Annotated in this window: 109 protein-coding genes, 1 tRNA gene and 2 riboswitches (2 of these 112 cut by a window edge); of the genes, 68 read left to right on the forward strand and 42 right to left on the reverse strand. The window is 53.7% G+C overall.

Annotated elements, in window-relative coordinates:
* Both ligA and BAQU_RS08335 read right to left on the reverse strand, forming a co-directional pair.
* A protein-coding gene (ligA, locus tag BAQU_RS08330; RefSeq protein ID WP_094694629.1) for an NAD-dependent DNA ligase LigA crosses the window boundary here: on the reverse strand, nucleotides 1-1571 show its 5' portion. Its footprint begins 1039 nt before the window's first position; 1571 of the gene's 2610 nt are visible here — the first part of the coding sequence; the start codon lies at nucleotides 1569-1571; its stop codon lies off the left edge, out of view.
* A gap of 85 nt (nucleotides 1572-1656) precedes the next feature.
* A complete protein-coding gene (locus tag BAQU_RS08335; RefSeq protein WP_094694631.1) occupies nucleotides 1657-5178 on the reverse strand; it encodes a tetratricopeptide repeat protein in 3522 nt (1173 codons plus the stop codon).
* A gap of 160 nt (nucleotides 5179-5338) precedes the next feature.
* Between BAQU_RS08335 and BAQU_RS08340 the strand changes: the two genes are divergently transcribed.
* On the forward strand, nucleotides 5339-7618 hold the full coding sequence (locus tag BAQU_RS08340) for a hypothetical protein (protein WP_143241985.1): 2280 nt from the start codon (nucleotides 5339-5341) through the stop codon (nucleotides 7616-7618).
* Nucleotides 7619-7767: 149 nt separating this feature from the next.
* Here the strand turns inward: BAQU_RS08340 and BAQU_RS10690 are convergent, their stop codons facing one another.
* From BAQU_RS10690 to BAQU_RS08360, 4 genes are all read right to left on the reverse strand, one after another.
* Nucleotides 7768-8394, reverse strand: coding sequence for a sugar O-acetyltransferase (locus tag BAQU_RS10690; RefSeq protein ID WP_094694635.1), 627 nt, complete (start codon nucleotides 8392-8394; stop codon nucleotides 7768-7770).
* Nucleotides 8395-8472: 78 nt separating this feature from the next.
* Nucleotides 8473-9669, reverse strand: a complete 1197-nt coding sequence (locus tag BAQU_RS08350) for a pyridoxal phosphate-dependent aminotransferase (RefSeq protein WP_094694637.1) — start codon at nucleotides 9667-9669, stop codon at nucleotides 8473-8475.
* Nucleotides 9670-9835: 166 nt separating this feature from the next.
* Nucleotides 9836-10597 carry a polyphosphate--glucose phosphotransferase gene (gene ppgK / locus BAQU_RS08355; RefSeq protein WP_094694639.1) on the reverse strand — a complete coding sequence of 254 codons (762 nt, stop codon included), beginning with the start codon at nucleotides 10595-10597 and terminating at the stop codon, nucleotides 9836-9838.
* Nucleotides 10598-10835: 238 nt separating this feature from the next.
* A complete protein-coding gene (locus tag BAQU_RS08360) occupies nucleotides 10836-11855 on the reverse strand; it encodes a glycosyltransferase (RefSeq protein WP_094694641.1) in 1020 nt (339 codons plus the stop codon).
* Nucleotides 11856-12192: 337 nt separating this feature from the next.
* Nucleotides 12193-12346, forward strand: a riboswitch (FMN riboswitch).
* Here BAQU_RS08360 and BAQU_RS08365 point away from each other — a divergent pair.
* Both BAQU_RS08365 and BAQU_RS08370 read left to right on the forward strand, forming a co-directional pair.
* Nucleotides 12331-12924: an ECF transporter S component gene (locus BAQU_RS08365; protein ID WP_158215676.1), complete on the forward strand. Its 594-nt coding sequence runs from the start codon at nucleotides 12331-12333 to the stop codon at nucleotides 12922-12924. It overlaps the preceding riboswitch by 16 nt.
* A gap of 7 nt (nucleotides 12925-12931) precedes the next feature.
* Entirely contained in the window at nucleotides 12932-15409 is a 2478-nt protein-coding gene (locus tag BAQU_RS08370) for an energy-coupling factor transporter ATPase (RefSeq protein WP_244568494.1), read from the forward strand.
* Between the two features lie 222 nt (nucleotides 15410-15631).
* Here BAQU_RS08370 and BAQU_RS08375 read toward each other — a convergent pair whose 3' ends face one another.
* Nucleotides 15632-18223 carry an ATP-dependent Clp protease ATP-binding subunit gene (locus tag BAQU_RS08375; protein WP_094694645.1) on the reverse strand — a complete coding sequence of 864 codons (2592 nt, stop codon included), beginning with the start codon at nucleotides 18221-18223 and terminating at the stop codon, nucleotides 15632-15634.
* Nucleotides 18224-18386: 163 nt separating this feature from the next.
* Between BAQU_RS08375 and BAQU_RS08380 the strand changes: the two genes are divergently transcribed.
* Entirely contained in the window at nucleotides 18387-19526 is a 1140-nt protein-coding gene (locus tag BAQU_RS08380; RefSeq protein ID WP_244568495.1) for a universal stress protein, read from the forward strand.
* On the opposite strand, the gene BAQU_RS08385 is transcribed toward BAQU_RS08380, so the two are convergent.
* The 5 genes from BAQU_RS08385 to BAQU_RS08405 all read right to left on the reverse strand — a co-directional run bounded on the left by BAQU_RS08385 (nucleotide 19523) and on the right by BAQU_RS08405 (nucleotide 24909).
* A complete protein-coding gene (locus BAQU_RS08385; RefSeq protein ID WP_244568496.1) occupies nucleotides 19523-20626 on the reverse strand; it encodes a DUF3027 domain-containing protein in 1104 nt (367 codons plus the stop codon). The genes BAQU_RS08380 and BAQU_RS08385 overlap by 4 nt on opposite strands.
* A gap of 43 nt (nucleotides 20627-20669) precedes the next feature.
* Nucleotides 20670-21059 carry a cold-shock protein gene (locus tag BAQU_RS08390; RefSeq protein WP_094694647.1) on the reverse strand — a complete coding sequence of 130 codons (390 nt, stop codon included), beginning with the start codon at nucleotides 21057-21059 and terminating at the stop codon, nucleotides 20670-20672.
* Between the two features lie 134 nt (nucleotides 21060-21193).
* Nucleotides 21194-23071, reverse strand: a complete 1878-nt coding sequence (locus BAQU_RS08395) for a sensor histidine kinase (RefSeq protein ID WP_094694898.1) — start codon at nucleotides 23069-23071, stop codon at nucleotides 21194-21196.
* 134 nt (nucleotides 23072-23205) lie between these two features.
* The gene (locus tag BAQU_RS08400; protein WP_094694649.1) at nucleotides 23206-23949 is read right to left on the reverse strand and encodes a response regulator transcription factor; all 744 of its coding nucleotides are present in this window, start codon (nucleotides 23947-23949) and stop codon (nucleotides 23206-23208) included.
* A 15-nt stretch (nucleotides 23950-23964) separates the two neighbouring features.
* Nucleotides 23965-24909, reverse strand: coding sequence for a TPM domain-containing protein (locus BAQU_RS08405; RefSeq protein WP_143241986.1), 945 nt, complete (start codon nucleotides 24907-24909; stop codon nucleotides 23965-23967).
* Nucleotides 24910-24981: 72 nt separating this feature from the next.
* Here BAQU_RS08405 and BAQU_RS08410 point away from each other — a divergent pair, with 72 nt between their 5' ends.
* A complete protein-coding gene (locus tag BAQU_RS08410) occupies nucleotides 24982-25269 on the forward strand; it encodes a WXG100 family type VII secretion target (protein ID WP_094694653.1) in 288 nt (95 codons plus the stop codon).
* A 110-nt stretch (nucleotides 25270-25379) separates the two neighbouring features.
* Here the strand turns inward: BAQU_RS08410 and groL are convergent, their stop codons facing one another.
* From groL to BAQU_RS10630, 3 genes are all read right to left on the reverse strand, one after another.
* Nucleotides 25380-26999, reverse strand: a complete 1620-nt coding sequence (groL, locus tag BAQU_RS08415; RefSeq protein ID WP_094694655.1) for a chaperonin GroEL — start codon at nucleotides 26997-26999, stop codon at nucleotides 25380-25382.
* 472 nt (nucleotides 27000-27471) lie between these two features.
* Complete coding sequence (locus BAQU_RS08420; RefSeq protein WP_094694657.1) at nucleotides 27472-27675, reverse strand: cold-shock protein; 204 nt, start codon at nucleotides 27673-27675, stop codon at nucleotides 27472-27474.
* A 203-nt stretch (nucleotides 27676-27878) separates the two neighbouring features.
* The gene (locus tag BAQU_RS10630; protein WP_244568497.1) at nucleotides 27879-28121 is read right to left on the reverse strand and encodes a LytR C-terminal domain-containing protein; all 243 of its coding nucleotides are present in this window, start codon (nucleotides 28119-28121) and stop codon (nucleotides 27879-27881) included.
* A 19-nt stretch (nucleotides 28122-28140) separates the two neighbouring features.
* On the opposite strand from BAQU_RS10630, the gene BAQU_RS10635 reads away from it, so the two are divergent.
* The 14 genes from BAQU_RS10635 (at nucleotide 28141) to BAQU_RS08490 (ending at nucleotide 41240) form a co-directional block, all read left to right on the forward strand.
* Nucleotides 28141-28500: a hypothetical protein gene (locus BAQU_RS10635; RefSeq protein ID WP_244568498.1), complete on the forward strand. Its 360-nt coding sequence runs from the start codon at nucleotides 28141-28143 to the stop codon at nucleotides 28498-28500.
* A gap of 176 nt (nucleotides 28501-28676) precedes the next feature.
* Nucleotides 28677-29420, forward strand: coding sequence for a uracil-DNA glycosylase (locus BAQU_RS08430; RefSeq protein ID WP_169713293.1), 744 nt, complete (start codon nucleotides 28677-28679; stop codon nucleotides 29418-29420).
* A gap of 173 nt (nucleotides 29421-29593) precedes the next feature.
* Nucleotides 29594-30607, forward strand: coding sequence for an AAA family ATPase (locus BAQU_RS08435; RefSeq protein WP_338022715.1), 1014 nt, complete (start codon nucleotides 29594-29596; stop codon nucleotides 30605-30607).
* On the forward strand, nucleotides 30604-31596 hold the full coding sequence (locus tag BAQU_RS08440) for a DUF58 domain-containing protein (RefSeq protein WP_094694663.1): 993 nt from the start codon (nucleotides 30604-30606) through the stop codon (nucleotides 31594-31596). The genes BAQU_RS08435 and BAQU_RS08440 overlap by 4 nt, the downstream gene beginning before the upstream one ends.
* Nucleotides 31593-32168 (forward strand): SHOCT domain-containing protein, encoded by a 576-nt coding sequence (locus BAQU_RS08445; RefSeq protein WP_094694665.1) that lies wholly within the window; start codon nucleotides 31593-31595, stop codon nucleotides 32166-32168. The genes BAQU_RS08440 and BAQU_RS08445 overlap by 4 nt, the downstream gene beginning before the upstream one ends.
* Complete coding sequence (locus tag BAQU_RS08450; RefSeq protein ID WP_094694667.1) at nucleotides 32169-33245, forward strand: vWA domain-containing protein; 1077 nt, start codon at nucleotides 32169-32171, stop codon at nucleotides 33243-33245.
* On the forward strand, nucleotides 33242-34270 hold the full coding sequence (locus BAQU_RS08455; protein ID WP_094694669.1) for a VWA domain-containing protein: 1029 nt from the start codon (nucleotides 33242-33244) through the stop codon (nucleotides 34268-34270). Before BAQU_RS08450 ends, BAQU_RS08455 begins: the two co-directional genes overlap by 4 nt.
* A complete protein-coding gene (locus tag BAQU_RS08460) occupies nucleotides 34267-34884 on the forward strand; it encodes a DUF6466 family protein (protein WP_143241987.1) in 618 nt (205 codons plus the stop codon). Before BAQU_RS08455 ends, BAQU_RS08460 begins: the two co-directional genes overlap by 4 nt.
* 114 nt (nucleotides 34885-34998) lie before the next feature.
* Nucleotides 34999-35346: a hypothetical protein gene (locus BAQU_RS10460; RefSeq protein WP_158215677.1), complete on the forward strand. Its 348-nt coding sequence runs from the start codon at nucleotides 34999-35001 to the stop codon at nucleotides 35344-35346.
* A 58-nt stretch (nucleotides 35347-35404) separates the two neighbouring features.
* Nucleotides 35405-36100: a hypothetical protein gene (locus BAQU_RS08470; protein WP_158215678.1), complete on the forward strand. Its 696-nt coding sequence runs from the start codon at nucleotides 35405-35407 to the stop codon at nucleotides 36098-36100.
* Complete coding sequence (locus BAQU_RS08475; protein ID WP_143241989.1) at nucleotides 36069-36680, forward strand: PGAP1-like alpha/beta domain-containing protein; 612 nt, start codon at nucleotides 36069-36071, stop codon at nucleotides 36678-36680. Before BAQU_RS08470 ends, BAQU_RS08475 begins: the two co-directional genes overlap by 32 nt.
* 56 nt (nucleotides 36681-36736) lie before the next feature.
* Complete coding sequence (gene purB, locus BAQU_RS08480; RefSeq protein WP_094694902.1) at nucleotides 36737-38176, forward strand: adenylosuccinate lyase; 1440 nt, start codon at nucleotides 36737-36739, stop codon at nucleotides 38174-38176.
* Nucleotide 38177: 1 nt separating this feature from the next.
* Complete coding sequence (locus BAQU_RS08485; RefSeq protein WP_094694678.1) at nucleotides 38178-40778, forward strand: lysylphosphatidylglycerol synthase transmembrane domain-containing protein; 2601 nt, start codon at nucleotides 38178-38180, stop codon at nucleotides 40776-40778.
* A gap of 180 nt (nucleotides 40779-40958) precedes the next feature.
* Entirely contained in the window at nucleotides 40959-41240 is a 282-nt protein-coding gene (locus tag BAQU_RS08490) for an HU family DNA-binding protein (protein ID WP_094694680.1), read from the forward strand.
* Between the two features lie 226 nt (nucleotides 41241-41466).
* Here BAQU_RS08490 and BAQU_RS08495 read toward each other — a convergent pair whose 3' ends face one another.
* From BAQU_RS08495 to BAQU_RS08520, 6 genes are all read right to left on the reverse strand, one after another.
* Nucleotides 41467-42957 (reverse strand): proteasome accessory factor PafA2 family protein, encoded by a 1491-nt coding sequence (locus tag BAQU_RS08495; protein ID WP_415447726.1) that lies wholly within the window; start codon nucleotides 42955-42957, stop codon nucleotides 41467-41469.
* 1 nt (nucleotide 42958) lies between these two features.
* Complete coding sequence (locus BAQU_RS08500) at nucleotides 42959-43150, reverse strand: ubiquitin-like protein Pup (RefSeq protein ID WP_094694904.1); 192 nt, start codon at nucleotides 43148-43150, stop codon at nucleotides 42959-42961.
* A gap of 91 nt (nucleotides 43151-43241) precedes the next feature.
* Nucleotides 43242-44078 carry an inositol monophosphatase family protein gene (locus BAQU_RS08505; RefSeq protein ID WP_094694684.1) on the reverse strand — a complete coding sequence of 279 codons (837 nt, stop codon included), beginning with the start codon at nucleotides 44076-44078 and terminating at the stop codon, nucleotides 43242-43244.
* Nucleotides 44079-44203: 125 nt separating this feature from the next.
* Entirely contained in the window at nucleotides 44204-45832 is a 1629-nt protein-coding gene (gene dop, locus BAQU_RS08510; RefSeq protein ID WP_094694686.1) for a depupylase/deamidase Dop, read from the reverse strand.
* Nucleotides 45829-47400: a proteasome ATPase gene (gene arc, locus BAQU_RS08515; RefSeq protein WP_094694906.1), complete on the reverse strand. Its 1572-nt coding sequence runs from the start codon at nucleotides 47398-47400 to the stop codon at nucleotides 45829-45831. Before arc ends, dop begins: the two co-directional genes overlap by 4 nt.
* Nucleotides 47401-47553: 153 nt before the next feature.
* Nucleotides 47554-48240: a DedA family protein gene (locus BAQU_RS08520; RefSeq protein WP_094694688.1), complete on the reverse strand. Its 687-nt coding sequence runs from the start codon at nucleotides 48238-48240 to the stop codon at nucleotides 47554-47556.
* 113 nt (nucleotides 48241-48353) lie between these two features.
* On the opposite strand from BAQU_RS08520, the gene serB reads away from it, so the two are divergent.
* Entirely contained in the window at nucleotides 48354-48986 is a 633-nt protein-coding gene (gene serB, locus BAQU_RS08525; RefSeq protein WP_244568505.1) for a phosphoserine phosphatase SerB, read from the forward strand.
* Between the two features lie 142 nt (nucleotides 48987-49128).
* Here serB and fmt read toward each other — a convergent pair whose 3' ends face one another.
* The 12 genes from fmt to BAQU_RS08585 all read right to left on the reverse strand — a co-directional run bounded on the left by fmt (nucleotide 49129) and on the right by BAQU_RS08585 (nucleotide 64972).
* Entirely contained in the window at nucleotides 49129-50109 is a 981-nt protein-coding gene (fmt, locus tag BAQU_RS08530; RefSeq protein ID WP_094694692.1) for a methionyl-tRNA formyltransferase, read from the reverse strand.
* Nucleotides 50110-50182: 73 nt separating this feature from the next.
* Nucleotides 50183-50917 carry an HAD family hydrolase gene (locus BAQU_RS08535; protein WP_094694694.1) on the reverse strand — a complete coding sequence of 245 codons (735 nt, stop codon included), beginning with the start codon at nucleotides 50915-50917 and terminating at the stop codon, nucleotides 50183-50185.
* Nucleotides 50918-50974: 57 nt separating this feature from the next.
* On the reverse strand, nucleotides 50975-53239 hold the full coding sequence (locus BAQU_RS08540) for a primosomal protein N' family DNA-binding protein (protein ID WP_094694696.1): 2265 nt from the start codon (nucleotides 53237-53239) through the stop codon (nucleotides 50975-50977).
* Nucleotides 53240-53322: 83 nt separating this feature from the next.
* On the reverse strand, nucleotides 53323-56877 hold the full coding sequence (gene dnaE, locus BAQU_RS08545; RefSeq protein ID WP_094694698.1) for a DNA polymerase III subunit alpha: 3555 nt from the start codon (nucleotides 56875-56877) through the stop codon (nucleotides 53323-53325).
* Between the two features lie 66 nt (nucleotides 56878-56943).
* A complete protein-coding gene (locus BAQU_RS08550) occupies nucleotides 56944-57885 on the reverse strand; it encodes an RluA family pseudouridine synthase (protein ID WP_094694908.1) in 942 nt (313 codons plus the stop codon).
* Complete coding sequence (locus tag BAQU_RS08555; protein WP_275542240.1) at nucleotides 57878-58426, reverse strand: signal peptidase II; 549 nt, start codon at nucleotides 58424-58426, stop codon at nucleotides 57878-57880. Before BAQU_RS08555 ends, BAQU_RS08550 begins: the two co-directional genes overlap by 8 nt.
* Entirely contained in the window at nucleotides 58423-59697 is a 1275-nt protein-coding gene (locus BAQU_RS08560) for a DivIVA domain-containing protein (RefSeq protein ID WP_094694700.1), read from the reverse strand. Before BAQU_RS08560 ends, BAQU_RS08555 begins: the two co-directional genes overlap by 4 nt.
* Before the next feature lie 103 nt (nucleotides 59698-59800).
* Entirely contained in the window at nucleotides 59801-60082 is a 282-nt protein-coding gene (locus BAQU_RS08565) for a YggT family protein (protein WP_094694702.1), read from the reverse strand.
* Nucleotides 60083-60136: 54 nt separating this feature from the next.
* On the reverse strand, nucleotides 60137-60607 hold the full coding sequence (locus BAQU_RS08570; RefSeq protein ID WP_094694704.1) for a cell division protein SepF: 471 nt from the start codon (nucleotides 60605-60607) through the stop codon (nucleotides 60137-60139).
* Nucleotides 60608-60624: 17 nt separating this feature from the next.
* On the reverse strand, nucleotides 60625-61872 hold the full coding sequence (ftsZ, locus tag BAQU_RS08575; RefSeq protein WP_094694706.1) for a cell division protein FtsZ: 1248 nt from the start codon (nucleotides 61870-61872) through the stop codon (nucleotides 60625-60627).
* A 283-nt stretch (nucleotides 61873-62155) separates the two neighbouring features.
* The gene (gene dusB, locus BAQU_RS08580; protein WP_244568507.1) at nucleotides 62156-63316 is read right to left on the reverse strand and encodes a tRNA dihydrouridine synthase DusB; all 1161 of its coding nucleotides are present in this window, start codon (nucleotides 63314-63316) and stop codon (nucleotides 62156-62158) included.
* 138 nt (nucleotides 63317-63454) lie between these two features.
* A complete protein-coding gene (locus BAQU_RS08585; protein WP_094694912.1) occupies nucleotides 63455-64972 on the reverse strand; it encodes a glycine--tRNA ligase in 1518 nt (505 codons plus the stop codon).
* Between the two features lie 139 nt (nucleotides 64973-65111).
* A riboswitch (TPP riboswitch) is annotated at nucleotides 65112-65210 on the forward strand.
* Between BAQU_RS08585 and thiM the strand changes: the two genes are divergently transcribed.
* The 3 genes from thiM (at nucleotide 65201) to BAQU_RS08600 (ending at nucleotide 67330) form a co-directional block, all read left to right on the forward strand.
* A complete protein-coding gene (gene thiM / locus BAQU_RS08590) occupies nucleotides 65201-66148 on the forward strand; it encodes a hydroxyethylthiazole kinase (protein ID WP_094694710.1) in 948 nt (315 codons plus the stop codon). (Overlaps the previous riboswitch by 10 nt.)
* A gap of 15 nt (nucleotides 66149-66163) precedes the next feature.
* A complete protein-coding gene (thiE, locus tag BAQU_RS08595; RefSeq protein WP_244568499.1) occupies nucleotides 66164-66916 on the forward strand; it encodes a thiamine phosphate synthase in 753 nt (250 codons plus the stop codon).
* Nucleotides 66917-66949: 33 nt separating this feature from the next.
* Entirely contained in the window at nucleotides 66950-67330 is a 381-nt protein-coding gene (locus BAQU_RS08600; RefSeq protein WP_094694712.1) for a thiamine-binding protein, read from the forward strand.
* Nucleotides 67331-67631: 301 nt separating this feature from the next.
* Here BAQU_RS08600 and BAQU_RS08605 read toward each other — a convergent pair whose 3' ends face one another.
* From BAQU_RS08605 to BAQU_RS08620, 4 genes are all read right to left on the reverse strand, one after another.
* The gene (locus BAQU_RS08605; RefSeq protein WP_094694714.1) at nucleotides 67632-68420 is read right to left on the reverse strand and encodes an isoprenyl transferase; all 789 of its coding nucleotides are present in this window, start codon (nucleotides 68418-68420) and stop codon (nucleotides 67632-67634) included.
* Nucleotides 68417-69145: a DNA repair protein RecO gene (gene recO, locus BAQU_RS08610; RefSeq protein WP_094694916.1), complete on the reverse strand. Its 729-nt coding sequence runs from the start codon at nucleotides 69143-69145 to the stop codon at nucleotides 68417-68419. The genes BAQU_RS08605 and recO overlap by 4 nt, the downstream gene beginning before the upstream one ends.
* Before the next feature lie 133 nt (nucleotides 69146-69278).
* The gene (locus tag BAQU_RS08615) at nucleotides 69279-71009 is read right to left on the reverse strand and encodes an alpha/beta hydrolase family protein (RefSeq protein ID WP_094694716.1); all 1731 of its coding nucleotides are present in this window, start codon (nucleotides 71007-71009) and stop codon (nucleotides 69279-69281) included.
* Nucleotides 71010-71152: 143 nt separating this feature from the next.
* The gene (locus tag BAQU_RS08620) at nucleotides 71153-73147 is read right to left on the reverse strand and encodes a DivIVA domain-containing protein (RefSeq protein WP_094694718.1); all 1995 of its coding nucleotides are present in this window, start codon (nucleotides 73145-73147) and stop codon (nucleotides 71153-71155) included.
* Between the two features lie 297 nt (nucleotides 73148-73444).
* Here BAQU_RS08620 and BAQU_RS08625 point away from each other — a divergent pair.
* Nucleotides 73445-73518: transfer RNA gene (locus BAQU_RS08625), tRNA-Val, on the forward strand.
* 31 nt (nucleotides 73519-73549) lie between these two features.
* On the opposite strand, the gene BAQU_RS08630 is transcribed toward BAQU_RS08625, so the two are convergent.
* From BAQU_RS08630 to BAQU_RS08650, 5 genes are read right to left on the reverse strand one after another with little or no spacing between them, the layout of a single operon-like run.
* Nucleotides 73550-74719: a tyrosine-type recombinase/integrase gene (locus tag BAQU_RS08630; RefSeq protein ID WP_094694720.1), complete on the reverse strand. Its 1170-nt coding sequence runs from the start codon at nucleotides 74717-74719 to the stop codon at nucleotides 73550-73552.
* Nucleotides 74720-74742: 23 nt separating this feature from the next.
* The gene (locus BAQU_RS08635) at nucleotides 74743-75435 is read right to left on the reverse strand and encodes a hypothetical protein (RefSeq protein ID WP_143241990.1); all 693 of its coding nucleotides are present in this window, start codon (nucleotides 75433-75435) and stop codon (nucleotides 74743-74745) included.
* Between the two features lie 57 nt (nucleotides 75436-75492).
* Nucleotides 75493-75900 (reverse strand): ImmA/IrrE family metallo-endopeptidase, encoded by a 408-nt coding sequence (locus BAQU_RS08640; protein WP_244568500.1) that lies wholly within the window; start codon nucleotides 75898-75900, stop codon nucleotides 75493-75495.
* Complete coding sequence (locus BAQU_RS08645) at nucleotides 75897-76772, reverse strand: KilA-N domain-containing protein (protein ID WP_211277151.1); 876 nt, start codon at nucleotides 76770-76772, stop codon at nucleotides 75897-75899. Before BAQU_RS08645 ends, BAQU_RS08640 begins: the two co-directional genes overlap by 4 nt.
* Nucleotides 76773-76813: 41 nt before the next feature.
* Nucleotides 76814-77257: a hypothetical protein gene (locus BAQU_RS08650; RefSeq protein ID WP_143241991.1), complete on the reverse strand. Its 444-nt coding sequence runs from the start codon at nucleotides 77255-77257 to the stop codon at nucleotides 76814-76816.
* A 132-nt stretch (nucleotides 77258-77389) separates the two neighbouring features.
* Between BAQU_RS08650 and BAQU_RS08655 the strand changes: the two genes are divergently transcribed.
* The 44 genes from BAQU_RS08655 to dld all read left to right on the forward strand — a co-directional run.
* The gene (locus BAQU_RS08655; protein ID WP_094694728.1) at nucleotides 77390-77647 is read left to right on the forward strand and encodes a hypothetical protein; all 258 of its coding nucleotides are present in this window, start codon (nucleotides 77390-77392) and stop codon (nucleotides 77645-77647) included.
* A 63-nt stretch (nucleotides 77648-77710) separates the two neighbouring features.
* The gene (locus BAQU_RS08660; RefSeq protein ID WP_169713294.1) at nucleotides 77711-78484 is read left to right on the forward strand and encodes a phage antirepressor N-terminal domain-containing protein; all 774 of its coding nucleotides are present in this window, start codon (nucleotides 77711-77713) and stop codon (nucleotides 78482-78484) included.
* A gap of 16 nt (nucleotides 78485-78500) precedes the next feature.
* Nucleotides 78501-78851, forward strand: a complete 351-nt coding sequence (locus BAQU_RS10290) for a hypothetical protein (protein ID WP_143241992.1) — start codon at nucleotides 78501-78503, stop codon at nucleotides 78849-78851.
* A 331-nt stretch (nucleotides 78852-79182) separates the two neighbouring features.
* Nucleotides 79183-79398: a helix-turn-helix transcriptional regulator gene (locus BAQU_RS10295; RefSeq protein WP_143241993.1), complete on the forward strand. Its 216-nt coding sequence runs from the start codon at nucleotides 79183-79185 to the stop codon at nucleotides 79396-79398.
* On the forward strand, nucleotides 79350-79586 hold the full coding sequence (locus tag BAQU_RS08670; protein ID WP_094694732.1) for a hypothetical protein: 237 nt from the start codon (nucleotides 79350-79352) through the stop codon (nucleotides 79584-79586). The genes BAQU_RS10295 and BAQU_RS08670 overlap by 49 nt, the downstream gene beginning before the upstream one ends.
* 184 nt (nucleotides 79587-79770) lie before the next feature.
* Complete coding sequence (locus tag BAQU_RS08675) at nucleotides 79771-80223, forward strand: RusA family crossover junction endodeoxyribonuclease (protein ID WP_158215680.1); 453 nt, start codon at nucleotides 79771-79773, stop codon at nucleotides 80221-80223.
* Nucleotides 80220-80816 carry a hypothetical protein gene (locus BAQU_RS08680; RefSeq protein ID WP_094694736.1) on the forward strand — a complete coding sequence of 199 codons (597 nt, stop codon included), beginning with the start codon at nucleotides 80220-80222 and terminating at the stop codon, nucleotides 80814-80816. Before BAQU_RS08675 ends, BAQU_RS08680 begins: the two co-directional genes overlap by 4 nt.
* 170 nt (nucleotides 80817-80986) lie before the next feature.
* On the forward strand, nucleotides 80987-81610 hold the full coding sequence (locus BAQU_RS08685) for a Gabija anti-defense Gad2 family protein (RefSeq protein WP_094694738.1): 624 nt from the start codon (nucleotides 80987-80989) through the stop codon (nucleotides 81608-81610).
* A 28-nt stretch (nucleotides 81611-81638) separates the two neighbouring features.
* Nucleotides 81639-82061: a hypothetical protein gene (locus tag BAQU_RS08690; protein WP_094694740.1), complete on the forward strand. Its 423-nt coding sequence runs from the start codon at nucleotides 81639-81641 to the stop codon at nucleotides 82059-82061.
* A gap of 161 nt (nucleotides 82062-82222) precedes the next feature.
* Nucleotides 82223-83170, forward strand: a complete 948-nt coding sequence (locus tag BAQU_RS08695; RefSeq protein WP_094694742.1) for a hypothetical protein — start codon at nucleotides 82223-82225, stop codon at nucleotides 83168-83170.
* A 29-nt stretch (nucleotides 83171-83199) separates the two neighbouring features.
* Nucleotides 83200-84069 (forward strand): hypothetical protein, encoded by an 870-nt coding sequence (locus tag BAQU_RS08700; protein ID WP_094694744.1) that lies wholly within the window; start codon nucleotides 83200-83202, stop codon nucleotides 84067-84069.
* A 236-nt stretch (nucleotides 84070-84305) separates the two neighbouring features.
* On the forward strand, nucleotides 84306-86606 hold the full coding sequence (locus tag BAQU_RS08705; RefSeq protein ID WP_094694746.1) for a bifunctional DNA primase/polymerase: 2301 nt from the start codon (nucleotides 84306-84308) through the stop codon (nucleotides 86604-86606).
* An 11-nt stretch (nucleotides 86607-86617) separates the two neighbouring features.
* Nucleotides 86618-87022: a hypothetical protein gene (locus BAQU_RS08710; protein WP_094694748.1), complete on the forward strand. Its 405-nt coding sequence runs from the start codon at nucleotides 86618-86620 to the stop codon at nucleotides 87020-87022.
* Between the two features lie 31 nt (nucleotides 87023-87053).
* Nucleotides 87054-87497: a hypothetical protein gene (locus BAQU_RS08715; protein WP_094694750.1), complete on the forward strand. Its 444-nt coding sequence runs from the start codon at nucleotides 87054-87056 to the stop codon at nucleotides 87495-87497.
* Nucleotides 87494-88288 carry a hypothetical protein gene (locus BAQU_RS08720; protein ID WP_094694752.1) on the forward strand — a complete coding sequence of 265 codons (795 nt, stop codon included), beginning with the start codon at nucleotides 87494-87496 and terminating at the stop codon, nucleotides 88286-88288. Before BAQU_RS08715 ends, BAQU_RS08720 begins: the two co-directional genes overlap by 4 nt.
* Nucleotides 88289-88477: 189 nt before the next feature.
* Nucleotides 88478-88945, forward strand: coding sequence for a GcrA family cell cycle regulator (locus BAQU_RS08725; protein ID WP_094694754.1), 468 nt, complete (start codon nucleotides 88478-88480; stop codon nucleotides 88943-88945).
* A gap of 12 nt (nucleotides 88946-88957) precedes the next feature.
* Nucleotides 88958-90298 carry a PBSX family phage terminase large subunit gene (locus tag BAQU_RS08730; protein ID WP_094694756.1) on the forward strand — a complete coding sequence of 447 codons (1341 nt, stop codon included), beginning with the start codon at nucleotides 88958-88960 and terminating at the stop codon, nucleotides 90296-90298.
* Entirely contained in the window at nucleotides 90298-92010 is a 1713-nt protein-coding gene (locus tag BAQU_RS08735) for a phage portal protein (protein ID WP_094694758.1), read from the forward strand. Before BAQU_RS08730 ends, BAQU_RS08735 begins: the two co-directional genes overlap by 1 nt.
* The gene (locus tag BAQU_RS08740; protein WP_143241995.1) at nucleotides 91961-93100 is read left to right on the forward strand and encodes a phage minor capsid protein; all 1140 of its coding nucleotides are present in this window, start codon (nucleotides 91961-91963) and stop codon (nucleotides 93098-93100) included. The genes BAQU_RS08735 and BAQU_RS08740 overlap by 50 nt, the downstream gene beginning before the upstream one ends.
* A gap of 57 nt (nucleotides 93101-93157) precedes the next feature.
* Nucleotides 93158-93715 carry a hypothetical protein gene (locus BAQU_RS08745; protein ID WP_094694762.1) on the forward strand — a complete coding sequence of 186 codons (558 nt, stop codon included), beginning with the start codon at nucleotides 93158-93160 and terminating at the stop codon, nucleotides 93713-93715.
* Between the two features lie 26 nt (nucleotides 93716-93741).
* Nucleotides 93742-94647 carry a major capsid protein gene (locus BAQU_RS08750; protein WP_094694764.1) on the forward strand — a complete coding sequence of 302 codons (906 nt, stop codon included), beginning with the start codon at nucleotides 93742-93744 and terminating at the stop codon, nucleotides 94645-94647.
* Nucleotides 94648-94744: 97 nt separating this feature from the next.
* Nucleotides 94745-95086: a hypothetical protein gene (locus BAQU_RS10530; protein WP_094694766.1), complete on the forward strand. Its 342-nt coding sequence runs from the start codon at nucleotides 94745-94747 to the stop codon at nucleotides 95084-95086.
* A 9-nt stretch (nucleotides 95087-95095) separates the two neighbouring features.
* Complete coding sequence (locus BAQU_RS08760) at nucleotides 95096-95536, forward strand: head-tail connector protein (RefSeq protein ID WP_094694768.1); 441 nt, start codon at nucleotides 95096-95098, stop codon at nucleotides 95534-95536.
* A complete protein-coding gene (locus tag BAQU_RS08765) occupies nucleotides 95533-95874 on the forward strand; it encodes a hypothetical protein (RefSeq protein ID WP_143241996.1) in 342 nt (113 codons plus the stop codon). The genes BAQU_RS08760 and BAQU_RS08765 overlap by 4 nt, the downstream gene beginning before the upstream one ends.
* Entirely contained in the window at nucleotides 95875-96264 is a 390-nt protein-coding gene (locus BAQU_RS08770; protein WP_094694772.1) for a hypothetical protein, read from the forward strand. It abuts the gene before it with no gap.
* A gap of 2 nt (nucleotides 96265-96266) precedes the next feature.
* On the forward strand, nucleotides 96267-96716 hold the full coding sequence (locus tag BAQU_RS08775) for a minor capsid protein (RefSeq protein WP_094694774.1): 450 nt from the start codon (nucleotides 96267-96269) through the stop codon (nucleotides 96714-96716).
* A 25-nt stretch (nucleotides 96717-96741) separates the two neighbouring features.
* On the forward strand, nucleotides 96742-97437 hold the full coding sequence (locus tag BAQU_RS08780; RefSeq protein ID WP_094694776.1) for a phage tail tube protein: 696 nt from the start codon (nucleotides 96742-96744) through the stop codon (nucleotides 97435-97437).
* Between the two features lie 110 nt (nucleotides 97438-97547).
* Nucleotides 97548-97976 (forward strand): DUF7426 family protein, encoded by a 429-nt coding sequence (locus tag BAQU_RS08785; RefSeq protein WP_094694778.1) that lies wholly within the window; start codon nucleotides 97548-97550, stop codon nucleotides 97974-97976.
* Between the two features lie 71 nt (nucleotides 97977-98047).
* Entirely contained in the window at nucleotides 98048-98182 is a 135-nt protein-coding gene (locus BAQU_RS10695; RefSeq protein WP_275542241.1) for a hypothetical protein, read from the forward strand.
* Nucleotides 98175-101801, forward strand: coding sequence for a hypothetical protein (locus BAQU_RS08790; protein ID WP_094694780.1), 3627 nt, complete (start codon nucleotides 98175-98177; stop codon nucleotides 101799-101801). Before BAQU_RS10695 ends, BAQU_RS08790 begins: the two co-directional genes overlap by 8 nt.
* The gene (locus tag BAQU_RS08795; RefSeq protein WP_094694782.1) at nucleotides 101794-103179 is read left to right on the forward strand and encodes a hypothetical protein; all 1386 of its coding nucleotides are present in this window, start codon (nucleotides 101794-101796) and stop codon (nucleotides 103177-103179) included. The genes BAQU_RS08790 and BAQU_RS08795 overlap by 8 nt, the downstream gene beginning before the upstream one ends.
* Complete coding sequence (locus BAQU_RS08800) at nucleotides 103172-104311, forward strand: hypothetical protein (protein WP_094694784.1); 1140 nt, start codon at nucleotides 103172-103174, stop codon at nucleotides 104309-104311. The genes BAQU_RS08795 and BAQU_RS08800 overlap by 8 nt, the downstream gene beginning before the upstream one ends.
* Nucleotides 104301-104534, forward strand: a complete 234-nt coding sequence (locus tag BAQU_RS08805) for a hypothetical protein (RefSeq protein ID WP_094694786.1) — start codon at nucleotides 104301-104303, stop codon at nucleotides 104532-104534. The genes BAQU_RS08800 and BAQU_RS08805 overlap by 11 nt, the downstream gene beginning before the upstream one ends.
* Nucleotides 104535-104547: 13 nt before the next feature.
* Nucleotides 104548-105066, forward strand: coding sequence for a hypothetical protein (locus tag BAQU_RS08810; RefSeq protein WP_094694788.1), 519 nt, complete (start codon nucleotides 104548-104550; stop codon nucleotides 105064-105066).
* Complete coding sequence (locus BAQU_RS08815) at nucleotides 105066-105458, forward strand: hypothetical protein (RefSeq protein WP_094694790.1); 393 nt, start codon at nucleotides 105066-105068, stop codon at nucleotides 105456-105458. Before BAQU_RS08810 ends, BAQU_RS08815 begins: the two co-directional genes overlap by 1 nt.
* A 75-nt stretch (nucleotides 105459-105533) precedes the next feature.
* Entirely contained in the window at nucleotides 105534-106025 is a 492-nt protein-coding gene (locus tag BAQU_RS08820) for a hypothetical protein (RefSeq protein ID WP_094694792.1), read from the forward strand.
* Nucleotides 106025-107302 carry a peptidoglycan-binding protein gene (locus BAQU_RS08825; protein WP_094694794.1) on the forward strand — a complete coding sequence of 426 codons (1278 nt, stop codon included), beginning with the start codon at nucleotides 106025-106027 and terminating at the stop codon, nucleotides 107300-107302. The genes BAQU_RS08820 and BAQU_RS08825 overlap by 1 nt, the downstream gene beginning before the upstream one ends.
* A 10-nt stretch (nucleotides 107303-107312) precedes the next feature.
* The gene (locus BAQU_RS08830; protein WP_094694796.1) at nucleotides 107313-107645 is read left to right on the forward strand and encodes a hypothetical protein; all 333 of its coding nucleotides are present in this window, start codon (nucleotides 107313-107315) and stop codon (nucleotides 107643-107645) included.
* A complete protein-coding gene (locus tag BAQU_RS08835) occupies nucleotides 107642-108403 on the forward strand; it encodes a hypothetical protein (RefSeq protein WP_094694798.1) in 762 nt (253 codons plus the stop codon). Before BAQU_RS08830 ends, BAQU_RS08835 begins: the two co-directional genes overlap by 4 nt.
* A 2209-nt stretch (nucleotides 108404-110612) precedes the next feature.
* Nucleotides 110613-111644: a DUF6574 domain-containing protein gene (locus BAQU_RS08845; protein WP_158215681.1), complete on the forward strand. Its 1032-nt coding sequence runs from the start codon at nucleotides 110613-110615 to the stop codon at nucleotides 111642-111644.
* A 65-nt stretch (nucleotides 111645-111709) separates the two neighbouring features.
* Nucleotides 111710-112189, forward strand: coding sequence for a hypothetical protein (locus BAQU_RS08850; protein WP_094694804.1), 480 nt, complete (start codon nucleotides 111710-111712; stop codon nucleotides 112187-112189).
* Nucleotides 112186-113214, forward strand: coding sequence for a hypothetical protein (locus BAQU_RS08855; RefSeq protein ID WP_094694806.1), 1029 nt, complete (start codon nucleotides 112186-112188; stop codon nucleotides 113212-113214). Before BAQU_RS08850 ends, BAQU_RS08855 begins: the two co-directional genes overlap by 4 nt.
* A gap of 256 nt (nucleotides 113215-113470) precedes the next feature.
* The gene (locus tag BAQU_RS08860) at nucleotides 113471-114136 is read left to right on the forward strand and encodes a GyrI-like domain-containing protein (protein ID WP_094694808.1); all 666 of its coding nucleotides are present in this window, start codon (nucleotides 113471-113473) and stop codon (nucleotides 114134-114136) included.
* 326 nt (nucleotides 114137-114462) lie between these two features.
* Nucleotides 114463-115343, forward strand: the 5' portion of a protein-coding gene (gene dld / locus BAQU_RS08865; protein ID WP_094694810.1) for a D-lactate dehydrogenase. The gene runs 838 nt beyond the window's last position; 881 of the gene's 1719 nt are visible here — the first part of the coding sequence; it begins with the start codon at nucleotides 114463-114465; its stop codon lies beyond the right edge, outside the window.

Below are 115343 nucleotides of genomic sequence, written 5' to 3' on the forward strand. Positions count from 1 at the left end.
ATATGAATTACCCGTTCGGTCAGCTGAGCAGGACAGGATTCAACATTGGGACAACGTATATCAACGTCTCCCTCTTTCGCCGGAGCAAGTTTCGCGCCGCAACTTGGGCAGTATTGAGGCATCACGAATCTATGAAGCTTCGACTCTCTGCCCTTGCGCCGCTCAATCACTGGTCCAACCAATTCCGGAATTACATCGCCAGCCTTGCGCACTATGACCGTATCGCCGATTTCTACGCCCTTGCGCTCAACTTCTGAAGCATTGTGCAATGTCGTTCTTGAAACCGTGGATCCAGCCACATATACCGGTTTAAGGATCGCCACGGGGGTTACACGTCCTGTTCTACCAACCTGCACAGTAATGTTCAACAGTTCGGTATTGACCTCCTCAGGAGGATATTTATAGGCGATTGCCCATCTCGGCGCACGTGAGGTAGCCCCCAGCCGGCGTTGCAGTCCAAGGTCGTCGACCTTGACGACAATGCCGTCCAACGCGTGTTCGATATCGTTTCGATGTTCGCCGTAATAGCTGATCATATCGGTTATCTGACTGAATGACGCTATTTCACGGTTGTGCGGCGATACTGGAATGCCCCAGGTCCTGTAAAGCTCGTAGGCCTGAGACTGATCATCGATCTGGTCATGCCCTGCGCGGGATGCCTTGGCACCCCATCGGAGTGTGCCGATGCCATGCGCATAGAAGCTGAGTTTTCTTGAAGCCGTGATCCTCGGATCCTTTTGACGCAGAGATCCGGCGGCAGCATTACGAGGATTGGCAAATGGCGCTCTACCATTGCGAGCATTGTCGTCGTTGAGTGCCTTGAAATCATCGAAGCGCATGAACACCTCACCTCGAATCTCAACCATCTCGGGTATGTCTTTCTGAGGTCCAGACAGTGTGTTCGGTATGGTTGAAATGGTGTGAACGTTGAGGGTAATGTCTTCGCCCGTCACGCCATCGCCACGCGTCAACCCCTGCTTGAGCGTGCCGCGCTCATATATCAGGTTGAGCGCAAGTCCGTCAATCTTGACCTCGCAGGTCATCGGCAATTTCTTTGACTCGGGCCAATCCAAATCCTTATGAATGCCGTCAAACCATTGATGAAGCTCCTCGATGCTGAAGACATCATCGAGACTCAACATCCTGGACGGGTGACGAACCGACGCAAAATCATTCGAAAAGGTGCCGCCGACTCGATGTGTCGGAGATTCAGGCGTGTCAAGAGTCGGGAACTCCTTCTCAAGCTCCTGCAGACATCGCATCCGCTCGTCATAGGCAGCATCGGAAGATACCGGCGCATCCTTGATGTAATAGGCAATCTGATCCGATTCAACCCATGATGACAGCTTCGTCCAGAGCTTGGTAGCCTGCTCGGTGGTCAGCTTCACGACGCTGAGGTCCTTGAGTCTCATCGCGTCCGCATCAGCATTGCGCAAGGCGGCAATCCATGCATCACTGCCCGGTGTCATGCCCGCTGCAGAATCTGCAATGTCATCCAGATTGAACGCATGCTGCGTCGACTTCTCGCCCGCATCTGCCACGCCAACTTGCCTTGCATCAGTACCGCTCATGGCAACCCCTCCCTAGGCTTTCGCAGTTACTCCCGCAGTTCACGACTGACATCATGATTCGATTCGCCCATTCCTTCTGCCAGCATCAGGCATTGAGCGAGCGCAGGAATTGCACCTGAACCACATCGACACCGTCGTTATCATCATCGTTCATTCGTGCAGCCGCAACGGAAAGCGTGCGCGCTGGAACAAACATACCTTCATCAACGCACACACGTGCTGCCTTTCGAACAATCGACGATACTTGCGTGTGTGGCCAGATGGGCAAATCATGAGAGATCAGCAATTGCTGAGCACCTTCGATGGTCTGCGGCACCGGAATGCACTGTGACTGAGCACGGGCAAGCAGTTCTTCGAGCTCGCCCTGCAACGTTGGAATCTTGCCAGAACTGATATGGTCACTCATCATGTATGCGGCCACGGCAACATCGAATTCGTCGCGCATCCATTCCGCATAGGCAAAGCGATAATAGGCAAAGGCTGCATCATCTCTGTCGAGCGCAACGCGCAAGGCATTCAAGGTGGCCGCACGAGCGGAATCCCAGTCCTCATTTCTTGCCAACTGAACGGCGAGTTTCAAATGAGAGAGCGGATATGCAGGAGCATAGGCGACCATCGCATTCAAATGCGGCAAAGCGGCAGTTGCACCCTTGATCTGAGCCAGAATATCAGCCAATTCCATATGCGCATAGAAGAGATTGTCAGGAATCAGCACCGTGGATTCGCGTGGTAATGCAAAGAGCCTGTTATAGACGACACGCTCCGCATACGAGTTGAAATAACGAGGCACTCCATCGTTGGCAGCGAACTGCGCATCAAGTTTTGCCACCGATGCCTCGACAAGTTCTATCGCTTTCTCAACCTGACCCGAGAACAGCAGATCGCGTCCCTTCAAACGCTGTGTATCGAGATCATGGGCGATTGCAAAGGCGAAGTCAGGGGTGTCTTCAGAATCGATCAAAGCCTTGGTTGCCTGAGGGGCAAGCTGCGTCAGCTCAGGATCATTGATCTGATTGACCAGTTTCATTGCCTGGCGTGCCTTGTCAACGGTCGGAATCGTGGTGTCTCCTGCCATGCGGTGGAATTCATTCACTGCATTCTGCAAGAGATCCTCGCGTTGAATCGAGAGATCGGACGCAAAACGAGATCCAAGAATCCTTGCCACCGATGGTGAGAGCTTGACATCAGCAAATTCAGGTTCCTCCTGTGCTCCTCTCGGCGAGAAACGAGTATCACGCAGATCGAAATCAGCATTGACGGGGGTGAGACCACCAGCGCCGTCCACATTCATGACTGCGCCAAATTCCTTATAGAAATCCTTTGGCCTAGCCAATCCATCACGACGTAGACGGGTAAGGAATGCCTCTCGTTTGAAGGTGACCGTCACCATATTGCGGACAGTCGGGTTCTTGCGCAACACATTCAACGGATCAGAAGGATTTTCTTCATTGACTGAATCCTCGTGCATGTCGGTATTGGAAAACGCGTCATCCTGCATGCTGCCATCATCAATGGCTTCGCCACCATCATTCGCGAGATCAGCAGCATCTGAAGCGGAAGATTGCTCGCCGTCCGGTGTGACATCGGATGATTCCGGAACGCCATCATTCTGCCCATCATGTGGATTGGAGAAGCTGATTTCATCGAAATCGACATCCTGCATCATGCTTTGGAATGTCTGATTAATCGATTCATCCGATTCATCGTGGTGCTTGATGCCGTTATGTGTATTGCCATGCGTCGGATCGCCGTGAACATCGCCGTCCTTGGGATCGGCCTTCGAGCCGGAAGCCTGTACGGAGCCATTCCTGATGCTTTCAAATGCGGTCAATGCCTGATTCATGAGCTCTGCGATAGCCGAATCCTGCTCGGCAACGGCCTCTTCGAGTCCAATCGAGTCGATGTGCAATGACACACGGCGAACATGGCTATCAGCACCGAACGCGATTGCGGCCATGATGATTCCAACGCGCATATTGTAGTCTGCACTCATGGAAGCTCGTTCCGCTTCGCTGATGTCAACCCAACCCTGCTGATCTTCATCGAAACGACTCGAAGGCATCATGGCTTGGCCCGCCGTGGTGAAGCCCAGGGCAACGTCACCGCCCAATAGATTCGAACGCAGCTCGACATCGAATCGATATGGCAGATGAAGCTCTCTCAGCATGGTCGATACCGCTTGGCGATAGACCCATTCGGAGCCATGAGCGTCTTCGAAAGCAAGGGACTCGTGCATATGGTGTGCTCGTGCTGCAGGATCAGGGTAGACATTCCAGATACGAGAAGCCACACCACGCGAGACACCCTCGATATGCGAGGCAGCCCCCTTGGCATCATCATGCACCGGATCGAAGCCTGCAGGCGGATAGTCATCAACCTGCAGGGCGGACAGCGCTGGGTTGAGCAGCAGGGCAAAGTCAATCTGTGCTGCCTCGGCTCTGGTGACCGTGTCTTCCGTGGGGAACACCCCCATACGCGCATTGCGCTCAAGCCAAGTACTGACTGAGGAGAATCTATTGAGATTGCCTTCGATCTTCAACGACCGCAAGGCAGGTCCGAATGCCAGTCCTGAGTCCCATGAGAAGAAGTAGCAGCCGGAGTACGAGGACGTGAACAGATGCAGCGGTTCAGCACCATGCACGGCCTCCAATCCGCCTACGGGATCGAGTGCACCCGCCTCGCGCATGATGTCTGCAAAGTGGTCTTCAAGGCCAGATGCACGCAGACCCTTCGCACGCGCCTCGATCGTGTCTCTGACAGCACGCCGGATTGCACCAATGGGAGCCTCACGATTGAGTCGCCTGAAGATATTTCCAGATCCGAAACCAATCAGGAATCCGTCAAGCTGCGGCAACATGTACGTGGTGAAGAATCCGATGGCGAGCGCATCTCGATATTCGAGATTGAAACGCATGTCATGTGGCAGTTGCGGCCGCAGTTGCTCGAGCGTATATCGATTCCCACTCTTGAGCCAAGAAGCGAGCCATGTCATTCGACCAGTCTGATCGCGGCCGACCATACCTCCCTGCACCGCCTTGATGGCGTGTGGTTCGGTCTCGTCTTCACTCCCGAAACGTGGTCCGGAGGGCAGACTGACATCCCCCTCCTTACTGAACATGAAGCTTGCATCAAGACTGTGCGTGTCCATGTCAATATCGGATCCAAGAAACACTCTCCCTTTGTCATCGGCAAGAGCTACCTGTGCAAAATGCGTATCATCTGGAAAGACGCCAAGCGAAAACGCCTTTCCCTTCATTGAAGGGAATTGCACCCATCCAATCGCCAAATCACCGGGGATACCTCCCATCGCAGGCAGGATACGTCGTTTGATCCACGGGCTCAACGCTTTCGAAGACTTCAGCAGCTCACGCATCATCCGGCTCTGTTCGGGGTCATTGTGCTGCTCGTCATCGTTCTGAGCGTGGAATGCGTGGTCATTGCCATGTCCAGCAATGAATTCGGTGATATGACCGACTCGCGTCTGCAATTTTGCAAAACGCTCGGAAAGCGACAGCTCACGCAACGATGTGCGCAATTCCTGCTGCATCAATCGCATGCTGCGCCTGTACTCTGCAAAGTCGAAGAAATGATTGATGGTAAAAGGCATAAGCATCATTGTTTCAATGCAACACGACATGAAGCCCATAGAAAAAGGGACATATGCCCCAAACACCGCTTCGACATGCCGCGGCCATTCTGGTTTTGCGCAACCTGGCGTGCAACAATCAGTTGGCAGGGCAAAATATAAGATTATGGGGATGAAGCATATGTCACTATCACGGTTCAGTCCGAATCGAAGTCGATTGGGAATCACTGTTGCCGTGTTGACTGCGCTTCTGCTGATTTCTTGCGTCGAAATCTTTGGATTCAATCTTGCCCATTGGCAGACGCTCTCTAACGATTCGCAGACTCTGCAGCTGGCAGATGCAACCCAGTCCGGGACCGGAACGGATCTCATTCTTGGCTCAGGATTGCGCTATTCAAGAGCTTCTGGAACGCTCACGATCACCGATGCAACCAGAGCCTATCTTGATATTTCAACGGATTCGAGCAGTGTATCCTCGCTCACTTTGCATGTGAGTAGGCAGCATATAGCCTTGTCCGATTCGCAGAACGTGAATGTCAGAATCGACACACTCACCAACGGGTCAGGCCGCACCACCGCGAATGGCACTGATGCTGCAGCATCCTGGTCTGTCTCTGGAACTCACACAATCAATGCCTTGGTCAGCGACAGCCTCACGATGCAGCTTCGACCGGCATCAACGCAATCCACGACAACTCGCATCTGGATTCAGGAACCGGCCAAGACCACGCTGACCATCAGCTCCATAACGCTCAATCCACGGGTCCCATTGAACATCAGTCCACTGCGCATTGGATTGATGGCACTGGTTGTGATGGTGATCCTTGCGCTTATGCCATGGTCTCGCCTATGGAGCATGCGGCTCGATACTTCACGGACGGCCTTGCGCTGGTCCACAGGAATCACCATCATGACAATGCTGGCCTTTGGGCTGGTTGGCGCAATCACGAGTATTGCAGCGTATCAGTCTCAGGAATTTCATAATCCTGGCGGCTATACCTACGATTACAACCAATATGCCTACCTTGCCGATGCCTTGCTTCATGGCCGCCCCTGGCTTGAACTGAAGGTTCCCCAAAGCTTTGCGCAGCTTGCAGACCCCTACGATGTAGCCGTTCGCGAACGATTACTGAGTCGCGGTGTCACACCTATCTATTGGGACTATGCCTTTTTCGACGGCCACTGGTATTCATATTTTGGTGTAATTCCAGCAGTACTGATCTATATGCCGTATCAGGCCATCACATCGCTGTGGGTCAGTAACGGTCTTATGCTTCCCACCCCTGCCGCCATGAGTATGCTCACTGCACTTGGCATGATTTTTGCAGTACTCCTGGTGATTCGAATATTGCAACGCCACTTTCCTCACAGCTCGCTTGCAGCCACGGTCATCTGCGTCATGGCAATGCTCCTTGCCACCAACTTCCCGTACCTCACCAGTTCAGGCATGTTCTATACGGTTCCCTTTGCAGCTTCGTTGGCGCTTACCTTCATGGGTCTATGGTTTTGGCTGGGCAGCCGAACATCATCCTCCAGACTTTCGTATACGCACGTCGTTGCAGGTTCGGCATGCATCGCCATGAATCTGGGCTGCCGTCCGACATTCATTCTGACCGCATTGCTTGCGATACCGATTTTTGGCCCATATGCCCTGGGACTCATACGCACACGGCGCATCAGAACCTTCTGCACCACGCTCGCCTGTGGCATAATCCCAGCTATTGCAATTTTCATCCCCCTGCTTGCATACAATTACTGGCGATTCGGCAGCATCACCAACTTTGGCAATGACTATCAGATCACCGTCACCAACATGACGCAATACAAGGCACCACTTTCAACGATTGCACCCGTCATCGGATATTACCTTGCACTGCCATCGAACTTCACGTCTGCATTCCCGTGGGTGGATTATGCTCCCGTGCCCTTGAACTCCTGGCAATATGCAGAGCCGGCGCTCGGTGGCATCTTCTTCATCGCGCCCATTCTTCTGATGATGGTTGCACTGCCACTGCTTACTTCGAGGCTTCACGCACGCCACATGCTTGCATCCGCATATTCCATGCTGGGATTGGGAATTCTGCTCCTGCTCTTCGATGCTTACAAGGCCGGATTCTCCTGGCGATACATGCTCGACTTCTCTTGGCTTTTTTCATTGGTGTCCGTGCTCTGCATCGCCGAACTGCTCTCGCGCATCCCACCTCACCATCAATCGAATTTCAGCTCAATTATGACGCGTGACATGGGCAAATCTCAAGGCAGCGAACAAGCCACCACACAACAGGTCACCACTCAGCAGGCCACCGCACGGTGGACCATTGCACGTGGAACCATCGCACAGTGGATCATCCTTGCCCTGCTGTTCATTACCGCCATCATGGGCATTCTCGGCACACTCCTGCTCTGGGAACGCAACGACCCCACCACATCACTTGCGTTGGCACAGTGGTTTATCGCCTAGATATGTGCCCTGCTGTTCACACATCGATGAGCCAGTCGGATGATGTGCTTGCCGCGCAGACGATTGAGATACTCGGTATATTGGAGTCGTTCGAAGGTACCTTCATAATGTTGTCATTAATGTCGAATTATTTCGACATTAATACCCACTCAGCGCTCAGGAACTCGATGCGGCATAGACATCGCATCGTCTTCGGTGATTGGACGAATTACCTTGCACGGCACTCCGGCTGCAAAGCTGTTCGCCGGAATGTTGTGAGTCACCATCGAACCCGCGCCAATGACGCATCCCTCCCCGATGGTCACTCCACCGGTGACGGTGACGTTGGTTGCCAGCCAGCAGTTATCTCCAATGGTGATGGGCGCACCGTATTCATAGTCGAAATCGCTGCCATCCGCCGCTTTGCGAATGTTACGGTCCTGCCACCGCATTGGATGAATCGGGGTAACAATCGAGGTGTGCGGGCCAAACATGACCTTGTCTCCAATGGTGACCGGGCATACATCAAGAATGGTGAGATCGAAATTGGCATAGAAATCTTCGCCAATGGTGACGAAATCGCCATAATCCAGATACACGGGTCCAGCGATATAGCCGTTTGCACCCATGTGCGGCAACAGTGCGCTCTGGATTCTCGATCGGAGCTGCACATCTGCCTCAACCGAGCGGTTATAATCTTCGCACAGCGCATGAGCGCGATCACGCATGGCTGAAAGCTGTGGATCAGCGGCGTTATAAAGCTCCCCTGCAATCATGTGTTCGAGTTCAGTGGTCATGTCGTTGCTCCTTATGTATGCATTGCGTATCAGATATAGATCTGAATGATAGTGAGTTTCACGGATGCGGGCGCATCATTATGCCCGCAACAGCTCGTCAATCTGTGAGAGAACTGCCCGAATCTGCCGTTCGAACACGTGCATTTCAGGCAGGAGTGATACTGCCAGCACGCCGTTCGATGGCATGTCAAAATAGTACCCAGGTTGGGCACTCAGGCGATGCTTTCGCAACAATGCCAATACCAACGCATCCTCGTCAATGACTGAGGGGAATCGTAGCAGTACATTCCATCCGGCCTGAGCAGGGAGCACATCTGCAACACCTGTTGGATGTTGTGCAACCATGCTCAGAAGGCACGTATAGTTGGCTCTCACGCGTGCACGAACCTTGCATAGCTGAGTGTCGGCGAGAGCCAGTAACTCTGGGATGCGTTGAGCGATGATGTTGCTCATGGGAAGATAGTCATCGGCGATGGTATCAAGCCGAGTCAATGCCTCCTGCCTTTCGCGCTGCGGTCCAGATACACGAATCCAACCAACCTTCGCATGCGGCGCAGCCAGCAGCTTTGAAAAACCATCCAATGCGAACGTCAGAACCTGCGATTCCCCTGCAAATCGCTGTCCAACGGTTTGAGCTCTTTCAAGCTGTTCCTCGTCAGTCTGAAGAGAGTATTCAAAGAACACTTCGTCGGCAATGATAGCAAGGCCATAACTGGCACATATCCGAATCAGCTGCTGACGTTCCCAGCTCTGCACATACGAAGCGGTGGGGTTATTGGGATTGATCAGCACAATGGCCCGTATACGCTGTGGATTGCCATGAGCCAGCTGCTCCTCTATCGCAGCGATGTCAATCGTCCACGACCCATCAAAATGCAAGGGATAACTGATGGAACGCACGCATTCGAGCCGTGCTATGGAATCCACGAGAGGATAGCCTGGCTTTGGCACCATCACCGCATCCCCAGCGTCACAGAGCAGCTTCATGAGCCACGAATACGCCTGAGAGGTGGAACTCAGTACAAAGAGTGCGTCTGGATCAGGCTGGATCGCACCTTCATGCTTGGCAATGAACGAGCAGATTGCCTCGCGTGATTCGCGCGGACCACGTGGATCAGCCCTGTAAGGTCCGGGCAATGGCTCAGGGGCAAGTCCATGAATCGTGGGATTGGCATCATTGAGCTTGGAGAATGTGACTCCCCTGCTTCGATCCTTCGCCTCTTCATCGGCAATTGGGTTGAGCGAACCATATTCGACACGAGACGAAAAATGCATAAGCCCGACTATCCCCTTATCATTTGCCACGCTCTCCAATATACGTTGTGCTTTGTAAGTCGGTTTTCGAGTAAATCCGAGCGAAAACCGACTTACAAAGCACAAGGTATAGAAAGAGTGACTCCCAAAGCACAGCCTGAGCACCGCATATTGGTGAAGAAAGACTTCAGTCCTGGTGAATCATCGCATGATAGGCTGCACCAACGATGCCGGCCTGATTGCGTAATTTGGCAGGAACTATAGGAGTTTCGATTTCAATCTGTGGGATGAATCTGTCGCTCATGCGGCTGACTCCACCACCAACAACGAAAAGATCTGGATTGAAATAGGTTTCCAACATGTGGTAGTACCTGGTGAGGCGCTTTGCCCACTTCTTATATCCGAGATTTTGGTTTTCGCGAACTGAAGCAGCGGCATAATGCTCAGCATCGTCACCCCTGAGTGTCAAATGTCCAAGTTCACTGTTGGGAATGAGCACGCCGTTATAGATCATTGCTGAACCGATGCCTGTGCCAAGCGTGGTGGCTATGACGAAGCCATTCTCTCCCTTGGCAGCACCAAACTGAACCTCGGCAAGACCTGCTGCATCAGCATCATTGACCACATCGACATGACGGCCGACTGACTCGCTGAGAGCCTTCTGCACATCGACGCCAAGCCACGACTTGTCAAGATTGGCCATGAAGTTAAGTGCCTTGCCAGGTCGAATCGGAGCAGGGAAAGCAATGCCGACGGGCATGCTATCAGGAACTTCAAAGCGGTCCAGCATTTCCTTGACGACCTTGCCCACGGCATCTGGCGTTGAAACCTCAGGGGTCAGGATCTTTTGACGTGGCTCGGCAATATCGCCGATATTCATATCGACTGGAGCTCCCTTAATTCCGGAACCACCAATATCAATGCCAAAGGCCTGCGCCGTCTCAATCATCTTCGATCTCCTTGTATCAAACGTGCCCTCAGCGCAACCGCTTTCACCGCAATCCGCGCTGTTTGCTGTTCCATTAACAACCAAGTTATGCAAACGATGGCATTAGCCAGTGTTCCAATCACCTGATGGCCATAACTGTAACGAGTCGTAAAGACAGATACGGCGTGCCGCATTGCACGACACGCCAATCCCTTGCACTGCGGACAGCAAACGTTTTCATTGTTGCCCAGAAGAGCCGCTATTTCAAGGCAGGCATGGGCTGCCATGATGGATCATGAAGCAATGCACGAGAGTCCCACCATCCATGGATCAGCTCTCGAAGGCCGGTCATGAAGTGGCTTCGATCCACCGCAACAAGGCGTATCACTTCCTTGGCACATGTTGCAAGTGTGCCAATGGCGAAGAGCAGTGGACGATAGTCGCCATGAAGCATGAAGTAACGGGCCATGTAGCCACGGTTTCGCATGATGTAATACCGGTTCATGTCTGATGTCGAATTGAGCTGACGGACTCCTGCGATGTCCCAGTTCGCAATTTCTCGAGTCCGTCTCATTACCATATCGGGAATGATGATGGGACTCGTGACCTTGCTCGCGAGGTAGCCGTACAGAGTGTCATCCCAGTAGATAAAGAATCGGGGATCGGGCAGACCGATCTTCTCAACGACGTTGCGAGAAATCATGCCGCCTTCAAAGCACATCGTGTTCATGACCTTGTATCCGGCGTAGCCAAATCCAGCAGGCGCAATCGGATCGGGGATGCCGAGCGATACAAGGAAGTGATACTGCCAATAGAATGGGCCACCATCATAATCGAGACGGGAACCCTGTATAACCTCGTGAGAACCGGACCACTTCTCCAGATGGTCAAGTCCTTCTGGCAGCACGGCAACGTCATCATCCATGACCCAGAACCACTGAGCGCCAAGGCCATACGCCTTGCGAATGCCCACAGAAAAGCCGCCGGAACCACCTGCATTGTGATCCATTGGAACATATACCACGCGTTGATCATTCCCACTGGCATCGGGAATCGTCTTGCCCCATTGGCGTGTGATATCAGCGCCGAACCGCTCAACCATGCCGGCCGTCTCGGATGAGCTTTCATTGTCAACGATCACGATACGCCACGGTGCCTGGGTGAGCTTGGTGATCGATTCGAATAGCACTCCCAAAAGTTGTTGACGCTTAAATGTGACTACAACCATTGCAACTTTTTCCATAAGTCCTATTCTCCCACCACCGACACGACAATGCATACGAGTGTATATTTTTCCACGATTGCTGAGTGCAGGTCGTGCCTTCAGTGACGCTCTGCATATAGCTTGTGCTTTGAGAGTCGCCATCCCCTCGTCACCCCGAGCCCACCATCCCTTCGTCATCCCAAGCCCGCCGTCCCGCCGTCCCTTTGTCATCTCGAGCGTAGTCGAGGGATCTCACCACTGAATATCAACGACGCAGATCTCTCGACTACGCTCGAGATGACAGAAGAAAGAATCAAACATGACGTTGAATTTTTTGGAAAGCATATGCATTTTTTAAAGCTGGTTTTTTCGACATATTTCTCACAGCGAAGGGCTGTGATACATTAGGATTCGTCAGTTTCAGGGTTTGGTGAAATTCCTTACTGGCGGTAACGACAGCGCTAGCGAACATAATGGCGCACATGCGAAGCCCGCGACCCGCGAAAGCGGCTGATTCGGTGAGATTCCGAGGCCAACGGTTACAGTCCGGATGGAAGAAACGAGGCTCAGCATGAGCATGCCTACACATAGTGTCGATCCACATTCAACCAAGAATGACGGCGAAGGACGCTGGTCGACTCGTCGCATCGCAATCTACGCATTGTTCGTCGCGTTGGCAATTGTCGCCAGTTTTATCGAATTTCCGATTTTCCCTGCCGCACCGTATCTCAAATACGACCCTTCGGGAATCGTGTCATTGATTGCAGGATTTGCCTTCGGGCCGATGGCTGCCGTGCTGGTAAGCATCCTCTCCTGGATACCTCACATGTTTGCTGACCCACTCGGCAGCATCATGGCAATCGTCGTGGCTTTAGGATTGAGCGTTCCGGCATCTCTTCTGTATCGTCGTTTCCATTCACGCATAGGTGCACTCTATGGCATTCTGCTCGGAGCTGGGTGCGCTTTGATCGTTGCCTTGCTCGGCAATCTAGTGGTAACGCCGCTGTATGCAAACATTTCAGTGGAACAAGTCATAGCTATGATTCTGCCGATTCTGCTGCCATTCAACCTGCTCAAGCTCGCCATCCATGGCGTGGTGACCTTCATCATCTACAAACCGATTTCGATGCTTGTCAAGCGGTGAAGCACATATGATCCATACCGATATGTTCGCTGCTCCTACCGTTTCCTCTTCCCAGGCCATTCATGACAGTGCCCAGATTAACCGGTCAGCTTCTGATACTCATACGAAACAGATCGCCAACGTTCAACTCACTGATGTGAGATTCAGCTACGATCATGGCAGAAGCTGGGCACTGGACGGCATTTCCTTTGACATTCACAGAGGTGAATACATCTGCATTCTCGGTGCGAATGGGTCTGGAAAGAGCACACTCGGCAGAATTCTGGCAGGATTTGTCAGTCCCGATGCCGGTCAGGTCGACCTTATGGGTCAAACGGTTTTTTCCGGAACTCATGCCGACGAACAAGCGTATCGGCAGGCACGCCATCATATCGGCATGGTGTTTCAAAATCCCGAAGATCAGATAGTCACGACGGTAGTCCAGGACGATGTGGCCTTTGGCGTGGAAAATCTTGGCGTGCCACATGATCACATCGCAACACGCGTGCATCAGGCTCTCGAACAGGTTGACATGCTCGACTTTGCTCTAGCCGACCCTTCGCGTCTCTCGGGCGGGCAGCAGCAGCGGGTCGCCATTGCTGGCGCCTTGGCCATGCATCCGGGAATGCTGGTGCTCGATGAGCCGGTTGCCATGCTCGATGATGCCGGTCGTCAGGAAGTGTCAGGAATCATTCAAAGGCTTCGCGACGAGAAGACAACGATCATCAACATCACTCATATGTTTGAAGATGCCCGCACCGCAGACCGTCTGATCGTGCTTGATCATGGAACGCTCGCATACGATGGTCGTCCGAACGCCTTCTTGAATAGCCCAGAATTGTTGAAAGCTCACGGTCTTGAAGATATTCGCGAGCAAGAGCTCGGAGCACAGCCATTGAGCATGGCTTCCGACACGAAAAACACACATGAAAAGCGCAAGCAAGCATTGGCAATCGATCATGTGACATTTACATTCAGCGATGCCCATAAGCCAGCCTTGAGCGATGTGAGTTTCAGCGCCAATCAAGGCGAGATCATTGCCATCGTTGGTAGGAATGGTTCTGGAAAATCAACGTTGGCTCGTCTTATCTGCGCACTTGCCAAGCCTCAGCAAGGTTCGATAGAGGTCAATGGCATCAACGCCTATGGTGCTCGCGGGCACCGTGGCAGAAGGCTGCGCAAATCATTGAGAGCATGTGTAGGATATGTGATGCAGCATCCCGAGCGTCAGTTGTTTGCGGATACTGTTGAGGCCGACGTTGCGTATGGACCACATAACCTAGGATGCTCGGATGACCAGACCCGACAACGGGTAGATGAAACGCTCGAATTTCTCGGCATTGCCGCATATGCTGAACGCTCACCCTTTGCACTTTCTGGCGGCCAGCAGCGATTGGCCGCAATTGCGGGAGTAATAGCCTCAGAACCCACCGTTCTTGTTTTGGACGAACCAACGGCTGGTCTCGACGCTCACGCGCGTTCTCGAATGTATACATTGATTGCACAGCTCAAGGCACAGGGCACGACAATCATCATGACGACGCATTCGCATGACGAGGCCGAGCTACTGTCAGATAAGGTCGCACTGCTCCATCATGGTTCGCTGCTGGCCTTTGGAGAGCCAAAGGACGTGCTTCCTCTGTATGACGAGATCACGGACAGGGCTTTGAACCTGCATGCACATTCCGATAAGCGTCAGCAGGGCTTCAACCCTTCTGACCGCTCCCCCATTGCCAAGAAATCTTCATGGATTCATCTGCTCGATCCACGTGTCAAGATGGTATCGGCTCTGGTGATGATGTTCACTGCCTTTGCAATTCACAGCCTCTGGCAGCTCGCATGGGCTGCAGTCGTGGTGTGTGGCATAGTCGGAATGTCTCGGCTCGGTATTCGCCATGTGCTGCAAACGGTGAAAATCTTGCTTGCGATGTTGGTCGTCATGGGAGTTCTGAACCTGCTGGTGACTCGTAGCGGCACAGTGCTCTTCCAATGGGGCATAGTGATGGTCACCGATGCCGGCATCATGTCAGCCGTGTTGTATACCTGCAGATTCGCTCTTGTTGTGATGCTCGGAGCTGTGGTGATGCAGACCACGACTCCTACAGAAATGACTGATTCCATGGAATCGCTGCTATCCCCATTGAAACGCTGGGGATTCCATGTGCAGGAACTCGCATTGGTGATGTCGCTGGCATTGAGATTCATACCAACCTTGACACGCGAAGCCCGCCAGATTATCGATGCTCAGGCTGCTCGCGGTGGCAGTGTCGAAACCGGCAGCCCCATTGAGCGCGTAAAGGCACTGGCTTCCATTGTTGTACCGGTGTTTGCCGGTGCTTTGCGTCATGCAGACAATGTGAGCCTTGCACTGGATGCCCGCTGCTATGAGGGCGGATCAGGGCGCACTCACTTCCGTATGCTCAAAACCCACAAGAAAGATTACTGCTTCCTCGCCGGATCAGTCTTCTATATTGCACTGCTATTCGCAATTCCGGCAATTTTCTGACATCTAATCACAACAATGTACCCGGGGTTTCGAGTTTTGTGGCAATTGCAAAGTGCAGAATCCAATATTCGGCTTTTCTTCGACGTAATTTCAACGATTTCTTGCCCTTATACTTCGCAATTGCCACAAAACTCGAAATCTCGCAAACTTGCAACAAAAAATGTCCGCTCACTTCGAACAGTGAGCGGACATCTGAGTCTCTGACGCGTGGTTCAGAAGAGTTTACTCCTTCGAAGTTCCCGCATCAGTTGGAGAAGCACCAGAACCTTCATCATGTTCACCGGATGGCGTTCCTGCGGATGCGCCCACCAGCTCAGGCTTATCGCCATCTGCACCAGGGGTGAACGGCTCGCCCTTGAAGGTGAACTCTCCGAGAATGCCTTCGCCGGAAGCATCAATATGGACGTTCTCATTATCACCGAGATCTCCCATAAGAATCTTCTCAGAGATTGCATCCTCAATATCACGCTGAATCACACGACGCAATGGACGTGCGCCAAGCAGGGGGTCAAAGCCCTTCTGCGCGAGCAAATCCTTCGCGGCGTCCGTGAGTTCAAGCGACATGTGACGTTCGAAGAGACGATCGTTGAGCTGATGAATGTCAAGGTCGACAATCTCACGAACTTGCTGCTCGTTGAGCTGACGGAACACAATGATGTCGTCGAGACGGTTCAGGAACTCAGGACGGAACTGCTGCTTGAGCTCGCCCGAAACCTGATCCTTCATGCGCTGATAGGTCGTGTCCGTTCCGCCACCAAGGTTGAATCCAGTGTTGGCAGCCTTCGCGATGTCACGCGTACCAAGGTTGGTAGTAAGAATGATGATCGTATTCTTGAAATCAACCTTGCGTCCCTGACCATCGGTCAGATGACCGTCATCAAGCACCTGCAGCAACGTGTTGAAGATGTCTGGATGGGCCTTCTCGATTTCATCGAACAGCACCACCGAGAATGGCTTGCGACGCACCTTTTCAGTGAGTTCGCCACCCTCTTCATAACCGACATACCCCGGAGGAGCACCGAAGAGACGTGAAGCCGCGTACTTCTCGGAGAACTCAGACATATCGACACGAATCAACGCATCTTCATCGTCAAAGAGGAACTGTGCCAAAGTCTTGGCAAGTTCGGTCTTTCCAACGCCGGTAGGACCAGCGAAGATGAATGAACCAGCTGGGCGACGTGGATCCTTCAAACCAACACGGGTGCGTCGAATCGAACGGGACAACGCCGAGACGGCCTCATCCTGACCAATGATGCGCTTGTGCAGTTCCTTCTCCATGTTGAGCAGCTTCTTGGACTCAGCCTGAGTGAGCTTGAAGACGGGGATACCAGTGCTCGAGGAAATCACCTCGGCAATAACATCTTCGTCAACGACCATACGAACGTCGGATTCGCCTTCACGCCAAGCCTGTTCCTTCTCCTTGCGCTCAGCCTCTACCTTCTCCTGCTTGTCACGCAGGTCGGCAGCCTTTTCGAAGTCCTGATCCTTGATCGCCTGATCCTTCTCCTGGTTCAGCTTGGCAACCTTCTCGTCAAGCTGACGCAGCTCTGGAGGCGCTGTCAGACGCTTGATACGCAGGCGTGCACCTGCCTCATCAATCAGATCGATGGCCTTGTCAGGAAGATTGCGATCCTGAATGTAGCGAGAGGAAAGCTCTGCGGCAGATTGCAAGGCACCGTCAGTGATGGTTACGTGATGATGGTTCTCGTAGCGGTCGCGAAGCCCCTTAAGGATTTCGATGGTTTCCGCGATGGTAGGTTCGGGAACCTGGATCGGCTGGAAACGACGCTCAAGCGCAGCATCCTTCTCGATGTATTTGCGATATTCATCGGTCGTCGTAGCGCCAATGGTCTGGAGTTCACCACGAGCCAGCAGGGGCTTCAACATGTCGGAAGCACCAAGCGCTCCGTCTGCCGAGCCTGCCCCAACAATCGTATGAATTTCGTCGATGAAGAGCACGATATCGCCGCGAGTCTTGATTTCTTTCAGAACCTTTTTCAAGCGCTCTTCGAAATCACCACGGTATCGAGACCCTGCAACCATCGAACCCAGATCGAGCGAATAGATTTGTTTGTCCTTCAACGTCTCAGGAACGTCGCCATCCTTGATCTTCTGAGCCAGTCCTTCGACAACTGCCGTCTTACCAACGCCAGGTTCTCCAATGAGAACAGGGTTGTTCTTGGTGCGCCTGGAGAGTACGACCATCACTCGCTCAATTTCCTTGCTGCGCCCAATGACTGGATCGAGCTTGCCTTCGACGGCCTCTTGGGTGAGGTTTCTGCCGAATTGGTCAAGGATTGCAGATCCGGTCTGTCCTTGCTTGCCTTGGACTCCACCGGCGTTGGCCAGATCGCCCTTGGCAGCATCCTTTGAATCGTGGCTGCCGCGAATCATATCGATGGTGCTCGTGCGAAGATCCCCAAGGTCCACGCCCATCTTGATCAGCACCTGTGTACCGACGCCTTCGCCCTCGTGAATGAGACCGAGGAGAATGTGTTCCGTGCCGATATAACTGTGCCCGAGCTGCAATGCTTCACGCAGACTCATTTCCAAAACCTGCCGCGCGTGAGGAGTGAAAGGAATATGGCCGTTTGGAGCCGCATTCCCTTTGCCTATCATCTCTTCGACTTGCTTACGGGTAGCTTCAAGTTCGACACCCTTGGCTGCGAGCGCTTTCGCTGCGACCCCTTCACCCTCACGAATCAACCCAAGCAATAGGTGTTCCGTACCAATGTAATTATGTTGAAGGGCGCGAGCCTCTTCCTGCGCCAGCACTATTACGCGCCGCGCACGGTCGGTAAACCGTTCGAACATGCTTGTCCTTCCCTTGATGACTGTATGTAACTCTACAGATTTGCGCTGACGTTTATTTCCAAGCACTTATTGATTGCGCTATCAACGCAAATCAACGATATGCTTGGGTTGGAATACAACAGACGGAATGAAGATTCCAAGACCACGAAGTTGGGAGGAATTCATGGCTGAAGAACACATGACCGATGAACAGCTGAATCACAACCAGGACGCTCAGAGCCGAGAAGTCAAGGATCAGCAGCAGGAATCATCCGAAGACCACGAATACGACGATGATATTGTTGTCGGACTCGATGGCTCTCGTGAATCATTTGCGGCATTGCGGTGGTCTTTGGCAGAAGCCAGCGCATCAGGTCAGAACGTCAACGCAGTATTCGGATGGACCCCGTCTTGGAACGCTGGCACTGAGCCAAAGACAGACGAGGAATGGGACAAACTTCGGCAGACGCTGATTACTACCTTGAACGATTGGGTCGATGATGCGATCCCTGACTTTGATATGGATCCAGAACGACTCACGCTTACTTCCGTACAGGCTTCCGGCCCTGCTGCGCTTCTTGAAATCGGAACGCATGCTCAGCAGATAGTTGTAGGAAAACGAAATATCGGTCCACTGACACGATGGTTCCTGGGATCGACGTCTGCACCATTGATTGAGGATGCCAAGGTTCCCGTGACGCTCGTCCACATTCCGCCCGAGGATTCGGTGTCTGTGAGAGCAAGCATCGCAGCTGCCTTGACAGTGGCTGGCACAATGTCCGGAACAACGTCACCCGCCACGAATGGAACTCCCGGGCAGCCGGGTAATTCTGCAGATAATGCAGGCAATCAGTCAGAGAACTCAGAAAATCAATCCACGAAAGACGAGGCAAAGCTGCAAAATCGCAGTCCTTTGGTTGTCGGAGTCGATGGTTCTGAGATCTCCTTGAAAGCATTGCAGTTTGCCGCGCATGAGGCAGACGTTCATGGTTTCGACCTGCATGTACTGCTGTGTTGGCAGATGAAGGATTTGGGTACGATTCCCGGTTATGAAAATGCAATCGCTCCGATCCATGTCGGCCAGCTGCAGGCTGAGGAGAAACTGCGCGACATTGTCGCCAAAGTTCATGTTCCCAATTCAGTGACGATTCATCTGCACGCATTCCACACCACCGCGGTCAAGGGAATCATGGATGCTTCGAAATATGCAGGCTGGATCATTGTCGGATCCCGTGGGCTGACGGGTATGAACGCCCGACTGCTTGGATCGGTGAGCCGACAGCTCTTGAACCTTGCAGAGTGCACGGTCACCATCGTTCACTAGTCAGATTGCTTGGATTCGTCGGATGCTCGGGGTGAAGCCTTGTCGTCGGATTGAAGCTTTTCGATCAATTCGACTTCAGGGCGTTCCTCACGCGGTGCCTGCTTCACGATGTCAATATGGAGGTCATCGAATGCGGGTTCCGATTGCACCCACAGCGGGCTCATTTCAGGTGGGTTGATGTCAGAATGCTCTCCGCAGCCATGGTCAAGCGACACCACTCGCCCATCATCAGGACTCCAGCGGTTGGCACATACCCCGAACATGGTTCCCAACTCCCCACTCAGAGGGATGTAGAATCCGCATTCATCGCAGGTATGCCCTTCCGCGGCCTTCGTAGACAAAGACTTCGGACCACCCTGACCTGCATACCAACGTTTCGCTGCCTCGGAGCGTCCAAGTGGACTCAATACACGGCGGCGTGCAAGATGCAATGTATCCACTGCCTCTTGAAGATCCTCGCTCGATTCATGTTCGGATTCGTGATCCTCGGCGGCGGAATCGGCAGATGCAAGGTCAGAACCCCCTGAACCGGCATTCTCTGATTGAGCATCTGCTGCATCGGGTTCATCTGAATCTGGTGCAACAGATGACACAGCAGCATGAGAGGCATCTGGGGAATCTGTGGCATCTGGGGAACTGACTGTCTGAGCCGCCGCATGAGCCGCAACAGCATCGGTCTCCTTGGTTTCAACTGCCTCACTACCGGCTTCAGCAGCATCAACCTTGCGGAATCCGTCTTCGAGCCGCTTGTCGTCACTTTCCGTACCCATGACATCGGTTACCGAAAAGTCTTCGGGGACAAGCCGATCCTTCCATGGCACCCACTGTGGGGATAGCAATGCCCCTGACGCAGGTATCAAGGAAGACTCGTCGACTGTCCATCGATCGGCTTCGACATCGTGATATAGGGTCACTGACCACTGCCAGCTCTCATAACCAGGAATGTGTGCCTTGAATCGAAAATCTGTCACGCCATCGCCAATATCTTGCGAAGTGATGAATTCGCCTACTTCGCTCTCTTGTGATGCCACCTGAAGTGCGGTAAAGCGCGCCATCTCTTCGGGATCAATGTCCGAATTCATGTCTCGATCCTCAGTCATGCGATGCTGTATCCTCGTATCTCTTTCTAGAAGACTCTAGCTTCTAGTCTTGCACGTCAAAATTATCGGCAACTGCACGAAGCAGCGTGGCGAGTTTCTTGGACTCCGCAGGCGCAGGGTAATGATGTCTTCGCAGACCGTTGCCCGCAGAATCAAGCAGCTTGATGAGATCCTCAACGATTGCTGCCATGTCATCGGCCTTGGGCCTGGTCGCCATGACCACCGATGGAGCTGGCCCGACAAGAGTCACGTCCAAAGCCTGTGGCCCTTTACGCCCCTCCGCTACGGAGAACTCGACTTTAGCGCCCTTACGGAGGGTCTTCACACCCGCAGGCAGCGCGAGGGCAGGCAAGAATACATCCTTGCCTTCGTCGCTTGTGATGAAACCAAAACCTCTGGTCGCATCGAACCACCGTACTCTTCCGCTGGGCATAGTCCACCTCTTCACAACTTGGGACACATCTCAATGTGTCGTGATACGTGTCTTGTCATATCAAACACCCAGTCTACCTCAGGGGCGGCTCAGCAGTGCCGAGTTCAGGCTCTGAGCTTGATTTCCAAGGGATTTCAGTCTCTTGCAGAAGGTTGCTGAGAATCAGCATGCGTGTTGTCCTTCTTCAGGACGCCATCGATGGCTGCGCTCTCACTGTGCACATCGCTCTGCGCCTTGCCCTTGGCAGCAGAACCGTGCTGTATGTTGCTCTTCTGCCCTTGAACAGTCGATTTCTGGTATGTGGCGATTTCTGCAAGCGGAAGCACGATGGTGAAGGTCAGGCCTCCCCCATCGCTTTCAGTGGCACAGATCAAGCCTTTGTGCGCCTTCACGATGGATTGCGCAATAGCGAGGCCAAGTCCGGTTCCACCCTTTTCGCGCGCGCGCGAGGGATCAGCAGTATAGAAGCGTTCAAACAGTTTCTGATGGGATTCCGGTGGGACGCCTGGTCCATGATCAATGTATTGCATGACCGCATAGTAGTTGCCTATGTGAGTTGCTTCGCCCACTTCAACCGCCTCGATGAATTTGGCAAAGGAAGCGTAATTCGAAGGAAGTGTGGAAAGCTGCTGCGGATCTATCGTTGCCGGAAGCACATTCATGGCTATCTGTACGGGGGAATCGCTCGGCGTGTAACGGTGAATGTTGCCCACGATGTTGGTCACCACCTGCCGAATTCTTGATGGGTCACCTTGTAGATGAACCTCGGGAATCGCCGCCTCACTAAATTGGAAGTTCATGGGTTTCGTCGCATTGAGCAGTTGACCGGACACTTTGGGCGTACCTGATTTTGCTTTCTTCCTGGAACCCAAGTCATCGATATTTGGCTGATCCGACATTGAAACCGTTGGGTTTGTTCTTCCCAGATCTATGATCCCTCGCTGAATCGTTCGCGCAGGATCCAGAGCATGCAGATCCTCGGAAGTGTCGTTGACAAGAGTCGTCAGATTGATTTCGTGGTTGAGTTCGATGCCTCGGCCTTCATCGAGTCGCGCCAGTGAGAGCAGATCCTCGACCAAGATGGCCATTCGAGTACTGGACGCCTCGATATGCTCGATTGATTTATCAGCTCGTTCCAATGCTCCAGGATAGTCGCGCTGCATCTTATAGAGTTCCGCATATCCGTGGATTGCTGCCAATGGCGTTCGCAGTTCGTGACTTGCATCGGAAACAAAACGTTTCATCTTATTGGTCGTTTCGGTCTGCTCATGGAAGCTTTGCTCAATGCGTGCAAGCATGGAGTTCAACGATGCGGAAAGCGAGCCGACTTCAGTCGTTTCTGGAACGGCAGGTATTCGTTGTGACAAATCACCCTGTGCTATCTTTGCCGCTGTCTTCTCGATTCGTTTGAGAGGCGTGAGCGTCGAGTTCACAATAAACAAAGCCAGCGCTGCACCCATCAGAACCATGGATGCGCCGAACACGATGCAATATTTCGTCAGCGTTCGCATCGTATCGATCTGGTCGCTGAGTGACAGTCCGATGAAGAGCACGCCATGCGTATCACTCTGGCCTTCAGCGCCCTGCACTTCCCACTTCAGCGCAAGCACTCTCCAGGGTGCCTTGGCAATACCGACCGTGGTTGAATCAGGATCTCCAGGAACATTGGTATAGCTCACATGGGCGGATGTCGTGAACGGCACCGAAATCTGGACGTTCCCCATTGTTCCTGACGCAGGAAGATTGGGAGTGGAAACGATTCCGGATGGAAGGCTTGGAGTCAGTGGTGTCGTCATGATGTTGCTGCCATCATCACGAATCTGCAGGAAGTAGTCGGTTGGGCCGAGCGCAGACTTATCGCTGTCTTCCTGACTGAGCTGACGGATATTGCTGAAAACCAGTGAAGCCTGCCGATTGAGCTGCGTATCGGTTTTTTTCAAGAGATATCCACCGACCATCTGTCGGATGGCCACGGTAATGCCAAAGGTGCCAAGTATGAGTACCACGATCATGCTTGCCACGAGCTTGGTGCTCAAGGGTATGGAATCCACATTGTGCGCGAAGGCCCGCGAGCACCTTGAAAACCGGTGCTTTATCCTGGCTTGGAACGAGCGCTTCGTCTCGCTCACATCATTGCGTGTGCCCATTATGATTCCGCATTGGTCTTTGGCTCGCGAATCATATATCCGATTCCACGCTTGGTCTGGATCAGGGCATCAACCTTGTGGACCTGGCCACTGCCGTCCTCCACCTCGATGCCGTCGACTTTCTTGCGAAGATACGAAATGTAGGATTCGACGATTGCCGCATCGCCGCCCCAGTCATATTGCCACACATGATCCAGAATCTGCGCCTTACTCAGCACCCTGCCTTCGTTATCCATAAGGTAGCGCAGCAGCTTGTACTCGGTAGGACTCAAATCGATTGCCTGCCCCGCACGGGAAACATCATGCGAATCCTCGTTGATTTCCAGATCACCGACCTTGATAATCGGGTCATCTTCAACCTGCTCGCGGGTTCTGCGCAGGATGGCACGGATACGCGCAACAACCTCTTCGAGGCTGAAAGGCTTAGTAACATAGTCATCGCCTCCGACCGTCAGACCCATGACCTTATCCTGGGTGTCATCTCGAGCGGTAAGGAAGAGCACCGGCGCATCGATGCCCTCCTGGCGAATGCGACGCGTGACGGTAAAACCATCGATGTCTGGCAGCATCACATCGAGCACAATCAGATCTGGCTGTGTCTTTTCTATCACCTCGATGGCCTCTGAACCAGAGGCGGCGGTCTCGACTTCAAATCCGGCAAAGTGCAGGGAGGCGACCAGAAGATCCCTGATGGAAGGTTCATCATCAACAACCACGATTGTGGCTTCTATTGGCTTGCTCATGGTTATAGCCTGACTCTAGAGGCTGGAGGTTCCCTGAGAACTTTCTGTATTATTCGTGCCATCTTGCCTACTCTCGCTTTCAGCAGAATTTCTCCCATGCCGCGCATGCCGACTTCTCGAGGATTTTCTCAATGACACCCCGGTATTCTTACGCTCTCCACGATGTGAATGTCTGTGGCCGCCTGGCTCCTTGCCCGCATGCCTTCTGCGCATAATCGTCACGACAAGGGTCACTATGGCCAAGAGAAGCAGCACAGCGGCGAAGATTGCCACGCCCACCCATACGGTCGAGGTAGTGGTTGAGGTCTTTTTCTCCTGAACAATGGCATTCATCATGTCTTTGGCGGAAGCCGCCCAGTCAGGAGTGCTTTGAGAAACGATTGGATTGAGCGCAGCTTTCGAAAGATCGTCAACCGTTGACTGTTTCTTCAACCATTCATCTGAATTCGAAGAAACGGCAACGACCAGATTGCCATCCTGTGAAGCCACTGCGAGCATCACGGTATTGGGCTGAGGATCCAATGATTCCAATAGCTGGCTCGTCCATGTATTGGGATTCTTGCTATCGTCGAAGTTTGCCAGATACAGGAGTCTCACGGTGACGCCTGTCTCTTTCTTGGTACGGGTAATCGCGTCCGTCACTGAGGCAAGATCGCCGCCAAGAAGATTCTGAGTATCGGTTATTGCATCAGAAATTGTTGCCGATGACGAGCTGCTCGAAGAAGCATTTGTGGACGAGGAATCAGATGCACTCGGCGAGGCACTGGATGTCGCCGCCAAAGCTGGATTGCTCGATAGCGTGACAAGACTGATTGCAGCAACAAGGGCAAGAACCGATGCTATGACGGCAACACAAATGCGCACTGCAACATCACTGCCGCGCCTGCTCGCTGCATCCTTGTGCGCAGCATATTCGACCACATTGCCGTGACCGTTATCGGTTATGTCCATTATTCCCATATCCTCCACCCTAGCGGCTGGAATATTATTTCCCCGTATTTGTATCCATCACCTTATGCGAAAGGAATATCTATGCCAAATTATCAAGTTGATTCCGAACGAATTCGCTCTTCAAGTGCAGCCGTCTCTTCCTCAATCAGTGCAATTCGTGATGCGGTCTCGGGCATGTATGCAAATATCAACGATCTGCAAAGTATGTGGACCGGTGGAGCGGCATCTCAGTTCAATACCGTTGCCGATCAATGGCGAAGTGCGCAACAACAGGTCGAGCAGTCGCTTGAGGCGATTCAGGATGCTCTTGCAAAAGCCTCGACGCTCTATGAGGACGCCGAGTTGCAGGCTTCGCGCCTTTTTATGTGAGTACTTATGCAAAAAGGGGCGGAGAGAACACATCTCTCCGCCCCTCCTCATGAATGAATCACTTCAACTCACGAGAGCGCTGATACACGCCTGCCGAATCATTATTTGACTCAGTAACCCATGTCAGGTGCGCCGCCCTGTGCCTGTGGTGCCGGTGGTTCCGGCTTCGTGGCCACAACCGCCTCTGTGGTCAGGAACAGGCCAGCAATGGAGGCTGCATTCTGCAGGGCAGAACGAGTCACCTTCACAGGATCGGCAACGCCGGCCTTGAGCAGGTCTTCGTAGTCGTTGGTGGCCGCGTTGAAGCCCTCTCCATCAGGCAGTGAACGAACCTTGTCGATCACAACTGCGCCTGAAAGACCCGAGTTCTCAGCGATCTGCTTGATAGGAGCTTCGATTGCGCGGAAGACAATGGCAGCACCAGTTGCTTCGTCACTCTCGAGCTTGACATCCTTCTCTGCCTTGGCAGCTGCCTGAATAAGAGCAACGCCACCGCCAGGAAGCAAACCTTCCTCGATGGCAGCCTTGGCATTACGCACTGCATCTTCAATGCGGTGCTTGCGCTCCTTGGCCTCAACCTCGGTTGCGGCACCCACCTTGATGACTGCAACGCCACCAGCGAGCTTTGCAAGACGCTCCTGCAGCTTCTCACGGTCATAGTCGGAATCGGTGTTCTCAATCTCGCTACGAATCTGCGAAACACGAGCATCCACTTCGTCCTTTGCGCCGCCACCGGAAACGATGGTGGTTTCATCCTTGGAGACGATGACCTTCTTGGCAGTACCAAGAACGCTCATGTCGATGGAATCAAGCTTTAGGCCGAGCTCGTCGGACACAACCTGTGCACCGGTGAGAATTGCCATGTCCTGAAGCATCGCCTTACGACGATCTCCAAAGCCTGGTGCCTTGACCGCGCAGGAATTGAACGTACCACGGATCTTGTTGAGGATCAGTGTTGGAAGTGCTTCTCCATCAACGTCCTCTGCAACGATCAGCAGTGGCTTGCCGGACTTCATCACAAGCTCGGCAATGTGTACCACATCTTGCTGGCTAGAGAGCTTTCCGGAAGTCAACAGAATATACGGATCTTCAAGAACGGCGGTCTGCTCGTCAGCATTGGTGACGAAGTAAGGCGCAATATAGCCCTTGTCGAAGCGCATGCCCTCAGTGAAGTCAAGATCGAGACCGAAGCGGTTGTTGTCCTCGACGGTAACGACGCCATCCATGCCAACCTTGTCCAAAGCTTCGGCGATCTTCTCGCCAACCTCAGGATCGGCAGCGGAAATCGTTGCGGTAGCAGCGATCTGCTCCTTGGTCTCTACGTCCTTGGCAGCCTTGACGAGCTCCTTGACGATTGCGTCCGAGGCCTTCTCGATGCCGCGACGCAACGCGATCGGGTTGGAACCTGCAACAACGTTCTTCAGTCCTTCGTGAACGAGGGACTGCGCAAGAACCGTTGCAGTTGTGGTGCCGTCGCCTGCAACATCGTCTGTCTTCTTGGCAACTTCCTTGACCAATTCAGCGCCAATGCGCTCATAAGGATCTTCGAGGTCGATTTCCTTGGCGATTGAAACACCATCGTTGGTGATGGTTGGTGCGCCATAGGTCTTGTCAAGAACGACATTGCGTCCCTTTGGACCGAGCGTAACCTTTACTGTGTTCGCAAGCTTATCCAAGCCAGCGAGCATTCCCTGACGAGCTTCCTCGTCATAAGCAATGATCTTTGCCATTGTCTCCTCCATAAACGGCTTGAGGTATTACGTATCCACTCCTCTACGAGCCTGCTCAATAACCAAACCGTCAGCTGTTCGATTATCACTCTCGTATCGCGAGTGCCAATTGCGAGATTAGCACTCTCCACCTGAGAGTGCCAACTATGCGTGCTGCGAACAGTGTTGAAGGTCCCTCACTTCATGTGTGGACTAACGATGCAAAGCCTGGAAATTTCTATCCCCGTCATTCCGAAAGGCATTTCTATCCCCGTCATCCCGAGCGGAGTCGAGGGATCTCATCCGTCGGCATCGCTGAGGTGAGATCCCTCGACTTCGCTCGGGATGACGGGGAGGAATGAGGCTCGGGATGACGGGGACACACTTTTGCCTATTAACCCCACTTTTTTGCCTATAACCCGCCTATAACCCTGAAAAGGATACAAAAAAGGCTCCGGGCGACCGGAGCCTAGGCTAAAAAGTCTTGATTGAATCAGATCTTGGTGACCTTCGTCGCCTGGAGACCCTTAGGTCCCTGCTCTACCTCGTACTCGACCTTGTCGCCCTCATCGAGGGATTTGAATCCATCGGACTCGATAGCTGAGTAGTGAACGAATACATCTTCTCCACCATCGTTAGGGTTGATGAATCCGTAACCCTTGCCAGCGCTGAAGAATTTCACAGTGCCCTGTGCCATAACAAACTTCCTTAGAAAAGTGCCGCGTCACGGCAGAAGCGAAACTCACCGCTACTATCCGGTCGGCATATACATTCTAGACACGAAAAAGAGCAAAACGCCGAATTTGATGAATTTTTCTCAGGTTTTTTGAAGATATTTCTGATACAAAGCTTTCTTCCGTGCCTGTAGCAACGAATTTCAGCTATTTTACATCCACGACATCATTGCATCAGAACCGCAACCACCGGAGCTGCGACAGAAGTCATCTGCGTGACAGTAGAAATACCGAGCGAACTTGCAACTGCCTCGGCGGTTGCCTTGTCTGTTTCATTTTGATACCAGACAACGCTTGCAGTCGGCAAACTTCCCGTCGGATTCGCCGCTACAACGTTGGTGAAGCCGGCATTGTTCAGCACTGTCTTCTGCTTCGCAGCATAGCCTGCGACTGAAGTGCCATTGATCACGCGAACGCTCGTACTCTTATTGACAGCCTCCGAAGTGCTCGAGGAACTTGATGAGCTCGGTGAAGACGAGCTCGGCGATGACGAAGCGGAGGAAGATTCTGTGTCTGAAGCTGATGTGGACGACGAACTCGTATCAGAGGCAGAGCTCGATGCTGAACTAGACGATGCCGATGAAGAAGCTGTGCTGCTCGAAGCCGCAGTCCATGGCATCCTGATGTTGGAAGCGGCTCCAGAGAGCAGTGCCCACGCCAAGAAGCCCAGCAGCACTGCAATCAGTAGGACAACGAAGTATGGCATGGTGCGCGACGCCAAGGAGCGAGTACCACGATGGACGCCCATCGGACCAGCGGGCGGGTTATCAAACTCATCTCGTGTGTAAGAATCATAACCTGTCCGCTCATTACGCTTGTGTGCCATATAACCGCTCCTCGTCCGACTACATACAGAGTGTAATATCCTCACAGCCCAAGAGGACAATTCCTTCAACATCTTATACGATGTGCCCTCAAATCGTACGCTCACCTTTGCGTCCTGATGGCTACTACTGTGTTCAGTATGGAACAATCCTCACCGACACCTCATATCAAACCCCTCAATCAGCTCGTCGAGGCTGGATGGGCGGATGCCCTGGCACCAGTCGAACCAAACATTCACCATATGGGCGATTTTCTACGTAATGAACTCCGAGCAGGCAGACCATTCCTGCCAGCGAGCGCAAACATTCTGCGGGCATTCAGCATTCCCTTCGATTCGATTCGTGTGCTTATCGTCGGTCAGGATCCCTATCCAACACCCGGCCATCCGGTGGGTTTCAGCTTCTGCGTGGATGCTCATGTCAGCCCATTACCAGGAAGTCTGCGCAATATCTACACTGAACTGATGTCTGATGTCCATGTTCCACAACCCATGAACGGCGATCTGACTCCTTGGACCACCCGTGGAGTGATGTTGTTGAACAGATGCCTTACGGTAGGCGTGGGCAAACCTGCCAGCCACCGTAACAAGGGTTGGGAACAGATAACCGATGCTGCAATCACTGCGCTGAACGCGCGGACCGACGCACAGGGCAATCCCCTTCCACTCGTTGCAATATTGTGGGGCAGACAGGCACAGAGTCTCGAACCGCTATTGAGCAACGCCTTCATCATTGCATCTCCCCATCCCAGCCCGCTTTCCGTCAGATACGGTTTCTTTGGTTCCAAGCCATTTTCAAGGGCAAATGCAGCCTTGGAATCCATGGGCGCCAAGCCCATCGATTGGAGCCTTCCAAGCAACGAGAGAAGCAATGGTCTCAACTGAACCAAGAATCATGGTCAGAAACAGCAGTTACAGTGGTGCGTATGGCATTATTTCCTCCGCAACCACAAGATGGCGCAAAAGACAACGCTCCCGAAGATGCACGACATCGCTCGGCTGACTCTCATGCAGACGAGACAGAGAGTACAGATTTTCCTATGAAACCGGAGACACTCATGCAAACGCTCAACAAAGATCCGCTCACCCACGACGATGAACAGCGAGCACGACAATTCGCTGATACCATTCGTTCGCGATTTGCTCAGACACTCATCGGTCAGGACAATCTTCGTGAGTCTCTGATTGTCACGATGGTCGCCGGTGGTCACATTCTCATTGAATCGGTTCCCGGTCTGGCCAAGACCACGGCCGCCCAAACCCTGGCAACGTCGGTTTCGGGAAGTTTCAAGCGCGTGCAGTGCACCCCCGATCTGATGCCTTCCGATCTCGTCGGTACTCAGGTCTTCGATTTCTCTACACAGCATTTCACCACCATGATTGGCCCGATTCACGCCAATTTCGTTTTGCTCGACGAGATCAACCGTTCCAACGCCAAAACACAGTCAGCGATGCTCGAAGCCATGGCTGAGGGCACAACGACCATCGGTGGAGAGGCCATCAAGCTTCCCAAGCCATTCATGGTTATCGCCACGCAGAATCCCATCGAAGAAGAGGGCACGTATAACCTTCCTGAAGCACAGATGGACCGTTTCATGATGAAGGCCGTCATGACATATCCCAGTGCGCAAGACGAGCAGAAGATGCTTCAGCTGCTCACCAGACGAGGTACGGACACGGTGAATACAGAGACGCTCGGCTCTGACATCATCTCCATCAAGGATGTCGAATTCCTCCGCGCGGCTGCCCGCAAGGTACATGTTTCTGACGCGATCATGAATTATGCCGTCGATCTGGCCGCCACCAGCCGCGGAGCAGGAACCCATCCGATTCAGGGTCTTTCCAACCTGGTCCGTCTGGGCGCGAGCCCTCGAGCCTCAATCGCTCTCACGCGCATTGGTCAGGCAAACGCCTTACTCGCGGGTCGCGATTTCGTCATTCCCGAGGACATCAAGGCGTATGTGCACGAGGTGCTTCGTCACCGTATTCTGCTCACTTTCGAGGCTTTGGCCGATGGCGTCGCAAGCGATGAGGTGATTGATTCCATCGTGCAGGCGGTGCCCGTACCATGAGTTCGCTGAAACATACAACACGCTCCAATGCATCCGGTGACCCCATCCGCAGGAAGATAGAGTCATTGGGCAGCACCCTGAGCCTACCCACGGTACGTCGCGCGATGGGCGCTCTGGAAGGTGAGCACGCATCACGACAACGAGGCGGCAGTCAGGACACGCTCGACATTAGAGCGTACGAGCCTGGAGACGAGGCACGTCTTATCGATTGGAAAACCAGTGCGCGCATTGGCCGTCCGATGATCGCCGAGAAGGAGAGACCCTCCACGAGTCGTGTGTGGATGCTGCTCGACATGGGCATGGAAATGTCAGGGAGTTGCGAGGGCGGCGAACGCGCATTGGATGTGGCATGCAATGCGCTTGCCATGTTCGCAACGCTCTCGCTGCGTCGTTCGGACGATATCTCATTGGTTCTGGGCGATTCTGCGAACATCACGCGCATTCAGTTCAATGGCGGCTTCGCGCAATTTGAACGCCGTCTTGACGCAGCTACCGAACGCGAATTGGACAGACCGCGCAACCTTGATGCGCTGCTGGACTATGGCAGGAGAATTCAGGATCGCAATGCGCTGGTGGTACTGGCAACAGATGATACCGCATTGGAAAAGCCCCAGCTTGAGAAGATCAGGCAGCTTGCGCAGTCACATCCAGTGGTCGTGATCAATGTGGTCACGGTCAATCCCTTCTCACGGCCGAGGTTGTATCACCGTGTCGTCGAAGCGCGAACAGGGCGATTCATTCCGGCGTTTCTTGCCAAACAGTCCAACGCCGAGGGCGTCGAGAACCATCGACGTTTCAACGCGACCCAGCTCCTTCACGAATTGCAGAAATCAGGTTCACGAATGTTGCGTTCCAGTTCAAGTGAGCTGATGTTCCATGATTTTGTCAGGCTCGTTTCAGTATCGCTTGCTCGCAGTTCCACGAATCGAATTGTGAAGCCATATGTAAGGCAAGCAGGTAAGGCAACGGTTGGAGACGGCGCTCAATGAACGATGTCTTCATCATTGCGGCATTTCCCGCTCAGCGATCAGCGACTGCCACCATTGCAACCATTGACACCTCAAACCTCACAGTCGCAGGGGAACTGGGGATGCACGGCCTTTGGCTGGCGACACTCGTGGGCATACTGCTTGTCTTTGCATTGATCGCACTGATCGTTTGGCTGTGGCATCCACGCAAGGTCAAGTTGCTCAAACGAACCGGTGCGCATAGTCAGACTTCACGCACCGATCCTTGGCATGGGCGCATTGACGACATTGAGCAGCGCTACGAGTCTGGCGAGATCACTCGCGAAGAGGCATTCGTCGCATTGGCTCGGGTGGCTCGGGAATATGCCTCAAAGAATCTGAGCAAGGATGTCAGGTCCAATACGCTGGCAGAATTCGGCAATGAGTCCAGAATGGGCAGCAATAGGCATGGCATCGACTTGCTTCGTCAGACGATAGCGGCACTGTATCCACCGGAGTTCGCCGATACGACGAACAATCGTCAGGCAAAGGAATCGACGGTACATGAGGCAGCGCGATGGGTTGGTCGTCTCACAGAAAGGTGGCGCATATAGATGGGAGTGCTTATATGGCGCTGGCCTTGGGTTTTCGCAATAGTTGCGGTTGCAATCGCCGTGGTCTTGGTCTCGATGTGGTGGCGCAATCGACGTAATTATGTGTCCAATGTGCGCGATGATGATGCTGAGGTCTGGAACATCGACACCCATATGCAGACGGAAAGCATCGCAGAGCAATACCGTACCTGGCGCAATCTCAACCGGCTTGCGATGGGATTGCTTTCCCTGGCGCTGATTGTGGCTGGTGCACTCAATGCACGTCCCTCTTCGGTAGACACGACCGAGGAGCACAGCAGCACCCGAGATATTGTGCTGTGCCTCGACGTTTCCGGTTCTGCCCTCCCCTATGATCGCACCATCATTGCCACCTATCTTGGTCTGGTTTCGAACTTTCAGGGCGAACGCATCGGCATGAGTATATTCAATTCTACGTCCCGCACCGTCTTTCCACTTACCGATGATTATTCGCTTGTCTCTCAGCAATTGCGCAAGGCAGACAAAATCCTCGATGGCGTGCAGTCGCAGAAAGACATAGACAAGATGAGCGACAAGGATTATCAGGCTATTTCCGATTGGCTTGATGGAACGCAGAATCGCGAGAACGAAACGTCTCTGATAGGCGATGGGCTGGTGAACTGCTCCGCCATGCTTCCCGGTTTCTCATACTCGGGAACTAGCGCGACAGGAACGAATTCCAGCCGTTCCTCATCCATCGTTCTGGCAACGGATAACGTCGTTTCCGGCAAATCCACGTATTCCCTGAAGCAGGCACTTGACTTGGCACAGTCCGCAAAGATCAACGTCGATGGACTCTTCGCGGGACCTGAGGAGAGTGAAGACGATGCGACCACCATTGCAATGAAGGACGAAATTCAATCGCATGGAGGTATCTTCCTTGCAACAAGCGCCAATGCCGGAGTCGAAGATTTGGTAAAGCAGATTGAAAGCAAGCGCAATGGCAGTGAGGAATCCAATAATCAGGCAAGCATCGTGGATGAGCCCACGTGGTGGGTTCTCGGCCTTGCGATACTGTATGGCGGATTCATGCTCACCGTTTGGAGGTTGCGCCGATGAGTGGATACATGCTTTCCCCATCCCTCGGATGGATAGCCGGCAGCATCATCGCCGCCATACTGATCGTTGCGGCCATTGTCAACGTGATGCTTTACGTACGTCGAAGAAATAACAGCGATACCAGTCTCGCTGCATGCGTGCGACGCAGCATCATCGCCGTTCTGATAGCTATCATGGCTCTGACTCCTAGTGTTGAAGCGACAACGACGAGTCAGGCCATCAATGCGACTGATGTCTATGTTGCTGTGGATGTGACTGGTTCAATGGCCGTGGACGACGCTCAATACGGCAGTACCGACACAATTTCCAGACTCAACGCAGCCAGCAAGGCCGTAACCGACATCACGGCTCTATATCCCAACGCCAGTTTCGCTGGATTGAGCTTTGGAGCCAGTGCCAGTCTTGACGTTCCCTTGACTCCTGATTCGAATGCGCTCACCAACTGGGCTGATACGCTGCGAACCGAACCAACCGCAAGTTCCACAGGCTCAAACCTTGATGCTCCTCTTGATAAGTTGCTCGTCAATCTCAAGAGCACGCATGACCAACACCCGGACGATTCAATCATTCTCTATATCATCACCGATGGCGAGCAGACCAGTTCGACAACGCGCAGAAGCTTCTCGTCGTTGCGCGGATACATCAACGACGGTTTCACCATTGGCGTCGGGTCCACTGCAGGAGGCCAAGTTCCCGTGACTCAGGTCACCGCCTCAGGAGATCAATCGCAGGCTGGCAATTGGGTCATAGATCCGAGCACCAAGAAGCCGGCCATATCGAAGATGGATCCGAAGAATCTGACTGCCATGGCGGACGAGATCAGTGGCAGCTACATTGCTGTGAATGCAAGGAAAACACTCTCCGACTCGGCTTCCAAGGACGCTTCGAAGCAATATCGTGTTACGACGACCGTGAAGAAGCGCAGGCGAGCAATGCCCGTTATCTGGCCATTTGCCATCGCTACCGGGGTGCTGCTGCTCTGGGAATTCGGAGCATGGCTGGCGATGTCAAGGAGGATGCTATGAACAAGCAGACAACGCCAAGAATATCGCCCAAGGCATCGTTTACCGAGGCCGAGCCGAGACTGGTCAAGATGAGAGCTCCGCTGCCTGTAAGGATTGTGCTGATCGTTCTTGCTTTCGTGGTGTTTCTCGGCATAGCGCTCACACTGGTGAACATACGCGCAGCGGGAACATACAACCAGGCAACGCAAAGCCTTCAGAGCAATCTCAAGGCCGCGTCGAAAGATAATGCAGACCTCAATGAGCTCAAGGCATCGCAGCAGCAGAACGATGCGCAGTTATCGGACGCAAAGACTTTTTCTTATATATTGCTCCCGAGCATTTCACAGAGCATCACATCGAATGCCATAACCTCTCAACAGCTGACAGCCCTGATCAATCAGGCGTTGAAGGCGCAAAACGGCGGCAGCGGCAGCACATCTTCGGGCAATGCCAGCGGCGCCCAATCAAGTTCCGCGAGCAGTACTCCCGAATCCCGCCTGAATGCGGAGCAACGCAAAAAAGTCGCTGAACTGCTCAAGCAGAATCAGGAGCTTCAACAGTCTCAGGCAAGCTCATCGGCAAGCACTTCCAGCAGTCCTTCAAGCTCGTCCAACTCAACGACCAAACCATGGTGATCGGGGTCTGGTGCCTCAATCCGCGGCACTCGACCAGTGTCGAACCTTTCCACATCCGACCACATCGCTCCTCCTCGCTTGATATCGATGGTGAGCACATGATGCACTGAGACGATGAATATCATAGCCCCAAAAGATCCGTTCGCCTCTCAGCCCTCACCATTGCTCACCGGAACCGATGCGCTGGCGAGCAATGCTGCAATCACTGGCACGACGATTCAGACGCAATGCTCCTGCATCGCTTTGGCTCGTCGCCATATAGAGCATCTCCTTCCCTGTGTTGTCGCAACGCAACATTGGCTTCTGGAGTCGCAGACAGCACTTCAAGGCATTCACACCATCGCGTGGGAAGGCGTTGCTGCATCGCAGGCACGTCAGGAAGCCCGACAACTGGCGCTCAGCTGCCAACACTGCACGCGGTCCGTGCACGGGCTCAGGCTCAGACTCGAAAGCTGGATGTGACATGCTTGCCTATTCGCGTCACAGCGCACGTTCTTCACTCTATGGTGGACAATCGTTTATGGCACCTGAAACGCAGCATTGCGCCACGTTGGTTCAACAGCTCGAAGAAGCCGCACAGGGCTTGGAATTGTGTGTCTCACGCTGGCACGATGCGACCATCCAGACCGGTGCACTGCGCGCCCAGTCTGCGCTATGTCCCGTACTCTATGTCGAAGCGGCTGTCTGTACTTCGGCCATCATCTCGACATCACATACACGTCTCAAACCATCGCTGCTTATTCCTCAGATCAGCGACCTTGCAGTCGCCCTGCAGCAACTGAGCAATGACATAGCCGAATTGGCCGCTCTGATCGCTCGGGCGCATTCGCTCTACTCTCAGGCTGAGCAGACCACCCTGCGCTTGCTGACGGGTCTTATGGCCGGTTCTGCAGTGGCGTTCCTGGCGAATGGTCTGAGTGCATGCACAGGTATGATTTCCGCCCTTGTGCAAGGCAATCGGTTGCATGTACTGCCGGTCGACGGCACTGCACTTCCTGCCGTGACTTCAACCGAAGGGGCGCTCACCAATCTGCAGCTGCTTGCCTCCAACGGTGACTATGCCACCATTGCCATACAACAGTATGTCAATGAGCATGGCAAGAGATCCTGGCTGGTGACGATTCCTGGAACCGACTCCCATATCGATTCTCCCATCGGCTGGCTGCAGAACATGGAACTCATGAGTGACATCATCCACACGCTTGCAAGCCGATAGCGTGCGATTTGTACTCGACGCGATGAGGCAGACAGGTATCGAAAGATCAGAGAACGTTATGCTCGTTGGCCACTCCCAGGGCGGCATTGTTGCAGCAACAATTGCGGCCGACATGGCCGAGGAATATCAGATCGCACATGTGATCACCGCAGGCTCACCCGTTGCAAACCATCCAATACCGAGCAACACCTGGGTTACCAGCATCGAAGTCGAAGCCGATGTGGTACCCGACCTCGATGGAAGGCACAATCCCAGCAGACAAACATGGCTCACGGTTCGAGCACAAGAGGCCAAGAAACAGTCCAAGTCAGAATCCGACAAGCAGCAAGAATCAAATCAGCGCTCAGCAGGAACAGCTGAGCAATCCCCTGACAAGGCAGTGTCTGAACCTTCGAAAAGCGAATCACACACCATGCGCAAGCAGCAGGAGGCATGGCGCGATGCATTGCATCTTGGCTCACCCGCCGTAGAACTCCATGATGCCCATATCAGGGAGATCATGGCTGGCACACTCGAATCCACACAGTATTATCAAGGCCGCCTTCATACCAGTGAAAACAGTCACCACACCAACACCTGAACCTCAGGATTGACGATACCCTCCAAGCGTTCATGGCTTCGCGTAGTCTGTTGGCTATGAAGCTTTCTGAAATTGAACCAGCACTTGCTCTCAGCCCTCTCGATGGACGCTATCAATCGCAAATCTCTCCCCTTACCGAGTATTTGAGCGAAGCTGCGCTCAACAGGGAAAGAATGCGCGTGGAGGTTGAATGGATGATTCTGCTTGCAAATGGCTTTGATGGCAACGGTAATCAGCCAATCATTGAGGGTGTGAACCGATTCAGTGATGCAGAGCAGGCCTATCTGCGTGACATTCCTGAGACCTTTGGCAAGGACGGCATCGTCGAGCTCAAAGGCATCGAAGATGTGACCCACCATGATGTAAAGGCTGTCGAATACTATATCGACCGTCGACTCGATGCCGCTGCCTCACAACTCGGCCCAGATACAGAGCTTGCACGCTTGAAACCGCTCGTGCACTTTGCATGCACGAGCGAAGACATCAACAACCTTTCGTATGCACGATGCATCAAGGATGCCGTTCAGCATATCTGGCTTCCTGCCACGCAGGAACTGGTCGATTATCTCAAGGCAAAGGCGGAGGAATTCAAGGCACTTCCCATGCTCAGTCTGACGCATGGTCAGCCTGCAACCCCAACCACGCTGGGCAAGGAGCTTGCCGTGTTCGCATACCGCCTTGGCAGGCAGATCAAGCATGTGAAGGCTCAGGAATATCTGGGCAAGATCAACGGTGCGACAGGTACCTTCGGCGCTCATGTTGCGGCGCTCCCCGATGTTGACTGGCTTCAGGTCTCTCAGGAATTCGTCATCAACCGCATGCATCTGACATGGAATCCACTCACCACCCAGATTGAATCCCATGACTGGCAGGCAGAACTCTATGGCAGCATCAGCCACCTCAACCGCATTGCGCACAATCTCGCCACCGATTCATGGATGTATATCTCGCGAGGCGTATTTGCGCAAACCCCAGTCAAGGGCGCAACCGGTTCGAGCACCATGCCCCATAAGGTAAATCCGATCCGCTTCGAAAATGCCGAGGCCAATCTTGAACTCTCGTGCTCGTTCTTCGATACGCTCGCCGCGACGCTGACAGAGACTCGCTGGCAACGCGATCTGACCGATTCGACCACACAGCGCAATATCGGCTCTGCCTTCGGATACGCTCTGCTTGCGTTGAACAATCTGCTCGGCGGCCTCAGATCGATTCATCCCAACTTTGCTGCAATCGCACAGGAATTGCAGAATAATTGGGAGGTTCTGGGAGAGCCGATTCAAACGGCGATGCGAGCAGCAGCGCTCAATGGCCGTTCAGGAATGGACAATCCTTACGAAAGAGTCAAGGAACTGATGCGTGGCCACACCATTGACCATGCAGCAGTTGAATCCTTTATTTCCACAATCAACTTTGACGAAGAGACTTCTCAGCGTCTCAGGCAATTAAGCCCAGAAAGCTATGTAGGTATTGCCGAGCGTTTGGTAAACTTCGACTGATATGGGGAACAATCGCACATTTCGAGATAATGTCCGCGATTCTGACAAGGATGGCAGCTCTGCGACGGAGGTTGGCGAAACGGACTTGCACAAGGCACATTCGACTTCGCTCCGTGGTTCTTTCAAAATCACGCCAAAGATAACCGACACGGCTCCTGAACGGGTGCACGATGTCGGCGACCTGGTTCGTGCCGGAACTGCACTGTTATCTGTGGCATTTGTTGTGCTGGTCTCCGTGTATCTCAAAGGTCTGACCGCGGGTGTGGAATCCGATGTACACACCGCTGCTGGACATGCACTTGAGTGGCTGATCGATATTCCAACCAGTCTGCTTCAGCAGTTCACCACAATTGTGATCGTCATTTGGGTGCTGGTGCAACTGCTGATCAATCGCGAATGGCTTCAGGCCATAACATCGACGCTTGCGCTGTTCAGTGGCTATATCGTTATCCGACTGTTCTCACTGTTGATCCTGGATATCGGGAACCAGACACTTGCTGAATCATTGAGCTCGTCAGCACTCATGAGGGGTGTGGGATTCCTTCCCGACATCTATGCGGGACTCGGAGCATTCCTTACGGCAGCAGGGCCACGGCGCATGCGCAATTCTCTCGTATGGGGATGGAACATACTCTTTGGCGTGGGAATCATTTCAGTGGCCCTCTCGTCCAATTCACTCTCGGCATCGCTGGTCTCCCTTGCCGTTGGGTGCGTTCTGGGCATGCTGATTCGTTTCGCTTCGGGTACGCAGAACAAGGGTGCCTGGGGCAGTGCAATCGTGCAATCCTTGAGAACCATCGGCATCGACACCGCAGTGCTCAACCGCCTGCCCGATGACTCGCTGCAGAATCTGGTCTCGGATCCGAATACGACAAGCGAGCAACGCAATGGGCATGGCAACGGCCAGAATACCAATCAGAGCGGGTTCTCACTGCTTGACGACAACACCTCCCAATCTCGCATCTATCAGGTCATCGATGCTCATGACAAGTCCTATATCGTTTCGGTGCTTGACAACCAGACCCACACGGCCGGTTATCTGGTACAGGTGTGGCGGTGGATCAAGTTCACAGGAATTGCCATGCGCCGAGATCGATCCGCGTATGACACGACCGAGCATCATCTCTCCATGCTGCTTGGATTACGCAATTTTGGTCTTGTGACGGCTCATCCCTATGCAATGTCAGATGTCGGTGAATCGTCCATCCTCGTGTACGAAACCGATGTGAAGCTCGAATCGCTGCCATTCCACGACATCAGCGATGACGACGCACAAGAGATGATGCGTTATCTCGAAGTTGCGCATAAGCATGGCTATACGCATCGTCATATCTCCGCTTCGAACCTCTCGCATGACGATCATGGTCACATCGTGATCGCAGGCTGGCAGAACGGCGATTATGCGAGCTCGGCACCCAATGTGAGCATCGACCGCGTGCAGCTTCTTGTGCTGCTGAGCTGTGCCATAGGTAGGCAACGCACCTTGAAGGTTGCGTGCAGGGTTTGGGGCAAGGATGCAGTGATTCAACTCGTTCCATTCATTCAGAAGGTTGCAATTCCAGCTTCGACACGCGCGCTCCAGTCATGGGACAAGAACACCATCAAGGCGTTGCGCGATGACGTTCGCAAGCTCAGCGATGAAGACACCGTCGAATCCCTTGAGGCTGTGAATCTGTCACGTTTCAGCTTCCGATCCTTCGCGGCCCTGGTGCTGCTGATCATTGCTGTAGTGGTCATCATCACCCAGTTGAATCTTCAGCAGGTCATCGATGCCGTTACCCACGCAAACCCATGGATGGCTGGTCTATGCTTCCTCTTTGGTGTCATGGCATGGCTTGGCGGCGCCATATCGCTTGGAATCTTCGTAGACAAAGACAAACGCAATTATCTGGGACTGTTCTTTACCCAGGTTGCTTCGAGTTTTACTGCGGTATCAATGCCATCGGGCGTTGGACCTGCCTTTGTGAATCTGCAGTATCTTCGCAAGAGCGGCTATAAGAACAGCATCGCGACGGCAATCATGAGCGCTGTCGTCGCCGTGCAGTTCGCCACCACATTTCTGCTGTTGGTCGTCATCGGCATATTCTCGGGACGCAACACCTTCTCGGGGATGATTCCCACGAATCTGCTTGTCATCACCATCGGCATTCTTGCCATAGTCATTGCACTCGGCATAGCCATAAAGCCAATTCGCCAATATGTGCTCAAACGTCTGCTGCCAATCGTCTCGACATACACCCGCCAGCTGCTTGATGTACTGACGCAGCCGAGAGAACTGATTATCAGCTCCCTAGGCTCTTGGATGCAAAGCTTTGGACTCGGCTTTGGCTATTGGGCCGCTCTTATGGCATTCGGATATCATACGAACATTCTGGAAACCACCTTCATCTATCTGCTGGCCAACACGATTGGCTCGGCGGTCCCAACCCCGGGCGGTCTGGGTGCTGTGGAAGCCGCATTGACATTCGGATTCTCCAGTCTCGGTGTTCCCACTGCCCTTTCACTTTCAGCCACCGTACTCTTCAGGGTTGCAACCTATTGGATTCGCATTCCCCTGGGCGCCTTGGCCGCGAAATGGCTTGATAGACATAACCTTTTGTGACCGAGAGGGAACGCTCAAATGACGCTGATATGACGATGATGTGAAAATGCTTGTCAAGATAACGGCGTTTTGCGGAAAAACCCCCAAGAACGCGTCAATTTCAACGGATATGCGCTAATATCGTCTGTGACCGATGGGTTTCCCGGAAAGGATGGGGGCCCCCAACAGAAGGATGCTCATATGGCATACAACAAGTCTGATCTCGTTTCGAAGATTGCACAGAAGTCGAACCTCACCAAGGCGCAGTCCGAAGCAGCAATCAACGCATTTCAGGATATTTTTGTAGAGTCCCTCCAGTCAGGCGAAGGCCTGAGACTTACGGGTCTTTTCTCAGCAGAGCGCGTCAAGCGCGCTGCCCGCACCGGCCGCAACCCACGCACCGGTGAAACCATTAAGATTCCAGCAAGCTATGGCGTTCGTATCAGCGCTGGCTCACTGCTGAAGAAGGCAGTAACCAAGTAATTTGGGGATTACACAGTTTTTTTATCCCGGCCGATACCGATATCGGCCGGGATTTTCTGTATCGTTGCGCTGTATGCCGGCTGGGCGCACACTAATATTCCAAGATCGCGAGTTTTGTTGCCTTTTTGAAGTATAAACGAGCAGAATCGTTGAAATAGCGTCTGGCTAAGGCCGATTTCAGCAAAGTCTACTTCGAAAAGGCAACAAAACTCGCATTCTCAACGCATCAGCTGATTGCATCGATGAATTTTTCGAACTGAGGCGTGGACTCGCACATAAATGGATCCATGATTTCGAATTCTGCATGGTTTTCTTCTCCAGTGGCAACCAGATGCGTCCAGTCGCACGACCACGAGAGGTCCTTTGCCAAGGCTGCATGAATGAATCGTCCACGGAGATGGGCGCGCGTGTTCATGGGCGGATTGTTTACAGCATCGACAATCATCCTTGCATCGATCAGACTTCGGATGCGATGGTGTGCCTGCATTGACTCGAAAACATGACCATTCATGATGTCATGATATTCAAAGTCAAACATTTTCAACTGAGCCCACGATGGAGCTGAACCAGGAGCATGCAAAGTGCTATATCGGTGCTTGAGCGCATTGATGATCCGGAGCTTTGCAGCCCAATCAACCCAGCTCGACAACGATTGCCAGTTCCCATCTTCTATCGATTGCAAGGCTTCACCCCACAATTCAAGCACCTGACCAGCATTATCGAGCACCATGTCTTTGTCATTGCTGTGTCTCGTCACAAAATCCTGCGCTGCTTCAAGATACGCGTGCTGAATCGACAATGCAGAGGAGTGCATGGAATCCCCGCCGTCTCCAGATCCGACCACATCGATGGCAGCATGGCCGCTCATATCCTTGCTCACAGCCCGAATCGCCTTGCCCGGATCAATGAGTGCGTATGGTTCGAATGGGGTGAGTGTGCCCCGCTCAACGGCCTCTTCGATGATGCAGAGCACCAGGTGGGTCGTTGCCAGCTTCATCCACGTTGCTGTCTGGGATCGATTCGAATCGCCAACGATAACATGCAGTCTGCGGTAAAGCTCAGGATTGGCATGGGGCTCGTCGCGAGTGTTCACCATGGGGCGAGAACGCGTCGTGGCACTCGACACCGCCTCATCTAGGTAATCGGCTCGCTGTGAGAGTTCAAAGCCGCTGCGCGTAACCTTCCCTGCACCGGAAAAGAGCTGACGCGTGACCAAGAACGGTACCAGCAGTCTTCGCACGTCATCAAGCGATACCTGCCTTCTGAGCAGATAGTTCTCGTGGCAGCCGAAGGACTGTCCGGATGCGTCAACGTTGTTCTTGAACAGATGTACCCGGGCCTGAGGACCATGCTGCCGCTGCAACTGTTCCTGGGCACGCTGGGCCAGACCGATCATGATGTGTTCTCCCGCAAGATCCTGCTTGAGGGCATCAAGCGGCGACCGCGTCTCTGCGGTCGCATATTCCGGGTGCGAACCAACATCCAGATAGAGCCGTGCGCCATTGTGCAGATAGGTATTCGTCGACCGGGATCGAGAAACGACCGGTTGAAACATTGTTCTGGCCACTTCTGCCGCCGGGCAGGGCCGTTCGGTTCCCGTCACGCTGATTCCATATTCGGTTTCTATGCCAAATATGCGGTCGAAACTGCCGTTCGAAGCATCGAGGAAGCTGCCACTCAGCGCATCATTCGTGTGGGAATCTCGCAACTGCGGCACATCACTCGCCACCTTTTTGGACAAAGCGGCTGACATACTCCTCAGCATTCTCAGACAGCGAGGTTTCAATGTCGTCCAATACCGAATCGAGTTCATCGATGTGCGACTCGTTGCCGTTCTCACGTTGCCTGGATTGCAGATCCGCCTCCTCTGCGTGAGTTTGCTGAGCCTTGCTTTGCTGTTCCTGTGGCATAACAGACCTTCCTTCACATGCTGGGATGGGATGCTGCTCCACACCTCTCATAGATGTGAAGAACACTCCAATCCGTCCGTGGATGCAGTTATCAATCCTGGTTGAGATATGGCTTCAAGTCGTCGTCAATGAGTCCGTTCGTCGCAACGATGTCGTTATCTCGTCCCCAGTCGATAGGATTGCCATTCCACTGATTCAATTTGCCCTGTGACTCCCATACAACCACAGTTCCAGCCGAAACGGCAGGAATATCCCAAGAATGAAGTTTCGGTTCGAAATAGGCATCGTAAGTGCCATCGGCGACCTTGCACAGGTCGAGCGAAGTTGGTCCAACGCGTTTAATGTCAGCCGGCCTTCCAGCCATTGCAGCCACGGTTCGCAATGCTCGCTTTGACTCTCTTGGGAAATACGACATGCCGAAGCTCACCACGGATCCGTCCAGAGAATCCGTCGTCGAGGGAATGATCTTTTCTTGCTTGCTGCCAATCGGGGTGCGTCGGATGCGAATCGCGCCCTGACCCTGTGCGGCAAGATAGGTCAATCCCAGCGCCGGTGCATGAACGACACCGATGATGGGCGACGGCACACCATCTTTCCCAATCTTAAACAGCGTGAAGGTGACCGCCCATTCCGCCATGTTTCTCACATAGTTGATGGCACCATCAATATTGCCAATGCACCAATATCGGCTGTTGGGCTCTCGGTCGGAACCCTCGTCTTCCCAGAACCCATCGGCTGGATCGATCTTGGAGATGCCATCCCTGCAAAAGCGCATCAATCGAGTGTCGACCTCTGAAGTGAAACGTTGTTCCGACTTAGGCTGAACACGATACTTCAAATCATGCGGATTGACCTGATCCTGTAGAGCATGTTCCCCTGCGTCAAATGCCAAATGAGATACCCGTGTGGTTAAATCCCTCAAATCCATCAATCCCACCTCAATCCTTCTCGAATGAAATGATACAGAATAGCAATGATTTATCGTTGACCATGAACCCTCAGATTCTTAGTGATCGTTGAAGCAATGTTGCTCCCTGGCAAACTCGTTGTCTCTCAGATGCGTATGCCGCCTGCCGATAGCAGCTCGACACACTCGGCGGCACTCCCGGCATGCAACAGTGTCGCTTCGCAATGGCTCCTGTCGAAGTTCTCAGAATCACGCATGTCGAGCGTCAGTTTACGTGGATTGCCGGCATGCCGCGAATCGGCAACGGTCATTCGCCCCCACGTAACCCCAATGATTTGATCCGGGAATCTGCGTATCAGTTGCGAGCGCAGCCATGCCCGAGTGGTTTCAGGTGGTTCAGTGCATGCCTTGTTCAACTCTTCGGATCCGATCAGATGCTCACAGCGACTGCTCAATTTCGAAAAGAGGCCATGACGCGCATCCAATGCAGACCATGACAGATCCAGGGCTCGAAGTCTTGAATCTGCCCATGTTGCAGCATCCGTCTTTCCTTCGTTGGATGGGTTCATACGCCGCCTGAGCAATTCCAATATCTGCCACTTGGCAAACCATTCGATGCGAGAAGATTCGTCTCGCATGTTGAGACGTTGGTTATCGTCGGCATCACGGATTCGTTCCAGATCTGCAAGAGTGTCATGCCATAAGGCCATGATGTCTTCCGTTGCGTTATCCGGCCAATTTACTCGGGTTGCCTTGTGAGCGCGGCACCCATATACGTCATATCCCGTCCGTTCAACGGCCTGATATAAGCGAGTCTGCATGTCTATCGCAGATATTGCGCCGCCATCGTCAAGGGCAAATTTCCTGGCGAGGCTCAAGTCATGAGATATTGCATGCAGGGTATCCACTGGATTGACGAAGTCGATGGATTCCTCAGGATCACTCGTTTCCAACGTGTGTCGCAGGTATCGTGTCTCCAGCATCCAGAGCAACATGCTTGTCGTTCCCAGTTTCAGCACCTGTGGCACATCCATGCGATTGGCATCGCCCACAATGACATGCAGGCGCCTTCTGTCAGCCGTACTGTGCGATTCGTCCCGCGTATTGATGATTGGGCGATCGAATGTGGTCTGCAGACCGATGCGATCATGAATGTAATCGGCACGCTGACTCAGCTGATAGCCTGCAATTTCGGAGCGTTCACCGATGCCAACCCTGCCGGAACCGGCAAAGATCTGTCGAGATACAAAATGGGCGGTCATGAGCTGTTGCACATTCTGGAAAGGCACACCTCTCAGCATCTGATAGTTCTCGTGCGTTCCCCAGCTTGCCCCCTTGCCATCCACATTATTGCGATGGAGCTCAATCCGACGTCCGGTCTGGCTGCACGCTCTGGCTACAGCCTGTTCCATCAGCATATCCCCGGCATGGTCATAGCAGAGAGCCGCAAATGGATCGGTCGTTTCAGGCGCTGAATATTCCGGATGTGCGTGATCGACGTATATGCGGCCCCCGTTGGGGGCAATCACATTTGTAATGTGCAGCTGGGGCGCATCCGTAAGCATGCTTGCCGGAGCTGATGCCCTGCTCAGACGCATGCCACGAGCATCGTTGGTCGGATCCTCTTCTCCGTAATCCCAACGAATACCCTGCGTCTGTGGGTCTGCAGCACCAGCGACCACATCGAATGGCAGTTGGAGTGGGTTCACGGCGGAATCCTCAAAATCACTGACTGCGTATTCGGTTTCGGTGCCCATCAGGCGCAATACGCTCATACGCGCCCGCTTTCAGCATCCCGCGAACGCTCGATGCGAACCACATGTCCTACGTCCAGGCCAGTGATATTGGACCATTGGGAAGGATCTGCATCGCCGATGGAATCCGCACTCTCCTGAAACTCATCCTGCACCGCCTCTGAAAATATGGCGGCACTCAGCGCCACGTCACTTCCACTCTGGATTGAGGCCTTGACCGCCTTGGTCTTGGCACGATCAACGATATTCTTCAACATGGCCCCGGAGACAACGTCAGCAAAGAATATACTCGTCCACTGGCCCCGTTCATCGCATACCTCACAGACTCTGCGACGGTCTTCGCGAGCAAAGATATCGCGCACGATCAATGACACCAGACTGTCCGAATCATTGTCGAGCTGAAGCGGCAGATCATTCGTCAGATAGTGCTGCAGGATGTTCGCCGCCTGCGGGCGGTTCGGCCGATCCACGCGAATCTTGACATCAAGCCTGCCTGGGCGCAGCACTGCCGGATCGATCATATCGACGCGATTTGAGGCACCGATCACAATCACATTGTCCAAAGCCTCGACGCCATCGAGCTCTGCAAGGAACTGAGGCACTATCGTGGTCTCGACATCTGAAGACACCCCGGATCCCCTCGTGCGCAGCAGCGAATCCATCTCATCGATGAAGACGATGACCAGTGCGCCCTGCGCCGCACGATCGCGTGCACGCTTGAAGATGCCCCGAATGAGCCGCTCTGATTCTCCGACGAATTTATTGAGTAGTTCAGGCCCTTTGACGGAGAGAAAGATGCCACGGCTGGCATGCGTCCCACGAGCGAGGGAATTGGCGACTGCCTTGGCGATCATGGTCTTGCCATTGCCTGGAGGACCGTAGAGCAGAACACCTTTCGGAGGGCGCAGATCATAGCGTTTGAAAAGATCACGATGCTCGAATGGCAGTTGCACGGCATCACGAATGCGGCCAATCTGGGAATCGAGACCACCGATATCGGCATAACTGACATCTGGCGTCTCTTCAAGAACCAGATTCGTCTCGTCCTCAGCCGGAAGCAGATCGAGCGCGATATGGCAGGAGTCGTCAAGCACGACGCGATCACCGGCAACGATTCTGGTATCCATCAAGGTTCCTGAACGCGTTACCACCGATGCACCGCCTGAGGAATCCTGCACCACCAGATTCGGTGCATCCAGCACCTGCAACACGGATCGAACCTGTCCGGTCGCATGCTGTCCTCTGCATTCGACAAGAATCATGTTCTCGTTGAGCAACACCGATTCGCCGCGTACCGCTCGCTGTATGTCTATGCTGGGCGCAACAGGAACGATCATGCGTCTGTTGGCAAGTGCGACTTCTGCCGTGGCATGGCGCACGTTATGACTGTCGAGCGAAATGTGATCCGGGGCGATGAACACCGCGAAACTCATGGGCGGCTTGGCCAGCTGCTCCATCTGGGCCTTGGCCTTGCCCAACTCCTCTGCGGCCTTGGTGAGTGCCGCTGCGAGGGCATGGTTCTTTCTCTGGGATGCATCGAGCTGGGCAGCCATGTCTTCAAGCTGGCTGGTGGAGCGTGTTTCCTGCATGCGCAACGATTCATCCCGTGCGCTCCCACCACGGGTATCCATCGGTTCCTGACCGAGACGTTCAACCATTGATAATTCTCCCCACAGCCTCATGCTTGTATACGTTCAGAAAGTCCGATAGCACAGTCCAATGGCAAAGGCTTGCCGACCACGCTACGGCTTCTGTGACCTATGTTCTCGTACCAGATTACGCACCCACAGCCCAATCATCAGCGCAATGACCACTATTGCGACAATGATGACGGTATCTTCCATAATGCCAATGACGCCAAGAATCGAACACCATTGTTCACCAAGACCGAAACCAAAACCTATGAGCAGGCTGTTCCATACGGCCGAACCGAGAAAGGTCCATGCGGTGAAGCTCCAAAAATTCATCGCACCCAGGCCCGCTGGTATGGAGATCAGGGAACGTACAACGGGAATGACACGCCCGATAAGAACCGACCATGTTCCGTAACGCTCAAACCAATGGTCCGCCTTTGCAAGGTCCCGTGCATTCACACCCGGGATCCGGTTTGCAATGCGTTCAAGTCGTTCAATGCCGATCCAACGCGAGACTCCATACAGTGTCCAGGCCCCCAGGAGAGAACCAATCGTCGCGGCGATGATGGCTTCTATGAGGCCGATCTTGCCTTGTGATGCAGTGAAACCTGCCAGAGGCAGAATCACCTCGCTAGGAATTGGCGGAAAAATCGATTCAAGGGCAATGGCGAGAGCTACGCCGACACCCCCCGCCTGATGCATGACTTCTACGAGCCATTCGGTTATTGTGCCAATGATGCCAGATTGTTCGGTGGTGCACGAGGAAGCGGCCATAATGATATGAGTCGGATACATATTCGATATTGTCCCAGCGATTTCAGAGAATCGAAACCATGCACAACCAAACTTTGCAAGCTCCGAACAACTCGCCGGTAAAAGATCCTGTCAATCCTCGAAGATTACTCGTCATGGATGTGGATTCGACACTCATCGACGAAGAGGTCATTGACTTGATTGGTGAGGCCAGTGGAAAGGGCGGGCATATCGCTGACATCACGAGCCGAGCGATGCGCGGAGATTTGGATTTCAGGCAGGCCCTTGCCGAAAGGGTGCGTCTTCTACAGGGTGTGCCGGTCTCGGTACTCGACGATGTCTTCAAGGCAGTGCATTTTACCAATGGAGCTCTCGACATGATCGCCACGGCGCATGAGCGTGGCTGGACTGTTGGTGTGGTCTCCGGCGGCTTCCATGAAATCGTTGACAGATTGGTGACGTTGGCAGGAATCGATCATGCCATCGCCAATACTCTTGAAACCAAGGATGGCGTTCTTACGGGCAAAACCCTTGGAGAAGTCGTCACCAAGGAAACAAAATTGCGTGCGTTGCAATCATGGGCCGCTGAAGACAACGTTGATATGGCTGATACGGTCGCCATAGGCGATGGCGCAAATGATATTCCTATGATTCTTGCCGCAGGAACGGGAATTGCCTTCTGTGCGAAACCTGCGGTACGTCAAGCTGCCCCTCACACACTGAATATTCGAAATTTGAGACCAGTCATCTCAATTATCGACAACGATAGGCAAAACATCCAGGAGTGAATTCGAGATTTCGAGTTTTGTGACAATTGCCAGGTATACAGCTTGAAAAACGATGCAGTTTGGAACGAAAATGCAGCAAATCATGCCTGTGATACTTCGCAATTGCCACAAAACTCGAAATCTCGCTACGCATAAGCCCAAGCTAGTCGATGTAAGCGTTTTCAGCCAGGTGCGCACCCCTTGCCCATGCCGCCGCATCCATCGCCTTGCGTCCCTGAAGCTTGACTTGACGCAGCTCGAGGGGATTCGTCATCGTTCCCACCCAGACATGCTTCTTCGATGTGAGCAGTTCTCCAGACTGTAAAACCTTGCCCTGTAATTCCTGTGGCGCCTCATTTGGAAGATATGTGGCCTCACGCGCATCGAGAACATGCATCAGCAAGACGTTTTCGCCAGGATCAGCCTTAACGTGAAGATGACCCCAGGCGCCTGGTTCTGGCGTGCATGCACGAATCTGGCGTTCGACCGCATAGGCAGGCGCGTGAAAGTCTATATGAGCGTCGTCGACGGTGATTTTCTCGGCCTTTTCAAAAACTCCCTGTTCTTGCTGCTCAGGACGCGCCCGACCTGCAACGACCGCTTGCAGCGACATTGCCAGCAGATGTGAGCCATCGATCGAAAGCCGGTTCAAGAGCGAACCTGCGGTTTCATGCTTGCCGATTTCAGCTGTCGATTGAGCAACGATCGGACCATCATCGAGACCTTTGGTAATGCGAAAGACCGTAGCGCCCGACAGACTGTCGCCAGCCCAGATGGCGCGCTGCACAGGAGCAGCCCCGCGCCACTGTGGAAGCAGCGAGAAATGAAGGTTGTACCATCCAAAAGGCAAGGCATCAAGAACGTTCTCGCGAAGTATTCTGCCGTAGGCAACAACAGCGGCTATCTCTGCACCTGTCGATTTCAGTATCTCCACGAATTGCGGATCGCTTGGATTTGATTCCAACACCGGAATCTTCAACTGCTCTGCCGCACGCTTTACCGGGCTGGGAACAAGTCTGCGGCCCCTTCCCCGGGGAGCATCCGGTCTGGTCAGAACGGCGACTATCTCGAAATCATCGTCTGCGGCCAAGGCTTTGAGTGAAGGTACTGCAACCTCCGGCGTACCTGCAAATAACAGCTTCATATGCTTTCCCTCCGCATTGCTTCACACATTCAAGTCTTTCTTCTGGCTCATCCCAAGACCTGGCATTCCAGCATTATTGCACAGCTGGAATATTCACTCCTGCAGCGATCAGGGCATTGCGCAGCTTGTATGAATCGGAGAACTGGAACGCTCGCATTCCGGAGGCATTGGCCCCGAGCACATTCTGCGACTTGTCGTCGATGAACAGACTGGCATGCGAATCGATGCCAAACTGGCGAATGGCGAGTTCGAAAATGTCCCTATGCGGCTTGCGCATGTGAACATTGCCCGAGATGACCTTATCTTGCAGCATATGCAGAATGCCGAACTGCTCCCACGCAATCGGGAACATTGTCCGCTCCCAGTTCGACAAGCCCCATACGCCGATTCCTGCTGCCTTCAAATCCTCAATGAGCATGCGGGCACCTGGAACCACGCCGGTCAGCGAGTCCTCGAAATGGTCAAGATAGAAACGGAAAATTTCAGCGTTCTCATGCCCATGAGTGCGCTCCATCCAAGCCGTCACATCTTCGGCGGATTCTCCCCCATCGAGGAAATCATTCGCATCAAAGAAACCTGAAACCTTGTTGTCGAGAAAATGATTGATGGTTTCCGGACTGTATCTGCTCACCAAAGCCGCGCTCGGCTGCCAATAGACCAAGACATTGCCGAAATCGAAAACCACATCGGTGATTGGCAGCCCGGAAGCCTGCTCGGCAGGACCCTGAGCGGTGATGACATTCGGTGCGACAAGGTCAGCAGTGACGATGTCCTTTGGGGCATTTGGCGATTCAATGGGTTCAGGCATATTCAATCAATCCTTTCGATTACTCCTCAATATATGGAAACACTGAGCATGGAGAAACTACATCAGATCCTTCGGATCCATCTTAAAGTGCAATTCCTTGGGATTTCGCGTCGCCATGTGTTTTGCGAGGCTCGAACGCAACCGCAGTGCAAGTTCGTCCCTTGCCTGCACACGCACACGGACTATTGCTCGCACGCGGTCATGAGTGCCTTCGAGCTGACGCGCCGCTATATTGCGTGGTGGGGCAATGGACACCGGTCCAAGCAACCCGGGAACATCCTCACCATTGATCTCCATGAGAGCATAATCGCCAGTAAGAACGCCGATCTCATTCATTGTGTTCATGACGGCATCACGATTGCCCCATACACATGCGGCAGCCACGAAGGGTGGCAGTGCAGTTGCTTCGCGATCCTTCAGCTCCTGCTGTGCAAGCACACCACTATCCCACAGCATCAACGATTGAGCCAGCGCCGGATCAGTTTCGCCGATGAGCATGACCTGCCCACCCTGCGTTCGTGGAAGGCACAGCGAAGAAGCATGCATCCAGTCAGTAAGCGTATCGATTCGCGCATCGACCCCGAGAGCATAGAGGCTTGCCCAGGCATCAAGAATGGCCACAGCCTGATACGACGACTGCGCTCGCACTCTGGATGGATCAGTCGCTCTTCCAACCGGTCTTACGCGCGGTTCAGCGCCGGGTGTCGCTATAACGATCTGCGGCTTATCGACGATGTCCGTCACCACTCCTCTGGGCTGCGATGGCGTTGACACCACTATCGGCACATGACGGAACAGCCCTTTCAGTTCCGCAGCGGTGCCCTGTGCCCCGACACGAAGAACGCGCATGGATTCATTGCCACAGTTCGTGCAAGACCAGTCGACCGCAGCAGCACCGCACCACAGGCAATGTGGAACGTGCCCATCATGAATGTTGCCGTTCAACGGGCCGGTACAACGATTGCAACGCGCCTGATGGTGACATTTACCGCAGCACAGTACATCGTGGGCACCCTCACGCGGAATGGAAAGCAGCACCGGACCAAGCTTCAGGGCACGAAGTATGACGGCAACCGCCGTGTGCGGGACGCGAGCGCCAATTGCCGGATCGGCCAGTCTGACAAGTTCCTCATGATTCAGCCATCGAATCCACGGTGATTGTTCCTGCGTCACGGTACGCAATCCTCGAACTTCAACGCTGATGCCGCATACGGAGTTGCCCTCTCGGCTTTCATCCTGTATTTCCCATTGACTGATGGGGCTGCGCACTGCAGAAAAATCGATGAAGGTACCATGATGGTTCCTCGCACGCAGTCGCAGAACGCCCCGTGCATGGGCATAGGGCATGAAACCATCCGCATTCTGGTAGGCATTATCGTCCATGATTGCAAAGACCGCGCTGCCCTCGACCGGTGCATACATCACGGCGCGCGTACCGATGACACATCGAATCTGACCGCTCGCAACGGCTTGGAAAGCACGATATCGCTCCTCGGGCGGCAGGGCGGCACCCAGCACGGCAAAGTCTCCATCCCATGAACCATGAGTTGCCTTGGTTGGTGCAAAACGTCGAAGCCCCGCACCCTGTAACACCTCTACCAAATCCAGAACATGCCGCATATCGGGCAGCACCATGACCCCAGACTTGCCAACAAGCAATGCCTCGACCAAGGTCCACGCAGCATCATGCGCCCATCGCAGCACGCCCGGAAGCACGTTCCACACATAGGCTGATGATGTATGAGCGGCAATGCTCGCTCGAATCTGACCGACACGGTCATAGCTTCTGTCAAGCATGTCGAATTGTTCGTCACACCAAGTCTGCAGACTCTGCTTCATCGCGTCACTTGCACCTATGGCGAATCGCCCGATGACCAACTGCTGCTCCACGTCAACGCGCGCCACCCTCGGCGGCACTGCCATTCTGAGAATATTGGCCCTTGTACCGCCGTATGCATGAGCGATATCGGTGATATCTGCCCTGTTCTGCGCACTCACTGCGACTTGTGGACTGACCACTCGCTCTATGTATCGCAATGCCGATGGCGGCGCAGAACTGGAAGCAACGCGCTGCCATATGAATCCGAAGAGCAGCTGATGGCCAAAACGCACACGTACCCGCACTCCCGGCTGTGCAGCCTCATCATCCTTGGACTGCACCAGATAATCGAAGGTAGCGCCAAGCTGAGTTGCCTGCACATCCAAAATGACCTGGGCTATGGGATTGTGTTCGGCAGGCACCCGCTGGGCGGGTACTTTCCTGCGACGTTTGCGAGGAGCAAGACCATCAAGTGCCAACTGCTCCGCGTTGGAACCGGCCATGAGTCCTCCTTGCGATGGACGCCAATACGAAGAATACGAATGCAATAAGCAAGTGTAAGCGCTTACTGCACCACGCCTGCCCTCTACATCGGCAGGCAGGAAGGACCGAATATCGTCTTGATCTCGGCAAAGAGACTGGTATCCCTATGCACGCGGAAATTATCTCCAAACGTCAGCACCTGCACGCTGCCATCATGCTGGAGCACGATGAGCTTGACTTCGCAATATCCTGGATGATTCTTGATGATGCCACTCAGACGGTTCAGATGCACCCTGTCAAGGGCAGGTTTTGGAAGCGCTATCATCACAGGGCGCTCGTCCGCCGACTCGATGCTTGGCACCTCCAGTTCCATGGCACGCATCGAGACCGTTTCGTCACGAACTTCGACCTGGCCGCGAATCTTGACCAAGGTGTCAATGGAAAGATCGGCAAGGCTTGCCTCATAGACCTTGCCAAAGAACATGCACTGAATTGAGCTTTCAAGATCCTCGACTGTCACGATGGCCCAGGGATTGCCCTTGCGTGACACACGCCGATCAACATTGGTGATGAGGCCTGCAATCGTAACGGTTCGCACGTTGCCATCATCCATTGCCTGTGCGCTGTCCACCAGCTTCGCAATCGATATATCGCGAAGTCCCACCAGAACCGAGGCCATGCCGCTCAATGGGTGATCGGAAACGTACAGGCCGAGCATTTCGCGCTCGAAGTTCAGCTTCGTTGACTTATCCCACTCCTCAATGTCGGGAACGGTCACCGCTGCATCGCCCATCACATCGTCGTTGCTGCCGCCATCTGGATCCGCAAACAGATCGAACTGCCCCTCAGCCTGCTTGCGCTTGAGAGGCACCAGTGAATCGATAGCACTCTCATGAATCTGATAGAGCGCCCGGCGGTTCGGATCGATGTCATCAAAGGCACCGGCCTTGATCAGTGACTCAATGGTCCGTCGATTCAACACGTTCAACGAAACGCGTCGTACGAAATCCACGAAGTTCACGAACTTGCCGTGCGAGCTCTTGCGCTGCGCGATGATGTCAGCCACCGCCTTGTCGCCGACGTTGCGAATGGCACCGAGCCCAAATCGCACGACGTCTCCGACAGCGGAATACTCAAGCACCGATTCGTTCACATCGGGTGGAAGCACCTGAATGCCCATGCGCCGCGCCTCACCCAAATACAGTGCCGTCTTGTCCTTGTTGCTGCGCTCGTTCTGCAGCAGGGCAGCCATGAACTCTACCGGGTAATGGGTCTTTAGGTACGCGGTCCAATATGAAATCATGCCATATGCGGCCGAATGCGCCTTGTTGAACGCATAGCCCGAGAACGGCACCAAGATGTCCCACACGGCCTGAGCCGCCTCTTGAGAGTACCCATGGTCCTTCATGCCCTGGAAGAATGGCACCTTCTCTTTGGCCAGAACCTCAGGCTTTTTCTTGCCCATGGCACGTCGGAGCACGTCTGCCTTGCCCAGCGAATAGCCGGCAAGGATACGGGCGGCAGACTGCACCTGCTCCTGATAGACGATCAGACCATAGGTCTCGTCCAGAACCGACTTCAACGGTTTCTCTACCTCAGGGTGGATAGGCGTGATCTTCTGCAGCCCGTTCTTGCGCTTCGCATAGTTCGTATGCGAATTCATATCCATAGGTCCAGGACGGTACAGCGCGATCAGTGCCGAAATATCGTTGAAGTTATCAGGCTTCAATGTCTTGAGCAGCGACCTCATGCCATCCGAATCGAGCTGGAACACGCCGAGCGTATCGCCACGCGAGAGCAGCTGATAGGTTTCCTTGTCATCAAGCGGGATGTCTTGGATCGTGATGGCATCCTTGCCGTTGCGCGTGATGTTCTTCAAGGTATCTCGTATGACCGTGAGATTGGAGAGACCGAGGAAGTCCATCTTCACCAGTCCCAGCGTTTCACAGGTATGGTATTCGAAGGTCGTCGTGATCGTGCCATCATTGCGCTGCATGAGCGGAGAGGTGTTCGTGATCGGCTGTGATGCCATGATCGTTGCGCAGGCATGCACGCCTGTCTGACGGATGATGCCTTCAATGCCAAGCGCCTGTTCGGTGATCTTCTTCACGTCGGGATCGGAGTCATAGAGATCCCTGTATTCCTTGGCTTCCGCGTAGCGTTTGGCCGATGGATCGAAGATGTCCTTCAGACTGATATCCTTGCCGTTGGCAGCGGGCGGGATAGCCTTGGTCACCTTGTCTCCCATCGAGAACTCATAATCCATGATTCTCGCAGAATCCTTGAGGGCCTGCTTGGTCTTGATCGTTCCATAGGTGACACACTGAGCAACCTTGTCGGCACCGTATTTCTTCGCCACATATTCCAGAACACGCATACGACCCTCAGGGTCGAAGTCCACATCAATATCAGGCAGGGAGACGCGCTCAGGATTCAGGAACCGCTCGAAGATGAGCCCATGCTTTATGGGATCCAGTTCGGTGATCCCCATCGCATAGGCAACCATCGAGCCTGCGGCAGAACCACGTCCAGGACCAACCATGATGCCATTGGCCTTCGCCCAATTGATGTAGTCGGCCACCACCAGGAAGTATCCAGCAAACTGCATCTGGCAGATGACACCACACTCGTAATCAGCCTGCTTGGCCACATGTTCGGGAATGCCATCGGGAAAACGCTTCTCCAGCCCCTCCTCGACATCACGCAGGAAGAGTGAGGTCTCATCCCAGCCTTCAGGACAGTCAAACTGCGGCATGAAGGCACCATCCTCGTGATCATCGAACATCACGTTGCACCGTTGCGCAATTTCGAGCGTATTGTCGCAAGCCTCAGGAAATTCCTTGAACAGTTCCCGCATCTCCTCAGCGGATTTGATGTAATATCCGCTGCCATCAAACTTGAAACGCCCTGGTTCATCGAGCCTTGACCCTGAATTGATGCACAGCAATGCGTCCTGGGCAGAAGCGTCCTGCTCATGAACATAGTGCGAATCATTGGTCGCAACAAGAGGAGCATTGATTGCCTTGGCAATGCGGAGCAAATCCTTCGTTACTCGACTCTCGATTTCAAGCCCATGATCCATAAGCTCCACGAAATAGTTCTCACGCCCAAAAATATCCTGAAACTCAGAGGCTGCCCTCAACGCCTCATCATACTGACCAAGTCTGAGTCTGGTCTGCACAATGCCAGACGGGCAGCCCGTTGTGGCGATGACACCCTGATGATAGGTCGACAGCACTTCCTTATCCATACGGGGCCACTTACCAACCAAGCCCTCAAGATTTGCAACCGACGATGCCTTGAGAAGATTCACCAGACCCTGATCAGTCTGCGCGAGCAGCGTCATATGGGTAATGAGTCCGTTGCCAGAGACATCGTCAGAATGCTGGGCCTCGGTTCCCCAATGAACACGAGTCTTGTCCTGACGGGCCGTCTCAGGCGTGACATACGCCTCGATGCCGATTATCGGCTTGACACCAGCACCAACAGCGGTTTTCCAAAGCTCATATGCGCCATGCATGTTGCCATGATCAGTTATCGCGATGGCTGGCTGCCCCAGGGATTTCACCTGCTCAACCAGATCGGGAATGCGAGATGCACCATCCAGCATCGAATAGTGCGTGTGCGTATGAAGATGAACGAAACTGCGAGTTGCCATGCTCTCTAACTTAATGCAATGTCTGCCAGAAGCAACCACGAGTCATCTCGAAGCCAAAGCCACACGCTATTGCTGGGAGTGTCGCGCTCGCATCGCATCGAGCGCACGTTCTAGGTCGGCTGGATAATGTGAATCCACCCGAGTCCAGATATGCGTTCTGGGGTGCCTGAACTCCAGGCGCATGGCATGCAGCCACTGACGATCCAGGCCAAGCTCTTCTGCCAGCTTGGGATTTGCTCCGTACATGTGGTCGCCTACGAGCGGGTGCTTGATGGAAGAGAAGTGCACGCGAATCTGATGCGTTCTGCCTGTTTCAAGATTGACGCTGACAAGGGTGGCCTCGGAAAAACGCTCGAGCACATCCCAATGCGTTATCGCTTCCTTGCCCAACGGCGTGACGGTGAATCGAAAGTCCGAGACCTTGGCGCGTCCGATCGGCGCCTCGATCGTTGCCCTGTCCTGCTCGAGATTGCCCTGCACGAGAGCATGATAGGTCTTCACAACCTCGTGGTGGGCGAACTGACGGCGCATTTCCTTGTATGCGAGTTCTGACTTGCAAACAAGCATCAACCCACTTGTACCCACGTCCAGACGGCTCACAATGCCATGTCTGCCGGGAGCACCATAGCTGGTGATATGCACTCCCCTGGCTATGAGACTGCCAAGAACCGTGGGGCCTGTCCATCCAACCGATGCATGCGCCGCAACGCCAACGGGCTTGTCGACCACGACTATGTCATCATCCTCGTAGACTATCGACATCTCATTGGCAACCGGTTCGATACGATGTTTCGGCTGTTCAAGACGAACCTCCATCGTATCGCCGTCAAGCAGTACGGTCGATTTTGAACAGGTACGATCAATCAGCGTCGCATGCCCGGAATCAATCAAATCACTCGCCTTGGCTCGCGACAGTCCAAGCATCTTGGACAATGCCACATCGAAACGTCTTCCAACCAGAGCGTCGGGAACCGGCAAGACTCTGTTCTTGGCTTCAAGTTCATTCATCGCTGTCATGAGCATCTGCACTCTGCCCACTGATTCTCCAAGGAACGCCCATGAATACCAGAACGACCATGCCTATGCCTGCAAACATGAGAAAAATATCTGCTACGTTGCCCACAGACCAGCCATAATCGAGGAAGTCGACCACCTTGCCGTTGAGCATGCCATCGGCGTAAACGACACGATCGATCAGGTTACCCGCCGCGCCGGCAAAGGCCATGCCAAGCACGATCACCCACAACGTTGAAGTAGAACGGATCGCAAGGATGACAAGCACGATGCATGCAGCTATGGCAAGAATCGATATGACCCACGTCGAATTGGAGCCGAATCCCAGTGAAGCCCCAGGATTTCTCAGCAGGCGAAGCGAGAGCAGACGAGGTATCACCAGCCTGGATTCGTCAAGTGAGAGATATCTCAATGCCAGTAGTTTGCTCACACGATCGACGATGAGACCAATAAGCGCCACACATGAGAAAACGGCCACGCTTCTGCGCGGCCGTTGTGCAGCAATTCTCGAAGGAGCATTGCTGTCTGATGTCACTTATCTTCGCCTTTATCCGAGCCGATGCCATCGAAGGAATCGGTATTCGAGACCTGCGAGACCAGCTGGCCAAGGAAGGACTTGAGACGGCTGCGATATTCGGTCTCGAACTGCTTGAGACCCTGAATATTGCCCTCGATGACCTTCGACTGAGCAACCAGTTTCTCTTTGACATCTGCCGCGTATTGATCGGCAGTCGAACGCGTATTGCGATCGTAGGCCTGTGCCTTCTGGTGAACCTCAACCTCATAGGTATCGGCTTCGGCGCGCTTGTTCTTGGAATACGTGTCTGCATCCTGACGAGACTTGCCAGAATAGGCATCGGCTTCCGAACGAACGCGATCTGAATACCCATCGGCTTCGTCATGAACACGCTTGGAATAATTGTCGGCATCCGCATGGGTGCGATTCATATAGGAATCGCCCTTAGCCACCAAATCATCGTGCTTGGATTGGCCATCGGCAATAAGCTCGGCACCCTTCGCCTTGCCCTTGTCAACATACTGGTCATGCAATTGCATCGCGAGTGTGAGCATCGCAGTTGCGCGCTCCGGCTCGGAATTGGCATCGGCACCAGCGCCTGCAATCTTCTTCAGGCTGCCGGTCTCGGTAGACGGTTCCATCTTGGAGACCTGCTGACGGAGCTGCTCCTCACGCTGCTTCGATTCATCAAGCTGGTGAGACAATGTGTCGTTCTTCGTGGCAAAGTCGCGGGCACTCTGCTGAACCTGGAAGAGCTGCTGCTTGCTCTGGCCAAGCTGCTGAGCAAGTTCCTCGCCCTTCGCCTTGAATTGGTCGCGCTCTTTGCCGACAGCCACCAACTGATCGTTGAGTGCCTGAGTGTTGTCACCCTTGGCTGCCTGAGCAGTGAGCTGATCAATCTGTGAATTGAGTTGATCGACCTGCTGCTTCAACTGATCATTTTGCTGCGTCAGTGCCTGAACCTGCTGCTGTGCCTCATTGAGTTCGCGACTACCTGCCTGAGATGCGGAATTCTCTGATGCGGACTGCTGTTCCTTGAGCTTCCTGTTCTCATTCTGCGAAGCCTCGAGCTGAGCTGTCAAGTCAGAAATCTTGGTGTTCAGACTGGTGACATCCGGACTGAGTGATTGCGTCGATGCACCACCTTGAACGGCCTTCTGCCCTAAGGCCTCAACAGTCTCAGTCACCTGATCGAGGAAGTCATCCACCTCGTCAACGTCATAACCTTCCTTAAACCTCACAGTTTGGAAGATATGCTCTCTAATGTCCTTTGGCGTCAAAAGAGCCATTAATGTTCCACCTCGCTTCAAGCAACACGCTTTGCATTCTTGGTATCAAATCAAGACTCTAGCACGTAGCTGAGTCTTGTGTCTTTCAAGAGTCCGCGACACGCTAGATGAGTATTTGCAAAACGACGAGAACAAAATACAAAACCATAAAACTCATGTCAAGCTGGATTGCACCGAGCGGCAGCGGTGGAATGAAACGACGCAACCAGCGCAGCGGAGGATCTGTCACGCGATAGACGATTCGCAGCAAGGAGGCTACGATGCCCTGGGGATACCATCGCGGGGCGAGAATCTGGGACCAGTCCAGAATCATTCGAGCAAACAGAATCAGCAGATATGCGCTGATTGCCCAGTGGAGCAATGCATGAATTAACGAAAAAAGCATGACCTTCACCCTAGCAGACACACTACTGGCGAAGCTGAGTGTTGCCTTAGAACCTCAGTCCGCGAACAGATCGTGGGACGATGATGTTGGCTTAGGGTCTTCGACCTTGATGTTGACCTGCGCGGGGCTGAGCAGAAACACTCTCGGCGTGACACGCTCGATCGATCCGCGAACGCCAAACACGACACCCGCAGAGAAGTCAACGATGCGATAGGCAACGGCCTCGGTGACGTTTGAAAGATTGAGCACGACCGGTACACCATCACGCAACGCACGGCCAACCAGCTGCGCGTCTTCATATGATTTGGGCAGAATGGTGGTAATTCTGCTGATTTTCGTAGAGAAATCACCGTGGCTACGCAGAGGAACCGAATTTGATGATTCCTGAGACATGGGTGTCACCGATCTGTCACTATCAAAATCGGTAGTGGCATTGTCACCCTGAGCAGGTGCAATATCTGCATCCTCATCCACGACATCAGCCATACCAAGGTAAGACATGGCATTCTTCATAAAATTCGCCATTTAAGCCCCTTAATCGATCAGCGAAGAAAATCAGGGATATCGAGATCCCCGGAATCCGATGAATCATCGTCATCTGTGGAATCGAAATCATGTTGTTTCGGTTGTGCACTTCCCTGTTGCTCCGACTGAGCGTCGGCCGCACGAACGATTCGATGTTCGGATGTCTGATCCGCAGCAGCTTCGTTGGCCTGTGGTGCATTGCCAGTATGAATTGGGGTCAGTGGAGGAACGATGGGCTGGGAATTGTCCTCGGCCCTGTGCTGAGCGTGATGCTCGCTATGCGCACCTTCCTCGTCATTCTTGGCGTTGGCATCAAAACCGGCAGCGATCACGGTCACCCTGACTTCATCGCCGTAGGCATCATCAAGCGCAAGTCCCCAGATGATCTGCGCCTCAGGATGTATGGCATTCTGCACCAACTGCACGGCGGCTGAAGCCTCTTGCATACTCAGATCGGTGGGGCCTGCGATGTTGATGAGCGCTCCGTGTGCCCCTTCAATGCTTTCTTCGAGCAATGGCGAGCTGATGGCAATCTCGGCAGCCTGTGTTGCACGATCTTCGCCTCGTGCGGCGCCGATGCCGAAGAGTGCCGTTCCGGAATCCTTGAGAATTGCAGTCACATCGGAGAAATCGACATGAATGTATGAGTTCATCGTGATCAGGTCAGTGATCCCCTGCACACCTGCGAGTAAGGCTGTATCGGCGGTCTTGAATGCATCCATCACGCTGACCGTCCGATCTGAGAGATCGAGAAGACGGTCGTTCGGAATGACGATCAGCGCATCGACCTCATTGCGCAGGTTGGCGATCCCGGTTTCCGCGGATGATGCACGACGAGGGCCTTCGAATGAGAATGGACGTGTGACCACTGCGATGGTCAGAGCGCCGAGCTGACGTGCACTTCTTGCGACGAGTGGACTTGCTCCCGTTCCAGTGCCGCCACCCTCGCCCGCCGTCACGAACACCATATCGGAAGCCTTCAATGCCTCTTCAATGTCAGATTGATGATCCTGTGCTGCCTTGGCGCCCCTCTCGGGATCGGCTCCGGCTCCCAAGCCACGACTTGAATTATCAGACAGGGATATTTTGACATCTGCGTCTGATCGCAACAAGTCTTTCGCATCGGTATTCACAGCAACGAATTCAACGTTCTGCAGTCCTTCAGCAATCATTCGATTGACTGCATTACCACCTGCACCACCAACACCGACGACCTTGATGTTGGTTTTGTCGTTGAAATTGTCAATCTGGGCAATCTCGCTCACAGTAAGCTCCTGTTCTCACGCTTTGTTCCAACTCTATCGCAGTTCATACCCTTAACAAGCGCTATTTTGGGCGTGTACCGTTGTTTTTCTGCAATTAACAACAATCCCCTCCCTAAGTTACCCAAGCGTAGTCGGAAGTTGCACCGTATTACAACATTGTCAACAAACAACTGTGTCACTCTGCCCTACGCAACAAACGAAGTCATTGCAGTATCCCCTTATTCATACTCACCATGTGAATTCCATCACGATTGGTCATGGTGTGACCGATGATACACAGGAATCAATACGAAGCGTCCATTGGATCATCACCAAACAGTTTTTCGCGTTCCTCAGTCGGCAGATTTCTCGAATCCAACCATCCATAGGGAAGATGAACCTTCCGTGCATATCTGACACGGCCCCTTGGTTTATCGGCAATCGCCATGGGAAAGGGCGTATTCTGATCGAATTCAGCTACCTTGGCATCGACATCGGCAACGCTTTCACATTCCATGAATTGCCGCCGCACTTCGCCACCGACAGGGAAGCCTTTGAGATACCAAGCAACGTGCTTGCGAAGGTCGTGCACAGCCATCTGCTCATCGCCATCATAGAAATCGGTGAGCAATCTGGCGTGCTTGCTGATGATACCGCCGATTTGGCCAAGTGTGGGATTGACCCTCACTGAGGATCCAGCGAAGGCATTGGCAATGTCTGCAAAAAGCCAAGGTCTGCCCTGACACCCGCGACCGATGGCAACCCCGGCACAGCCCGTATGATTCATCATCTCGAGTGCATCCTCCGCAGTCCAGATGTCTCCATTGCCAAAAACAGGGATACTCAACTCCTGGGCAAGTTGACCGATGCGATTCCAATCGGAATGGCCACCGTAATATTCCGCAGTCGTTCGAGCATGCAGCGTTACTGCCGCACAGCCCTCCTCCTGCGCTATTCGACCGGCTTCAAGGAAGGTTTCATGTTCATGGTCGATTCCAACCCTGATTTTTGCAGTGACGGGAATGCCTGCCGGCTCACACACACTGACGACTCTGCGAATCAGCTCGGCGAATACATCCAACTTCCAAGGAAGCGCAGAACCCCCGCCATGACGAGTGACCTTGGGCGCAGGGCAACCGAAGTTCAAGTCGACATGGTCAGCCATGTCGCCATCCACAACCATCGCAGCTGCCAGACGCGTGATCTCAGGGTTGACTCCGTACAACTGAAGAGAGCGAGGATGTTCGCTGGGAGCGAAACGGCATAATCTCAATGCTTTGGGGTTCTTGGCCACCAAGGCACGAGCCGTGATCATTTCGGCAACATAGAGTCCGTTCGGGCCGAACTCTTCGCACAAGACGCGGAACGGCCAGTTGGTGACCCCTGCCATCGGAGAGAGCATCACCGGAGTGTCTACATGAATGCTGCCGAGGTCAATTCCAGGAAACTGGTGATTGCTGGGCATTGCAGCAGACACGCTCTGCTCGCTGTAAGTATCTTCTGAAAGCATTTCCCTCCCCCTCGATCATCCATATCGACATGTGCGCAATGAGAGCATAACCAACTCCCATCGCGCACATGCATCGATTGAATTGCAGCGGAATCAGTAATTGCCACCGGCCTCGGCGACCTTGACGGGCGCAGATTCATCGATTCCCTGTTCCTTGGTCACATCAACAGACCCATCAGCAGCGGTTTCACCGGTAATGTTCACCGGGCCTTCCGGGTAGCGAACGCGTTTTTCCTGAATGCGAACCCGGACATATTCCTCGACCTTATCAAGATCGACGCGCTCCTGCTTCATGGTGTCGCGGTCACGAATCGTCACTGCATGGTCATCAATCGTATCGAAGTCCACGGTGATGCACAGCGGCGTACCGATTTCGTCTTCACGCCGGTAACGACGTCCGATGGCTCCGGCCTCGTCATAATCGATCATCCACTCGTTCTGACGTAGATCCCCGGCGAGATTGTGCGCAATGGCCTGCAAGGCGGGCTTCTTGGATAGCGGAAGAACCGCGGCCTTCACAGGTGCGAGCCTGGGATCAAGTCGCAGCACGGTACGCCGGTCAACGCCGCCCTTCGTGTTTGGTGCCTCATCAATGTCGTAGGCATCGACAAGGAATGCCATAAGGGAGCGAGTGAGGCCTGCAGCTGGCTCGATGACGAACGGTGTGTACTTCTCTCCCGATGCCTGATCGAAATAGCTCAGATCCTCACCGGAATGCTTCGCGTGTGCACTCAAGTCGAAGTCCGTACGGTTGGCAACGCCTTCGAGCTCACCCCACTCTGAACCTTGGAATCCGAAGCGATATTCGATATCGACGGTCCGCTTCGAATAATGGGCAAGCTTCTCCTTGGGGTGCTCATAATGACGAAGATTCTCGGGATTGACGCCAAGATCGGTGTACCAACGTGTGCGGTTATCGATCCAATACTGATGCCAATCCTCATCGGTGCCTGGCTGAACAAAGAATTCCATCTCCATCTGCTCAAACTCGCGCGTCCTGAATATGAAGTTTCCAGGGGTGATCTCATTGCGGAAGCTCTTGCCCATATTGGCTATGCCGAACGGAGGCTTGGAGCGTGAAGAACCCATGACGTTCTTGAAATCAACGAAGATGCCCTGTGCCGTTTCCGGACGGAGATAGTGCAGGCTGTTGTCATCCTGAACCGGTCCGAGATGGGTCTGGAGCATCATGTTAAAGTCACGCGGCTCGGTCCAGTTGCCCTTCGTTCCGCAATCGGGGCATGGAATGTCCTTCAGACCGTTTTCAGGCTGATGGCCATGCTTTTCAAAGTATGCCTCTTCCAAAGTATCGGCCCTATGACGCTTGTGACAGGTCAGGCACTCGATCAGAGGATCGTTGAACACGGTCACGTGGCCAGAGGCAACCCATACGGCAGTGGGAAGAATGATCGAAGTGTCAACACCAACCACGTCACCACGGGTGACGACCATCGAACGCCACCATTCGCGCTTGATGTTGTCTTTCAGTGCAACGCCAAGAGGACCGTAATCCCAAGCGGAACGCGTTCCACCATAGATTTCTCCAGCCGGAAATACGAAGCCACGACGCTTCGCCAATGACACAACGGCATCAAGTTTGGATTCAGACACGGAACACCTCTTGTTGGATTTCACCGGGATTTTAACGAGTCCAAGATTATAGCCACCGCGTGACACTGCCATACTCTCTTATCTTTGCTCTGGTGAGCAGTGGAGAATGCTTCATGTCTGCATTGTCATTTAGTGTGAAACCGTTATGCAGGGGAACTCGTTTGAGTTGAGAAGGTAGAACCTGACCCTTGGAACCTGTTGGTTAAAACCATCGTAGGGAGGCATGCAATGAATGAATCATTGCCAACCACATCATTATCATCATCATTGTCAACGCAATCAGCGTCACTTTCCGAATCATCACAATATTTGTCGCTTGATGATCCCATTCGTGAGCGAATCAGGACAGCGTGCGAGGAAGTCCGTCAGAAAACGCCGCTCGCGCAGTCATTCACGAATTTCGTGACCATCAACCTCGTTGCCAATGCGCAGCTTGCCGCTGGCGGAAGTGCTGCGATGAGCTTCCTGCCGGATGACATCGAAGACATCGATGCAATTTCAGGCGCAAGCTATATCAACGTCGGCACTCTGTTGCCTTCGTACAAGGACGATCTCGGCATCATTGCCAAGACCTTCTTCGAGCGCAAGTCACTCTGGGTTCTCGATCCCGTGGCAGCGGGACTGGGCTCGACGAGAACTCACATACTGAAAACCTTTGCTGATTATCCTCCAACGATTGTGCGAGCGAACGCATCGGAAATCATCGCTCTGTGTGGCATCTGGGGTATCAGCCTGAAAACGGACTCCGAGGGCAAGGTGAATCGCCCGGCCGGTGTTGAATCTATAGACGATGTTGACAGTGCAACCCTGTATGCGATTGAACTTGCTCGGTATCTTCGCGAACACAACGCAACGCATACTGCAGCAGTCGCCGTCTCAGGAGAACGTGATCTGATCACCGACGGCGATTGCACCTATCGACTCCCCGGCGGCAATGCCATGATGACGAAAATCACTGGCGCCGGTTGCTCACTCGGCGGTGTCACGGCAACATATCTCGCAGTAAGCGATCCCTTGACCGCAGCACTGGCAGCTTCTCTGCATTACAACCGTGCCTCCGAACAGGCTGGTGAAGTCGCCAAGGGACCTGGCAGCTTCCAAACGGAATTCCTGGATGCATTGTGGCAGATGCAACCCGCAACAATTGCCACTTCGCGCATCATCGAGATGCGCTGAACAACCCTTTATCGCATGAAAACTGAGGAAAGAATGAATACTGCGATGCAAACCAACGATTTTCCTTCATTGAGGAAGGTGCTTGACATCTCGGCATACCTGGTGATTGGCCCAGAGAACACGAAAGGTCGTGATGTTGCAACCATAGTCAAGGAAGCGCTGGCAGGTGGCATAACCTGCGTGCAATTGCGCGCAAAGCACTCCGATGCTTCCGAAATCGTTTCACTCGCTCGCCAGATTGCCGATGTCATTGAGGCTGCCGGTAAGAGCAGCACCGTTGCGTTCGTGATCGATGACCGCGTCGATGTTGCATGGGAGTGCCGATGCATGGGAATCAAGGTTGATGGGGTTCATGTTGGCCAGACCGACATGGATGTTCGCTACTGCAGACAACTGCTCGGCGAGAATGCAATCATTGGACTTTCTGCAGCAACCAACAAGCTCGTTGATCTTGTGAATGAGCTGCCAGAAGGAATCATTGACTATGTGGGTGCTGGTCCAGTGCATCCTTCCGTGAGCAAACCAGATTGCGGTGTTGGTGACGATGGAAAGTTGCATATTCTTGCGGTGCAAGGCATCAGTACCTTGGCAGATATCAGTCGCTACCCCGTTGTTGCCGGCGGGGGCGTCAGTGTTGCCGACGTTCCCGAACTGGCACGAACCAAGGCCGCTGGCTGGTTTGTCATATCTGCCATCGCAGGTGCCGAAGATCCACAAAAGGCCACCGAAGCTTTGGTGAAAGCCTGGCTCTCGGTTCGAGAGAAATAACAATGCTGAATATTCGATTCAAAGGAGTATCCCATGAGTGAAGAAAACATGAGTGAAGAACAACAGACGAAAGACACAACAGCCGAAGCACGGTCAGCAAGGCACCTCAATTACATCAACACCGTCGCTGCATTATCGATTGCACCGAGCGGTGTTGGGGAAGAACTCTCTGAATATGTTGCACAGGCAGTCGAGGTGATCCGCGACTCAGGCTTGCCCAATGAAACAAATGCAATGTTTACGAATATCGAAGGGGATCTCGATGATGTGCTGGATGTCGTTCGTGATGCCACGTTGAAGCTCGCAAATCAGGGCTACCGCACCGGTGTGGTGCTCAAACTTGACATACGTCCCGGTTTCAAGGGGCAGATTCATAAAAAAGCTGAGCTTGTCGACAAAATCTTGAACAAATAAGCCCAGAATATTTCGAGATTGCGAGTTTTGCGGTAAACCAGCTGAATCGGAGTGCACGTATTGGTCATTGACAAGCACGTGTGACCTTAAATCAACCTATCTATGCGCTCATTGTGAACTTCTCCAAGTATACAAGCCTCGAAAAGGGGCTTAATAGCCTCGCCAACGGCGAATATCCACCCATTGGGGTCTCCTTATACCTGGAGAAGTTCACAATGAGCGATTACACACTAAAACCAGAACAAATGCTTTAGTAGAATTGCCACGAAACTCGCAACCGCATTGTTTTTTCACTTTCCCCCTACTTCGCTCCTCCAAAACGGCGATCTCGATGCACATAGTCATCGATTGCACGCCAGAGAACGTCGCGTCCGCAGTCAGGGAATAGTTCTGGAACAAAGTCAAGCTCAGAATATGCAGCCTCCCATGGCAGGAAGTTGCTGGTTCGCTGCTCCCCCGACGTTCGAATGACCAAATCGCAGTCGGGAATGTCCGGGTTGTACAAATGCTCGGCAATCATCTTTTCCGTGACTCGAGTGCCCTTGATCTTTCCGCTTGCGATTTCCTTTGCAATCTCAGAAGCCGCATCGGCAATTTCTGCACGCCCGCCGTAATTAATGCAGAATACGACATCGATGACCTTGTTGTTTTTGGTCTGTTCCATCGCATCTTCAAGCTCGTTGATCACTGACTTCCACAGTCGTGGTCTTCTTCCCGACCAACGAACGCGCACACCCCAAGCGTTCATCTGCGATACGCGCCGGTGAATGATATCGCGGGAGAACCCCATGAGAAAACGCACTTCACTCGGCGTACGCTTCCAATTTTCCGTTGAAAAGGTATACAGACTTAAATATCGCACGCCAGCTTCAATTGCCCCGGCGATGATGTCGAATACCACAGGCTCAGCTGCCTGATGACCGTCGGTTCTTACCAGTCCGCGTTTCTTTGCCCAGCGACCATTGCCATCCATGATGACGCCTACATGACGAGGCACCTTATTTTTAGGGAAATCCGGAATTCTATCGGGTTGGGAAAATGGTGCCGCGGGCACATCCAGCGACCTATAGTCGACATGATCAAAAGTCATACATTCGAATCTAACAACCGCAGTGAACGAATTGGCCGTTCAAGGTAGTATTCTCCCCATTCCTCAACAAGTTCGTCAACTTTAGAGGTCAGATCGTGTGAATCCAGCAGCGGCCAGTCTCCAGAAAGCAGCGCATGCATCTGTGAAATCGATAGCTCATCAATGACACGGGCGTCTGGCGTACGATCTGCCTGACACATCATTCCTCCCATGCGCACTGAGAAATAGCCAAGATCATCATGCCTTCCACACACAACGCAGGAATCCATTCGAGGACTCCATCCAGCCAGAGAGAGGGCGCGCATGACGTACGACTCACCAGTAGCCTTGGGGTTGTGTCTGTGCTTCGCCATCGAAGCGAGCGCCGAAACCAGCAGTGAGTATTGATCCAATGAACGTTCATGCTCGGTGCTGACAATCTTGTCGATTGCCTCGACGATGACTCCTGAATTCATGTACGCATCATAGTCTGCACAGATTGGATCAGCGTAAGTCGCTATGCTCACCGCCTGCGAAATCACGTCAAGATTACGACCCTGCGCAATGAGCACATCGGCACGCATGAATGGCTCGAGTCGGCCGCCAAACCTCGAACGGGTTCGTCGCACACCTTTCGCGACCGCCCGTACCTTGCCGTGCATCTTGGTGAATATGGTGATGATGCGGTCAGCCTCGCCAAGCTTCACGGTTCTGAGAATCACACCTTCATCACGATAGGTTGCCATGGATTGGTCAAGCCTCTTCTCTCGAACAGAAATTCCATATGCTCGTTGATTCATTGGCTCGTATGGGCATGCCACAACCTTCCGTGTCATAATCACGCCAAGCCAGCTTCTGTAGCGTTGCTTACCTGTAACTCTAATAGATGAACAAGCCCCAAAAGGCAAACAATAGCAATACGCAGAACATGGCAATCGTGGTGTTCACGAAAAGCGCCTTGCCAAATCGTGTATAGGAGATCACCGGCAGTGTCTGATCTTTTATATGATCATAGCGGTTGTCCCTGTGTCTCTTAAGAATAAAGTCGCGAATAGTCGCCAGCGTGGGGATCTTCAGCAATCCTCGAATGGATGCCACCTCGATGAGCCTTGCGAAAACTCGAGACCATGCCCAGACCACGAGCGTTGACACTATCTGGATGACGGGCCAACTCCAATAGATCATTCCTGCGGTTTTGGGCGCGCCTCCCCAGACCAGTTTCACCACGGCATAGACGACCTGCGCGAGGCCAGAGAAGAAGAGCACGAGGGTTGCCAGCGTGGTTCCTGTGATAAGAATGAGTATTCCGCCGAATCCGTGCGTAAATCCAAGAATATGCCGGGAATCGCGGCAAAGCAGTGATCGAAACTTCCGAATGAGTGCCACGATCCACATGATGATGGTCGTGAGAATAAATATCAATGCAGCGCCATGAATCACCAGCATATATACGGTGAGCGTTGGACGCGATTTCAAGTCGAATGGCACCGCGATTGATTGCGTGATCGTTGCACCGGTGACCAGCTGCGAGGTCTGCTTCAAGCCATGGGTCACACCAACAGCCCAATCCACCATATCGTTCTCATACGAGTCGACGAGCGGTGTGCTCGTCTGTGCTTCATCACCCAGGCGAAGCACATGATTCGCCAACGGATAGTTACGAATCGTTACATTCCAATTATTGGCTTCATGCGCAAGCTTCATGATGGTTTGCGCACCATCAACCTGAGCGGTCATCACATCCTTCGCACCATATGCCACAAAAGTGGGAATCGCATACGCCGCAGGCTTCAGAGTATTGATATCCATATTATGCAATCCAAACAAATCCAGGTCAGCACTGAATAGACGCCTGACAATGGACTGATAGCCCGGATTTGCACCTACCATGGCGAAATCCTGAGCAGCAAGGAATCCGAGGGAATGGCGTGGGGAATGCACCATGGGGCTCAGGAGAATCTGGAAGGCCACATCATGGTCACTCTGCAAGAGATATGAGCTTATCCAAGTGCTTTCACTCGTTGCATAGATTCCAACGTTTGAAGCGTTGACATTTGAGAGCTGGCGTAGATAGTCGATAACCTTGTCATATGCCTTGGCCGATGCCGGATAATCGCGGTTCGCATCAGAGGTGTTCCATACAGGCTTATCGATAACAGCAGAGACAAAACCAGCAGAGCTTAAATCGGAAGCGACATCGCCGAACGAGTCCTCTGCCGTGCCATATCCGGCTCCATGCATGAATACGATGCCTGGAAGTTTGCCACGTGTTCCCTGAGGTTCACGAATGAGAATATGAATGTGCTGCGTAGCGCCCGTAGCACTCTGCTTTACATCGATTGTGGCTCGGCGCTCGACGACGTTATAGCTGCCTCGCTGCGCAAGATTGAGCTGCTGAGGATTGGCGAAGTTGACCGAGGTGTCAGAATCCACGGTTTCCATGCTCTGATCGATGGGATTGTTGTTCCAAGGAACTGCTGTCGCATTTGAGACCGAGGTCAATAAAGCTATGAAAATTATGAAAATAGGTAGGCTCAAGGTCAGACGCTTGGACCAGCTCCATACCTTGGAACTCTCCGCACTTTGATCTTGGTTTGACACGCAGCTCATTGTATATGCCCATGCCGAACTCGAGCTGATAATTGTGCAAAATAGAGTTCAATACTATATCTGCTGACAAGCAAGTTTCGCTTGACGGCAGGTTGTTTGACACAAGCTACGGCTATCCCTACAAGCTCCGCCACATCATAGAATTAATTATTCTGTGATGGTGACCCTTCGCCCCCATCATTGAACGTATCGCGAGAGGATCCATGTGAAGGTTGAACGGGGTCAGCGTCGTTTGTACCCCTCCCCGCGGTTGAATCCTTGCCTGGAGCATTGTTCTCATCCATCGAATCGGTGGTAGGGAAAGCCAAGTCAGGAATATCAAGATCAACCTTAGGGAACGAAGTGCTGTCAAGCATTGAATTCAGTGAAGCCAGATATTGATCAGTATCTTGTATGGAATTTAAATCGTCTGAGAAAGACAATGAATTTGCATCGTGAGAAGATGCTGATGGTTGCGATGATGTATCGTCTGAGTCCGAACTCGAGGCGAGAGCATCGCTAGAGGCAAAGGTGTGCATCCCCTGATTACCCTGATTCACAGGATTTTGATTCTGCGTACTGCGCTGACTATCTGCCACCGGGAAGCTCAGAGGTGATGTCTGCGGGGCTTGCGCGCCTGCCGATTTGTCATCTCCATTTCGGTTGATCTGCACATCATCGTTGGATCTACCTGAAGCGGGATTCTCACGGACATTCTCGGAATCATTCTGATTGCCGAACGAAAGGTTTTCGACCATATTCGAATTCGTGTCCGCAGACTTTCCACGTCTCCAGAAATCAAAGGTGGACGGTGCTGAAGTTTGCTTCGGAACTGGTTCCTGCGATGTGAGACCTGTTTCCGTAGCTGCATTCGAGCTGTTCGCAACTGCCCGCGTCTGTTGCTCCTGAGGATAGTTGATTTTGCCTGCGTTGGCCTGTTGGGGCACAAAATCACTTCCAGTTCGACCTGGTGTCATGGAATTGTTATGAGACAAATATGACTGATGCGGATCCTCTGACCCATGACCTGCCGTCTGGGTCGTGGCCTGGGATTCTGCCTGGGATTGGTTAAATACCGCCTGCTCCTCACGATGCAGGTTCTTGAACATTGCACGACCGTCATTCTGCGAAATTGCTGCATCTGAGGAAGGTCTGTTGTTCGAATATGATTCATTCGCATATGAAGCAGCATCGTCTATCGACTCGGTCGAATCTTCGCCAAATCTATGGCGGCCATGAATTCTCGATGGTGGCGTTTGTATTGATGCGCCGTTCTCATCGAAGAGAGGACGAATTGTTTCTGTGGACTGACCGACTTCATGCTGTGAGATGCGGTCGGAAGGAGAAGCGCCTGCAGTAACCTGCGGTGTCGGCTGATGCACTGGTTGGAAAACCTGCGTTTCTTCCACATTTGGATTTTCAGGTTCTGCAAGTGCAGCCAGCGAGCCTAAATCTGAAGTCTGAGGTTCATAGCTTGGCTCGTTCTGTAACTGCACTGCCTCGGATGCTTCTGCCTTTGAATAGTCGGTCACACGTGCATAGGATTCGATTCTTGAGAGGAGCTGCACCCCATAGTTAAGGAAGTAATCCACCTGACGCTCGTCATATCCCTTCTTGCCTTTTCTCTGGGTAAAGACAACGTTCGAGACTCTATTCGGCGTCAGATCGACCAGCTCGCCAGACTCTTGCACATGGGTTGAGGACTCGCCCAGTTCCTGAGAAAGCTTCTGAGATAGTTGGTCGAGCAGACGATCAACTTGCTTTCGATCATATGAAGGATTGTTTGATGTTCCGGGTTTGAATCGCTCTTTTTCCTGTCGTTCACAATGATTCACGAATTTGCGGTACATGGCTTCAGTCTGACCACGCCACGCCACCCGTCCGTTCTGAGCAATCTCCCATTGCGTCTGCTTGTCAACGACGGCACGTTCCAGGCGTGCGAGTGCAGCATCTACCTGGCCTACGGCGTAGCCGTTCTTGCGAAGCCCAAAAGATACGTCTTGTATATCTTTTTGCGTGAGCTTCGGTTCAGGGCTCTCATAGAGCTTATGCGCATTGTCAAGGAACTCGTCTACCTGCTGAGAGTCGTATCCCCACTTATGCTTACCTACCCGGGCTATGTTCGTACCATTGCCGTTGGCTTCGGGCTTTTTCGCCATGGGACATCGACCTCCTACTTCTTGAGAAAATCTCAATCAGTTAATTCGCTTCAAAAATCACACTACGTGGTTGTTGAGACTCCACATCTGTGTTGCATAGCCATCGCGTTCGCATGCTCCAGCCATGACGCATACCACTGTCACATATTAATTGAAGTATACGGCCGACAAGTATAAAAAACTTGAAAAACACTGAGATGTTGCACATATCCTCATGGATGGTAGGCTATTCTAGGTTTCGACGGAGTTTGGCAGCTGTATGAATTTTCAGATTGCGGCTTCGTTTTGGAAACTTTCGGGCGATTAGCTCAGTTGGCTAGAGCGCCACCTTTACACGGTGGATGTCGGGGGTTCGAGTCCCTCATCGCCCACCCACAGATACAGGCTGAAAACGTTGGAATATCAACGGTTTCGGTCTTTCTTTTTATCCGAACCAGACTCCGTGCCCACATTTTGCCCACAATTTTTCACGGCCTTGTCTATCGACGCCGAGACATCATCCAGATCAGAGTCGAAGAGATCCGCGTACACATCCAACGTCATCGCCGCGCTCTTATGCCCGAGCATGCGCTGCAGAGCCTTCACGTTCGCGCCGGCATGCACCGCTATCGAGGCTGCCGTGTGCCTCAGATCGTGCGGTGACACCATTGGCAGCTTGGCGCGACGAAGCGCCGACACATACCATGTACGGTTGTGCAGCTCACTCACCGACTGCTCCCTGATCGGACTCCCCGACGTATCCATGAACACCAGATCATTCACGCCAGACCTCTTCGCAGCCACCTCACGCAATGCAGTCGCCACGATCTCCGGCATGGGCACGTCGCGCATCTCATGGTTCTTGGGACTGCCTGGCACCTTCCTGGAACCCACCGAGACGATGTTCTGCTCCACATGCAACCGGCCCTTGCCGAAATCCAGATCCTTGACGCGCAAGCCTCTCGCTTCACCCCAGCGCAACCCACAGAAGCCAAGTAGTAATATCAGTGCCCTGCGTTCGTCGCCGATGCTGTTAGCATTGCTGGCTTCGTCAGCGAAGGCCAGCAGTTGGCTTATGGTCAGGTAGATTCTGGGTCTGGTACGCCGCTTGACGGGCAGCTTGATATCCGTCAGTGGGTTACGGGGAATACGCCGATCGTTCGCCGCGTCCTCCATGATGGATCTGAGTATCGCGTATGCCTTCGTCACCGTTGACGCAGACTTCCGGGCAGCCAGTTCGCTCACCCATTCCTGCACTTCGTCACGCTGTATCGACACCACCTGCCTGCTCCCCCAGGTTTCCTCCACATGCGTCCGCCAGGAGGTCTCAACAGTATGAATATATGACGGTTTCCATAATGGTTTGCCCACCGCCAGCCACGCCTCATACAGTTTGGCGATCGTCGTCTTACCCTTGCCCGGATCCGTGTAGGTGCCTGTGTTGATGGCTACAGTGACGTTGTCGGCGGCCCAGTCCGTCGCGTCTTTCTTGCGTTTGAAGCCGCGTTTGTCGGTGCTGGAACCGTCGGGCTTGCGGTACCTCACACGGTACCGTTTGCCTGATTTCGTCTCATACGACTCAACACTCGCCATGAAGGCCGTCCTAACTTAATCTTTTACTTAAGATGTTCAGAAGATATAACGAAGATTAAGACATCTGATTGGTTTATCCAGCCCAGATAAAAATCACCACTTCTTACATTCCATTGCTTGGAATCCCACATATTAATATCGTCGGTAATGCTCTGATCAATACCTAAAGCTCTCGAAACACATAGATACGGTGAAGAACCTGTTCCTATACCGGACGCAGTATCGATTCCAATGTAATTGCTTTTATTTGTGACATAGACTCCGTCTTCACTCTCGCTTTCGCAATATGTTTGGGTATGTTTTATTGATTGCGTGGCATAGTATTCAGCATCATTTTTCGATGTTTCCTTTATTCCAAAGTCAGCAGTCAACATAATTGAATTTCTAAACCAAGATATTTTGAGGTTTCCGATATCCGCATAATTTTGTTGACTGTCATTCTTTTCCATTCGTTTCACCAATGACTTGGGAATCGAGAGTCTTGAAATTACACACTTGAACAGAGCTGATTTTGTACCCTGTCCTCGCTCGTCGAGATCGTTGTACCATCCAGAAATTTCAAGAATATCGGTCTCGGGATTCTTTTGAACGCTCGTAAGCTCGTCTGTTTTTTTACCACACTCAACTTTTGCTGAACTAATTCCTGCCTGGGAATATTCTCTTGCAGAAGATGCACCCCCACAAGATGACAGACCAAGCATCAAAGCAACACTCACACAAACAACTACGAATTTGTATCTCTCACATATTTTCATTTCAAGTTCTCTCTCCCCTTAAAAATAATCAAATCTACAAAGATTATTTGCCTTCTCAGGATGTTCGTACAGCCATTCGCGGTATGCGTGAACGATGTATGGCATCACATTCAATTCTCTCGCCAGCCAGATTGCGTTATCGCAGACGACCTCTGCTGCCGCATACTCGAATGGGTTGATGAGCAGTCGTGCCGCGTCCATGTCGGCGCGTCGCTCCATGGGTGACCCATGCCCGTAGCAGCCATGGTCACGATGCTTCGCATGACTGATCTCATGGGCGAGCACACAGGAACGCTGCACGTCACTGAGATCGTCGGCAAGAAATATGGTGCTAGTATCCCTGTCGAACGCTCCCTGAATGCCAACCTCCATGGGCAGCGTAACGACCCGCGCCCACGTCCAGGCCAGTGACTCAATATCGATCATTCAACCTCTTTGCCTGTGCTCTTTTCTTCAAGTTTCTTCACTGTCGGGTGTTTTTCGAACGTTTTCTCCTGCTGCCTGGCTATATTCCAAAGTATTTCGAACCGTTTATCTCTTTCTACGTGTTCCCGCAGCAGTTCTGCATTTCGAGCTTCAAGATTTGAAAGAATCAGATTTTGCGTAACGGAGGCATAATCGCGAATGTTTTCTCCATGATGTTCCGGATGGGCACTCCTCCACTCTCGAGATGTCATGCCAAAGACTGCAATATTCAGAATATCTGCTTCCTGAGCGTACGTGATACCTTCACGTTTGGTGCCTTTTAGATACTCTGGCAATGTTTCCTTGATTGCGTCGGTATGAATACGATAATTCAAGGAAGCAAACATACGTCTGTTGGACCATTCGACATTGAGACGGCTCGCTTCATCCTGTTTGAGACGTTTATACTCCTGGAACACATAAAGACGAAATTCTGGACTAATCCAAGCAGCAAAATCTAATGCCAGATCAACGTGAGCAAATGTGCCTCCCGAATATCTGCCATTCCTTGTTCTGATACCAATAGCTTTGGTTGCCGATATCCATTTGGTTGGAGTCATAGTGAATGCATTTTTACCAGCCTGCTTTTTAAAGGTGTCGAATTCGACACCTTTAAAATCCGGATTATGAAGAGTCTCCCATATACCAAGTAGCTCAATGGTGTCTCTGTTCCTCATCCAATTTTTAATCACATCTTTTGGATTGTCACTCTTGGCCTTCGCTAGATCTGTCAACGAGAAATAATCATCCTCACCGCCCGTTGATCTTACCGTGACATCCAAACCGTTGATATCGAGGGTTTCTTGTATTCCCTTCGGTGGCATTCTCACCATCTCCTCATCCTTGTGATTACGGTTATCGACGTTGCCATCTTTTACGGTTCAGCCTCATACGCTTCCTGCTCGGCATCAGTGTCGCCATGCTTCGCAGCAAGACCAAGATCAGAAACATGTTTTGCTCTTTGTCTGTCCTCATCAGTTGGTTCATAAATAATAGGCTCACTCCATTTCGGATTTTCAGAGTTGCCTTTCATTCTGCGAGCCAGTTCCTGAATGAGTTCATCATCTGAAGCATTGGAGAGAGAAACGAGTGTCGAATCTCCCGCACGCTCTTCTTCATTCAGAAAACCGAATATAACCAGAGCCTCTATAGGACTTGCGCTATAAGTTCGTGCAATGATTATGAGATTTTCAGCGGAAAAGCCCAAATCGTTATTATATTGCCTCCACAAAGTTGCAGCTGAGAGTCCTGTCTTGGTAGCGACCTCGTTGACTGCCGCATGGTGAGTAATTTGTTCAAACCATTTTTGCTTATCCATGTATTTCATTATGAAGTAAAAATCATTTCATGTCAAGACACGCCGTTTCGTATTGAGTTGACATGTTTCATTTCAAAGTGATATATTCATTTCATAACCACACAGATTGCTTCATTGTGAAAGGAGGTTCAAATGGCCTATCAAATGGTTTTTAAAGATGGGTTCCTTGATAGAGCTCGTCGAATGAGTGGACTTAAAAGCGATGCAGCTTTTGCAGGCGCAATCGGAGTGAGTGAAAGCGTCCTTAGCAAAGCAAAAAAGACAGGAATCTGCACACCAGGAATGGTTGTGGGACTTCATCTCGCATTCGGATTCACCCCTGGAGAAGTAGCCACGGTAGGTGAGTTGCATTCCGACAATCCACGTCCACAGCAGCTTCTTACCGCGTAACCGAATAAAAAAAATGCCACTGCTCTAACAGTGGCGCATCAATCCAACTTACAAGGAGTTGAAATGATATTCACAAGTATAGTCCGAGTCCCGTTCAACGGACAGGTAATCGAAGCACAGAAAGACAGTGGCACCATTTCAGTCGCGTTGAAGCCTCTCTGTGAAAACCTTGGGATCGAGTACACGAGCCAGTACCGCAGATTGCAGAGACAGCCATGGGCTGTTGTTGCCATAACGGCAACAACTGGTGCTGACGGCAAAATCTACGACATGGCGATGATCGATCGTCGCACGTTCACGATGTGGCTGGCAACCATCGATACCAGCCGTCTCAGGAAACAGACCGCCAAGGATATGGTCGTCGCTTACCAGCGTGAGGCTGCCGACGCGCTCGACCGGTACTTCAACACCGGTGTCGCAGTCAACGAACACCTGCTGAAAGCACAGCACCTGCAACGTCTGGAAAACATGGAACTCATCAAGGCCGCGGAAGGCATCGTACACAAGGAATTCCTTGAAGCAAAAGCCCGCATCGTGATCGGACGGGAACTGGGCGAAGTGCCGGAACTCGACCCCTCGACCAGGCCACTGTACGTAAGCGACTATCTGAAGGAGAAGAACATTCCCGTGAGACAGCGCCCTCGCATCTCACCCAACTTCGGGAAACAGTTGAAGAAACTGTACGTCAGCAAGCATGGGCAGGACCCCGCACGCGCCGACACGGTCACATCCTATGGGCAGATACGCAAGGTGTACGCGTACACGGAAGCCGACCGTCCACTCTTCGACCAGACATGGGTCACACAATTCGCGCCACAGCAACAGCTCACCGCATAGAAAGGAGAATCAGATCATGAAAAATCAGGAAAACGGGGAACGGTCATGGGGTTCGTCCGAACTCATCTACCATAAGCCATCCCCCATCGTAAAAATCATCAGCGACAGCATTCACTCGCTGGCAGGAAAACTGGAGAGGCTTTCCCGCATTCTCAACGATTCAGGTTTCATTGAGGGCCTCGAAACCGATAGGAGTCCCGACGACAGGGAAAACCGGCAATCGACCGTGAGAGAACGTCTCGAAATGCTCGACGGTCCAGGAAGTCACCCAGAACCATTGGAAAACATCGAAGATATCGTCAATGCCTTCTACAAGTTTCCACGAGCGGCCGGAGCTACAAGCAAAGAGAAAGCTATACACAAGTAGTCCAATGCCTCTTCGGTTCGCATCTGGCGTGCAGTCAGAGCATCAACATCTGCAGGAGAGGCAAGAAAGGCGACACGAGTCTCACGCAGATCTCGCGCTGCATCACTTGCACGATTCGCCAGCTCAATAATGCTCTTCCTCGCATCATCCTCATCAGAAACATTCATCACATTCCCCTTCCAACCATCACAGAACTTGTAGTTGATAGGTACAGGGTATCCCCGATTTGAAAAACACCATAACAAAGAAAATGCCGCCGGTCACAGCGGCGGCAAGCGACAGAAGGAAACCAATCCAATGTCATTACTAAGAATAACAGGAGTTGAGCATCATGCCCAGAACCTTGGAGGACGACAAGCTCCTCACAGCCAAACAGGCAGCGGCACTCATGGCCATGACCACCAACGGTCTCTCACAACAACGATTCAACGGGACCGGACCACAGTTCGTGAGATTCGGAGTGCACACGATCCGCTACTGGCAGTCAGACATACAAACATGGCTCAACGGTCGCATACGCACCTGCACACTCGAAGACCACAAATAGCCACGGTCAAGACCATCGCCTTCATCGGCACGCTCCTGATCTTCGCGGTCGCAGGCGCCATCGCATTCATGAGCTTCATCTGGCTTGCCGCAGGAGCGACAGCAGGCGTTGGTCTCATGCCATGGCTGACCGTCTTCCCAGTCTCGCTTTCCGTCTCATTCTGGATGGCTTGGAGGCTGCGGCTATGACGGCGAGAACATTTCTCAACGGTTCAGTCCACAAGTGTGAATTCTGCAACCGTCCGGACGTGGGCATCAACCGGTGTCCGCACGCCATGAATCCACACTATCCATGCCCCGACACACAACCCCAGAAAATCAAGGGCAACAACCCGTATCAGAACCATTCACACCATCAAAGGACTATCCGATCATGACAGATTTCATGCTCATCGTGCCCGGCGACCCGCAGCCGAAGCAGCGTCCCAAGGTGTATCGGATCCAAGGCCACATGCGGGGCGTCACCCCGAAAAGAACCAAGGATGCGCAGAAAGACATTCTCAGACTCTTCAACGCGAAATATTCGAATGTGCACCCCATCACCGGTGAGGTTGGCATCCGTCTTGAATTCTGGATGGCCAGCCGACAAATCAAGGACTGGGACAACTTGGAAAAGCTCGTTACCGACGCGCTCAACACGGTCGCATTCAACGACGACAGCCAGATCACCCGCAGCCTCGTCGACAAATACCTCCCCGACCCGTACATGCCATGCAAGGACGGGAAAGGCATGCGCCGACGCAAGCCAGACGACCCACTCACCCACAAGGGCGAACCCTACCAGCCGCACACGCTCATCTACATCGAAGAAAGGCAACACTCATGAACGACACCACACCACTCGCAACAGCCCCACTCACCCACGTGACCGCCAGCATGGAAGTCTTCCAAGAACTCAAGAAAACCCAGACACCCAAGCCAGTCACCATCACCCTGCAAATCAACCCACTACTCGCATGGCCACACAGCATGAGAGTCGCACTTCTCCACCTCGCCAACCAGAACGGACTGTTCAGCGACTATGACACGTTCACCGAATTCAAGAAACAGATGGAGACCCTGCGGCCCATCGATCAGATGGCATCCGACTGGGCAAGCCAGTTCGACAAGGACAGCGACCCGTGGAAGATCATCAAATACGCGACCAGCAGCCCAAAGCAGGTAGTCGACGAACCACCATACTCATGCTGCCCACGCTGCGGCGAACCAGTCTGGGGATCATTCGACCACCACGACAAACCCCAGCTGCTCGAACTGTACAGAAAGCGACCATATCCCGAGTTCTGCCTGAAATGCGGTCAACGGTTCAAATACGACAGCGGCAGACTCTCCTACACGGCAGCCATCGAATACAAGACATGGGAGCGGCGACTCAGCCGCGAAGCCGGAGCCGACCAGCCCAGCCTCACGGAAGTCTAAACCTTGAGCATCCAACGACAGTATCTGCCCCGATGCAACGTCCACCATGCCCTGCACCCGCCATGCGACATCGAACAGGCAATCAGCATATGTGAACAGCATCACCATCAATTCCCAGCCCACAGGGTCATGTGGACGCCAGTCAGAACATCACAGGAAAGAAGCAACCAATGAACGACGCGATCGTCGAAGACGGTGAAAACTTCAAACAGTTCCACCAGTTCAACAAATATCTCAAACACGACGGGGACTGCTTCGCGGGAGGATTCGCAAAGCATGTTTTCGAAGGCAAGAAACCTCGCGACCTCGACATGTACTTCACTGACAGCAGCCACTACGAAGACACGCTTTCACGAATGCTTGCGGACGGATGGGAGCAGACGTACAAGAACGACCATGCCACGGGAGTGCGCAAGGACGGGCAAAGCATCGACCTTGTCACATATATCTATGGCGATGCGGAAAGTGTCATCGGCGAATTCGATTTCACGGTGACCAAGTTTGCATGGCGCCTCATATCCGAAGATGACGAGGTGAAGTTTGAAGCCGTGTTTCATCCTGACTTCTTCGAGCATCTCGAAACGCATCGCCTAGTCATCGACGGCAAGATGGTTCTCCCTATCAGCACATTCCAACGCATGTTCAAGTACACGCGATATGGGTTCAATCTCTGCCGCGAATCAAAGGTCAAGCTGCTGCTCGCCATTCGCAACTGGGAGCCACACAATTCCGAGGACACCGCCGACGAGCTTGAAGAAGCTCTGACCAAAAGCCTCGAAGAATCAATGGACTAACAAAAACATCATAGGAAAGAAGCAACCAATGAACACCACAATACAGGACCCAACAGATGCACAGATGATAGCAGTGGCAGGTTTCACACTCCATCAGCAGGATGCCAACGTCGAGATGGAACAACGGCAGGCGCTCCTCGAAGCACAAGCCAAGCGCATCGCCGAACTCCAAGACGAGATCAAGACTCGCGAGGACGAAGTCACCGGCATCAAGAACACGATCCTCGACCAGTGGCAGCCAGGCAAGTACGCTGCCGGTAGTCTCACCGTCCAAGTCAAGGAAGGCGCCAAAACCATCAACGCCACCAAGTTCACGAAGACCTTTCCACCGACCGAGTACCCCGACCTGTACAAGCTCGCGCCCGACAGCAAGGAAGCACGGAAGCAGTTGGGCGAACAGCAGCTTGCACCGGTCATGGCCTCACGCAAGCCATCGGTCGTGATCGCATGAACTCTGAAACGTTTGCGCGGCTTCACGTGCATGATTCTCGGCCACAAGCCCAGGTCACGCATCCTCCACGAACGGCACGGCATCATCGTCACCAGCCGTTACAGGATCATCCAATGCGCACGCTGCGGCCAAATACTCGACACCACAGGAAGGAGAACACAATGAGCAGCAAGGCAAACATACTCGCCGTCGCACAGGCAAAACAGCAGCACCCAGCCAACAGTGACCAAGCTAAGACCATCGAACCAGTACATAAAACGTACAAGTTCCCAACACCGCAGGATGACGAGCCCACACTGTGGCCGGAGATCCGCACAATCATCGAAACCAGCATCCGCGACAACCCACGCAACCGACAGGTGGAACTCGGTCCAAGCGAACTCGGCACCGACAGTCTCCACACTTTGGCCGCGAAACTCGCCGGATGGCCACAGCAGCAGTCGGTCGGCTGGCTCCCCTACATCGGCACCGCAGTCCACGCCCAATTCGAACAGCTCTTCCCCACATTGAACCCGCAGGGATTCGACGAGGACAGGGAAGGGAAACGATTCGAAACGGAGAAACGCGTCACCGTAGGACATTTGAACGGCCTCTACGGCGGCTACAAGGTCAGCGGCAGCATCGACCTGTACGACAGGAAGAACGCCACCACCATCGACTGGAAAATAGTCGGCCAGACCACGCTGTGCAACGTGAAAGCCAACGGCATCAGCCAGCAGTACGCCGTGCAAGCAAGCCTCTACGGGCTCGGGCTCGCCAACGAGGAACAGCCAATCAGCAGGTCGGCGATCTACTTCCTCCCCCGCAACAGCGTCAGTCTCAACGATGCACTCCCCTGGGAACACCAATGGGACCCACAGCCCGGCAAATGGGCACTCGCCCGAGCCCAGCTCACCGTCAACATCATGGACATCATCGAACAGTCAGACGGGCCGGAAGTGCGCGACGCATGGATCAGCCTCCTGCCACCAAGCCCAACCCACGACTTCAGCGACGGCACATGGCCCGACGACGATCCACTCGGCATCAACGAACCCAACACAAGCCTGGTGCCCGACAAGTGGAAACAGTTGATTCCACTGCTGGAAGCCACCTACCCCAACAAATAACCAAGAATCAAGGAAAGAAGCAACGAATCATGTTCGCAAACAACAACCAAAGCTATAACAACGGATACCAGCAGCCACAGCAGTACGGCGGCTACCCACAACAACAGCCCCAGCAGCCCGCAGGAAAACTCGAAAGCCTCGACGACCTACTCAACGGAAGCGGAGCCAAAAGCTACTTCAACGGCGACAGCCAACCAGGAGCAACAATCACCGGCACACTCGACCTCATCGAAACCAGCCAGATACGCGACTTCCAGACCAAGCAACCCTCCTACTGGAATGATGGCCGCCCACAGATGCAGATCCACATCGTCATCCAAACCAATCAACGAGACCCCAGCGTCGACGACGATGACGGACGCAGAAGCATCTGGATCAAGGGATGGGGAATCCAATTGAAGGCGTTCCGAGAGGCCTGCCAGAAGGCCGGCATCAAGAAGCCAGGGAAGGGAGACCAGTTCACCGCCACCTTCACCGGCTACGGGGAACGAGGCAACGCCCCACAGCCACCCAAAGTCTACGAATACCAGATCCAGCATCATGACGGCGTGGACGCACTGCTCGGACAGCAGCCACCAGTGGGCAACTTTACGCAGCAAGCCCCACGATCATTCCAGCAGTCCCCCGCAGCCGCACCATACCAGCAGCCACCAGTGGGCAGCATCGCACAGCAGGTTCCACAAACTTACCAACAGCCTGCTCAGTACGCGCAGCAGCCACCAGTCCAGCAGACGCCCCCAGCAGCGGCACCCGCACCACAGGTCAACATAATGCAGCTGCAGCAGCTTCAGGCCGCCGGGAAAAGCATGACGGAGATCGCGGGACTCACCGGACTCTCGGAGCCACAGGTCCAGCAGATATTGCAACCAGCAGCCAACGAAGAACAACCAGAATTCTAAAACTGCGAAAAGTGTTAGGAAAAGTGTTAGGCGATGAAACCTTTGAAAACAGTAGTTCTCACGACACTTTCAATTCAATCGCCTAACACTTCTTTTCACTCCCCCCCTAATACATATCTATATAAACCCTATAAAACTGTTAGAACTGTTAGGAATAGAAATATGATAGCCAAAACCATTGGAAACATTGGGATTGTGAGCCTAACACTTATGTGTAAGGAAGTGTTAGAACCGTAATGTTTTCCTTATACTCATATTCCAGTACGAAAATACCCAACGGACCAAAATTCGTCGCCCAGCTCCTGCTTGGACTCGAAACCATAGATCATGAAACAGCCAACAGTTTCATCGACCGAATCGGAAAAATCGTCAAAATACCCAAGCGAGAAACAGTCGACCGATCCACACCATACGCAGACGACGGATACGCCAAAGCACTCTGGGACTTCCGAAACGATAGCCTCCTGCTCGGAGACGACAACAAAACCCTCTACGTGCGAGACATCGACCGTACAGGCAACAACCAGCTCCTCGACACCTGGCACGCCATCAGCAACCTTGAAACCGAATACCATGTCAAGACCACCAAAGCCTACTACCCATGGAACGACCAGCTGCGAATCGAATGCAAAAAACTCGACAAGCGAGTCAGACACGGTATCAAATTCAACAACCGCGCCTACCTACGCACCCAGCAAAGCATCAACAGGATCACACCAGACGACGAACGATTCCAGCAACCCTACGAACTCACCCTCGACACCGACTATTCAACCAGCCTCGCCGCGAAGGCAGTCGAATACATGCGAGACGTGACCGCCGATGAACACTCAGCACAGAATCTCGGACGCATGTTCGCCACCCCACTGCTCGAACCCTACAAGCACTTGACCTACGTCATGTATGGGGATGGCGGCAACGGGAAAGGCATACTTCTCAGTACCCTGAGCCGCAGCTTCCCGGATCTCGCAGCCAGCGTTGACAGTCAGCGCATCCTCGGAGGCAAGCGAGGCTCGGGCGGATTCGACACGCAGCAGGAGACCGGCAAGCTCATCGGCACACTCTGGGCGTATGACGAGGATGCCGACACCATCGGCATCGACCAGCTCACCTATCTGAAGAAGATCAGCACCGGGGATGCCGTCACCGCGCGCCGCATCGGAGAGAACGCAGTCAGCTTCACCCCCCGATGCACGTTCATTATCGCCACCAACAACCAGGTCATCACCACCATGACCGCCGCAGTCAGCCGACGATTCGTATACATTCGCATGCGCGACGGACGCAAGCCCGACGAGTTCACCAGCCTCCTCAACTTCCGCAACCAGTACGGAGCAGCACCGTTCATCATGGCCTCCTGCAAAATATGGGAAGGCTACGGCGACAACCCCTATGATGACGTGTCCATCAGCAACCCAACCGATGTGACTGACCTCGAGCAGGAGATCATCAACAACGTATGCACCAACGGATACGCACCAAGCAACATGCTGGATGGGCTGAAACGGTATGAACAGCGTGACATGCTCGCACGGTTCGGATTGGCAAGAAATGGGCTGAAATGGATCAAAGAACAAGGTAAACCAATTCGCATTCTTGAAGTGAAGGATGAGGTTCGCTTCGCACCCTACCGGGCAGCCTACCAGCGCGACAGACAGCAGCTAGAAGACCAGCTTGACACCACACCCAAGAAACCACTGCCCATCGAAGCGGATCCGATTCCACTGCCATCCGAGTTCGCGTTCAACTGCGCGTACACGCCCGCCGACGAGCAGAAGGTCGCTCGCAACTGGAAGAAACTCAGCGAAGACCCCACCTATGACAGCATGCGCCGTCCCCGCACGCCGGCTTACGCGGTCATTCCACGACTCGGTATGGCCGTCATCGACATGGATATGTCGAAGGATGACAGTCCGGACGGCTGGACGGTACTCAACCAGGAAATCGGCAAATATGGAAGTCAAGATTTCCCGTCCACGTATCTTGTCGGCACGCCATCCGGCGGAGTGCACGCATACTACGCGCTCCCACCGGAGCTCATGGGCACGCTCAAGAACCGAGTCCACGCGAACGGCATCCCCGTCGACATCCGCTGCGAAAACAAAGGCTACGTCATAGGACCCGGAAGCCACACCAGCAAAGGCGACTACCAACTCCTCGACATACCCGAAGGGCAGACGCCACTCATGCCGCCAGCAATGGTCGCATGGCTGAAACGCAACGGATACGTCGAAGGCAACGATCCACAGCCAAGACCAACACCAGTCAAACCAAGGCCACTTCCCACCATCGACCAGCTCATGACCCAACCCACCAGCATACGGAAAAGCCAACCGGAATTAGGTCCCATCGCGGAGGGGCAAAGGAATTCAACATTGTTTATCCAATTGCTTGGGAGGAGAATGAATCATCCTGAGAATGAAACGAACATCAGAAACGAATTCTATGAACGCGGACGAATATCCGGCTTGGGAGAACAAGAACTCACCACCATCTGGAATTCCGTCACCACTATCATCAACCAAAAACACCAGTAGGGAGTAACCTCATGCAAACAATCAATCTCTATCCTGCAAGCAACGACCCGCGCCTACCCGAATGGGCAAAAGGAATGCTGCCAGCCCCGCCTGAAAACGTTGAAGACCAGGCCATCATTTGTGCATCCGCCGATAGAATTCTCTCACTTTTCCAACTAACTGGAGATCCAAATCTCAATGAACGACTCCACGATGCCGTCAATGATCTCATGTCAGCCGACTTGCATGATATGGACCAGGTAACCGTCGTCTATTGGCTTCACGTTATTGGATGGACACTTACCGATGCAACTTTCAACATCACAGAGAGCCAGGTTAAAAACTTGGTCGACGATTACCACGAAACATGTCTTCGCATGGCTCTTTCACCAATTCGAGGAGTGAAAGGAATGACCGTTCCTTCAGCGGAATTCTAACAATTCCAAGAGATATCTATGCGGAAGAGAGATGTTTCAGATGACACGTCAGCGCAAGCCGTCATGGCTTCGCATCCTCTGCCCTGACGGCAACCTTGCAAAACTCAAGCCGCGCAGATGCACGTGCGGACGATGGACCATCAGATGCGAACCCACGCACGGCGTATGGGAATCCTACGATCCAGGCATCATCCACGGAAGCGAGGATCTAAGCGTCGCCATCATCCTCAACCGAAGACTGATGCAAGTCATCTGGAACATGGGCATCAGCCAGCCACTCCTCAGAAACACGTGGGGAGCCGCAGGCATCACACCCGAAGCCACCTACCTCGGCGAACACGACTGCCAGTGTCAGCCCATCAGCATGAAACCGTTCAAGCTTCCCGCCAAGCCGCACGCATCAAGTGACATTCTCGCCAATGTCACCGTCACACCATCGGAGATCAGGGAATTCAAGAAAGTCTGGTACCAATGAACTGCCAACACTGCCACAAGCCAGTGGAAGACGACTACACGCTCTGCCCCACATGCGAACTCGCCTTCACACTCCTCATCCTCCGACTCGTCACATTCACCGAACCGTTGAAGGCAAGCCTCGACTCCACCATCCACCCAGGAGGACACCAGCCGACACGAACCAACCTGCCAACCCCACCAACACCCATCAGGCTCGAAGTGCTCGACCTCATCGACATACTCGACTCAACCGCCAGCGAACTCGCACGATGGCTCGAAGACAGCGACCAGGAAACCGCATTCACCAGCATCCAGGACGCACTCATCCGATGCACCGAATCCAACCATCTCCCACGATTCACCGACGCGGAACTCTACTGGCAGACATTCACTCGACTCGAGAAACGCATCCTCCAAACCATCGACGCACCAGAGGAAACACGAATCATCGGACGATGCCCCAACCGACTCTGCGGCATACAACTCACCGCACCCAGTACGGCCACCACCATCATCTGCCCCATCTGCAACAACACATGGACCATCAAGGAAGTCAAACAGGAGTGGCTACGCCAACTCGTCCAGGAAGGCAGAAAGACCGGCACCGCTGCCGAATGTGCGAAGGCATTCACCATCAGCGGCATCACGATCAAACGCCACACCATCACCATGTGGAAAGACCGCGGCAAGATCGAACCCATCGGCATCGACGCCAGCCAGCATCCGCTCTACAAGTACGCCGACGTATACCGGATCGCGACACGAAAAAACGCGAAACGACTTGACAAAAATTCAACTGTGACCGCATAATGTGAATGGATAATCAGATGAAAAGCCCAAGCCACACGGTTTGGGCTTTTCTCATATCCACGCCCGACCCCTTGCAATCACATTGCTTCTTTCCAACCCAACCAGTCGGGCACTACACTTTAATCCTCAATCACAACTCCGACGCAGCCGAAACGGCCTTCGCGAAACGCACCAGCCCGGAGGCCAGACATGAACCGATTCACCAAAGCGGAGGAAAAGAAACTCAGACAACTCCACAGCCAAGGACTCAGCCTCAATGAAATTGCCCGACAACTCCACAGAAGCTCAAGCACCATCGGCAAATACTCCAAACAACTCGGACTGAGTTTCGCACGTGCGCGAACGAAAAACGCGACCAAGGCGAAGCAGGCTGACGCTGCCGCGTTGCGTGCTGACTTGAAGTTGAGACTGTTGCATGAGGCTGTTTTGATGCTTGATTCCTTGCATAAACCGTTTCTGCTTGGCGGTCTTGGCGGTAAGGACAACTCGTACAACGAGCATGTGATGCCGAGTCCTCCGCCTGCCGAGATGCGTAATCTCATGACCAGTGTTGGTATTGCTTTGCAACGGTCGATTGAGTTGGAGAAGGTAGATCAGCAGTCGGAGACTTCGGTCACCGTAATAGACGAATATCTAAGGACACTTGGTATTGGCTAGGGGGGGTCCTGTATGTCATCATTGGAACCCCTCACAAACAAGGCCGGAAAAGCTGTAAGCATTCCGGACTGGGCGAAGATCATCGCCTACGATGGCGCCGTCCGTAGCGGCAAGACCGTCGGCGAGCTGCTCTACTGGGTGAAGTACTGCCTGCATGGCCCGCAGGGATTGCTGCTGATTGGTGGGCGTACCGAACGTACGATTGCGAACAACCTGATTTATCCGTTGGTGCAATGGTTTGGACCGAAGAACATCGTCTACCGGCAGAGTACAGGTATTTGCACCATCTTCGGCCGTGAATGCCTGGTCGTCGGATTCAACGATGCACAAGCGCAAACCAAGATACAGGGCTTAACGCTTGCTGGCGCATTATTGGATGAGGCCGCGGTCATTCCCGAATCAGCGTTCACCATGCTCGTCAGCCGTCTCAGCATCCCAGGCGCACGACTGTTCTTCACATGCAATCCCGAAGGACCTGAGCACTGGCTGAAACGCAAGTGGCTGGACCGTGCACGACTATGGATAGACAAGAACGGTGTTAAACATGAGCAGGATGATGAGCATACTCTGAACCTATACCGTGTCACTTTCATCCTCGAAGACAACACGTGGCTCGTCCAGAACAACCCCGACTATATCGCCGAACTGAAACGCCAATACACGGGACTCTGGTATCGGCGCATGATCGAATCCGAATGGGTAGCAGCCGAAGGCGCCATCTACCCCATGTGGGACCCAGACAGGTATGTCATCGACTGGAATCAGCTTCCCCGAATGAGCCGCATTCTCGCGGTCGGCTGCGATTACGGTACGACGAACGCGAGCACGGGCATCATGCTCGGCATGCATGACATCCTCGACCAGTACGGTCGCATCACCGGCCATGACCTGTATGCGATAGACGAATTCCGATACGATTCCCGTGCCGGTAATCCACGCATCACCGACGCCGACCTATCATCACGCTTCCGCACATGGCTCAACGCTCCACATCTCCCCTACGAAACCGCCCTGCAACCGGAATGGATATTCGTCGACCCGGCCGCAGCATCCTACAAAGTGCAACTGGCACAGGATGGTGTCAGGAATCTTGCGGACGGTGAGAACAATGTCAGCTACGGGATAAGCAAGGTCGCCTCACTGCTCGACACCAACAAGCTTCACATCAGCAGCAAGTGCAAGGGATTGATCGAGGAATTTCCCGGCTACTGCTGGGATCCGAAAGCATCAGACCAAGGCTTGGACAAGCCCATCAAACAGGCAGACCACTCATTGGACGGCCTGCGTTACGCGGTCGCCACCACCGAAACCGAATGGCAGCCGCAACTCACGAACGGAGGCCAAACATGGTAATGCCCGCCAACAACCAGGTATGGCCGCCCATCAGCCAAAACCGCATCCAAGACGCCTACCAGCGCATGGACGCCTGGTATTCCGGTGACGAGGAGGCGTTGAGCTGGCTGTATTCCACCAACCGCCTGCAATCCCACACCAGCCTGTGGGGTCAGGTCAAACGCTTCTTCTGGGGCACGCCGATCCCCCAACAGCAATCCCAACGTCCCGTGAAGATCCACGTCCCACTGCCCGCCGAGATCGCGAGAATGAGCGCCGCGCAACTGTTCGCCGAAATGCCCACCACCCATTTGGGTGACATGGACGGCGATTCGGATGACAAGGGATTGACCAGTGCGAAGCAAGGTAAAGTCCTCTCCCAATCGTTGTCCGACATTCTCGACGACAACGCGCACGCAGAACTCCTTCAGGCCGCGGAATTGGCCGCCGTGTTCGGCGGCGTGTATTTGAAGGTCGAGTGGGATACGACGGTCGACGACAAACCGTTCATCACCGCCATGCCACCGGACAATGCGATTCCCACGTTCGGGCTCGGCGGCCACCTGCAAAGCGTGATCTACTGGACGCAACTCCCCCCGATCGACGGCGTCAACCTCGAATACAAACTCCTCGAAGAGCAGACTCCCGGTCGCATCGAATACGCGTTGTTCGAAGCGCGTGACACGCATTCGTTGGGAGTTCGCGTGCCGTTGACCACGCACCCCATGACCGCCAGCATCCACGTCGACCCACAGTCCGGTATCAACACCGGTAGTCAGCTGTTGACCAGCGTGTACATTCCCAACCTGCGACCCAACCGCATTATGCGAGGCATTCCGGCCGCATACCATTTGGGGCGCTCCGATTATGCGGGCGCGGAAAGCCTGTTCGACTCGATCGACGAAGCGTACACGAGCTGGATGCGTGACATTAGACTCGGCAAAGCCCGCGTGTTCGTCAACCGTGACCTGCTGACCATCGGCAAACCCGGCGAAGGCAGCATGATGAACATGGATCAGGAGATTTTCACGCCCCTCAACCAGGCTCCCGGCAGCACGTTGAACCAGAGCAAGATGTTCGAAACGTTCCAGCCGGCGATCCGCTGGCAGGAGCATGAGAACACATGCCAGAATCTCGTGGAGCGCGCGTATGCGGCGTGCGGGTACAGTGCGGCGACGTTCGGCAGTGCGGGCGACGTGGCCATGACGGCGACGGAAGCACAGGCGCGTGAGAAACTCACCATGCTCACCCGCAGCAGCAAGATGCTGTACTGGCGTCCCCAGTTGCGTAGAATCTACGCCGCGCTGATGGACGTGAACCGGTATGTGTTCCACGGGCCAGACCGTGGCCAGGCGTTGCCCGACGTGGAATTCCCCGACGGCGCCAGCGACGCTCCCAACATCGTCGCCAGCACGTTGAACCTGTTGAATCAGGCGGAGTCCGCCAGTATCAAGACCCGCGTCGGCATGCTGCACCCCGATTGGGATGACGAGCAGGTCAAGGACGAGGTGGCGCAGATCGCGCAGGATTACAGCATGCTGCCCGACCCGAAGGAATCCAACCTGTGGGCGGCGGTCGCCGCGAACGGCAGCAACATGGGCGGCGTGGCATCCAACAGTTACGGGATCACCGCGTCAAACAACCCGACCACCGCCCAGGCGGAAGAGAAGGCGGTGAAGAGCAGTGAGCGCGTCGACCAGTCAACCGCAGCCCAATCAACAGTCCAACAGTAATCCGGAGACCATGACGGCGATCGCCATGATCATCGGGTTGTACTTGTGGGCCGACAGCCGATACACGCGCGCACTGGGCCGCGCGTTGAACATGCTCCGCAACCAACATGACCTCGCCAACCCTGTGACGCCGATACGATTGCTGCAACGTGAGGAACGGCGGATCGTCGACACGCTCGACAATCGCACTCCCCAACTGCTCGCACTGTTGACGACGGCGGTCGAGCATGACAGTATACCCCATGCGCTGCCACGCCGCACGCCACCCGCACCACCCGTGACGTTGGGATTGTTGGAGCCGCCGGAACCGCCACGATTCGACTTCACCGTTCCGCTTGGCGTACGTGCGACCGAAGCGATCCACACGGATCTGCAGACCGAGCTGAAAGATATCCGGGCGCGCATCCTCCGTCAGCACGACGACCTGTACAAGCTCACAGCGGCCGGTGCGGCCACGAATAGTGTCATGGCCAATGGTGGGACGATCACCGACGCGCAGCGCAGTATGATGACCGACCTGCTCACGCACGGCGTCACCGGTTTCACCGACCGCGCCGGACGACGCTGGCGACTATCCAGCTACGTGGAAATGGCCGTCCGCACCGCCGCCATGCGCAGTTTGAACGAAGCCCATTTGCAGGTCATGCAAGCCGCCGGCATCACACTGTTCCAAGTCCCCAGCCATTTGCACACGTGCCCGCTCTGCTTCCCCTGGCAGGGCAGGATATTGAGCGTCGACCCGGATGCGGATGCGGATGGGACGATCGACGAGGCGCGTGCCGCCGGCTTGTGGCATCCGAATTGCGAGCACTCTTTGACCGCATGGCGGTCGGGAGACAAACGCCCCGAGCCACAGGAATGGTCGGACCGTGATCAGCAATTGTGGGAGTCGTCGCAGAAGCAGCGCGAGCTGGAACGGCATGTGCGTGAACAGAAAAGCGTTTACGCCGCCTCCCACGATCCCCAGCTACGCAAACAGGCGCGCGTGAAGATTCGCGGCTATCAGAAGCAGCTGCGTGACCTGACCGATACGACGGGCTTGCTTCGCAGGTCTCATCGTGAGCAGCCTGATCTCGGGTTGCGCCACTAGTTTTCCCCCGTCACCCCGAAACGACGGTGATACAACCGAAACGGAAAGAACACCATCATGGCAGAACCACAGGAACCAGCATCCACGCCGACACCACTCGACATCAACCAACAGCAGGGACAACCCGCAACGGGCGACCCCACGCCACCGGCAGCCACCGAGCCGACGGACTGGCAGGCCGAAGCGGAGAAATGGAAAGCACTGAGTCGCAAGAATGAGACGCAGGCGAAAGCCAACGTCGACGCGGCGAAACAGTGGAACGACTTCCAGGAGTCGCAGAAAAGCGAGACGGACAAGCTGAAAGAGCACAACGCCCAACTCGAAGCACAACTCAAGGAAGCGCAGACCACTGTACTTCGCTCGCAGTATGCGGCGAAGAACAACATTCCCGTCACGCTCCTCACCGCCGACACCGAAGATGCTTTGGAAGCGCAGGTGAAAGCCCTGCTCGCGTTCAAAACCCCGCAGCCGCCGGCTTCCAGCGGTATCGACACGGGTGCGGCCGCCCGACAGTCGACCACGTTCACCCGCCAGCAGATCAGCGACCCCACGTTCTACCACAAGCATCGCGACGAGATCCTCAAAGCCCAACAGGCCGGCAGGATCCTCGCATAACAATCAACCGAAAGGCAATATAACCCATGGTTAACAGCACCACGACAGCACCATTCATCCCCGAAATCTGGGCCAACGAGGCGTTGGAAGTCCTACGTTCCAACATCGTCATGGCTCCCCTCGTCACCAAGGACACCGACCTCGCAACATTCCAGGTCGGCTCCACCCTGCACGTCCCCTACCCGGGAACGTTGAAGGCGAACGACAAGGTGGAAGGCTCGCCGGTCACCAAGCAGACCCCCACCTCGACCGACACCACCGTCAAACTCAGCCACCACAAGGAAGTCACCATCCTGGTGGAGGACTTCGTGCGAGCGCAGGCCCAGCCGATCCTCATGCAGTCCTACATTCACGCGCAGGTCGCCGCCCTCGCGGAGCAGATCGAGTCCGACATCATCGGCACCTACAGTTCGTTCAGCGGAAGCCTCGGCACAGCCGGCACCGACCTGTCAGCGGCCACGCTCCGCGCCATCGCCAAAAAGTTCGACGACAACAAGATCGACCAGGGCAACCGACACCTGCTCCTGTCCACAAAGGACGAGAGCGCACTCGTCGGCGACACCGCGCTGCAGACGTTCTTCGCATTCAACGAAAACCAGCGTCACGACATCACCAACGGCATCATCGGCGCGAACATCTACGGCCTGACTCTGCACGTCAGCCAGCTCGTGCCAGTCGTCACCGGCACGCCGAACACTACCAACAACCTGGCGTTCGACCCCGGCGCCATCGTGTTCGCATCCCGCAGCCTGCCCATGGCCAACCCCGGCATGGGCGTCGTCCAGGCCGTCGTACAGGACCCCGTGTCCGGCCTGATCCTCCGCTCCACCATGGGGTACGACAAGGACTCGCTGGGCGTGCAGGTCACCCTCGACTGCCTGTACGGCGTCGCCAAGCTGCGCGACGAGAAGGCGTTCGTCGTCCTCTCCTAACCCCACTGAACCATTCGGATCATCCGAATAGTTCGATCGTTCGCGCGTCGCGGCAGGCCATCAAACCCCGCGACGCGCATCTATTTGAAAGGCACACATGAAATACATTCAAAACGCGGCGGGCGGAGTGCTCGCGGTCACCGACGAACACGCCACGAAATATCTGACCGTCCACGACGACGCCGGCAACGAGCAGCCGAAGCCCGGCTATAAGTTCCTGACTGAGAAGCAGGCGAAGGCCGCCAACCCACAGCTGTTCGGTCTCGCGGACCCGCAGGTCATATTCACGCAAGCCGAGCTCGTGGCGCGTCGCAAGTACGCGGAGGATCTGGCCGCGTTCAAGGCGGCCGACGCGGCGGCCAACGCCGACGCGGCGGCCAACGCCGACGCCGCGGCCAACGCCGACGCCGCGGCCGCGGACACTCCGGCAGACAAGTAGGGGGTGCTGATGGTCGACTACGCAGTGGCTGATGACTACCGCACCTACTGCGGACTGTCGGCCGCCGACACCGTTCCCGCGAACCTCACGCAACTGTTACGCGCCGCGTCGCTCGCGGTACGCGAGTACACCGGGACACTCTTCTACCAGACCGACAGTGATGGCATTCCGGTCGACGCGATATTGTCCGCCGCGTTTCGTGACGCCACGTGCGCTCAAGCACAGGCCATGGACGCGCTGGGCATCGACCCGGCCATGGGCGGAGCAATCCAACCCAACACGGCCGCGTCGAAGAGCATCAGCGGCGCGAGCGTGAGTTACACGACGAGCGAACAGCAGACCGCCGCCCAATTGCGTGAGCAGGTGGCGAACGGGTTGGCTCCCATCGCGATTCGTATTCTGCGCGCGTCGGGCGCGATGCTGTTGACGCAACCATGGGAGGTCGGATGATGGACCCGCTCGCCTGCTTCTACGTGCATACGGCCATCGTGCGCACCCAGAACGGCGTGAACGGCATGGGAGTCACCACATATTCGAATTCAAACCCGTTTCCCTGCCTGTTCGCGGACGGTTCGAAGCTTGTGCGCGACAGCCAGGGCCAGCGCATCATCGGCGCCACCACACTCACCTGCAACAACCAGTATGCGTCACTCTTCCAACCCGGCTCACAAGTATTGCAGGTGAACGATGACATGTCACACACGTTGAAAGGCAGCGTGGTTCTCGTCAACATTGCCGACTCGGAAGGCTTGGAACTGCCAGATCACACCACGGTCAGTCTCGTATGAATGGGGGTCATCATGCAGTTCGAAGGCGATTTCGACTTCTCCAATATCGAGAACGCGGCACGTAACGCGTACACACGTGGTCTCATGCAGGCAGGCGAGCACATCCGTCAGCAGAGCACCATGCTCGCACCCAAGGAAAGCGGTGATCTGGCCGGCTCCTGCGACGTACGCCTGGACGATGACGGTCAGGTTTCCGTCAACTATCCGGGACCATACGCACGCTACCAGGAGTATGGCATCTTCTACCGTATGAAACCGCGTCCAAGCCCGTCCAACGGTAAGCCGCTGCGACATGATAATGGGCAGAGCTTCTATCTGACCACGCCGATGATGACCGAGACTGGCCGCTGCATGCAGATCGTGGCCGACGTGATGAGAGAGAGCATGTGACTATGGCATACAATCCCACAGGCTTGCTACTCACTGGCATCGCCCGACTGCTCGATCTGAAGCAGGTAGGCGTGTATAGATCCGATGCTCCATACGTTGCATCGGATACGGCAATCATCATGAAAACCATGCCCGACAGTCCAGACCGGTGCATAGTGCTCAACTATCTACCCATGCTCGCCATCCCCGACCAGGCGCACAACAGTGGCCTCCTGCAGGTTGCCTGCCGTGGCATGCCAGGCATTCCCCTCGACTCGGACAATCTGGCCGACGCATGCGACCAATGGTTGGACGGACTCACCCAATACCAGTTGGGTGAGGATTGCACGTTGAACCAGTGTTATATGCGTAACGGTGTGAACCTCGGCCAGGACGAAGTGGAGCGGTGGATCACCACCATCCAATACAACGTCGACGTGGACACTCCACAGACGGCACTTAGAAATCAATAACCAATCATTGAAAGGTAACAATATTATGACTACAGCACTTGCTCGCAGATACCGTGTGGACGTGTCCAAGGATGGTTCCAATTGGGTGCAGCTGATGGGCATGAACGATTTCAACCCCGCAATCGACCGCACCACACAGGACTCATCCGACTATGATTCGGACGGCTGGGGTTCCAGCGAAATCACCATGAACGCGTGGAGCGTCGACATCAAAGCCAACAGGAAGACCACTGCAAGCGTGTTTGACCCTGGGCAGGAACTCTGCCGTGCAGCGTCAGACAAGTTCGGTGAGGATGCTCGACTCTACGTCCGCTGGTATGACAAGAACGGTGGTACGGAAGCCTATCAAGGTCGTGGCATCGTGGAGTTCTCTCGTTCAAAGACCGGTGTCACAGACTTGGATGAGGTTGAAATCAAGATCACCGGTGACGGTGCGAGAACAGAAATCACAAACCCACTCTCGTCGACCACGGTTCCTGCCATTACGGCTACCACGCCATCATCGGTCAAGGTTGGTGCACTGCTTCAACTGACTGGCTCCGGTTTCACTGGCGCCACGGCCATCAAGTTCGGTTCCACCGCAGCCACCGTGTACACGGTCGTCTCCGATGGTCTCATCGTCGTCACTGTTCCCAATGCGGTCGACACACAATCAGTTACCGTCACCACTCCGGCAGGCACTTCAACCGGTGTGAACGTGACCGTAACCGCCGCATCCTGACATTCGAATTCTTCCTCGCATGGTTTCTTTAATGCCCTGACTCTCCACCATGCGAGGAACCCTTTTCAATCTTCGAGAATCAGGGCTTTCACATACCTGATTGGAGAATCATGGCATTCACAGACTTTCAAGACATCGCACCCGAACCACTCACCCTACCCATCAACGGGAAAACATACACGGTTCAACCAGTCAGCGCGGCCGACGGGTTGAAAGCATGGAAGTGGATTCGGGAAAGCAAGAAGCAGGATGGCAGCGTCGCCACCGTCGAAGACGTGTCCACGCTCCTGCTCGGCGACACCAACAAGCAGCTCATCAAAGATCACGTGAGCTTCCAAGCATTAAACCGCGTCTACCAGACCGTGCTCGCCGACTTCACCAACGGACGCAAGGTCGCTGAAACCATATGGGAGACGGGTGGAAACCCAAAAGCCATAGCACAGATCCAATCCGTAAGGCCGGACGAGGCCGATACGACCCCGACACCGGACTCTACGAATGGTACGAAGATCTCCCCGAAGAAGCCCACGCAGGAGTAATCGCCCCCACATGGCCACAACTCATCGACCACTGGCAACAGATCATCATCGACGCTCAGGAACACTACCAGTTGGAGTTCGATAATCGACTCCTGTTGGAAGCACGCCCATGGGTATGGCTGGAACGTCGCATCATTGGGCTGCTCGGCATGAACGGTCAGCTACGTAACGCATTGGAGAAGGAACAGGAGGCTCACGATGAGTGACACCGCAACCGAGGTTGGCAGCATCAAGGGGCTTCTGAAGCTCGACATCTCCGACTATATGCAAGGCATTGAGAAAGCCAAGGCAGCTGAGGATGATCTGAAGTCCGGCAATGACGATATTCATATCGATGCGAATGTGGCCGAGGCGGTCGAGAAAATCGACGACGTTACAGAGAGAAAAGACAGGCTCACTTCCGGCTCGTCCGATATGCGTATCACTGCCGACGTTGATCAGGCGGTCGGTAAGATAGATATGCTTGATGAGAAGGTTGACGAAACTTCGGCGAAGACCTCCGATATCAAGGTTGATGCTGATACGAGCGAAGCGGTTGCGAAGATAGACGAGGTTGCAGAGCAGGCTTCCCAACTTTCCGACCATGATCGTGACGTGAAGATTCAGGCTTCCGTCGACCAGGCGATAGCCAAGATCGAGGAACTGAGCGCACAGGCTGACACGGTATCGGATAAGAAGCACAGCATTCAGGTTGATGCGGATACTGGAAAAGCGGTTTCCGAGATTCAGGTGGTCACCCTTGCCGAGCAGGAGCTTAACGAGTCGACCAGCAGGCTCAAAGCAGCGTACGAGCAGCTTGATGCCGTCCAGTCCGAGGGCACTGCCTCGCAGTCGGCACTCATGGTTGCCGATGCGGCAGCAACCCGGATGGAACAGGAGCATGCCCAGGCTGCCGAGCATCTTCGTGACGTGCTCGCCGAGAACAATGTTGCACTTGCCGAGTCAGCAACCGCCGAGGCGGCATATGTGACTGCTGCGCGTGAACAGTCAGCTATGGGTTCGAAGCTTGGCACAACCGTCGACATCAACACCAGTGCCGAGAAGATGAACACTTCCGCAACCCGTTCAAACTCTGACGCGAAAATGTCCAACACGAGCGCGATGGAAGCGGATTCCTCGGCAACATCCGAGAATACTGCTGCCAAGTCGTCGAACGCTGCCGCGAACGATAGGAACACCGAGTCCTCCCACGCGCTCCGTGGTGCACTGCTTACTATTGCTCCAGCATTGATCCCCGTTGTCGGAGCTGCAGCCGGCGCCGGTGCGGCACTGGTCGCGATGGCTGGGACGGGCATTCTTGCAATCCGTGGTATCAAGACTGCCATGGATGAGGGCACTGCAACCGGCAAGCAGTACAAGCAGGATTTGAATTCCCTCAGCAACAATATGAACGCGCTTTCCAATACGGGGGCCGTCGAATTCCTGCAAGGATTCAATTCGATCACCAACCAGGTGAACTCGAAAATGCCGCTGCTTTCCACGTATACAGCCACGTTCAGTCGCGACCTTGGCACGATAAGCGGCAACGCCGTTGAAGGACTGCTGGGCTTGTTCCAACAGTTGGAGCCAGTGCTGCTGAGTGTTGACCAGGGGATTGTGAAGGCTTCCGAAGGCTTCGCCCAATGGGGTACGGGGAGTGGAGCGAAGGACTTCGTTACCTATCTGATGGATGAGCTGCCCGCGGTGGAGACCGCGTTGGGAAGCTTGTTCACTGCTGCCGGACATGTGGTGCAGGCTTTCAATCCATGGGGCAATGCGGTTCTCACAGCCATCACGGACGTGAGCAACGTGATCAGCTCCATTCCCGTGGATGACCTTTCGGGGTTGGTGACTGGTGCGATGGCCGCGTACACAGCGTTCAAGACGTTCCAGCTGATCACGCCCATCGTCAAGGGCGTGAGTGGCGCGTTGGACGCCATAGGTACTGGCGCTTCCCTTACCTCTCTCATCACGCCTGTCGGTGCGACCGTAGCTGCGATTGGTCTGCTTGCAGCAGCGTTCGCCGCCTTCTCTGCGAAGGATCAAGAGGCCACGCAGGCGACAGAGGATTACACGCAGGCTCTCACCACGTCCAAGGGGGTTATCGACTCGACCGTCACGAGCACCGTGGCAAAACGACTGCAGGACGAGCAGGCGTATGACATGGCCGACAAGCTGGGCGTCAGCTATTCGACGCTGAACTCGGCGATCGAAGGTCAGGGCGACTCATACTCATCCCTGTCGAAGCAGCTGAAGTCCACCATCTCCGACTATTCGAAGTATGCGGGCACCGTTGATGCGGCGAAGGCTCCAACTGCCGAACAGTATTCGACTGCGCAGAAACTATTGAAAGTGCTGCAGTCTGAGCATTCTGGGTTTACGTCGTCCGCTTCTGCTCAGAAGCAGTTGGCTGAAGCAACTGGTGACGCGACGAGCAGCATCGACGATCAGGCTCAGATCCTCGGAGTCTCGGAAGGCAAGTGGGTTGCGCTGAGTAATGCGGAGACCTCTGCCACAGACGCCGCAAAGCTCTACAAGGATGCGTTGGACGCATTGAATGGGAAAAGCCAAGCTTTGGCACAGGCAACAAATACCGCCACAACCCAGTTCGATACGATGGCATCAACCTGGCAGCAGGACATTAAACAGGTTGGTAAAGCTCAGGCAACCAGCATGGATTCAAGTACTGAATATGGGGCGAAGAACCGGGAGATGATTCTTCAAACCGTTCAGGCCGAGCAGAGTAAAGCAGCTGCCATCTATGCTTCTGAAGGCAAGACCGAAAAAGCCTACAAGGATTCGGCTCAGGCTCAAGAGCAAGCACGCCAGAAGATTCTCGAAACGGCCAAGGCGAACGGTTTGAACACTGACCAAGTGTCCGCCTATCTGGATCAGATATTTCAGATTCCTAAAGTGGATACGACTCGAATTTATGTCGATACGTCTGATGCGACTCTTGGCTTGAAAGATTTGAAGGTGAAGACGGCTTCTCTTTCGGCAGATAGCAAGACGATCACCATCACTGGCAACAACAAGGATGCGTTAGAGAAGATTGCTGCCGTTGTCGGTGCGAAGATCAATCCAAAGACCGGCACCCTGACGATGAACAAGGCTCAATATGATGCAGCTCTCGCTTTGGCGAACGGTGCGAAGATCAATCCGAAGACTGGTCAGCTGCTCGGCAACAACACTCCCCTATTCACGAAGCTTGCTCAGGCTAATGGGTGGACCATCAATCCGAAAACAGGCTTGATCAAGGGTGATGACGGCAATTTCCTGAGCGTCAAGAACTATGTCGATGCTACGAAGATTGCTCCGAAGACGGTGGATATCAATGCGAATCTGAGTGGCTGGCAGGCTGCGGTGGCTCAGATCAAGGGTGCTGCAATCCAAACCTCCGTTGGTGTGAGCGTGAGTATGGCGAACGCGTTGAAAGGCGGTTACACGGGTGGCATGTTCGATGGTTCCACGTTCAAACAAGGGTATGCGAATGGTGGCCAGTTCAGTGGTGCGGTAAGCGGTCCATCTTCCCCCATCAAGGACAACGTGATTTTGAGCAATGCTCGTCTGAATCCCGGCGAGCATGTGCTGACCAAGAGTGACGTTGATGCGATGGGTGGCCAGCGGGCAGTGTACGCGTTCCGTAGCAGTCTACACTCGTCGTCCGGCTATCAGAATGGTGGTTCGACTTCGAAGAATGACAATGCGGGTGGAACTCCCTACCTGCCCGACACTATCAACCTAATCGATGTGGATGGTAGCTTGCTCGCGAAGGTGAAGACGATTGCCCAGCAGCAGGTTGCACGGCATAACACGAGCATGGTGAGGGGGTTGATCAATGGCTGACGTGAACGTGGTGGCTGACAGTACCGCCCAGCCACCGGTAAACGAGATCAGTGTGAATTCGCTGGGATTGTTCGACAGCATTCAGGTTTCACGCATACAAGACAATGTGGAAACATTGATTCGTAGCCAGCCAAACAAAGGCGTCTCCAACGCTCTGGCCTACGACTACGAGGCGAAGTACGGTATTCCAGTCCAATATCACGTAACCGGCCTAGAGGAAAATACTTCACTGGCATCCGCGTGGCTCGGCACTGCGAATGCTTCCACGAGCACGCTGAGCAAAGACGGTACGGTAATCGCAACCAATAATATTCTTGATCCACAGGGGAAAACAAACCATGCGTTTTGGTCTCAAGGTACGTATGTTGCTGTTCAGGATACAGATGGAAAATGGACGTACTCTGTGCCCGCATACGACACTGCGGATAATTCGTGTTTCATAACACCACTATCTAGAGACTGGACTCCACCGACATTGGAGGATTACGTTCTCGTAGCCTGCTTTGACGACTTGGTTGGACTTTCACTAGATAAAATAAACTTCGAGAATAATGCAGGGACGCTTGCAACTGGCAGCAATTGGCGTGCAGTACGGTGTGCCCTATCTACTAGCAACACCGTCCACCTTGCTATAGGAATCGGTTCGGGGAGCACAGATACTTCTACAAAGTCATACAAGTTGGTCAATTGGGGCGTGTACTCCATTTCCGACTGGCAGGCCATGCAGTCGCTCGACATCGATTGGTTCGATGGTGACACATACGCATTAGGTTCGACTAGCCAGTTTGATATTCTCACCGACCCAGTGACACTCACCCCACAATACGGGTGGCTCATCCATCCCGCGAACCCTGCAAAGAGCATGCAGCTGCCAAGAGGCCGCATCACTGGTTTCACGGATATCGGGCGTGCTGCAAACGCCACCCGACATGACGTGATGGGTGCATCATTGCCCGTATACACGATCAATGGTTCACGTCATGGTATGGAATTCACACTCGAATTGAAGACGAAATCGTTCGACGAGGAAAGCATGCTCTGGGCTTTGCTCACCGACCAGGTGCCGATTCTCATCGACTGGCTGGACGCGGACGCGCAACGGTTGAACATGACTCCCATGTTCGTGCAAGTGGGTGATGTCACGCAGGCGCGTTTCGTGCAGCAGATATATGTAAACAGTGACAGCTCATATCCGGATCACTGGCGCACATGGCAGCTGCCCTGCATACAGGTGCAGTCTCCGGCGATCTCCCAGCAGACGGCAGTCTGGACGTATCTGGGCTTGTTGAACGAACAGTCATCCTATCTGAACGTGCAAGCCGCGTATTCGACGTATGCGGACGTTCAGGCCCATAGTTTGGAGGCTTCGAATGTTTAATGTGTCCGACGATTTCCTCAACGCGCTCAGATTCACGCATCAGGTGTTCGCCCGAGTCACCGTCACCGACCTTGACGGGACAGTGGTCACGTTGGGCGTACAGTCCGGCACGATCACGGCCACCTATCAGCAGGGCACGCGGCGTACCGCGGACATCACCGTGTACGCGACCGGCACCAAGGCCGATGGGTCGACGGTGAACGCGAGCGACATGAACGTGATGCTCACCCGCCCCGGCACCGTCTGCCTGATTGAGATGGGCATCAGTTCGAATCTTGTCGCGCAGACCATGATTCCGATGATGATGGGCGCCCCTTCGAACGTTGCCTGGCGTATTGGTGACGGTGAGATTGATTTCGATGTGAATGATGACTGGTGGCGTGTCAGCCAGGGCAGGTTCACTGCGATATGGTCGCCGAACGCTGGGTTGAAACGTGTCGACGCGGTATCCGCCATCATGCAGGCCGTGGCACCCAGCAGACAACTGATCGTGACCGCCACGGACACGGGAACCATCCAGTCGCAGGGTGACTGGGATGTGAACCGTGATACTGCTGTGGAAACTTTGGCCACGGATGGTGGGTTTGATGCGTATTTCGACCGGCAGGGGCGCATTACCCTCGCCGATAGCAAGACCGCTGATGATCCTGTTGTTTGGTCTGCTACTGCGGGCGGTGGTGGCATGCTTGTCAACGCGGAGACTGGCATGGACGTGACCAGACTGTATAACGCGGTCGTGGTGAAACCCTCCGCAACAGACAATTCGCAGACATGGACCGCACAGACCGCCATACTGGCATCTGGCGACCGTGCGCCCGCCAACCTGGGCGTCACCATCCCCTACTTCATGGCATCACCGACCATCAGCAGCGCAGCAGCGGCATTGGCCGCCGCACAGAAACAGTTGAACCGTGTCACCGGCACGCCCATGACCATACAGGCCGACATGCTCAGCAACCCCGCATTGGATGAAGGCGACGTGATCGAAATACTCCTGCCCGCCAACCCCAATGAAGGCATCGAAGCGACCATGTACCGGTATTACATCGACACGATCACCTGGGATCTCATAACGGGCGGCATGAGCGTGAAGGCACGCAACGAGGGAGAGGTGAGCGACGATGCAAGCTAGCGAAATCGACCTGCTGAAAGCGTTGAAGCAGCCGGAGACGGGGGCCGCGAACCTTACCGGGCGTGTCGGCACGGTCGCATCCACATCCCCTGTCACCGCGACCGTGGATTCCGTCACCATCCCCTGCCGGCAGATAGCAGGACAAACGTTGACGGTCGGCCAGCCATGCGTGCTCATCACCTTCGGCATCGGCACGAAACCCCTGCTCATACAGACCAACTGAAAAGAGAAAAACCATGCCAACAATCGGAAACAATCTCCTCCCCTACCCCAATTCCAGTGACGCCCCGAACGTTCCATCCGATCTGAGCAAGCTCGCGCAGGCCGTGGACACTGCCATAGGCGGAGGATGCCACATCATTCAAACGCATGCCGACCTTCTGGCCATACCATCCGCACAGCTGTTCACCGGCATGAGAGTATATGTGATCGCCGACTCCGATCCGCTGAACAACGACGACTACATGTATCTGAACGGGGCATGGTCCCATGCACGCCCCACCATGCAGACGGGAAACATACCGGTAGTCAAGAACGGCATTGCAGCGGGGAGCTTTCTCCAGAGGCATGTCACGTTCACCCATAACTATGCAGCTGTGCCCAACGTTTGGGGTGATGGAGGGGACACTATATTCACCGTCTCGACAAAGAATGTCGCCATAGATGGGTTTGACATGTTCATCAGAAACAACAGCTCTGCGGCAAACACGCTTAATATATATCCTCGCTGGTATGCGTATGGGACTCTAGCCTGATGGAAAACCTTGACTGGGGCGCACTCTACAGAGATGTCGGGGAATTGGTCGAGCAGAACAAGACGCTGTATCACAAGACTGATGATCATGAAACCCGAGTGAGGATTATCGAGGGAGAGGTTGTGAAACAACGCAATGATGTGCAGGATCTCTCCGACAAGGTGGATGTGCTGGACGGCAAGGTCGACGGACTCTCCAAGGGTGTCACTGATCTGAGTGGGCAGGTTTCTGGATTGCGTGAGTCGATCGATAATCTACAAGGCCCGCATGCTCGCCGTCTGAAACTCTGGCAGTGGATGTGCAGGCATGCCAACCCGCTGATGGCTGCGCTGCTCGCCGCCATCGGCAGCGGGTTTGGCGGCTACCTGCTCGGTTTCATCATCCACAGCTGATGTCTTCACTCTTCATCTTTCAATGCCTCCGAACCTTCGGGGGCATTTTTCATGTCCCAATCTAGGAGGAAACACATGCATAGACGATTAACCGCTGCGCTGGGAGCAGTCCTGCTGCTTGCAAGTCTCGGCGCGTGCAGCAACACGCAGCCTGAAACTGCGCCCAAGACTACGCAATCCAATTCACAGACTGCGACCAGCACCGCCATCGTCACAGTCGAGGGGAGTGGCGTGGCCACGGACGTGACCATCACCGTTATCGACCCCAACACAGGATTGAAGCCATCGGACGCGGCCGCTGGTCTCGACGCACAGTCGGCAAGCCCGACCGACTCGACCGGCAAGGTAGGCGACTCAAAGACACTCACCAAGTCTACGGAAAACGTAGTTTTGCCATATACAAAGGAACTCAAGGTCACTACCGGCCAGAAAGTAACCGTCAGCGCCCAGAACGGCACCTCAGATGGCCCTATCAAGGCGAGCATCACGTTGAATGGCAAGACGGTTTCCAACTCGGCCACAGGCGCTAACGCGGCAGTCACAGCGACTTCTCAGGAGGCAGAGTAATGAGTCACGCAAGGCACAAGAGAAAAAGGACGCTGGGCATTGTGGGGCGCAGCTTCCTTGCAGGAGCGCTCACTGTAGCACTCTCAGCCGGCATCGTTCCGGCAGCATCCGCTGACACGGTGGGTCAGGACATCTCGAAATGGCAGGGATCCATCAACGTCAATGCTCTCGGCAGCTTCGTCATCGTGAAAGCTGGTGGCTCGGATATTGGCTACTACTACACGGATAGCATGTACGCACGTAACGCTCGTGCGGTACGCGCGGCTGGTAAAGGACTTGGCCACTACTATTTCAACGGGTATACGAATCCAACCTCGGCTGCGAACAGTTTCGTGAACAATCTCGTGGAATACAGGAAGGGTGATCCACTCGTCTATGACGCGGAGGAATCCCAGTTCGTGTCGCCTGCCGCCGTGCAAGCTTGGGTGAACCAAGTGCGTGCCCGATTAGGTTCTGATGCGAACGTGTACGTGTACATGAGTTCGTCAGTCACGAAATCATATAACTGGTCCTCGGTGGCCGCTTCAGGCGTGAAATTGTGGGTCGCCAACTACGGATCCAACAATGGTGCCTATCATGGTTCACCTTCGGTTGGCTACTGGGATTCATGGCTCATCCACCAATACACCTCAGCCGGCAAAGTATCAGGGTATTCCAGCTCACTTGACATGAACCTAGCCAAGTCTGGTGCCTTCACCAACGGCCAAACGACCGGCACGGTCACCATTCCAACCAGCGTGAGCAGCGTACCCACCGGAACATACCTCGGTTACTCGATAGCACAAACGCAGAGGTTGCTCAACGTCTACGGCTACAAGCTTGCCGTGGACAATTCATATGGTCCAGCAACGAGAGCTGCAGTACGCGACTTCCAGTCAAAGCATGGACTCACGGTAGACGGTTATGCAGGCCCAGCAACTCAAGCAAAACTTGCCGGCACGCACTCCACTCCAAAGATTGCCGTTGACAATTCCGCTGGCACGGCCACAGTGAATCTCTGGCAGCATGTCATGGGCACTTCAACCGACAGCTACATTACCGGCCAAGTGTATCCGCGTGGCTATGCACGTAGCGCGCTCCATGCAGTGCGATATGGCGGTGAAGGTTCCCAACTTATCCGCAAGGTGCAGAGGCAGCTCGGACTCAATCCTGATGGTCTGCTCGGGCCGACAACAATTCATGCCATCCAGCGCCATCTCGGCGTACGCCTCTCAAACGACTTCGATGCCGTCACCGTGCGCGCTTTGCAAATCAGACTCAACACAGGAAAATTCTAAGGAGATTCATATGGATACAGCAACAGCAATTCAACTAGCCACCGTGCTCGCAGGCGGCGTCACCTCAAGCGTCATCGTGCAACTCGTCAAGAAATACATCCCCTCGGACTGGCGGCTACCCTTCTCGCTCGTATTGAGCGGAGTCATCGCCCTGCTCGCTCTCTGGCTGACGGGCAGCTTCCAGTCACCGCTCAACGCCACGGTGATCACGGCCGCCGTCATGGGCGTCGCCCAGACCATCTACGCGGTCATCGCCAAAGCCTACGTGGATCTCGACACCACGCCAGTCACCGTCACCACCACGCCCACAGTGACCCCCTCCGATTCGGGTGATGCCAAGTGAGATTCAGTCTCGGCAAGCTCGCACCCAGGGAGGCCAAGCTCAAACTCAGCACCTACCTGAAACATCCATTGCCCGCACCGCCAGCCGAGGCGAACACGGAGGCACTGCCCATCTGGGACGCCAACATGTTCGGCAACGACACGGTGGGCGACTGCGCCATAGCAGGCCCCGCCCACGAGACCTTGTTCTGGGAGAAGCACAACGGGAACGCTGTGGCCAACATCACCACGGAGAACGTGCTGCAGATGTATGCGGACGTGACCGGCTACGACCCCAAGGATCCAGATTCGGATCAGGGTTCGGTCGTGGCCGACGTGGTCGCCTACCGGCGCACACACGGCCTCGTGGACGCTGACGGCAAGAAGCACACCATCGCCGTCGGCCTGGGGCTCTCGCTCACACGAGATTCTGTCAAGCAGGTGATCAACCTGTTCGACGCATGCGGGCTCGGCATCCAAGTGCCAAGCTCACTCATGGACCAGACCAACAACGCACAGTCTGAAGGCACACTGCCCACATGGACGGTAGTAGACGACTCGCCGATCGAGGGTGGTCACTATGTGGCTGCACTCGCCTACGACAAGGACTATGTGTATGTGAACTCGTGGGGTATGGTATGCCGCATGAGCTGGCAGTTCTTCGACCAGTACGCCGACGAAGCATGGGCATACCTATCCCAAGAAGACCTCAACGGCCAGGGAATCAGCCCAGACGGCTTCGACCTCCGCCAGTTGCAGGAAGACATCAAGAACCTTTAAAGGTGTCGAATTCGACACCTTTAACCATTTGCCCCGTGTCCAGACTTTGGTCTGAGCGCGGGGCAATTTCTTATTTTTCGTCAACTTAAGCAGGCGTTGAATATTAACTTCTGCTCCACACATTACAAACATGATTCAGAAACGTATTTATGAGACCTCAACTGCCAGCAATCAAAAATGCCTTAATAACACTACTATTCAACGGAACGATACGTTTGGAAAATGCAATAGAGGTATTGAAACTTGTATTGACTGAACCATTTGATAATGCCTGCGCGTATCACAAATCACATGTTGGCGACTAGATATATTATGCGGTAGCTTAGTAAGCTTGCACAAAATCCAAGCTACCGCATTTACTTTTACAGTCATTATTCAGACATAATTCATAACTGTACTCTATCCAGACGTTCATTGAAGAAAACTGTGACTAACCTAGTGCTAGAGAAAAAATATGCCTCCTCAAAACTATAGTGAAACCTCAAGTTCTTCTTACTGTTAATGTTATTGCAATTTTGCCCACATTTTGCCCACAATCTTCTGGAAATAAGGCAATCTCACAAACTTGGGAAATCTCACAAATACCGTAATTCCAACGTTTCTTGTCACTCCCCTACTCCCACTTAGCGAGTGTCCATGTTTCGAGTCCCTCATCGCCCACACACTTATAAGACTGAAACTGCTGGAATTGCAACGTTCCTTGAGCCTTCTCCCCTTCGACATTTTTCGCAACCAGCTTTTGCAGGAACACGTTCATCGAAAAAACAATCAAGTTCAGACAACTCATATCCATACAGTGCAACTGCCAGATATCATCCCTGGTACGACACTGAGCGCGAGGGCTATAGGCACAGAGGTGTGTGGGGAATCGTTTCCTAGTTCTTGTGGGAGTGGGTGTTGCTCCTGTTTGATAATTTTTACGCTGGTATAACGGCACGGCACAAAGTATGTGTGAAACATGCCGTGAGGCGTTCTTCCAACTGGGGTTTCGACTGGTTGATAATCCTGTTTGACCTGGGATGCATGAACGCAACCCTGTGCCCGTATTGCGGCACCATCGTGCATCGCAACAGAACCACGAGAGCGGGAACGACCCGATATCGATGCCCGCCATCCCGACCATCCCCACCTCCCTTGTCATCCCAACCGAATGTCATCTCTCGACTCGCTGCGCTCGCTCGGAATAACGGGAGAGGAGCAGGGCATCAACTGGAACGAATTACACGCCGGCACGCCAACGAAGACTAAAAACCCACACATCCGTGCCTATAACCCGAGCACAATATATAGCAATCGCAGCAAGCACGATTCCTATCGCGTTTTTCACACTGCGATTCGGGTCACATATGGCAGGTCATCCACCAGTTTCCACAGGACGGAGGCGAATACGAGCGGAACAGCCGGTTCGAAGATGAAAAACTCTCACCATTATGACGCGTAGGTATTCATTGTGAACTTGCCAAAGTATCCAAGCCTTCAACCGACTGCAATCATGCAATTATGAGCCGAATATGGCTCCTTCCGGTGGCTTCATACTTCGTGAAGTTCACAATGAGCATCGTGCTCCTCATTGCGAGGGCTTGGCAGCCCTTTGTGACACGAATAATCCAAGTCTGAGAAGACACGATAACAACAGAGAAAACGCTACTGATCACTACAAAATCCGGTCAACCGCGCACCGGCAGCACCTCGACCGCCACTCATCCCTGCACGCGAAACGGCTCTTCACCATACTGACATCCGGAAGAATCATCGGCAGCAAGGCAGCCCCTTACAGGTATAATTCTGACAATGAAGAACCTCGTAAAACGAGCATTGCTCAAGTATGCAATCGACCAATTCTTCTCTCCTTCTCTTCATTGACCCTCTTCATTGCCCCGTCGTTCAACGGCTTGGCCTGGAGATACTCAAAAAGGGACCGGGCGAGATGAAGAGGCATGGGCACAATGGGCGTGGGATCACTTCCCAGCAACGCCCGTGCCTTAAGAAGCTGGCTACTTCACGTTCCTATTATTCGCATCGACTCCATGCGGTGAGATTCTCGTTTTTTGGTTGGCGGACGACCGACGAGTAGGGCATTCATACCCAAATTTCAAGTGAGAGAACTTACGCGAACTGGACACGTTCCAACCTTCTCGTGGTGATTATTATTTACATACTGTCTTAGTTCATACATATAATACTTTCAGCACTCGTAGCTTCACGATCATTGGCGAAGAGAGTTACGACACCGCTCGCATCACAACAGATAGGCATCACCATGACCAAGCAGGAATGGATTGAATATTTCGAGGCCGTGCATTCGCGCTCACCAATCGAAAGCGAAATCCTTGCGGCTGCACAAGCCGGAGAGTTCACCACAGACTCTGAACCCCAGCTCTCAGCTCCTCAAGAGCCCCGCTCGCATGACTACGCGCATCCCACTCCACAAAGCCTGCCGACACAGAACCCCGTGCATATGCCGTTAACGGGGCACCAGGTGAGTTCACCGCCAGGAACAACGGAACAAATATCCCCAAATCAAGGAGTCAATCCCCCAGCCAGTGTCTCCTCGGATTCCACCACAACACAATCAGAAGCCAGTGCAGGCAATCGCTTGTCGTGGAAAGCATATTTCCTTTGGCTCAGGCAAAGCTTGATCGCACCATCCCAGAACAGCCAGGTCTCCAATACCTACTTCCCATGGCTCACGATAGGAATGATATCCGTCGCCGCGGCACTCTCGCTGGCACTATACCTGTGGTCCATATTCGCCAAAATTCAACAGAGCAGTCTCGGAAGTCTCGGTTCACTCATGGGCATTCGTGTTTCCAACCCTGTCAACATCGGAACCTTCTTCGCTCTGCTCATAGGCTGCATAGGCATGTTCATCACTGTCGCCTTTTCAACTTGGGTTGGCTTGAAGGTCCTCAAGGAACAATCAATCTTTGCTGATGTGCTGAATCGATACGCGGGCCTATTCGTCCCGATAACTGCCATGTTGTTGCTTGCTGGGCTGTTCTCGCTCATGCAGCTCGCAGTCGTGGGATTATTCTTCATAGTCATTGCATCGCTAACAGTTCAACTATCGACCTCATACATCATTTTCACCGCGGCAAACAACCTGAGCATCGATAATTTCTATGCCAAGCTGTTGGCAATATTCATCAGCCAGATCATTCTCGGTACCATCACCGTCATGCTCTTCACCATTCTCGGGGCAACCGCACTGGGCAGCGTTATCAGCGCATTCATGTCATGAATGTCAATGCTGAACGCCGTAGATCAAACTTCTCATCCCTTTCGTAGTCGCCTAAGGAAACATTCATGGAACCAGACAAATATGCTCGGCTTTTCGAACACATCATCGGCAGAAAGCTCACACCCTCGGAGTTCTTGAAGGCACGAGCAGCAGGTTTTGACCCCAAAGGCATCAAATCCATTGCAAAGATAGAAACTTCGTCCGCGGGCAATCTGGCATTCAGCTCCGATGGAGACGAACCGACCGTGCCCATGGCTGCAAATACAGAGCATTCGTTGCTTCCCGCATCTGCTCATGAGGGAAGTGGAAGCCTTGATAAGTCAACACAACAGTTCGCGCCAGCCGCACTGACCCCAATCATTGACGAGCCAGTCCCTTCTGTCACTGCCACGGCACAGGACTCCGCACAAAAGTCGCAGGCGAGGTCGAAGGGCAGGCTCATAGCGATTATCGCTGGCGTCTGCGCGATCTGCACGATTGCCATCGCAGCATTCTTTACTACCAACGTAACCGATACATCGATCTATCCAGCAAGATCACCATGACCTTCAGCGGCTATGACACATACGGATATGCCAATTACAACAGTTCCGAAGTATACGAGTATTTGGGTCACGAACTTGCGGTAAAAGCGGGTCTCGATGCATACGATGTCAACCTGCGCATGAACGGCATGGGTGCAGCCGAAGATCAAACCGACCCGAAGTACAAGCAGGTTGCGTCATGGCTTGCCTCGGTAAGAATAACCCAGGACAAATATGCTCACTTATCGAACGGGAATGTGGTGACCATCACCGTTTCCGCGCCGAAAGGCACTCCAGTAAGGTCCTTCAAGAAAAAATTCACGGTCGAGAATCTCAAAAAGGTTCAAACCGTTGAGACAGAGGAACTGGTCAAGAATGAGATTACTTTTACCGGAATGAATGGCAGCGGAGTCGCCAATGTAGGCAATGAAGGATTATCCATCGATGAAGGCGACACCTATGGTCTTTCCAATGGCGACACCGTTACCGTCACGCTCAGCCAGGACTATATTGATAGCCTACTGGAACAAGGCAAGGCACCTTCCGAAGAGTCATTCACCGTGAAAGTATCAGGCTTGAAGAATTTTTCTGATATCGGCAAGATGGACACGCTTCTCGAAATGATTGCAAAACTGCCAGCACAGACATATGAGGACAATCCAGCAGATGAATATGAATCCTATGGCGAGCGATACACCATTGAAAGCGGCAAGACCTACGTGCGGTCAGGGTCCGATTCATATTCATACTATGGTGAAGATGACGTTCACAATGACATGACCATCAGTCTGGTAACGGCTTATAAAATCACCAGAACCACCACGTGGGTGGAAGATACATACTCCAACAAGGCAGGCGATGTCGAAACCGAAGTCATGTACACCTATTTCGGATATCAGAACGTCAACGTTTACAACGGCTCGTTGATACTTTCCGACTTGTACTCTATGCAAGACAACTCTGACAACTACGACATGGATGCCGTCTACGCGGAGCTTGAAATGGACGGATATGTAGAATACGCATCGACACAGCCATCCACGTAATGCCTGTGCAAGCGGCCTGCAATTACCCGTGCATCGCTTCTTGCAACAACGCTCAGGCAGCTTCGGTGTATTCACCATTTCAACATCCATCCACGATTCTCTCGACTGAAGCAACGTTCTCGTCGCAGCGACGTATGCGCCGCACCCCCACCTGAAGCACCATCATCCATCATGCCGTTCGGCAAGATTTGGTGCATTTCGATTCCAACAATACGATTGGATCACATGTCGGCTGCATCGCAGGGAGGAGAACGCAATGGTCTTCGATTTCAAGAGAGAATATAAGGACATCTACCGTCCTGGGACAACGCCGAGCATCATTGATGTTCCGCCCATGCGATTCATTATGGTCGATGGCAAGGGTGACCCCAACACAAGCGAGGATTATCAAGCAGCGGTGGAGCTGCTCTACGGGCTCTCATACACCATCAAGATGAGCAAGAAAGGCCCGTACCTTCCCGATGGCTATTTCGATTACGTGGTACCGCCGCTCGAAGGACTATGGAGCCTTGACGATGGCGGCGAGTTCCGGGGCAATGGTGCGATGATTACAGACAAGAGCAAGTTCCTTTGGACGGCCATGATACGTCAACCGGATTTCGTCACGCAGAAAGTCTTCGCCTGGGCCAAGGATACGCTTGCCAAGAAGAAACCCGACCTCGACCTGTCAAAGGCGAGACTCGCCGACCTTGCTGAAGGTCTGTGCGGCCAGGTCATGCACATCGGTGTATACGATGACGAGCCTGCGACCCTGACGCTATTGGAGAAGTTCATCAGCGACAACGGATACAAGACGGAAATGACGGACATTCGCAGACACCACGAAATCTACCTTGGCGACCCACGCAGAACTGCACCGGAAAAGCTCAGGACGATCATCCGCCACCCGATAATAAAACTCATCGAAAGTGAGCAGCTCTGATCCTCCGGTCCCGCACACTGAGACAGCCCTTCTCACACTACAAGACTGACCAACTACCGAGCAATAGGTTGCGTTTCCGAAGTCGTTTCGCAGACACGTCGTACTTTGAAAGTCGGTTTTTCACGGAATTGGCCGGAAAAGTGGCTCGAAACTACATAATCCTTCACGGGCAAAAGCGCTCAGACGCAAAACTAGGCTGTCGGCATGCCTCCTTGACAATCGTTCTCAGGCAACAGAGAATTGCTGCAGACTGCACGCTCAGCAAGCGCTATCCGTTCAACACCATGACATGCTCGTGATGCTGTGTATTACACGAAAGGTCAGCAATGACGGAGCCGGAACAGACATCGAAGAATTCCAATGAAGTGATCGACGCGTTCAAGAAGATTGTGGGAGCGAAATTCGTACTGACATCCTCACGCAAGACCACTCCCTTTTCAAAGGGCTACCGCTTCGGCGGAGGTCCGGTATTCGCCGTCGTCCGCCCAGCAACCCTGGTCGAAATGTGGAAGACGCTGCAGGTATGCGTGGATAACGATCTCATCGTGATCTGCCAGGCATCGAACACTGGGCTGACGGGCGGATCGGGGCCTTCACCAGATCAGCGATATGACCGTCCTGTCGTTATCATCTCGACCCATCGCATCAGCCAGGTATTCCTCATCAACGATGCCCGCGAAGCCATTTCACTCGCCGGAACTCCATTGACGCATCTGACGGATGTGCTCGCACAGGCACACCGAGAGACGCACTCCGTGATCGGTTCGACATCGATCGGCGCTTCGGTCATTGGCGGAATATCGAACAACTCTGGCGGCAGCCAGATTCGCAAAGGCCCGGCATTCACCCGCGAGGCCATATATGCGCGCGTGAATGAGCATGGCAAGGTCGAACTTGTCAATCATCTTGGCATCGCACTCGGGGACGACCCCGAGGCAGCGCTTGACCGCCTGCAGCATGGCAATTGGAAGACCGACGATGTCACCGCTCCCCCAGCGGATTCTCACGAGACCGAATATGCCAAGCATCTTCGTGACATCGTGCCTTCCCCCGCCCGCTACAACGCGAACCCGGATTATCTGTATGAGGCATCAGGCTCAGCCGGAAAGCTGATGGTGTTCGCCGTACGCACGCGCACCTTCCCACTTGAGGTGAATCCGACCATGTTCTACATCGGTGTCAACGACCCTCATGAACTTGAAGAGAT

This window comes from Bifidobacterium aquikefiri (assembly GCF_002259795.1).
Lineage (GTDB): Bacteria > Actinomycetota > Actinomycetes > Actinomycetales > Bifidobacteriaceae > Bombiscardovia > Bombiscardovia aquikefiri.

Coding starts and splice junctions, on each gene's coding strand:
- BAQU_RS08435 (WP_338022715.1), top strand. CDS start 29,594: ATGCAAACGCTCAACAAAGATCCGCTCACCCACGACGATGAACAGCGA.
- BAQU_RS08520 (WP_094694688.1), bottom strand. CDS start 48,240: ATGTATCCGACTCATATCATTATGGCCGCTTCCTCGTGCACCACCGAA.
- BAQU_RS08640 (WP_244568500.1), bottom strand. CDS start 75,900: ATGATCGATATTGAGTCACTGGCCTGGACGTGGGCGCGGGTCGTTACG.
- BAQU_RS08400 (WP_094694649.1), bottom strand. CDS start 23,949: ATGAGCAAGCCAATAGAAGCCACAATCGTGGTTGTTGATGATGAACCT.
- BAQU_RS10460 (WP_158215677.1), top strand. CDS start 34,999: ATGAATATCATAGCCCCAAAAGATCCGTTCGCCTCTCAGCCCTCACCA.
- BAQU_RS08790 (WP_094694780.1), top strand. CDS start 98,175: ATGAGTGACACCGCAACCGAGGTTGGCAGCATCAAGGGGCTTCTGAAG.
- BAQU_RS08370 (WP_244568494.1), top strand. CDS start 12,932: ATGATCCATACCGATATGTTCGCTGCTCCTACCGTTTCCTCTTCCCAG.
- arc (WP_094694906.1), bottom strand. CDS start 47,400: ATGCAGGAAACACGCTCCACCAGCCAGCTTGAAGACATGGCTGCCCAG.
- BAQU_RS08680 (WP_094694736.1), top strand. CDS start 80,220: ATGAACGACACCACACCACTCGCAACAGCCCCACTCACCCACGTGACC.
- BAQU_RS08720 (WP_094694752.1), top strand. CDS start 87,494: ATGAACTGCCAACACTGCCACAAGCCAGTGGAAGACGACTACACGCTC.
- BAQU_RS08500 (WP_094694904.1), bottom strand. CDS start 43,150: ATGCCACAGGAACAGCAAAGCAAGGCTCAGCAAACTCACGCAGAGGAG.
- BAQU_RS08335 (WP_094694631.1), bottom strand. CDS start 5,178: ATGCCTTTTACCATCAATCATTTCTTCGACTTTGCAGAGTACAGGCGC.
- BAQU_RS08730 (WP_094694756.1), top strand. CDS start 88,958: ATGTCATCATTGGAACCCCTCACAAACAAGGCCGGAAAAGCTGTAAGC.
- BAQU_RS08550 (WP_094694908.1), bottom strand. CDS start 57,885: ATGAATGAACTTGAAGCCAAGAACAGAGTCTTGCCGGTTCCCGACGCT.
- BAQU_RS10690 (WP_094694635.1), bottom strand. CDS start 8,394: ATGACCACTGAACTCGAACACATGATTGCAGGGGAGCTTTATAACGCC.
- BAQU_RS08735 (WP_094694758.1), top strand. CDS start 90,298: ATGCCCGCCAACAACCAGGTATGGCCGCCCATCAGCCAAAACCGCATC.
- BAQU_RS08750 (WP_094694764.1), top strand. CDS start 93,742: ATGGTTAACAGCACCACGACAGCACCATTCATCCCCGAAATCTGGGCC.
- thiE (WP_244568499.1), top strand. CDS start 66,164: ATGAAAACTGAGGAAAGAATGAATACTGCGATGCAAACCAACGATTTT.
- BAQU_RS08600 (WP_094694712.1), top strand. CDS start 66,950: ATGAGTGAAGAAAACATGAGTGAAGAACAACAGACGAAAGACACAACA.
- BAQU_RS08800 (WP_094694784.1), top strand. CDS start 103,172: ATGTTTAATGTGTCCGACGATTTCCTCAACGCGCTCAGATTCACGCAT.
- BAQU_RS08830 (WP_094694796.1), top strand. CDS start 107,313: ATGGATACAGCAACAGCAATTCAACTAGCCACCGTGCTCGCAGGCGGC.
- BAQU_RS08405 (WP_143241986.1), bottom strand. CDS start 24,909: ATGGGAATAATGGACATAACCGATAACGGTCACGGCAATGTGGTCGAA.
- ppgK (WP_094694639.1), bottom strand. CDS start 10,597: ATGATTGAGACGGCGCAGGCCTTTGGCATTGATATTGGTGGTTCCGGA.
- fmt (WP_094694692.1), bottom strand. CDS start 50,109: ATGAAGCTGTTATTTGCAGGTACGCCGGAGGTTGCAGTACCTTCACTC.
- BAQU_RS08785 (WP_094694778.1), top strand. CDS start 97,548: ATGGCATTCACAGACTTTCAAGACATCGCACCCGAACCACTCACCCTA.
- thiM (WP_094694710.1), top strand. CDS start 65,201: ATGAATGAATCATTGCCAACCACATCATTATCATCATCATTGTCAACG.
- BAQU_RS08375 (WP_094694645.1), bottom strand. CDS start 18,223: ATGTTCGAACGGTTTACCGACCGTGCGCGGCGCGTAATAGTGCTGGCG.
- BAQU_RS08685 (WP_094694738.1), top strand. CDS start 80,987: ATGAACGACGCGATCGTCGAAGACGGTGAAAACTTCAAACAGTTCCAC.
- BAQU_RS08455 (WP_094694669.1), top strand. CDS start 33,242: ATGAGTGGATACATGCTTTCCCCATCCCTCGGATGGATAGCCGGCAGC.
- BAQU_RS08690 (WP_094694740.1), top strand. CDS start 81,639: ATGAACACCACAATACAGGACCCAACAGATGCACAGATGATAGCAGTG.
- BAQU_RS08380 (WP_244568495.1), top strand. CDS start 18,387: ATGGCTGAAGAACACATGACCGATGAACAGCTGAATCACAACCAGGAC.
- BAQU_RS08420 (WP_094694657.1), bottom strand. CDS start 27,675: ATGGCACAGGGCACTGTGAAATTCTTCAGCGCTGGCAAGGGTTACGGA.
- BAQU_RS08340 (WP_143241985.1), top strand. CDS start 5,339: ATGTCACTATCACGGTTCAGTCCGAATCGAAGTCGATTGGGAATCACT.
- BAQU_RS08645 (WP_211277151.1), bottom strand. CDS start 76,772: ATGGTGAGAATGCCACCGAAGGGAATACAAGAAACCCTCGATATCAAC.
- BAQU_RS08360 (WP_094694641.1), bottom strand. CDS start 11,855: ATGCATTGTCGTGTCGGTGGTGGGAGAATAGGACTTATGGAAAAAGTT.
- BAQU_RS08615 (WP_094694716.1), bottom strand. CDS start 71,009: ATGAGCTGCGTGTCAAACCAAGATCAAAGTGCGGAGAGTTCCAAGGTA.
- BAQU_RS08390 (WP_094694647.1), bottom strand. CDS start 21,059: ATGCCCAGCGGAAGAGTACGGTGGTTCGATGCGACCAGAGGTTTTGGT.
- BAQU_RS08410 (WP_094694653.1), top strand. CDS start 24,982: ATGCCAAATTATCAAGTTGATTCCGAACGAATTCGCTCTTCAAGTGCA.
- BAQU_RS10295 (WP_143241993.1), top strand. CDS start 79,183: ATGCCCAGAACCTTGGAGGACGACAAGCTCCTCACAGCCAAACAGGCA.
- BAQU_RS08365 (WP_158215676.1), top strand. CDS start 12,331: ATGGAAGAAACGAGGCTCAGCATGAGCATGCCTACACATAGTGTCGAT.
- groL (WP_094694655.1), bottom strand. CDS start 26,999: ATGGCAAAGATCATTGCTTATGACGAGGAAGCTCGTCAGGGAATGCTC.
- BAQU_RS08570 (WP_094694704.1), bottom strand. CDS start 60,607: ATGGCGAATTTTATGAAGAATGCCATGTCTTACCTTGGTATGGCTGAT.
- BAQU_RS08350 (WP_094694637.1), bottom strand. CDS start 9,669: ATGCATTTTTCGTCTCGTGTCGAATATGGTTCGCTCAACCCAATTGCC.
- BAQU_RS08770 (WP_094694772.1), top strand. CDS start 95,875: ATGGGGGTCATCATGCAGTTCGAAGGCGATTTCGACTTCTCCAATATC.
- serB (WP_244568505.1), top strand. CDS start 48,354: ATGGATGTGGATTCGACACTCATCGACGAAGAGGTCATTGACTTGATT.
- BAQU_RS08385 (WP_244568496.1), bottom strand. CDS start 20,626: ATGACTGAGGATCGAGACATGAATTCGGACATTGATCCCGAAGAGATG.
- BAQU_RS08490 (WP_094694680.1), top strand. CDS start 40,959: ATGGCATACAACAAGTCTGATCTCGTTTCGAAGATTGCACAGAAGTCG.
- BAQU_RS08805 (WP_094694786.1), top strand. CDS start 104,301: ATGCAAGCTAGCGAAATCGACCTGCTGAAAGCGTTGAAGCAGCCGGAG.
- BAQU_RS08450 (WP_094694667.1), top strand. CDS start 32,169: ATGGGAGTGCTTATATGGCGCTGGCCTTGGGTTTTCGCAATAGTTGCG.
- BAQU_RS08650 (WP_143241991.1), bottom strand. CDS start 77,257: ATGGATAAGCAAAAATGGTTTGAACAAATTACTCACCATGCGGCAGTC.
- BAQU_RS08850 (WP_094694804.1), top strand. CDS start 111,710: ATGGAACCAGACAAATATGCTCGGCTTTTCGAACACATCATCGGCAGA.
- BAQU_RS08815 (WP_094694790.1), top strand. CDS start 105,066: ATGGAAAACCTTGACTGGGGCGCACTCTACAGAGATGTCGGGGAATTG.
- BAQU_RS08620 (WP_094694718.1), bottom strand. CDS start 73,147: ATGGCGAAAAAGCCCGAAGCCAACGGCAATGGTACGAACATAGCCCGG.
- BAQU_RS08855 (WP_094694806.1), top strand. CDS start 112,186: ATGACCTTCAGCGGCTATGACACATACGGATATGCCAATTACAACAGT.
- BAQU_RS08605 (WP_094694714.1), bottom strand. CDS start 68,420: ATGACTTTTGATCATGTCGACTATAGGTCGCTGGATGTGCCCGCGGCA.
- BAQU_RS08655 (WP_094694728.1), top strand. CDS start 77,390: ATGGCCTATCAAATGGTTTTTAAAGATGGGTTCCTTGATAGAGCTCGT.
- BAQU_RS08565 (WP_094694702.1), bottom strand. CDS start 60,082: ATGCTTTTTTCGTTAATTCATGCATTGCTCCACTGGGCAATCAGCGCA.
- BAQU_RS08540 (WP_094694696.1), bottom strand. CDS start 53,239: ATGGCCGGTTCCAACGCGGAGCAGTTGGCACTTGATGGTCTTGCTCCT.
- BAQU_RS08675 (WP_158215680.1), top strand. CDS start 79,771: ATGACAGATTTCATGCTCATCGTGCCCGGCGACCCGCAGCCGAAGCAG.
- BAQU_RS08860 (WP_094694808.1), top strand. CDS start 113,471: ATGGTCTTCGATTTCAAGAGAGAATATAAGGACATCTACCGTCCTGGG.
- BAQU_RS08760 (WP_094694768.1), top strand. CDS start 95,096: ATGGTCGACTACGCAGTGGCTGATGACTACCGCACCTACTGCGGACTG.
- BAQU_RS08710 (WP_094694748.1), top strand. CDS start 86,618: ATGCAAACAATCAATCTCTATCCTGCAAGCAACGACCCGCGCCTACCC.
- BAQU_RS08775 (WP_094694774.1), top strand. CDS start 96,267: ATGGCATACAATCCCACAGGCTTGCTACTCACTGGCATCGCCCGACTG.
- BAQU_RS08440 (WP_094694663.1), top strand. CDS start 30,604: ATGAGTTCGCTGAAACATACAACACGCTCCAATGCATCCGGTGACCCC.
- BAQU_RS08745 (WP_094694762.1), top strand. CDS start 93,158: ATGGCAGAACCACAGGAACCAGCATCCACGCCGACACCACTCGACATC.
- BAQU_RS10530 (WP_094694766.1), top strand. CDS start 94,745: ATGAAATACATTCAAAACGCGGCGGGCGGAGTGCTCGCGGTCACCGAC.
- BAQU_RS08430 (WP_169713293.1), top strand. CDS start 28,677: ATGGAACAATCCTCACCGACACCTCATATCAAACCCCTCAATCAGCTC.
- BAQU_RS08630 (WP_094694720.1), bottom strand. CDS start 74,719: ATGGCGAGTGTTGAGTCGTATGAGACGAAATCAGGCAAACGGTACCGT.
- dusB (WP_244568507.1), bottom strand. CDS start 63,316: ATGCCCAGCAATCACCAGTTTCCTGGAATTGACCTCGGCAGCATTCAT.
- BAQU_RS08535 (WP_094694694.1), bottom strand. CDS start 50,917: ATGCCTGAACCCATTGAATCGCCAAATGCCCCAAAGGACATCGTCACT.
- BAQU_RS08780 (WP_094694776.1), top strand. CDS start 96,742: ATGACTACAGCACTTGCTCGCAGATACCGTGTGGACGTGTCCAAGGAT.
- BAQU_RS08395 (WP_094694898.1), bottom strand. CDS start 23,071: ATGATCGTGGTACTCATACTTGGCACCTTTGGCATTACCGTGGCCATC.
- BAQU_RS08445 (WP_094694665.1), top strand. CDS start 31,593: ATGAACGATGTCTTCATCATTGCGGCATTTCCCGCTCAGCGATCAGCG.
- BAQU_RS08560 (WP_094694700.1), bottom strand. CDS start 59,697: ATGGCTCTTTTGACGCCAAAGGACATTAGAGAGCATATCTTCCAAACT.
- recO (WP_094694916.1), bottom strand. CDS start 69,145: ATGGCAACCTATCGTGATGAAGGTGTGATTCTCAGAACCGTGAAGCTT.
- BAQU_RS08810 (WP_094694788.1), top strand. CDS start 104,548: ATGCCAACAATCGGAAACAATCTCCTCCCCTACCCCAATTCCAGTGAC.
- BAQU_RS08670 (WP_094694732.1), top strand. CDS start 79,350: ATGGCTCAACGGTCGCATACGCACCTGCACACTCGAAGACCACAAATA.
- BAQU_RS08765 (WP_143241996.1), top strand. CDS start 95,533: ATGATGGACCCGCTCGCCTGCTTCTACGTGCATACGGCCATCGTGCGC.
- BAQU_RS10290 (WP_143241992.1), top strand. CDS start 78,501: ATGAAAAATCAGGAAAACGGGGAACGGTCATGGGGTTCGTCCGAACTC.
- BAQU_RS08820 (WP_094694792.1), top strand. CDS start 105,534: ATGCATAGACGATTAACCGCTGCGCTGGGAGCAGTCCTGCTGCTTGCA.
- BAQU_RS08795 (WP_094694782.1), top strand. CDS start 101,794: ATGGCTGACGTGAACGTGGTGGCTGACAGTACCGCCCAGCCACCGGTA.
- BAQU_RS08460 (WP_143241987.1), top strand. CDS start 34,267: ATGAACAAGCAGACAACGCCAAGAATATCGCCCAAGGCATCGTTTACC.
- BAQU_RS08505 (WP_094694684.1), bottom strand. CDS start 44,078: ATGGATTTGAGGGATTTAACCACACGGGTATCTCATTTGGCATTTGAC.
- dop (WP_094694686.1), bottom strand. CDS start 45,832: ATGAGCGTATTGCGCCTGATGGGCACCGAAACCGAATACGCAGTCAGT.
- BAQU_RS08470 (WP_158215678.1), top strand. CDS start 35,405: ATGGCACCTGAAACGCAGCATTGCGCCACGTTGGTTCAACAGCTCGAA.
- dnaE (WP_094694698.1), bottom strand. CDS start 56,877: ATGGCAACTCGCAGTTTCGTTCATCTTCATACGCACACGCACTATTCG.
- BAQU_RS08660 (WP_169713294.1), top strand. CDS start 77,711: ATGATATTCACAAGTATAGTCCGAGTCCCGTTCAACGGACAGGTAATC.
- purB (WP_094694902.1), top strand. CDS start 36,737: ATGAAGCTTTCTGAAATTGAACCAGCACTTGCTCTCAGCCCTCTCGAT.
- BAQU_RS08825 (WP_094694794.1), top strand. CDS start 106,025: ATGAGTCACGCAAGGCACAAGAGAAAAAGGACGCTGGGCATTGTGGGG.
- BAQU_RS08725 (WP_094694754.1), top strand. CDS start 88,478: ATGAACCGATTCACCAAAGCGGAGGAAAAGAAACTCAGACAACTCCAC.
- BAQU_RS08695 (WP_094694742.1), top strand. CDS start 82,223: ATGAGCAGCAAGGCAAACATACTCGCCGTCGCACAGGCAAAACAGCAG.
- BAQU_RS08700 (WP_094694744.1), top strand. CDS start 83,200: ATGTTCGCAAACAACAACCAAAGCTATAACAACGGATACCAGCAGCCA.
- BAQU_RS08715 (WP_094694750.1), top strand. CDS start 87,054: ATGTTTCAGATGACACGTCAGCGCAAGCCGTCATGGCTTCGCATCCTC.
- BAQU_RS08485 (WP_094694678.1), top strand. CDS start 38,178: ATGGGGAACAATCGCACATTTCGAGATAATGTCCGCGATTCTGACAAG.
- BAQU_RS08705 (WP_094694746.1), top strand. CDS start 84,306: ATGTTTTCCTTATACTCATATTCCAGTACGAAAATACCCAACGGACCA.